101 protein-coding genes (2 of these 101 running past the window's edge) are annotated in these 112895 nt (G+C 70.7%); 51 read left to right on the top strand and 50 right to left on the bottom strand.

Going from position 1 to position 112895, the window contains the following annotated elements; genetic code table 11:
* The 5 genes from ACIHFB_RS21700 to ACIHFB_RS21720 form a co-directional block, all read left to right on the top strand.
* Positions 1-387 carry the 3' end of an alpha-ketoacid dehydrogenase subunit beta gene (locus ACIHFB_RS21700; RefSeq protein ID WP_365271847.1) on the top strand. 618 nt of this gene lie to the left of the window's left edge, so the window shows 387 of its 1005 coding nt (coding positions 619-1005); its start codon lies beyond the left edge, outside the window; it ends in the stop codon at positions 385-387.
* Positions 387-1880, top strand: coding sequence for a dihydrolipoamide acetyltransferase family protein (locus ACIHFB_RS21705; RefSeq protein ID WP_400127633.1), 1494 nt, complete (start codon positions 387-389; stop codon positions 1878-1880). The genes ACIHFB_RS21700 and ACIHFB_RS21705 overlap by 1 nt, the downstream gene beginning before the upstream one ends.
* Positions 1881-1962: 82 nt before the next feature.
* Positions 1963-2874: an NTP transferase domain-containing protein gene (locus tag ACIHFB_RS21710; protein ID WP_400127634.1), complete on the top strand. Its 912-nt coding sequence runs from the start codon at positions 1963-1965 to the stop codon at positions 2872-2874.
* Positions 2871-4220, top strand: coding sequence for a molybdopterin molybdotransferase MoeA (locus tag ACIHFB_RS21715; protein ID WP_400127635.1), 1350 nt, complete (start codon positions 2871-2873; stop codon positions 4218-4220). The genes ACIHFB_RS21710 and ACIHFB_RS21715 overlap by 4 nt, the downstream gene beginning before the upstream one ends.
* The gene (locus ACIHFB_RS21720; protein ID WP_365271858.1) at positions 4217-5314 is read left to right on the top strand and encodes a potassium channel family protein; all 1098 of its coding nucleotides are present in this window, start codon (positions 4217-4219) and stop codon (positions 5312-5314) included. Before ACIHFB_RS21715 ends, ACIHFB_RS21720 begins: the two co-directional genes overlap by 4 nt.
* Before the next feature lies 1 nt (position 5315).
* Here ACIHFB_RS21720 and ACIHFB_RS21725 read toward each other — a convergent pair whose 3' ends face one another.
* Positions 5316-6167: an ABC transporter permease gene (locus ACIHFB_RS21725; RefSeq protein WP_365271860.1), complete on the bottom strand. Its 852-nt coding sequence runs from the start codon at positions 6165-6167 to the stop codon at positions 5316-5318.
* The gene (locus ACIHFB_RS21730) at positions 6164-7192 is read right to left on the bottom strand and encodes an ATP-binding cassette domain-containing protein (protein WP_365271863.1); all 1029 of its coding nucleotides are present in this window, start codon (positions 7190-7192) and stop codon (positions 6164-6166) included. Before ACIHFB_RS21730 ends, ACIHFB_RS21725 begins: the two co-directional genes overlap by 4 nt.
* Positions 7193-7347: 155 nt before the next feature.
* Between ACIHFB_RS21730 and ACIHFB_RS21735 the strand changes: the two genes are divergently transcribed.
* The gene (locus tag ACIHFB_RS21735) at positions 7348-8328 is read left to right on the top strand and encodes an NAD(P)H-quinone oxidoreductase (RefSeq protein ID WP_365271866.1); all 981 of its coding nucleotides are present in this window, start codon (positions 7348-7350) and stop codon (positions 8326-8328) included.
* A 29-nt stretch (positions 8329-8357) separates the two neighbouring features.
* On the opposite strand, the gene ACIHFB_RS21740 is transcribed toward ACIHFB_RS21735, so the two are convergent.
* The gene (locus ACIHFB_RS21740) at positions 8358-8807 is read right to left on the bottom strand and encodes a hypothetical protein (RefSeq protein WP_365271869.1); all 450 of its coding nucleotides are present in this window, start codon (positions 8805-8807) and stop codon (positions 8358-8360) included.
* 141 nt (positions 8808-8948) lie between these two features.
* On the opposite strand from ACIHFB_RS21740, the gene ACIHFB_RS21745 reads away from it, so the two are divergent.
* On the top strand, positions 8949-9488 hold the full coding sequence (locus ACIHFB_RS21745) for a bacterial proteasome activator family protein (protein WP_365271872.1): 540 nt from the start codon (positions 8949-8951) through the stop codon (positions 9486-9488).
* Between the two features lie 348 nt (positions 9489-9836).
* Positions 9837-11405, top strand: a complete 1569-nt coding sequence (locus ACIHFB_RS21750; protein WP_400127636.1) for a protein kinase — start codon at positions 9837-9839, stop codon at positions 11403-11405.
* A 120-nt stretch (positions 11406-11525) separates the two neighbouring features.
* Here the strand turns inward: ACIHFB_RS21750 and ACIHFB_RS21755 are convergent, their stop codons facing one another.
* Both ACIHFB_RS21755 and ACIHFB_RS21760 read right to left on the bottom strand, forming a co-directional pair.
* Positions 11526-12530, bottom strand: a complete 1005-nt coding sequence (locus ACIHFB_RS21755; RefSeq protein ID WP_400127637.1) for a phosphotransferase — start codon at positions 12528-12530, stop codon at positions 11526-11528.
* Positions 12531-12748: 218 nt separating this feature from the next.
* On the bottom strand, positions 12749-13408 hold the full coding sequence (locus tag ACIHFB_RS21760) for a response regulator (RefSeq protein WP_400127638.1): 660 nt from the start codon (positions 13406-13408) through the stop codon (positions 12749-12751).
* A 323-nt stretch (positions 13409-13731) separates the two neighbouring features.
* Between ACIHFB_RS21760 and pdhA the strand changes: the two genes are divergently transcribed.
* From pdhA to ACIHFB_RS21775, 3 genes are read left to right on the top strand one after another with little or no spacing between them, the layout of a single operon-like run.
* Positions 13732-14880, top strand: a complete 1149-nt coding sequence (gene pdhA, locus ACIHFB_RS21765; RefSeq protein WP_400127639.1) for a pyruvate dehydrogenase (acetyl-transferring) E1 component subunit alpha — start codon at positions 13732-13734, stop codon at positions 14878-14880.
* Between the two features lie 2 nt (positions 14881-14882).
* Positions 14883-15890 carry an alpha-ketoacid dehydrogenase subunit beta gene (locus ACIHFB_RS21770; RefSeq protein ID WP_365271886.1) on the top strand — a complete coding sequence of 336 codons (1008 nt, stop codon included), beginning with the start codon at positions 14883-14885 and terminating at the stop codon, positions 15888-15890.
* Between the two features lie 10 nt (positions 15891-15900).
* On the top strand, positions 15901-17313 hold the full coding sequence (locus tag ACIHFB_RS21775) for a dihydrolipoamide acetyltransferase family protein (RefSeq protein ID WP_400127640.1): 1413 nt from the start codon (positions 15901-15903) through the stop codon (positions 17311-17313).
* Between the two features lie 79 nt (positions 17314-17392).
* On the opposite strand, the gene ACIHFB_RS21780 is transcribed toward ACIHFB_RS21775, so the two are convergent.
* From ACIHFB_RS21780 to ACIHFB_RS21795, 4 genes are all read right to left on the bottom strand, one after another.
* The gene (locus ACIHFB_RS21780; RefSeq protein WP_365271891.1) at positions 17393-17764 is read right to left on the bottom strand and encodes a nuclear transport factor 2 family protein; all 372 of its coding nucleotides are present in this window, start codon (positions 17762-17764) and stop codon (positions 17393-17395) included.
* Between the two features lie 29 nt (positions 17765-17793).
* Positions 17794-18507: an SDR family NAD(P)-dependent oxidoreductase gene (locus ACIHFB_RS21785; RefSeq protein ID WP_400127641.1), complete on the bottom strand. Its 714-nt coding sequence runs from the start codon at positions 18505-18507 to the stop codon at positions 17794-17796.
* Positions 18508-18645: 138 nt separating this feature from the next.
* A complete protein-coding gene (locus ACIHFB_RS21790; RefSeq protein WP_365271897.1) occupies positions 18646-19257 on the bottom strand; it encodes a TetR/AcrR family transcriptional regulator in 612 nt (203 codons plus the stop codon).
* Positions 19258-19383: 126 nt separating this feature from the next.
* Positions 19384-20283 carry a serine hydrolase gene (locus ACIHFB_RS21795; RefSeq protein WP_365271900.1) on the bottom strand — a complete coding sequence of 300 codons (900 nt, stop codon included), beginning with the start codon at positions 20281-20283 and terminating at the stop codon, positions 19384-19386.
* A gap of 239 nt (positions 20284-20522) precedes the next feature.
* Here ACIHFB_RS21795 and ACIHFB_RS21800 point away from each other — a divergent pair, with 239 nt between their 5' ends.
* Both ACIHFB_RS21800 and ACIHFB_RS21805 read left to right on the top strand, forming a co-directional pair.
* On the top strand, positions 20523-21185 hold the full coding sequence (locus tag ACIHFB_RS21800) for a GntR family transcriptional regulator (RefSeq protein ID WP_365271903.1): 663 nt from the start codon (positions 20523-20525) through the stop codon (positions 21183-21185).
* Positions 21182-22477, top strand: coding sequence for an MFS transporter (locus ACIHFB_RS21805; protein WP_365271906.1), 1296 nt, complete (start codon positions 21182-21184; stop codon positions 22475-22477). The genes ACIHFB_RS21800 and ACIHFB_RS21805 overlap by 4 nt, the downstream gene beginning before the upstream one ends.
* 30 nt (positions 22478-22507) lie before the next feature.
* On the opposite strand, the gene ACIHFB_RS21810 is transcribed toward ACIHFB_RS21805, so the two are convergent.
* Positions 22508-23332: a maleylpyruvate isomerase family mycothiol-dependent enzyme gene (locus ACIHFB_RS21810; protein WP_365271909.1), complete on the bottom strand. Its 825-nt coding sequence runs from the start codon at positions 23330-23332 to the stop codon at positions 22508-22510.
* Positions 23333-23497: 165 nt separating this feature from the next.
* On the opposite strand from ACIHFB_RS21810, the gene ACIHFB_RS21815 reads away from it, so the two are divergent.
* Positions 23498-24295, top strand: coding sequence for a carbon-nitrogen family hydrolase (locus tag ACIHFB_RS21815; protein WP_400127643.1), 798 nt, complete (start codon positions 23498-23500; stop codon positions 24293-24295).
* 26 nt (positions 24296-24321) lie between these two features.
* On the opposite strand, the gene ACIHFB_RS21820 is transcribed toward ACIHFB_RS21815, so the two are convergent.
* From ACIHFB_RS21820 to ACIHFB_RS21840, 5 genes are all read right to left on the bottom strand, one after another.
* Entirely contained in the window at positions 24322-26991 is a 2670-nt protein-coding gene (locus tag ACIHFB_RS21820) for a SpoIIE family protein phosphatase (protein WP_400127644.1), read from the bottom strand.
* Positions 26992-27049: 58 nt separating this feature from the next.
* The gene (locus tag ACIHFB_RS21825) at positions 27050-27544 is read right to left on the bottom strand and encodes an LURP-one-related family protein (RefSeq protein ID WP_365271918.1); all 495 of its coding nucleotides are present in this window, start codon (positions 27542-27544) and stop codon (positions 27050-27052) included.
* A gap of 299 nt (positions 27545-27843) precedes the next feature.
* Entirely contained in the window at positions 27844-29142 is a 1299-nt protein-coding gene (locus ACIHFB_RS21830) for a M18 family aminopeptidase (protein WP_400127645.1), read from the bottom strand.
* 96 nt (positions 29143-29238) lie between these two features.
* Complete coding sequence (locus ACIHFB_RS21835) at positions 29239-31065, bottom strand: acyl-CoA dehydrogenase (RefSeq protein WP_400127646.1); 1827 nt, start codon at positions 31063-31065, stop codon at positions 29239-29241.
* A gap of 133 nt (positions 31066-31198) precedes the next feature.
* A complete protein-coding gene (locus ACIHFB_RS21840) occupies positions 31199-32050 on the bottom strand; it encodes an intradiol ring-cleavage dioxygenase (RefSeq protein WP_365271927.1) in 852 nt (283 codons plus the stop codon).
* A 127-nt stretch (positions 32051-32177) separates the two neighbouring features.
* On the opposite strand from ACIHFB_RS21840, the gene ACIHFB_RS21845 reads away from it, so the two are divergent.
* The 3 genes from ACIHFB_RS21845 (at position 32178) to ACIHFB_RS21855 (ending at position 35863) form a co-directional block, all read left to right on the top strand.
* On the top strand, positions 32178-32645 hold the full coding sequence (locus ACIHFB_RS21845; protein WP_365271930.1) for an SseB family protein: 468 nt from the start codon (positions 32178-32180) through the stop codon (positions 32643-32645).
* Positions 32646-32832: 187 nt separating this feature from the next.
* Positions 32833-34773: an Ig-like domain repeat protein gene (locus tag ACIHFB_RS21850; RefSeq protein ID WP_365271933.1), complete on the top strand. Its 1941-nt coding sequence runs from the start codon at positions 32833-32835 to the stop codon at positions 34771-34773.
* A gap of 118 nt (positions 34774-34891) precedes the next feature.
* Positions 34892-35863: a pirin family protein gene (locus ACIHFB_RS21855; protein ID WP_400127647.1), complete on the top strand. Its 972-nt coding sequence runs from the start codon at positions 34892-34894 to the stop codon at positions 35861-35863.
* Positions 35864-35943: 80 nt separating this feature from the next.
* Here ACIHFB_RS21855 and ACIHFB_RS21860 read toward each other — a convergent pair whose 3' ends face one another.
* Positions 35944-37593: a recombinase family protein gene (locus ACIHFB_RS21860; RefSeq protein ID WP_400127648.1), complete on the bottom strand. Its 1650-nt coding sequence runs from the start codon at positions 37591-37593 to the stop codon at positions 35944-35946.
* 347 nt (positions 37594-37940) lie between these two features.
* On the opposite strand from ACIHFB_RS21860, the gene ACIHFB_RS21865 reads away from it, so the two are divergent.
* Positions 37941-39002, top strand: a complete 1062-nt coding sequence (locus ACIHFB_RS21865) for an AI-2E family transporter (RefSeq protein ID WP_365271942.1) — start codon at positions 37941-37943, stop codon at positions 39000-39002.
* 13 nt (positions 39003-39015) lie between these two features.
* On the opposite strand, the gene ACIHFB_RS21870 is transcribed toward ACIHFB_RS21865, so the two are convergent.
* On the bottom strand, positions 39016-41124 hold the full coding sequence (locus ACIHFB_RS21870; protein WP_365271945.1) for a SpoIIE family protein phosphatase: 2109 nt from the start codon (positions 41122-41124) through the stop codon (positions 39016-39018).
* 165 nt (positions 41125-41289) lie between these two features.
* On the opposite strand from ACIHFB_RS21870, the gene aspS reads away from it, so the two are divergent.
* The 3 genes from aspS to ACIHFB_RS21885 all read left to right on the top strand — a co-directional run bounded on the left by aspS (position 41290) and on the right by ACIHFB_RS21885 (position 45194).
* The gene (aspS, locus tag ACIHFB_RS21875; RefSeq protein WP_400127649.1) at positions 41290-43053 is read left to right on the top strand and encodes an aspartate--tRNA ligase; all 1764 of its coding nucleotides are present in this window, start codon (positions 41290-41292) and stop codon (positions 43051-43053) included.
* Positions 43054-43208: 155 nt separating this feature from the next.
* Positions 43209-44102, top strand: a complete 894-nt coding sequence (locus tag ACIHFB_RS21880; RefSeq protein ID WP_365271951.1) for an intradiol ring-cleavage dioxygenase — start codon at positions 43209-43211, stop codon at positions 44100-44102.
* Between the two features lie 129 nt (positions 44103-44231).
* Positions 44232-45194 carry an intradiol ring-cleavage dioxygenase gene (locus ACIHFB_RS21885; RefSeq protein WP_400127650.1) on the top strand — a complete coding sequence of 321 codons (963 nt, stop codon included), beginning with the start codon at positions 44232-44234 and terminating at the stop codon, positions 45192-45194.
* A gap of 73 nt (positions 45195-45267) precedes the next feature.
* Here ACIHFB_RS21885 and ACIHFB_RS21890 read toward each other — a convergent pair whose 3' ends face one another.
* The 5 genes from ACIHFB_RS21890 to ACIHFB_RS21910 form a co-directional block, all read right to left on the bottom strand.
* The gene (locus tag ACIHFB_RS21890; RefSeq protein WP_365271956.1) at positions 45268-45633 is read right to left on the bottom strand and encodes a PH domain-containing protein; all 366 of its coding nucleotides are present in this window, start codon (positions 45631-45633) and stop codon (positions 45268-45270) included.
* Between the two features lie 97 nt (positions 45634-45730).
* Positions 45731-46636 (bottom strand): hypothetical protein, encoded by a 906-nt coding sequence (locus tag ACIHFB_RS21895; RefSeq protein ID WP_400127651.1) that lies wholly within the window; start codon positions 46634-46636, stop codon positions 45731-45733.
* Between the two features lie 89 nt (positions 46637-46725).
* Complete coding sequence (locus ACIHFB_RS21900; RefSeq protein ID WP_365271962.1) at positions 46726-47190, bottom strand: hypothetical protein; 465 nt, start codon at positions 47188-47190, stop codon at positions 46726-46728.
* A gap of 112 nt (positions 47191-47302) precedes the next feature.
* Positions 47303-49012, bottom strand: coding sequence for a methionine--tRNA ligase (gene metG / locus ACIHFB_RS21905; protein ID WP_365271965.1), 1710 nt, complete (start codon positions 49010-49012; stop codon positions 47303-47305).
* 177 nt (positions 49013-49189) lie between these two features.
* Positions 49190-50494: a VWA domain-containing protein gene (locus ACIHFB_RS21910; RefSeq protein ID WP_400127652.1), complete on the bottom strand. Its 1305-nt coding sequence runs from the start codon at positions 50492-50494 to the stop codon at positions 49190-49192.
* Positions 50495-50765: 271 nt separating this feature from the next.
* Here ACIHFB_RS21910 and ACIHFB_RS21915 point away from each other — a divergent pair, with 271 nt between their 5' ends.
* Positions 50766-52841 (top strand): PhoX family protein, encoded by a 2076-nt coding sequence (locus ACIHFB_RS21915; protein ID WP_365271970.1) that lies wholly within the window; start codon positions 50766-50768, stop codon positions 52839-52841.
* Positions 52842-52917: 76 nt separating this feature from the next.
* Here the strand turns inward: ACIHFB_RS21915 and ACIHFB_RS21920 are convergent, their stop codons facing one another.
* The gene (locus tag ACIHFB_RS21920; protein ID WP_400127653.1) at positions 52918-53136 is read right to left on the bottom strand and encodes a hypothetical protein; all 219 of its coding nucleotides are present in this window, start codon (positions 53134-53136) and stop codon (positions 52918-52920) included.
* A gap of 141 nt (positions 53137-53277) precedes the next feature.
* Positions 53278-54222 (bottom strand): LysR family transcriptional regulator, encoded by a 945-nt coding sequence (locus tag ACIHFB_RS21925; RefSeq protein ID WP_365271976.1) that lies wholly within the window; start codon positions 54220-54222, stop codon positions 53278-53280.
* 173 nt (positions 54223-54395) lie between these two features.
* On the opposite strand from ACIHFB_RS21925, the gene snpA reads away from it, so the two are divergent.
* Positions 54396-55061, top strand: coding sequence for a snapalysin (gene snpA, locus ACIHFB_RS21930; RefSeq protein ID WP_365271979.1), 666 nt, complete (start codon positions 54396-54398; stop codon positions 55059-55061).
* Between the two features lie 73 nt (positions 55062-55134).
* Here the strand turns inward: snpA and ACIHFB_RS21935 are convergent, their stop codons facing one another.
* From ACIHFB_RS21935 to ACIHFB_RS21945, 3 genes are read right to left on the bottom strand one after another with little or no spacing between them, the layout of a single operon-like run.
* Entirely contained in the window at positions 55135-57072 is a 1938-nt protein-coding gene (locus tag ACIHFB_RS21935; RefSeq protein ID WP_400127654.1) for an FUSC family protein, read from the bottom strand.
* Between the two features lie 39 nt (positions 57073-57111).
* Positions 57112-58107, bottom strand: a complete 996-nt coding sequence (locus ACIHFB_RS21940) for an endonuclease/exonuclease/phosphatase family protein (RefSeq protein WP_400127655.1) — start codon at positions 58105-58107, stop codon at positions 57112-57114.
* A 10-nt stretch (positions 58108-58117) separates the two neighbouring features.
* The gene (locus tag ACIHFB_RS21945) at positions 58118-58903 is read right to left on the bottom strand and encodes an alpha/beta fold hydrolase (RefSeq protein WP_400127656.1); all 786 of its coding nucleotides are present in this window, start codon (positions 58901-58903) and stop codon (positions 58118-58120) included.
* A gap of 75 nt (positions 58904-58978) precedes the next feature.
* Between ACIHFB_RS21945 and ACIHFB_RS21950 the strand changes: the two genes are divergently transcribed.
* A complete protein-coding gene (locus ACIHFB_RS21950; RefSeq protein ID WP_400127657.1) occupies positions 58979-60301 on the top strand; it encodes a PLP-dependent aminotransferase family protein in 1323 nt (440 codons plus the stop codon).
* On the opposite strand, the gene ACIHFB_RS21955 is transcribed toward ACIHFB_RS21950, so the two are convergent.
* On the bottom strand, positions 60216-61118 hold the full coding sequence (locus ACIHFB_RS21955; RefSeq protein WP_400127658.1) for a hypothetical protein: 903 nt from the start codon (positions 61116-61118) through the stop codon (positions 60216-60218). The two genes, ACIHFB_RS21950 and ACIHFB_RS21955, sit on opposite strands and share 86 nt — an antisense overlap.
* 129 nt (positions 61119-61247) lie before the next feature.
* On the opposite strand from ACIHFB_RS21955, the gene ACIHFB_RS21960 reads away from it, so the two are divergent.
* Positions 61248-61622, top strand: coding sequence for an SH3 domain-containing protein (locus tag ACIHFB_RS21960; RefSeq protein WP_365271997.1), 375 nt, complete (start codon positions 61248-61250; stop codon positions 61620-61622).
* Between the two features lie 111 nt (positions 61623-61733).
* Here the strand turns inward: ACIHFB_RS21960 and ACIHFB_RS21965 are convergent, their stop codons facing one another.
* Positions 61734-62177, bottom strand: a complete 444-nt coding sequence (locus tag ACIHFB_RS21965) for a hypothetical protein (RefSeq protein ID WP_400127659.1) — start codon at positions 62175-62177, stop codon at positions 61734-61736.
* Between the two features lie 130 nt (positions 62178-62307).
* Here ACIHFB_RS21965 and ACIHFB_RS21970 point away from each other — a divergent pair, with 130 nt between their 5' ends.
* From ACIHFB_RS21970 to ACIHFB_RS21990, 5 genes are all read left to right on the top strand, one after another.
* On the top strand, positions 62308-63525 hold the full coding sequence (locus ACIHFB_RS21970; protein WP_365272002.1) for a PP2C family protein-serine/threonine phosphatase: 1218 nt from the start codon (positions 62308-62310) through the stop codon (positions 63523-63525).
* A gap of 68 nt (positions 63526-63593) precedes the next feature.
* Positions 63594-64706 (top strand): hypothetical protein, encoded by a 1113-nt coding sequence (locus tag ACIHFB_RS21975; protein WP_365272005.1) that lies wholly within the window; start codon positions 63594-63596, stop codon positions 64704-64706.
* A 122-nt stretch (positions 64707-64828) separates the two neighbouring features.
* Positions 64829-65182, top strand: a complete 354-nt coding sequence (locus ACIHFB_RS21980) for a hypothetical protein (protein ID WP_365272008.1) — start codon at positions 64829-64831, stop codon at positions 65180-65182.
* Positions 65183-65186: 4 nt separating this feature from the next.
* Positions 65187-67673, top strand: coding sequence for a caspase family protein (locus ACIHFB_RS21985; protein WP_400127660.1), 2487 nt, complete (start codon positions 65187-65189; stop codon positions 67671-67673).
* On the top strand, positions 67670-69025 hold the full coding sequence (locus tag ACIHFB_RS21990) for an extracellular solute-binding protein (RefSeq protein ID WP_365272014.1): 1356 nt from the start codon (positions 67670-67672) through the stop codon (positions 69023-69025). The genes ACIHFB_RS21985 and ACIHFB_RS21990 overlap by 4 nt, the downstream gene beginning before the upstream one ends.
* Here ACIHFB_RS21990 and ACIHFB_RS21995 read toward each other — a convergent pair whose 3' ends face one another.
* Positions 69026-70264 carry an amidohydrolase gene (locus ACIHFB_RS21995; protein ID WP_400127661.1) on the bottom strand — a complete coding sequence of 413 codons (1239 nt, stop codon included), beginning with the start codon at positions 70262-70264 and terminating at the stop codon, positions 69026-69028.
* Positions 70265-70352: 88 nt separating this feature from the next.
* On the opposite strand from ACIHFB_RS21995, the gene ACIHFB_RS22000 reads away from it, so the two are divergent.
* From ACIHFB_RS22000 to ACIHFB_RS22010, 3 genes are all read left to right on the top strand, one after another.
* Positions 70353-71201 (top strand): helix-turn-helix transcriptional regulator, encoded by an 849-nt coding sequence (locus ACIHFB_RS22000; protein ID WP_365272020.1) that lies wholly within the window; start codon positions 70353-70355, stop codon positions 71199-71201.
* Positions 71161-71454 (top strand): DUF397 domain-containing protein, encoded by a 294-nt coding sequence (locus ACIHFB_RS22005; RefSeq protein ID WP_365272023.1) that lies wholly within the window; start codon positions 71161-71163, stop codon positions 71452-71454. The genes ACIHFB_RS22000 and ACIHFB_RS22005 overlap by 41 nt, the downstream gene beginning before the upstream one ends.
* 71 nt (positions 71455-71525) lie before the next feature.
* Positions 71526-72182: a Uma2 family endonuclease gene (locus tag ACIHFB_RS22010; protein WP_365272026.1), complete on the top strand. Its 657-nt coding sequence runs from the start codon at positions 71526-71528 to the stop codon at positions 72180-72182.
* Positions 72183-72193: 11 nt separating this feature from the next.
* Here the strand turns inward: ACIHFB_RS22010 and ACIHFB_RS22015 are convergent, their stop codons facing one another.
* On the bottom strand, positions 72194-72319 hold the full coding sequence (locus ACIHFB_RS22015) for a hypothetical protein (RefSeq protein WP_365273468.1): 126 nt from the start codon (positions 72317-72319) through the stop codon (positions 72194-72196).
* A gap of 157 nt (positions 72320-72476) precedes the next feature.
* Here ACIHFB_RS22015 and ACIHFB_RS22020 point away from each other — a divergent pair, with 157 nt between their 5' ends.
* From ACIHFB_RS22020 to ACIHFB_RS22035, 4 genes are all read left to right on the top strand, one after another.
* Complete coding sequence (locus tag ACIHFB_RS22020; RefSeq protein WP_365272028.1) at positions 72477-73820, top strand: tetratricopeptide repeat protein; 1344 nt, start codon at positions 72477-72479, stop codon at positions 73818-73820.
* Positions 73821-73891: 71 nt separating this feature from the next.
* Positions 73892-74896: a permease gene (locus ACIHFB_RS22025; RefSeq protein ID WP_400127662.1), complete on the top strand. Its 1005-nt coding sequence runs from the start codon at positions 73892-73894 to the stop codon at positions 74894-74896.
* The gene (locus ACIHFB_RS22030; protein WP_400127873.1) at positions 74893-75612 is read left to right on the top strand and encodes a TIGR03943 family putative permease subunit; all 720 of its coding nucleotides are present in this window, start codon (positions 74893-74895) and stop codon (positions 75610-75612) included. The genes ACIHFB_RS22025 and ACIHFB_RS22030 overlap by 4 nt, the downstream gene beginning before the upstream one ends.
* Positions 75613-75682: 70 nt before the next feature.
* Positions 75683-76477 (top strand): GAF and ANTAR domain-containing protein, encoded by a 795-nt coding sequence (locus tag ACIHFB_RS22035; protein ID WP_400127663.1) that lies wholly within the window; start codon positions 75683-75685, stop codon positions 76475-76477.
* Between the two features lie 115 nt (positions 76478-76592).
* On the opposite strand, the gene ACIHFB_RS22040 is transcribed toward ACIHFB_RS22035, so the two are convergent.
* The gene (locus tag ACIHFB_RS22040) at positions 76593-77354 is read right to left on the bottom strand and encodes a hypothetical protein (protein ID WP_400127664.1); all 762 of its coding nucleotides are present in this window, start codon (positions 77352-77354) and stop codon (positions 76593-76595) included.
* A 210-nt stretch (positions 77355-77564) separates the two neighbouring features.
* On the opposite strand from ACIHFB_RS22040, the gene ACIHFB_RS22045 reads away from it, so the two are divergent.
* Positions 77565-78524 (top strand): nucleoside hydrolase, encoded by a 960-nt coding sequence (locus tag ACIHFB_RS22045; RefSeq protein ID WP_400127665.1) that lies wholly within the window; start codon positions 77565-77567, stop codon positions 78522-78524.
* A gap of 11 nt (positions 78525-78535) precedes the next feature.
* Here the strand turns inward: ACIHFB_RS22045 and ACIHFB_RS22050 are convergent, their stop codons facing one another.
* Positions 78536-79450: an LAETG motif-containing sortase-dependent surface protein gene (locus ACIHFB_RS22050; protein ID WP_365272042.1), complete on the bottom strand. Its 915-nt coding sequence runs from the start codon at positions 79448-79450 to the stop codon at positions 78536-78538.
* 326 nt (positions 79451-79776) lie between these two features.
* Here ACIHFB_RS22050 and ACIHFB_RS22055 point away from each other — a divergent pair, with 326 nt between their 5' ends.
* Complete coding sequence (locus tag ACIHFB_RS22055; protein WP_400127666.1) at positions 79777-81420, top strand: glycoside hydrolase family 13 protein; 1644 nt, start codon at positions 79777-79779, stop codon at positions 81418-81420.
* 10 nt (positions 81421-81430) lie between these two features.
* On the opposite strand, the gene ACIHFB_RS22060 is transcribed toward ACIHFB_RS22055, so the two are convergent.
* From ACIHFB_RS22060 to ACIHFB_RS22090, 7 genes are all read right to left on the bottom strand, one after another.
* Positions 81431-82129 (bottom strand): DUF4142 domain-containing protein, encoded by a 699-nt coding sequence (locus tag ACIHFB_RS22060; protein ID WP_365272047.1) that lies wholly within the window; start codon positions 82127-82129, stop codon positions 81431-81433.
* Between the two features lie 154 nt (positions 82130-82283).
* Positions 82284-83183, bottom strand: a complete 900-nt coding sequence (locus tag ACIHFB_RS22065) for a serine hydrolase (RefSeq protein ID WP_400127667.1) — start codon at positions 83181-83183, stop codon at positions 82284-82286.
* 362 nt (positions 83184-83545) lie between these two features.
* Positions 83546-83911: a DUF6479 family protein gene (locus ACIHFB_RS22070; protein WP_400127668.1), complete on the bottom strand. Its 366-nt coding sequence runs from the start codon at positions 83909-83911 to the stop codon at positions 83546-83548.
* A gap of 76 nt (positions 83912-83987) precedes the next feature.
* Positions 83988-86534, bottom strand: coding sequence for an immunoglobulin I-set domain protein (locus ACIHFB_RS22075; protein ID WP_400127669.1), 2547 nt, complete (start codon positions 86532-86534; stop codon positions 83988-83990).
* Between the two features lie 83 nt (positions 86535-86617).
* Positions 86618-87142, bottom strand: coding sequence for a hypothetical protein (locus ACIHFB_RS22080; RefSeq protein ID WP_365272055.1), 525 nt, complete (start codon positions 87140-87142; stop codon positions 86618-86620).
* An 82-nt stretch (positions 87143-87224) separates the two neighbouring features.
* The gene (locus tag ACIHFB_RS22085; protein ID WP_400127670.1) at positions 87225-88187 is read right to left on the bottom strand and encodes an HtaA domain-containing protein; all 963 of its coding nucleotides are present in this window, start codon (positions 88185-88187) and stop codon (positions 87225-87227) included.
* A gap of 27 nt (positions 88188-88214) precedes the next feature.
* Complete coding sequence (locus ACIHFB_RS22090; RefSeq protein WP_365272060.1) at positions 88215-88979, bottom strand: hypothetical protein; 765 nt, start codon at positions 88977-88979, stop codon at positions 88215-88217.
* A gap of 101 nt (positions 88980-89080) precedes the next feature.
* Here ACIHFB_RS22090 and ACIHFB_RS22095 point away from each other — a divergent pair, with 101 nt between their 5' ends.
* The 3 genes from ACIHFB_RS22095 to ACIHFB_RS22105 all read left to right on the top strand — a co-directional run bounded on the left by ACIHFB_RS22095 (position 89081) and on the right by ACIHFB_RS22105 (position 91570).
* Positions 89081-90127, top strand: coding sequence for an ABC transporter substrate-binding protein (locus ACIHFB_RS22095; protein ID WP_365272063.1), 1047 nt, complete (start codon positions 89081-89083; stop codon positions 90125-90127).
* Positions 90128-90241: 114 nt separating this feature from the next.
* The gene (locus ACIHFB_RS22100) at positions 90242-90631 is read left to right on the top strand and encodes a luciferase family protein (RefSeq protein ID WP_365272066.1); all 390 of its coding nucleotides are present in this window, start codon (positions 90242-90244) and stop codon (positions 90629-90631) included.
* An 87-nt stretch (positions 90632-90718) separates the two neighbouring features.
* Complete coding sequence (locus ACIHFB_RS22105; RefSeq protein ID WP_400127671.1) at positions 90719-91570, top strand: hypothetical protein; 852 nt, start codon at positions 90719-90721, stop codon at positions 91568-91570.
* Between the two features lie 27 nt (positions 91571-91597).
* Here the strand turns inward: ACIHFB_RS22105 and ACIHFB_RS22110 are convergent, their stop codons facing one another.
* Positions 91598-92353 carry a hypothetical protein gene (locus tag ACIHFB_RS22110; RefSeq protein WP_400127672.1) on the bottom strand — a complete coding sequence of 252 codons (756 nt, stop codon included), beginning with the start codon at positions 92351-92353 and terminating at the stop codon, positions 91598-91600.
* A 201-nt stretch (positions 92354-92554) separates the two neighbouring features.
* Positions 92555-93523, bottom strand: a complete 969-nt coding sequence (locus ACIHFB_RS22115) for an alpha/beta hydrolase (protein ID WP_365272072.1) — start codon at positions 93521-93523, stop codon at positions 92555-92557.
* Positions 93524-93690: 167 nt separating this feature from the next.
* On the opposite strand from ACIHFB_RS22115, the gene ACIHFB_RS22120 reads away from it, so the two are divergent.
* The 5 genes from ACIHFB_RS22120 to ACIHFB_RS22140 all read left to right on the top strand — a co-directional run bounded on the left by ACIHFB_RS22120 (position 93691) and on the right by ACIHFB_RS22140 (position 100526).
* On the top strand, positions 93691-94146 hold the full coding sequence (locus ACIHFB_RS22120; RefSeq protein ID WP_365272075.1) for a MarR family transcriptional regulator: 456 nt from the start codon (positions 93691-93693) through the stop codon (positions 94144-94146).
* A gap of 205 nt (positions 94147-94351) precedes the next feature.
* Positions 94352-96001, top strand: coding sequence for a lysyl oxidase family protein (locus ACIHFB_RS22125; protein WP_400127673.1), 1650 nt, complete (start codon positions 94352-94354; stop codon positions 95999-96001).
* 219 nt (positions 96002-96220) lie between these two features.
* Positions 96221-98437, top strand: a complete 2217-nt coding sequence (locus tag ACIHFB_RS22130; protein WP_400127874.1) for an MMPL family transporter — start codon at positions 96221-96223, stop codon at positions 98435-98437.
* A gap of 125 nt (positions 98438-98562) precedes the next feature.
* Positions 98563-99873, top strand: coding sequence for a histidine kinase (locus ACIHFB_RS22135; RefSeq protein ID WP_365272081.1), 1311 nt, complete (start codon positions 98563-98565; stop codon positions 99871-99873).
* Positions 99870-100526, top strand: a complete 657-nt coding sequence (locus tag ACIHFB_RS22140) for a response regulator transcription factor (protein ID WP_365272084.1) — start codon at positions 99870-99872, stop codon at positions 100524-100526. The genes ACIHFB_RS22135 and ACIHFB_RS22140 overlap by 4 nt, the downstream gene beginning before the upstream one ends.
* Positions 100527-100535: 9 nt before the next feature.
* Here the strand turns inward: ACIHFB_RS22140 and ACIHFB_RS22145 are convergent, their stop codons facing one another.
* Entirely contained in the window at positions 100536-101384 is an 849-nt protein-coding gene (locus ACIHFB_RS22145) for an NAD(P)H-binding protein (RefSeq protein WP_400127674.1), read from the bottom strand.
* Between the two features lie 110 nt (positions 101385-101494).
* Between ACIHFB_RS22145 and ACIHFB_RS22150 the strand changes: the two genes are divergently transcribed.
* Positions 101495-101887: a winged helix-turn-helix transcriptional regulator gene (locus ACIHFB_RS22150; protein ID WP_400127675.1), complete on the top strand. Its 393-nt coding sequence runs from the start codon at positions 101495-101497 to the stop codon at positions 101885-101887.
* A gap of 90 nt (positions 101888-101977) precedes the next feature.
* On the opposite strand, the gene ACIHFB_RS22155 is transcribed toward ACIHFB_RS22150, so the two are convergent.
* From ACIHFB_RS22155 to ACIHFB_RS22175, 5 genes are all read right to left on the bottom strand, one after another.
* The gene (locus tag ACIHFB_RS22155; RefSeq protein ID WP_365272092.1) at positions 101978-102379 is read right to left on the bottom strand and encodes a hypothetical protein; all 402 of its coding nucleotides are present in this window, start codon (positions 102377-102379) and stop codon (positions 101978-101980) included.
* A 294-nt stretch (positions 102380-102673) separates the two neighbouring features.
* Complete coding sequence (locus ACIHFB_RS22160) at positions 102674-103888, bottom strand: cytochrome P450 (RefSeq protein WP_365272095.1); 1215 nt, start codon at positions 103886-103888, stop codon at positions 102674-102676.
* 229 nt (positions 103889-104117) lie between these two features.
* Complete coding sequence (locus ACIHFB_RS22165) at positions 104118-105260, bottom strand: serine hydrolase domain-containing protein (protein ID WP_400127676.1); 1143 nt, start codon at positions 105258-105260, stop codon at positions 104118-104120.
* 146 nt (positions 105261-105406) lie between these two features.
* Positions 105407-106066 (bottom strand): response regulator transcription factor, encoded by a 660-nt coding sequence (locus ACIHFB_RS22170; RefSeq protein WP_365272100.1) that lies wholly within the window; start codon positions 106064-106066, stop codon positions 105407-105409.
* Positions 106054-107343 carry a sensor histidine kinase gene (locus ACIHFB_RS22175; RefSeq protein WP_400127677.1) on the bottom strand — a complete coding sequence of 430 codons (1290 nt, stop codon included), beginning with the start codon at positions 107341-107343 and terminating at the stop codon, positions 106054-106056. Before ACIHFB_RS22175 ends, ACIHFB_RS22170 begins: the two co-directional genes overlap by 13 nt.
* A gap of 177 nt (positions 107344-107520) precedes the next feature.
* Here ACIHFB_RS22175 and ACIHFB_RS22180 point away from each other — a divergent pair, with 177 nt between their 5' ends.
* From ACIHFB_RS22180 to ACIHFB_RS22190, 3 genes are read left to right on the top strand one after another with little or no spacing between them, the layout of a single operon-like run.
* Entirely contained in the window at positions 107521-107757 is a 237-nt protein-coding gene (locus ACIHFB_RS22180; protein ID WP_365272103.1) for a hypothetical protein, read from the top strand.
* Positions 107754-108521 carry an ABC transporter ATP-binding protein gene (locus tag ACIHFB_RS22185; protein WP_400127678.1) on the top strand — a complete coding sequence of 256 codons (768 nt, stop codon included), beginning with the start codon at positions 107754-107756 and terminating at the stop codon, positions 108519-108521. The genes ACIHFB_RS22180 and ACIHFB_RS22185 overlap by 4 nt, the downstream gene beginning before the upstream one ends.
* Positions 108522-108524: 3 nt before the next feature.
* A complete protein-coding gene (locus ACIHFB_RS22190; protein ID WP_365272109.1) occupies positions 108525-111050 on the top strand; it encodes an FtsX-like permease family protein in 2526 nt (841 codons plus the stop codon).
* A 53-nt stretch (positions 111051-111103) separates the two neighbouring features.
* Here ACIHFB_RS22190 and ACIHFB_RS22195 read toward each other — a convergent pair whose 3' ends face one another.
* A complete protein-coding gene (locus ACIHFB_RS22195) occupies positions 111104-111364 on the bottom strand; it encodes an SCO5918 family protein (RefSeq protein WP_365272111.1) in 261 nt (86 codons plus the stop codon).
* Between the two features lie 83 nt (positions 111365-111447).
* Positions 111448-112895: the 3' portion of a DEAD/DEAH box helicase gene (locus tag ACIHFB_RS22200; RefSeq protein WP_365272114.1), read on the bottom strand. It continues 37 nt past the right edge of the window; 1448 of the gene's 1485 nt are visible here — the last part of the coding sequence; the start codon falls outside the window, past its right edge; the stop codon is at positions 111448-111450.

A 112895-nucleotide genomic window follows, 5' to 3' on the forward strand; every position in this document is an offset into this window, starting at 1 on the left:
TCGGGCCGGAGCGCCACGCTGATCACGTACGGGCCGTCCGTACCCGTCTGCCTCGAAGCCGCCGAGGCGGCTCGGGCCGAGGGCTGGGACCTCGAAGTCGTCGATCTGCGCTCCCTGGTGCCGTTCGACGACGAGACGGTCTCCGCTTCGGTACGGCGGACCGGGCGGGCGGTCGTCGTACACGAGTCGGGCGGGTTCGGCGGCCCGGGCGGGGAGATCGCGGCCCGTGTCACGGAGCGCTGCTTCCACTACCTGGAGGCACCGGTGCTGCGCGTGGCCGGGTTCGACATCCCCTACCCGCCGCCGATGCTGGAGCGGCATCACCTGCCCGGCGTGGACCGGATCCTGGACGCCGTGGGGCGTCTGCAATGGGAGGCCGAGAGCTGATGGCAGGCGCTTCTGACATGCACAGCCTGGAGTTCAAGCTCCCCGACCTCGGCGAGGGGCTCACCGAGGCGGAGATCGTGCGTTGGCTTGTCGAGGTCGGCGACCTCGTCGTCGTCGACCAGCCGGTCGTCGAGGTCGAGACGGCCAAGGCGATGGTCGAGGTGCCCTGTCCGTACGGCGGCGTGGTCACGGCCCGCTTCGGCGAGGAGGGCGCGGAACTCCCCGTGGGGGCACCGCTGTTGACGGTCGCGGTGGGAGCGACGGTCTCCGGCGGTCCCGCAGCGGGCCCGGGCGCGGGTTCCGAGGAGGACGCGCGCGTGGGCTCCGACGAGCGCGCCCAGGAGGGCTCCGGCAATGTGCTCGTGGGGTACGGCACCGGTGCCGCCCCGGCCCGCCGCCGAAGGGTGCAGCCGCCGGTTCGTACGGCTGCGGCACCGGTGCCGCCCGAGGCGAATGACGCCGGACCCGTGGTCGGCAACGGCCATCGTGCCGATGGCCCCGTCCCCGTGATCTCGCCCCTGGTGCGGCGGCTCGCCCGGGAGAACGGCCTGGATCTCAGGGAGTTGACGGGCTCCGGACCGGACGGCCTGATCCTGCGCGCCGACGTGGAGTACGCGCTGCGGGCCGCCGCCGCGTCGCACGCCCGACTGCCGCGGTCCACAGCCGTGCCGTCCGCGGCCGCACCGTCCGCGCCCGCCGAGTCACCGCTCGCCCCCGTCACCCCGCTCGCCCCCACGCCCGCCGAATCCCTGGTCGCCCGTGTGGGACACGCACCCGCCGGGTCCCCGGTCACTTCCGCGCCCGGCGGCACCCGAATCCCCCTGAAGGGCGTCCGGGGCGCCGTCGCCGACAAGCTGTCCCGGAGCCGGCGTGAAATCCCGGACGCGACCTGCTGGGTGGACGCGGACGCGACGGAGCTGATGCGGGCGCGCGAGGCGATGAACGGCGCGGGAGGGCCGAAGATCTCACTCCTCGCCCTGCTGGCCCGTATCTGCACCGCCGCCCTCGCCCGGTTCCCGGAGCTCAACTCCACCGTCGACATCGAGGCCAGGGAGGTCGTCCGGCTCGACCACGTCCACCTCGGCTTCGCCGCGCAGACCGAGCGCGGGCTCGTCGTGCCCGTCGTGCGGGACGCGCACGCGCGGGACGCCGAGTCGCTGACGGCGGAGTTCGCCCGGCTGACCGAGGCGGCCCGGACGGGGAAGCTGACGCCCGCGGAACTCACGGGCGGGACCTTCACGTTGAACAACTACGGCGTGTTCGGCGTCGACGGCTCCACGCCGATCATCAACCACCCCGAGGCGGCCATGCTCGGTGTGGGCCGGATCGTCCCCAAGCCCTGGGTCCACCAGGGCGAGCTGGCCGTGCGGCAGGTCGTCCAGCTCTCGCTCACCTTCGACCACCGGGTGTGCGACGGCGGCACGGCCGGCGGCTTCCTGCGCCATGTGGCCGACTGTGTGGAACAGCCGGCGGTGCTGCTGCGCACCCTGTGACAACGGCTCGGTGCCGCTGCGCACCATGGGACAACGGCACGCGGACGTTCCCTCCGATCATGACGGCACGCATACTCGGGGAGTGACCGCGTACGAGCCTTCCAGCGATCCGGGCGCCGTGTACGACGCCGTCGTCCTCGCCGGCGGCGCCGCCCGTCGGCTCGGCGGTGTGGACAAGCCCGGTCTGCGGGTCGGCGGACGGGCGCTGCTCGACCGGGTGCTGACCGCCTGTGCCGGCGCGCGGACCACCGTCGTCGTCGCCGATCCCCGGCCCACCGCGCGGTCCGTGACCTGGGCCCGCGAGGAACCGTCCGGCGGCGGACCCGTCGCCGCACTCGACGCCGGGCTCCGGCACACCACGGCCCCGTATGTCGTCGTCCTCTCCGCCGACCTGCCGTTCCTCGACGAGCGGACGGTCGGACGGCTGCTGACGACGGTGTGGGACGGCACCGCCGACGGCGCGGTCCTGACCGACCCCGACGGCCGCGACCAGCCGCTGGTGGCCGTGTACCGCGCGCAGGCGCTGCGCCGTGAGCTGGCCGCGCTCACTCAGGAGCACGACGGCCTCACCGGCCTTCCGCTGCGCCGGCTGACCGCCGGACTGGGCCTCGCCCGCGTCCCGGACCCCGTCGCGTCCTTCGACTGCGACACCTGGGACGACATCGCCACTGCCAGGGCACGTATCAGGGAGCATGGTCACGTGTTGGATGAATGGATTTCCGCAGTCAAGGACGAGCTGGGCCTCGACCTCGACGTCGACACCGGCGTCCTGCTCGACCTCGCGCGCGACGCCGCCCACTCAGTGGCCAGGCCCGCGGCTCCGCTGACCACCTTCCTCGTCGGCTATGCGGCCGCGCAGGCCGGGGGAGGCTCCGAAGCCGTCGCGGAGGCCGCCCGCAAGGCCGCCGCACTGGCACTGCGCTGGGCCGAAGAGTCCGAGACGGACGCCGAGAAGGCCGCTGCCGAGCCCGACAGCGCGCCGGATGCCGGATGACCGCCCGCGCCGTACGGACCGGCGACGACGCCGAGGACTTCGACGTCGAGGAGGTGCTGGCCCTCGTGAAGGAAGACAGCGGCCGGGAGGACAACACCGTGCCCGCCCCGCACAGCGCCCCGGCACCCCAGCCACACGCTGGCCACCAGGCCGCCCCCTGGCCCGAGGCCCGGACGGTCGCCGAACGCGCGGGCCGCTCGGGTGCCCGCCGGGCCCCTGTCTCCGTCGCGCTCGACGCCGCGCTCGGCCTCACCCTGGCCGCTCCCCTCACCGCCCTCACCGACCTGCCCTCCTTCGACACCTCCGCAATGGACGGCTGGGCGGTAGCCGGACCGGGGCCCTGGGACGTACGGGACGAGGGCGTGCTGGCCGGGCACGCCGAGCCCGAGGCGCTCACCGACGGCGAGGCCGTCCGTATCGCCACCGGCGCCCGCATCCCTCCCGACACCACCGCCATCATCCGCAGCGAGCACGGCCGCTGTGACACCCAGGGCCGACTGCACGCCACCCGCGAGGTGGGCCACGGCCAGGACATCCGCCCACGCGGCCAGGAATGCCGTACCGGCGACCAACTCCTGCCCGTCGGCACCCTGGTGACCCCGGCGGTGCTCGGGCTCGCCGCGGCCGCCGGATACGACACCGTCACCGCGATCCCCCGTCCGCGCGTCGAAGTCCTCGTGCTCGGCGACGAGTTGCTCACCGAGGGGCTGCCGCACGACGGACTGATCCGGGATGCGCTCGGCCCGATGCTGCCGTCCTGGCTGCGGGCGCTGGGCGCCGAGGTCATCGGCGTGCGTCGGCTCGGCGATGACGCCAAGGCCTTGCGCAAGGCGCTCACCGGCTCCGACGCCGACCTCGTCGTCACCACCGGCGGCACCGCCTCCGGGCCCGTCGACCATGTCCACCCCACCCTGGAGCGTATCGGCGCGGAGCTGCTGGTCAACGGCGTCAAAGTGCGCCCCGGACACCCCATGCTGCTGGCCCGCACCAAGGACGGCCAGCACCTCGTCGGCCTGCCCGGCAACCCCCTGGCCGCCGTCTCCGGCCTGCTCACGCTCGCCGAACCGCTGTTGCGTACCCTCGCTGCCCGTCCGGCCCCCGAGCCGCTTGCGCTGCCGCTCCAGGATGCGGCGCACGGCCATCCGTACGACACCCGGCTCGTCCCCGTGTCGCTGCGCGTCGACAGTGCCGTGCCGCTGCACTACAACGGCCCGGCGATGCTGCGCGGCATCGCGGCGGCCGACGCGCTGGCCGTCGTACCACCGGGCGGTGCCCGGCCGGGTCAGGAGGTCGAACTCCTTGATCTGCCCTGGGCGTTCGCCGGTATCGAGGTGTGTTTCACGTGAAACAACCGGGCCATGATGTGATCGCCCGTGAGGCGGGTGAACATCTCACAACCCATCGGGTGAAGCTCCCGCGCAAGGTGGTGGAGCACCCCTTCCGGCAGGTCGCCAAACGGCTGTCGATCGCCCTGCTGGTCCTCGTGGTGACCGCGCTGCTCGTCTACGCCGATCACGAGGGCTACAACGACAACTCCGACGGCTCCGTCGACTTCCTCGACGCCTGGTACTACGCGACCGTCACCCTCTCCACCACCGGATACGGCGACATCACCCCGGTCAGCGATGGCGCCAGGCTCACCAATATCTTCGTCATCACGCCGTTGCGCGTCATGTTTCTGATCATCCTGGTCGGCACCACGCTCGAGGTCCTCACCGAACGGACCCGGGACGAATGGCGCCTGACCCGCTGGAGGTCCGCCTTGCGTGATCACACCGTTGTCGTCGGTTTCGGGACGAAGGGGCGCTCGGCGATCCAGACCGTGTGCGCGGCGGGGCTCAAGGCCGAACAGGTCGTCGTGGTCGACCCCAGCTCCAAGGCGATCGACGCCGCGACAGCCCACGGGTATGCGGGGATCGTCGGCGATGCGACACGCAGCGACGTGCTGAAGCGGGCCGAGGTGCACAAGGCGCGGAAGGTCATCATCGCGACCCAGCGTGATGACACGGCCGTCCTCGTCACCCTGACGGCCCGGCAGCTCAACCGCGCCGCCAAGATCGTGGCCGCGGTGCGGGAGGAGGAGAACGCGCCGCTGCTGAAGCAGTCCGGTGCCGACGCGGTCATCACCAGCGCCAGCGCGGCCGGCCGGCTGCTCGGCCTGTCCGTGCTCAGCCCCGCCGCCGGCATGGTGATGGAGGACCTCATCCAGCAGGGCAGCGGGCTCGACATCGTCGAACGGCCGGTCATAAAGGCCGAGGTGGGCAAGGGCCCGCGGCAGACGGAGGACCTGGTGGTGAGTGTCGTACGCGGGCATCGGGTGCTCGGCTACGACGATCCGGCCGTCGGGACGCTGGAACTGACGGACCGGCTGATCACCATCGTGCGGGTGACGCCGGGTACGCAGATCGCACCCGACGTCCGCCCCTTGCCTCAGGACTGAGCTACTTGCGGTTGTACAGCCGCATCGTGATCGGCCCGAAGACCAGCACGAACAGACCCGCCCAACCCAGCGACCAGGCGATCTCGTCGGCCGGCCAGTCGCCCGCCATCAGCCCGCGCACCGCCGAGGACACATGGGTGATCGGGCTGTTGTTGACGAAGGCCTGGAGCCAGCCCGGCATGGTACTCGGGTCGACGAAGACGTTCGACAGGAAGGTCAGCGGGAAGATCACCATCATGCTGACGCCCATCACCGACTTCTCGGAGCGCAGCATCAGCCCGAACATCGTCCAGATCCATGAGAACGCGAACGAGAAGGCGACCAGCAGGGCGATCCCGGCGATCACACCGACGAACCCGCCGTCCGGCCGGTAGCCGAGGAGGATGCCGACGGTGAGCATCACGATGGACGCGATGGTGTAGCGCAGGGCGTCACCGAGCAGATAGCCGACCATCACCGACGGCCGCCAGATCGGCAGCGTGCGGAAGCGGTCGAAGACACCCTTCTCGATGTCCGTGTTGACCGAGACACCCGTGTACATCGTGATCATCACGACCGACATCACCAGGATGCCGGGCAGCAGGAACTGGATGTACTCCTTCGGGGAACCGGCCAGGGCGCCCCCGAACAGGTACGTGTACATCAGCACCATCATGATCGGGAACGCGGTGACATCGAAGAGCTGTTCCGGAACATGCTTGATCTTCAGCATCGCCCGCCAGCCGAAGGTGAGGGAGGCCGACAGGGCGCTGGGTCGCGGAGGGCGCTCCCCGGCGACGAGCAGCGCGGCGAGCGACTCGGCGCTGACAGGGGCGAGTTCCTTGGCTTCGCTGGTGGTGGTCGCGGTGCTCATGCGGCTGCCCCGTCCTTCACGTCGTCGCTCGTCTTCGAATCGTCGGTGACGCCTGTGTCATGGCCGGTGAGGGCGAGGAAGACCTCGTCCAGGCTGGGCTGGCCCAGCGAGAAGTTGTCGACGACGATGCCGGCGCGCGCCAGCTCGGAGAGCGCCCGGGCCGCCTGCTCGGCCGCGCCCTGTCCGTTGGCCGCACCGCCGCCCACGCGCGCGGTCAGGGCCACCGGGTCGGGCTCCAGCTGCACCTCCGCGTCCAGGGCCAGCCGCAGCACCTGCTCCGCCTCCGGCCGCTGGGCCGCATCGCGCAGACGCAGATGTACGGACCCGGCGCCGACGGACGCCTTCAGCTCGCCCTTGGTGCCCTCCGCGATCACCTTGCCCTTGTCGATGACGGCGATCCGGGAGGCCAGCTGGTCGGCCTCGTCCAGATACTGCGTGGTCAGCAGCACCGTCGTGCCCTGGGCGACCACCGCGCGCACGATGTCCCAGACCTGGTTGCGGCTGCGCGGGTCGAGACCGGTCGTCGGCTCGTCGAGGAACAGCAGCTCGGGGGTGTTCAGGATGGATGCGGCGATGTCGATACGGCGCCGCATGCCGCCCGAGTAGTTCTTGACCTGCTTCCCCGCCGCGTCCGTCAGCCCGAAGGCCTCCAGGAGCTGTGCGGCCCGGTCCCGGGCGGCCTTCTTGTGGTGCCCGAGCAGGCGGCCGAGCAGGACCAGGTTCTCGGTGCCGGTGAGGTCCTCGTCCACGGACGCGTACTGGCCGGTGAGGCTGACGCGGCTGCGCACCTCGTCGGCTTCGCGCACGACGTCGTGTCCGAAGACGTGGGCCTGGCCGCCGTCGGGGCGCAGGAGTGTGGCGAGCATCTTGACTGCGGTGGTCTTTCCGGCGCCGTTCGGACCGAGGACGCCGTAGACCGTGCCGGCGGGGACGGCGAGGTCGACGCCGTCCACGGCCCTGGTCTCGCCGAACGTCTTCACCAGGCCCGCGGTCTCGATGGCCAGGCCTGAGGTCTGCTGGCTCATGGTGGTTTCCTTCCGCGTTCGTGGGCTACGCATGGGGAGACCTTTACCGTCCCTCAAACTCATCGGTGGCGCACAGACTTTTCTTCACGGACCCGCCCAAGGACGTAGGCGGCATGGGACCGGAGCCCGAGGAGCAGGGGAGTAGCGTCCTGCCCATGCATGCGATCACGATTCCCGAACCTGGTGGGCCCGAGGCGCTGGTGTGGAATGAGGTCCCCGATCCTGTGCCCGGTGAGGGCGAGGTGCTGGTCGAGGTGGTGGCCGGTGCCGTCAACCGCGCCGACATCCTGCAACGCCAGGGCTTCTACAACCCGCCGCCCGGCGCATCCCCCTACCCCGGCCTGGAGTGCTCCGGGCGGATCACCGCGCTCGGCCCCGGCGTCTCCGGCTGGGCGGTCGGCGACGAGGTGTGCGCGCTGCTCGCCGGCGGCGGCTACGCCGAGAAGGTCGCCGTCCCGGCCGGCCAGCTGCTCCCCGTGCCCCGGGGCCTCGACCTCAAGCAGGCCGCCGCGCTGCCCGAGGTGACGGCCACGGTCTGGTCGAACGTCTTCATGATCGCCCACCTCCGTCCCGGCGAGACCCTGCTCGTGCACGGCGGCTCCAGCGGCATCGGCACCATGGCGATCCAGCTCGCCAAGGCCGTCGGCGCCAAGGTCGCCGTCACCGCGGGCACCAAGGAGAAGCTGGAGCGCTGCGCCGAGCTGGGCGCCGACATCCTGATCAACTACCGCGAGCAGGACTTCGTCGAGGAGATCGGGCGGGCCACCGACGGTGCGGGCGCCGACGTCATCCTCGACAACATGGGCGCCAAGTACCTCGACCGCAACGTCCAGGCCCTCGCCGTCAACGGCCGGCTCGCGATCATCGGCATGCAGGGCGGCATCAAGGCCGAGCTGAACATCGCCGCCCTCCTCACCAAGCGCGCCGCGATCAGCGCGACCTCGCTGCGCGCCCGTCCGCTCGGCGAGAAGGCGGCGATCGTCGCGGCCGTACGCGAACACGTCTGGCCCCTCCTCGACGCCGGTCACGTCCGCCCGATCGTCGACCGCGAACTCCCGATGAGCGACGCGGCCGCCGCCCACCGGGTGGTCGAGGAGAGCGGCCACGTCGGAAAGGTGCTGCTGGTCGTGGCCTAGGTCCGGTCACCCCAGTGGGGCGCTGCCGCTCAACGCCGGCGCAGCCGCAGCCCGAGAAGTCCCAGCCCCAGTCCGAGCCCGATCAGGACCAGCCCGCTGCCGAGCGGCAGGATCCGGAGCACGGGTTCGGCGGGGCCCTCGGCCTCCGCGACGGCGTGCCCCACGTGGTGCGGCGGCGCGGAGGTCGGGGCGGTGGATTGCGGGTGCTCCTGAGGCCGCTGGGCCGTCGGCGGTTCCTCCACCGGCTCGGGCACGTTCTGTCGCCCCGGCCGCTCCCGCCCCTCCCCGGCCAGGCTCCCGGCCCGCGTCGGCCCACCCGAGGTCGAGGGCGAAGGCGACGGGGAGGCAGCGGCGGCGACCTGGATGCCGTACGACGAGAGGGCCCCGTACGACGGGACGCTGCCGTACGAGACACTCGCGCACGGCAGCAGGACCACCCCCGCCACCAGCCCCGGAAGTACCCGCCACCACGGAGTCACGGAACAAGCCTCACATCGCCTTGCCATTCCGGCATTCCGGGTTGCGCCACCGGGTCGAAGCCCGCGCACCGCAAAACGGTGGATCAGCTGCTACCGGGGGCACCACGGTGATGAGGTGTACGGGTGCGAGAGAATGGCGGCATGGAGATGCCGAGGAACGAACGGTCGTCCGAGAACCCGCAGATCCTGGTCGTGGGCCAGGACGGGATGGCGCTGGGCGGCGGAGGAGACGAGGACTCCCGCGAGGTTCCCGTGACGGAGATGGTCGAGCAGCCGGCCAAGGTCATGCGGATCGGCAGCATGATCAAGCAGCTGCTCGAAGAAGTCCGCGCGGCTCCCCTGGACGAGGCGAGCCGGGTCCGGCTCAAGGAGATCCACGCCAGCTCGGTGAAGGAGCTCGAGGACGGTCTGGCCCCCGATCTCGTGGAGGAACTGGAGCGGCTCTCGCTGCCCTTCACCGACGACGGGATCCCGAGCGACGCGGAACTGCGGATCGCGCAGGCCCAGTTGGTCGGCTGGCTGGAGGGTCTCTTCCACGGGATCCAGACCACCCTGTTCGCCCAGCAGATGGCGGCCCGCGCGCAGCTGGAGCAGATGCGCCGCGCCCTCCCGCCGGGCGTCGGCGGCCACGAACAGGGCGAGGACGGTCCGGGAGGCCACTCGGGAGGGCCGTACCTGTAACCCCGTACGACACCTGCCCCGTAAGCGAAGGGCCCGGCAGCGCAGGCTGCCGGGCCCTTTCACATCGCGGTTGCTCGTTCGGGTTCTTCTTCAGTGAGCTTGCCCACCGAGCGTGGTGCCCGATCCGTGACCGTACGCGAAAGAAGCGTCGCGGAAGCGTTACAGGTGGTGTGCGGGCGGTACACGGAATTTGCACGACACCCCGGATTACGGGTTTGATGGCCGGTCCGTCTCATGCCGGTACGGGCGTCCGTACCGGACCGGAGGCTTGCACGGAGGCTGTAGCGTGGCCGACGGAGACCGTAACAACACCGCGCGCACCGCGGGCAGAAACGACGGCGAGGACTGATGGCACAGCAGCAGCGCGCTCAGGGCCCGTCCGACCCCGAGGCGACTGGCGGCGGTATGTCAGATGCGCCGGAGATGTGGGGTAACGGCGGGTTGGTCGGCGATGGCCGGTATCGGCTCACCCACAGACTCGGCCGGGGCGGTATGGCCGAGGTGTTCGCGGCCGAGGACGTACGGCTGGGCCGTACGGTCGCGGTGAAGCTGCTCCGCTCCGATCTCGCCGAGGACCCGGTCTCCAAGGCACGCTTCACGCGCGAGGCCCAGTCGGTGGCCGGGCTCAACCACCACGCGATCGTCGCCGTGTACGACTCCGGCGAGGACTTCGTGGCCGGCCAGTCGGTGCCGTACATCGTGATGGAGATCGTCGAGGGCCGCACCATCCGCGACCTCCTCATCAACGCCGAGGCGCCCGGGCCCGAGCAGGCCCTGATCATCGTCTCCGGTGTGCTGGAGGCGCTCGCCTACTCGCACCAGCACGGCATCGTGCACCGCGACATCAAGCCGGCGAACGTGATCATCACGCACACCGGTGCGGTCAAGGTGATGGACTTCGGCATCGCCCGCGCCCTGCACGGCGCGCAGTCGACGATGACGCAGACCGGCATGGTCATGGGCACCCCGCAGTACCTCTCCCCGGAGCAGGCGCTCGGCAAGGCCGTCGACCACCGCTCCGACCTGTACGCGGTGGGCTGCCTGCTCTACGAACTCCTCGCGCTCAGGCCCCCGTTCACCGGCGAGACGCCGCTGTCGGTGGTCTACCAGCACGTCCAGGACATCCCGACGCCGCCGTCCGAGGCGTCCGACGCCTGTCCGCCCGAGCTCGACGGCCTGGTGATGCGCTCGCTCGCCAAGGAGCCGGACGACCGGTTCCAGACGGCGGAGGAGATGCGCGGGCTCGTCCAGTACGGCCTCCAGATGCTGTACGAGCAGGGCGGCCACACCGGCACCTGGAACACCGGCCCGGTCGCCCTGCACGACGGCCGGCAGACCCCGGCGGCGGGCTTCGCGAGCACGACCGTGCTGGGGCACCCCGGTGACGGTTCCAGCACCTCGCAGATCCCGCAGCAGATCCTGCCGTCCGGATACGGCGGCGGGGACGACGGAGGCTTCGAGGGGCACGGCAACAAGGGCAACGGCCGCGGCAAGCTGTGGATCCTGGCCGTCTTCGCGGTGATCGCCATCGCCGCGGGCGTCGCGCTGGCGCTGAACACCGGCGGCGGTGACGGTGGCAGCGGCGGTGTCAAGGAGTCGCCGACCACTTCGCAGACCACCGAGGACCAGCAGGCCAGCGAGACGCCGAGCGACGAGGTGACCGACGAGGTGACCGACCCGGAGACCGACCCCGGCTCGGACACGGGCGGCGGTTCGCAGTACACGCCGTCCTACACGCCCTCGTACACACCCTCCGAGACGACCTCTTCGGAGCCCTCCTACACGCCGTCCGACGAGCCGACGGAGCCGACGGACCCGGCCACGCAGCCGAGCGACCCGGAGACCGAGCCGAGCGACCCGGCGACGCAGCCGACGGACACCGGCGGCGTCAGCGAGGGCGGCGGGGGCGAAGGCTGACCGTCAGCCGAAGACAGCGTCCACGCGCGCGTGCGGCCCGGAAACGGGCTCCACGCGCGCGTGCTGCTTTACAGGGGTACAGGGGCCCGAACTTGCGGGGCGACTTGCAGGGCCCCGACGTCAGCCGCTGAACGCCTCGCACACCGCGTCGTACTCCCGGGTCCACCACACCGCGAGCGCCGAGGCGGCCGGGAACTGCGGATCCGCGCGGGTGTCGCCGCGCTCGTAGTGCCAGCGCAGCATCCAGAAGTCGTTGAGGCGCTCCCACCACACGCGGTGCACGGCGGCCGCGAGCTGGGAGGGCGTGGCGCCCGCCGTGCGCCGGTACGCGCGCGCGTACGCACCTGCCTTCGACAGGTCGAGCGTGCCCTCGGGACGCACGAAGAAGATCATGGCGGCGCGTACGGCCTCCTCCGCGCGGGGCTGGACGCCGAGCCGGTCCCAGTCGACGATCGCGGCCGGCGCGTCCCCCTGGTAGAGCAGGTTGAACGGGTGGAAGTCGCCGTGCACCCAGCCCACCGAGCCCCCGTGCGGCGGGCGCCGGTCCGCGTGCCGCTCCAGGAGGCCCCGCCGCTCCAGCAGCCGGTGCCGGGCCAGTTCGTCGAAGGAGTCGGCGGGGCGATGGCGGCGTACGCGGGCGAGCAGCTCGTCGATGAGGGCGAAGGTGTCGGCGGGGTCGGCGCCCTCGGCCGGGGCCGTACGCCTGCGCGTGTGGGCCGGCATCACCCGCTCCAGGCCGGCGTGCACCACCCCCAGCAGCGCGCCCAGCCGTCCGCACTGCTCGGTGCTGAGCTCGCCGCCGTGCCGGTGCCGGCCCTCGATCCACGGGTGGAGGGCGTAGGCGTGGCCGCCGACCACCGCCACCGTGCGGCCGTCGCGCGCGACGAGCGGGGGTGCCACCGGGACGCCGAGGTCGGCGAGGCGCTGGGTGGCGCGGTGCCGGCGTTCGATCGCGGTCGGGTCGGCGGTCTCGGGGTCGAAGTGGTGCTTCAGGAAGTAGCGGCCGCGCGTCGTGCACAGTCGGTAGCCGCGGTTGAGGAGCCCCTGGTCGACGGGCTCGCAGGTGAGCGCGGAACCGGCGCCGTACTGGCGGAGCAGGGCGCCCAGCGGGGGCGCGTGGGGCATGAGGGGTGGTACACAGGTGCGCGGCACGCGCCAGATGCTAGGGCACGATCCGGGCCCGTGAGCTGGGCGTTGTCACAGCAAGTTGTCGGTGGTCGCTTTCGGTCACAGGGCGCCCTCGAAGTGGCGCTCCAGTCCCCCGGAAGGGCGGCGCAGACATGCTGGTGGCCATGCGGCCGCAGTCGTGTCTGCCGCTGTGCTCAGCGTGTCTGCCGCTGCGCTCAGCGGTTCCCCGCCTGCATCCGCGCCACATACGCGGCCGCCTGGGACCGGCGCTGCATGCCGAGTTTGGACAGCAGGCTCGACACGTAGTTCTTGATCGTCTTCTCGGCGAGGTGCAGTCGCTCGCCGATCTGGCGATTGGTGAGCCCCTCACTGATCAGGTCGAGGATCCTGCGCTCCTGATCGGTGAGGTGCGCGAGTCCGTCGTCGCTCCTCGCGCCGCCCCCGTCGCGCAGCCGCTCCAGCACGCGCGCGGTGGCCACCGGATCCAGCAGGGACCTGCCGGCGGCGACGTCCCGTACGGCGGTCAGCAGTTCGTTGCCCCGGATCGCCTTCAGGACGTACCCGGAGGCGCCCGCCATGATCGCGTCGAAGAGGGCCTCGTCGTCGGCGTACGAGGTCAGCATCAGGCACTTCACCGAGTCGTCCCGGGAGCGGATCTCACGGCACACCTCGACACCGCTGCCGTCCGGGAGCCGTACGTCGAGCACCGCCACGTCGGGCCGGGTGGCCGGAATCCGCGCCAGCGCGTCGGCCGCCGTTCCCGCCTCGCCGACCACCTCGATGTCGCCCTCGACCGAGAGGAGCTCATGGACGCCCCGCCGGACGACCTCATGGTCATCGAGAAGAAATACGCTGATTTTTCCTTCTTCGCGCATGGGGTAAGTCAAACACGCAACCCCTTCCGGTGGCCTGGGTCGGCGGGATAACGTGCCGTTGCTCCGGCCTCCTGCAAGGCTGTGACCAGCACCCCTTCGAGCACTTCTCGATTTACTTGGAAATCCAAGCAAAATCGCAGGTCAAAGGGGGTTTCACAGAAATGTGGAGCACTGGGTAACGTGATTGTTGCAGGGCGCTCGCCGGGGCACCTGTCACGCCTGTTCCGGCCGAGTGGCACCCACCCCGTGCACGGGTGTCGGACCAGGTGAGCCGCACTGGTTTACCCGGCAACCCCGGGGGCCGGACCGACGGAGGAGCACACGTGACCGTGGAGAGCACTGCCGCGCGCAAGCCGCGACGCAGCGCCGGGACCAAGAAGTCCCCGAGCACCAAGCCCGAGCTGGTTCAACTTCTGACAGCCGAGGGCAAGCGCGTCAAGAACGCCGAGTACGACCCGTACGTCGCCGACATCACCCCCGATGAGCTGCGCGGTCTGTACCGCGACATGGTGCTCACCCGCCGCTTCGACGCCGAGGCCACCTCCCTTCAGCGCCAGGGCGAGCTGGGCCTGTGGGCCTCGCTGCTCGGCCAGGAGGCCGCCCAGATCGGTTCCGGCCGGGCCACCCGCGAGGACGACTACGTCTTCCCGACCTACCGGGAGCACGGCGTCGCCTGGTGCCGCGGCGTCGACCCGGCCAACCTGCTCGGCATGTTCCGCGGCGTGAACAACGGCGGCTGGGACCCCAACAGCAACAACTTCCAGCTCTACACGATCGTCATCGGCTCACAGACGCTGCACGCGACCGGCTACGCGATGGGCGTGGCCAAGGACGGCGCGGACAGCGCGGTGATCGCCTACTTCGGCGACGGCGCCAGCAGCCAGGGCGACGTGGCCGAGTCCTTCACCTTCTCCGCGGTCTACAACGCCCCCGTGGTGTTTTTCTGCCAGAACAACCAGTGGGCGATCTCCGAACCCACCGAGAAGCAGACCCGCGTGCCGCTCTACCAGCGCGCACAGGGCTACGGCTTCCCGGGCGTCCGCGTCGACGGCAACGACGTACTGGCCTGTCTGGCCGTGACGAAGTGGGCGCTGGAGCGGGCCCGCAGCGGTGAGGGCCCGACGCTCGTCGAGGCGTACACCTACCGCATGGGCGCGCACACCACCTCCGACGACCCGACCCGTTACCGGGGCGACGAGGAGCGGCAGTCCTGGGAGGCCAAGGACCCGATCGCCCGCCTCCGCGTGTATCTCGAAGCCTCAAACCACGCGGACGAGGGATTCTTCGCGGAACTCGAGGCCGAGAGCGAGGCGTTGGGAAGGCGAGTGCGCGAAGCGGTCCGCGCCATGCCGGACCCGGACCACTTCGCCATCTTCGAGAACGTGTACGCGGACGGGCATGCGCTCGTCGACGAGGAGCGAGCCCAGTTCGCCGCCTACCAGGCGTCGTTCGCGGATGGAGAGGGGGCCTGATCATGGCAGCGGAAAAGATGGCTCTGGCCAAGGCGATCAACGAGTCGCTGCGGCGCGCTCTGGATTCCGACCCCAAGGTCCTGATCATGGGCGAGGACGTCGGCAAGCTCGGCGGTGTCTTCCGTGTCACCGACGGCCTTCAGAAGGACTTCGGCGAGAGCCGCGTCATCGACACCCCCCTCGCCGAGTCCGGCATCGTCGGCACGGCGATCGGCCTGGCCCTGCGCGGCTACCGCCCGGTGGTGGAGATCCAGTTCGACGGCTTCGTCTTCCCGGCGTACGACCAGATCGTCACCCAGCTCGCCAAGATGCACGCGCGTGCGTTGGGCAAGGTCAAGCTCCCGGTCGTCATCCGCATTCCGTACGGCGGCGGAATCGGCGCGGTGGAACACCACTCGGAGTCCCCGGAGGCCCTGTTCGCGCATGTGGCGGGCCTGAAGGTGGTCAGCCCGTCAAACGCCTCGGACGCGTTCTGGATGATGCAGCAGGCCATCGAGTGCGACGACCCGGTGATCTTCTTCGAGCCCAAGCGGCGCTACTGGGACAAGAGCGAGGTCACGTGGTCGACCAGCGGCTCCGCCGCGGGTGATGAGGCCATCCCGGGCCCGCTGCACAAGGCGCGCGTGGTGCGCGAGGGCTCGGACCTGACCCTTGCCGCCTACGGCCCGATGGTGAAGCTCTGCCAGGAGGTCGCCGACGCGGCGGCCGAGGAGGGCAAGAACCTCGAGGTTCTCGATCTGCGCTCGGTGTCCCCGCTGGACTTCGACTCGATCCAGACGTCCGTCGAGAAGACCCGCCGCCTGGTCGTGGTCCATGAGGCGCCGGTGTTCTTCGGCTCGGGCGCGGAGATCGCCGCCCGGATCACGGAGCGCTGCTTCTACCACCTGGAGGCCCCGGTGCTCAGGGTCGGCGGCTATCACGCCCCGTATCCGCCGGCCCGCCTGGAGGACGAGTACCTGCCGGGCCTGGACCGGGTGCTCGACGCCGTCGACCGCGCCCTGGCGTACTGAGGAGAGGGGCGTGACGACGATGACTGAAGCGTCCGTACGCGAGTTCAAGATGCCCGACGTGGGCGAGGGGCTCACCGAGGCCGAGATCCTCAAGTGGTTCGTCCAGCCCGGTGACACGGTGACGGACGGCCAGGTGGTGTGCGAGGTCGAGACGGCCAAGGCCGCGGTCGAACTCCCCATCCCGTACGACGGCGTGGTCCGCGCACTCCACTTCCCCGAGGGCACGACGGTGGATGTGGGCACGTCGATCATCGCGGTGGACCTGGCCGGCGGGGCGCCGCCGGTGGAGGCTCCACCGGCGGAGGAATCCAAGCCGGAGGGTTCGGGCCGCACGCCGGTGCTGGTGGGCTACGGCGTCGCCACATCCTCCACCAAGCGCCGCCCCCGCAAGGGCCCGGAGGTCCCGGTCCAGGCGGCCTCGACGGCGATCCAGGGCGAGCTGAACGGCCATGGCGCGGCCCCGGCCCCAGCTCCCGCTGCGGCTGCCGCGCCCGCCGCGGCTTCCGCTCCCGTCCAGGACCGCCCGCTGGCGAAGCCGCCGGTGCGCAAGCTGGCCAAGGACCTGGGCGTCGACCTGGCGACGGTGATCCCGTCCGGCCCGGACGGCATCATCACGCGCGAGGACGTACACGCGGCGGTGGCGCCGCTGACGGCCCCCGAGCCGGTGACGCCGGTGCCGGCGCCGACGGCGGCCCCGACCCCGGCGGCGGCGTACGACACGGCGCGCGAGACCCGTATCCCGGTCAAGGGCGTCCGCAAGGCGACGGCGGCGGCGATGGTCGGCTCGGCCTTCACGGCGCCGCATGTCACCGAGTTCGTCACGATCGACGTGACGCGCACGATGAAGCTGGTCGAGGAGCTCAAGCAGGACAAGGAGATGGAGGGCCTGCGGGTCAACCCGCTCCTCCTGATCGCCAAGGCCCTGCTGGTCGCGATCAGGCGCAACCCGGATGTGAACGCGTCCTGGGACGAGGCCAACCAGGAGATCGTCCGGAAGCACTACGTCAACCTGGGCATCGCGGCGGCGACACCGCGCGGCCTGATCGTCCCGAACATCAAGGACGCCCACGACAAGACGCTTCCGCAACTGGCCCAGGCGCTGGGTGAGTTGGTGACGACGGCGAGGGAGGGCAAGACCTCCCCCGCCGCCATGCAGGGCGGCACGGTGACCATCACGAACGTCGGCGTCTTCGGCGTCGACACCGGCACCCCGATCCTCAACCCCGGCGAGTCCGCCATCCTCGCCGTCGGCGCGATCAAGCTCCAGCCCTGGGTCCACAAGGGCAAGGTGAAGCCGCGCCAGGTGACGACGCTGGCGTTGTCCTTCGACCACCGTCTGGTGGACGGGGAGTTGGGCTCCAAGGTCCTCGCCGACACGGCGGCGATCCTTGAGCAGCCGAAGCGGCTGATCACCTGGGCCTGAGATGCACGCGGGCGGCCCCTGTCCTCCTGGACAGGGGCCGCCGTGCCCGAGGGGGTCCGTCCGCCGGCAGCGGGACGGGCTAGTCGAGGCGGGAGACCTGGTAGTGGCTGATGTACCAGCCCTCTTCCGTACGTTTCACCAGCACGCTGAGGTAGAGACCGATCGTGGCCCGGTCGGTGAACGAGAAGTCGACGGCCAGATAGCCGAGCACCAGGTCATCGGCCGGGACTCTGGTCTCCAGGATGCGGTACTCGGCCGTCAACCCGAGCGGCTGGGAGTCGTAGTAGGCGGCGATGCCCGCCCTTCCGACGGTGTAGGGGTGCAGCCCCTGGAAGATCGCGTCCTCGGTGAACTGGGCTGCGACACGCTGCGGTTCATGGCCGTCGACGGCGCTCTTCCACCGGTCGAGGACGTCCCGGAGGATCGCTTCGCTGCTGGTGCTGCTGTTCATCAGGTCTCTCCTGCTGGGCGGAATCGCGGTCAGTGGCCGGCGCTCATGCCACCGTCGACGTGGAGGATCTCGCCGGTGACGAAGGGGGCGTTCTCCAGATAGGCGACCGCGTCCACGATGTCGCTCTGCTCGCCCATCCGGCCCACCGGGTGCAGGGCCGCGAGGGCCTCATGGGTCTCCTCGGGGTGCATGGGGGTCCTGATGGTGCCCGGTGCGACGGCGTTGACGCGGATGCCGCGCGTGGCGTACTCGATGGCGAGGGACTTGGTGGCGGACTGGAGGCCGCCCTTGGTCAACGAGGCGAGTACCGACGGGACTCGGGCGTCGGCGTTGTCGACCAGGCTGGTGGTGATGTTGACGATGTGGCCGCCGCCGTTGGCGAGCATGTGCTCGACAGCCAGCTGGGTGATGCGGAAGAACCCGTCGAGGTTCACTCCGGTCACGACGCCGTAGTCGTCCTGGGTGTAGTCGGTGAACGGCTTGGCGACGAAGATGCCCGCGTTGTTGACCAGGGTGTCGACACGGCCGAACCGCTCGACGCCGGCGGCGATGACGCGTTCGGCCGTCGCGGGGTCGGCGATGTCGCCCTGGACGGTGAGGACGCCCGCGTCGTCGGAGGGGGCGATGGTGCGTGAGGTGGCGACGACGGCGTACCCCAGCTTGCGGTAGTTCTCGACGAGACCGGCGCCGATGCCCTGCGAGGCACCGGTGATGACGGCGACCTTCTGGTTCTGAGTGCTCATGGTGACCTTCTCGGGAGGGAGGGCTGGATGGAGGGCTGCAACCGATCCCTACTAGCCGACCGGTCTACTATTTGACCGTAGACGGCCTCCCGGGACTCGGCCAGGACCGGCCTCCTCCCACCTGGTAGGTGCGGACTCCTAAACCAGGTCGACAGGTGCGGGGGCGCCGAGCAGCGCCAGGCAGTTCCGCCACAGCGGGCCGAGCCGTTGCGTGCTGTTGTACAGCTTCGCGAACAGCACCTGCCCCTCCAGCTGGGCCACCACGGAGCGCGCGGCTTCCCGGGTGTCGCTCACCGTGACTTCGTCGCGCGCAAGAGCCTCGACGACGACCGAGTCGACCATGTCGACCTGGGCGTCGAAGATCTCCTGAAGTCGACCGCGGATGGCCTCGGTGTGATTGCTCAGTTCCAGCGTGAGGTTCCCGAACAGACAGCCCGAGACGGTGCCACAGCTCTGCTGCCCGGCACGCTGGCCCGCCTCTGTGGCCTCGAACAGCAGGCGCAGACGCGTCAGCGGTTCCGTCTCGCCGGTCAGGATGTGCGTCCAGGTGCGCTTCTGCTCGGCCCACTGCTCGTCGATGACGGCCAGGGCGAGAGCTTCCTTGGATTCGAAGAAGTAGTAGAAGCTGCCCTTCGGCACCCCGGCCGCCTTGCAGATCTCAGCCACACCCAGTGCGGAGTAACCACGCAGCTCGATCAGCGACTGCGCGGCGCCGAGAATCTTCTCCCTGGCATCGCTGGTCCGTCCCATGGAGCGAGTGTACGACCGGTCGTCTACTCCGGACCCGGGCCCATCAGGACCCCCGACGGAACGCCGAAGGGGCCCGCCCGTCCGCTCGGGACGTGGTGGCGGGCCCCTTCTTCAAGGCTGCGGGTATCAGGTGATCTTCGCGTAGCCGTAGTTGATGAGCTTCTTCACGTCGGCCGTGCGGTTGGCCTCCGAGGAGGAGGTGAGGACGGCGCCGACCACCGACTCGCCGTTCTTCGTGGCGGAGAAGACGAGGCAGTACTTGGCCTGGGTGCCGGAGCCGGTCTTGACGCCGAGCGTGCCGTTCCAGCCGAGCAGGGTGTTGGTGTTCTTCCAGGCCGCCATCGTGCGGGTGGAGCCGGTCTTCGTGACCGTCTTCGCCGTGTACGACTTGGTCTTGACGACGCCCCGGAACGCGGAGGTCTTCATCGCGCTGCGCGCGAGCTTCGTCAGGTCCTTCGGCGTCGAGTAGTTGGCGCCATTGCTTATGCCGTCGAACGAGTCGAAGTGCGTGTTCGCCATGCCCAGGGTCCTGGCCATGGTGTTCATCTTGCCGATGAACGACTTCACGCGCGCGGACACCGTCGAGCCGGAGCCGTACTTGTCGGCCAGCGCCATCGCGGCGTCGCAGCCGGACGGCAGCATCATCCCGTACAGCAGCTGACGGACGGTGACCTTGTCGCCGACGATCAGCCGGGCCGAGGAAGCGCCCTTGGAGACGATGTAGTCGCTGTACGCCTTCTTGATCGTGACCTTGGCGTCCAGGTTCAGGTTCGACTGCGAGAGCACGACCTTCGCGGTCATGATCTTCGTCGTGGAGGCGGTGAGGCGCTTCGTGTCACCCGCCTTGGTGTAGAGGGTCTTGCCGTTGGCGCTGTTCATCACGAATCCGCCCTTGGCGGTGATCGTGGGCGTCGTGACGGCCTGTGCCGGTGCCGCGGTGAGGGCTCCGGTGGCCAGCATCGCGCCGGTCGTGACGGCCACGGCTGCGGCTCTGCGGACACGGATGCCCTTGATGGCGGTTGTCAACTCAAATACCCCGAATACGTCGAATTCCCCTGAAGTGCGGCCGAGTTGAAGGGAAAGCAGGCAGGCCGCATACGTGTGACATGTAAGTAGCACAGAAGGTTGTGTGTCGTGCGGGGCGAATCTGAGATCTTTCCCGGGGCTTTCCCCGCCCTTTTCCGGGCGGCGTTCCGGCGGTCTCGTCACGTCCGCATGCTGGAATGAGCGACCGCATGCGTACGTGTTGTATCTAAGCTGTGGCCATGTCCTCAGCCCCGCCCGCACCCGTCAAGCAACCACCTGCCGCCGACCGCGTCTACGCCCATGTCAAGCAAGGTGTCCTGGAACGCCGTTATGAGGGCGGCATCCTCCTCACCGAGGGCGAACTCGCCGAGGCCGTAGGGGTGTCGCGCACCCCGGTGCGGGAGGCGCTGCTCCGGCTGGAGGTCGAGGGGCTGATCAAGCTCTACCCGAAGAAGGGCGCGCTGGTCCTGCCCGTCTCCGCGCAGGAGATCGCGGACGTGGTGGAGACGCGGCTGCTGGTCGAGGAGCACGCCGCGCGGAAGGCCGTACCCGCGTCCTCGCAGCTCATCGCGCGGCTCGAGGAACTGCTCGCCGAGCAGAAGGCGCACGCCGCCGACGGCGACCTGGCCGCGGCCGCCGTCACCGACCGCTGCTTCCACGCCGAGATCGTCCGCAGCGGCGGGAACGAGATCCTCTCCCGGCTCTACGACCAACTGCGCGACCGGCAACTGCGCATGGGCGTCGCCGTGATGCACTCCCACCCCGACCGGATCGCCAAGACACTCCACGAGCATGAGGAGATTCTCGACGCTCTGCGTTCCGGAGACGCGGAGGCGGCCGTCGGTGTCGTCCACCGGCATGTGGGCTGGTTCTCGCACCTCGCACGGGGTGAGGTCCGTTGAGCGCCGTCGCCCTCCCCGGGGACCCGCCGGGCGGCCGCCGTGCCGTCGCCGTCTGGGGCATAGGCGTCTCGGTCTACTTCGTCGCCGTCATCTTCCGTACGTCGCTGGGGGTCGCCGGCCTCGACGCGGCCGAGCGGTTCCACGTGGGCGCCTCGGCGCTGTCCACGTTCTCCATCCTCCAGTTGCTGGTGTACGCGGGCATGCAGATACCCGTGGGCCTGCTGGTCGACCGGCTCGGCACCAAGAAGGTGCTGACGATCGGCGTGGTCCTCTTCACGGCCGGGCAACTGGGCTTCGCCTTCTCGTCGTCGTACGGCATGGCCCTCGCCTCGCGTGCGCTGCTCGGCTGCGGTGACGCGATGACGTTCATCAGCGTGCTGCGGCTCGGCACCCGCTGGTTCCCGGCGCGGCGCGGGCCGATGGTGGCGCAGCTCGCCGGGCTGGTCGGTATGGCGGGCAACCTCGTCTCGACGCTGGTGCTCGCACGGCTGCTGCACGGCGTGGGCTGGACGGCGGCCTTCGCGGGGAGTTCGCTCGCCGGTGTGGTGGTGCTGGTTCTGATGCTGCTCTTCCTCAAGGACCATCCCGAGGGCCACGAGCCGGAGCCCTTCCCCCATCAGGGCGCGGCGTACGTACGACGGCAGATCGCCGCCTCGTGGCGGGAGCCGGGGACACGGCTGGGGCTGTGGGTGCACTTCACCACGCAGTTCCCGGCGATGGTGTTCCTGCTGCTGTGGGGGCTGCCGTTCCTGGTCCAGGCGCAGGGGCTGTCACGGGCGACCGCCGGGGAACTGCTCACCCTCGTCGTGCTGTCGAACATGCTCGTGGGTCTGGTGTACGGGCAGGTCGTCGCCCGGCACCATGCGGCGCGGCTGCCGCTCGCGCTGGGGACCGTGGGGGCGACGGCGTTGATGTGGGCGACGGTGCTGGTGTATCCCGGGCAGCGGGCGCCGATGTGGCTGCTGGTGGTGTTGTGTGCGGTGCTCGGGGCGTGCGGGCCCGCGTCGATGATCGGGTTCGATTTCGCGCGGCCGGCGAATCCGCCGGAGCGGCAGGGCACGGCGTCCGGGATCACCAACATGGGGGGCTTCGTCGCCTCGATGACCACGTTGTTCGCGGTCGGGGTGCTGCTGGACGCGACCGGGGACGACTACACCGTCGCGTTCTCGTCGATGTTCGTGCTTCAGGCGCTGGGCGTGAGTCAGATTCTGCGGTTGCGGAAGCGGGCGGCCCGGCGGGAGCGGGAGCGGTTGGTGGCGAGCCGGGTGTCGACGGTGCACGTCCCTGCGTGAAGCCGCCCGCCGCCCGCTGGGCCGCTTCCGCTACGGCGTCACCGTGAAGTTCCTCAGGATCGCCGCCGTCAGCTCCACATCCCCCTCCGCCTTGATGCGGTCGGCGGCCGACTCCAGGGTCACGCGGCCGAAGGCAAGGCGGAGGTAGGTCTCCCAGTCGAGGGTGAGGGTGGCGGCGGGGCCGAGGGCGGGGGCCGTTTCGAGGGTGCCGCGGCCCTGGATGTCGACGCGGATGGTGCGCAGGAACTCGATGGGGCCGTGGACGTCGAAGACGATCGCCGAACTGCGGGGCGCGTTCGCCTTGTTCGCGACGATGTCGGGGAGGGCGGCGAGCAGGACGTCACGGGCCACGTGCGCGCCGGGTGAGTCGAGGTTTCCGGGGCGGCCGAGGGCGATGCGGAGGTCCTGCTCATGGGCCCACACGTCGAACGCGTGGTTGCGCATGGCCTCTTCGAGCGTGATCTCGGAGCTGAGCGGGCCGCGCACCTTCGTGCCGGGGTCGCGGGTTTCGTTCCGCAGCTGGCGGTTGCGGCGGATGGTGACGAGCTCCAGCTCGGACGTCATCTCCGGCGCCGTGTGGTGGCGGCGTACGTCGACCTGCATCTCCATGTAGCGCTGGTGGTCGTTGGTGACGTGGTACAGGTCGCGCGGAAGCGTGTGGATGGGGCGCGGGTCGCCGAGCATCTCGCAGTCCAGGCCGATGACATGGGAGACGACGTCACGGACCGACCAGCCGGGGCAGGGTGTCCGCCGGTTCCACTCGCCCTCCACAAGGGGCTGCACCAGCTCGGATATCGCTTCGATGGAGTGGGTCCAGGCGTCGGCGTAGGGCTGGAGAGTGGGATGCAGACTCACGGAACGGGACCCCTCGGCGGTCGGTACAGGGCTGGTGGTGGGCGGCGGCTGCTTTCGGCGGGTGTCTTGGAACGCTAAGTTACGCTGCTGTGAGGCACCCCGGCAGTGCTTTCGTGTGACGATCGTAGGCCGTGTGGACGGGTCGAATGCCAGGACGGTGGTAGCGTGCGCGCCTCATTGCTCCAGATCGCAGTAAACGAGGGCGAATCGATCGAATCGCGCCGACGGCGGGTGGCTTCGCTGGTACGGGAGCAGGCCGGGGCCGCGGATGTCGTCGTACTGCCGGAGCTGTGGACGACGGGGGCCTTCGCCTACGAGGAGTTCGGCAGCGAGGCCGAGCCGCTCGAAGGGCCGACCTACGAGGTGATGGCGAAGGCCGCGAGCGAGGCCGGCGTGTGGCTGCATGCCGGGTCGATTCCGGAGCGGGACCCCGAGGGGCCGCTCTACAACACCTCTCTGGTCTTCTCCCCCTCCGGTGACCTGGTCGCCGCCTACCGCAAGATCCATCGCTTCGGGTTCGACAAGGGCGAGGCGGTGCTGATGGGCGCGGGCGGGGAACTGGTGACGGTTCGTCTGCCGGAGACGACCCTCGGGGTGGCCACCTGCTACGACCTCCGTTTCCCCGAGTTGTTCCGCGGTCTCGTCGACGCCGGGGCCGAGACCTTTGTCGTCCCGGCGGGCTGGCCGGAGCGCCGCCGGTCGCACTGGACGCTGCTGGCTCAGGCGCGGGCGGTGGAGAACCAGGCGTTCGTGCTCGCCTGTGGAACGGCCGGGACGCACGCGGGAGTTCCACAGGCCGGTCACTCGATCGTGGTGGATCCGTGGGGCGAGGTGCTGGCGGAGGCCGGTGCCGGGGAGCAGGTGCTCACGGTGGAGTTCGACCCCGGGAAGGTCCCGGTGACACGGGAACAGTTCCCGGCGCTCAAGGACCGCGTGCTGGGGCTGGAGCGACCGCGCGGGTAACCCCCGTAGTCCGGCCGGCCCGGCCGTCACTTCTCCAGCGGCTGCTCGGTCCAGATCACCTTCCCGCCCCCCGAGTAGCGCGTCCCCCACCTCTCCGCGAACTGCGCCACCAGGAACAGCCCCCGCCCGCCCTCGTCCGTCGACGCCGCGCGGCGCAGATGCGGCGCCGTGCTGCTGCCGTCCGAGACCTCGCAGATCAGGGATCGGTCGCGGATCAGACGGACGTGGATGGGGGCGGTGGCATGGCGGAGGGCGTTGGTGACCAGCTCGCTGAGGATCAGCTCGGTCGTGAAGGCCTCCTCCGACAGGCCCCAGGCCTGAAGCGTCCCGCCGGCCGCCGCCCGGACCCGCCCCACCGCCGAGGGGTCGGCCGGCACGTCCCAGGCCGCCGTGCGGTCGGCCGCGAGCCGGTGGGTGCGGGCGACGACCAGGGCGATGTCGTCGCGCTGCCGGTCGGGCAGCAGGGCGTCGAGGGTCGCGTCGCAGGTCTCCTCCGGCGTCCGCCCGGGGCCGGTCAGTGCGCGGCGCAGCAGCTCAAGACCCTCGTCGATGTCGCGGCGCTGGTCCTCGACGAGCCCGTCCGTGTAGAGCACGAGACTGCTGCCCTCGGCCAGCCGCACCACCGTCACCTCGAAGGGAAGCCCGCCGCCCAGTCCCAGCGGGGGCCCGCCGGGGACGGTGAGGAACTCCGCCTCGCCGTCCGGATGCACGACCGCCGGTTCGAGATGGCCCGCGCGGGAGATGGTGCACACCCCGGACGCGGGGTCGTAGACGGCGTACAGGCAGGTCGCGCCGGTGACCGGCGCGCCGCCCTCCTCGCTGCCGTCACTGCCCTCGTCCTGGTCGATGCGGGCCACCAACTCGTCCAGGTGCCACAGGAGTTCGTCGGGCGGGAGGTCCAGGGTCGAGAAGTTGTCGACGGCCGTCCGCAGCCGTCCCATGGTGGCCGCCGCGTGCAGGCCGTGCCCGACGATGTCCCCCACCACCAGCGCCACCCGCGCGCCGGGCAGCGGGATGACGTCGAACCAGTCGCCGCCGACCCCGCCCTGTGCGGCCTGCGCGGGCAGATAGCGGTAGGCCACGTCCAGGGCGCTCTGGTCGGGCAGGGCCCGTGGCAGCAGGCTGCGCTGGAGGGTGACGGCCATGCCGTGCTCGCGGGTGTAGCGGCGGGCGTTGTCCATGCTGACGGCGGCGCGGGCCACCAGTTCCTCGGCGAGGGAGACGTCCTCCTGCTCGAAGGGCTCCTGCTGCTCGGCGCGCCAGAAGGTGGCCACACCCATGATGACGCCGCGGGCGCGCAGGGGCACCGCGAGCATCGAGTGGATCCCGAACGCCACCAGTCCCCGGGCCCGTTCGGGATCCTGCACCTGCCAACCGGAGAACGTGGTCATGTCCTCCTCCAGGATCGTCTGCCCGGCGAGGAACCCGACGGCCTGCGGGGTGGCCGGCACGAAGTGGATCAGCCGGCCGAGCCCGTAGAGCGGGCTGCCCTCCTTGACGCCCCGGAACGCGACGCGCCGCATGGCCGTGTCGCCCGCCTTCGGCTCCCCGCCCCGCAGCACGGGATCCGCCAGGTCGACCGTGACGTAGTCGGCGAACCGGGGGACCGCGAAGTCCGCCAGCTCCTGTGAGGTGCGGGTCACGTCGAGGCCGGTGCCGACCTCCAGTCCGGCGTCGAAGAGCAGCCGCAGCCGCTCCTGCGCCACCTCCGCCCGGCCGGTGAGGGACTCCAGCTCGGTGGTGTCGCGCAGGGTGGCCACACTGCCGGCCGGGCCGTCGTCGCGTGCGGTGGACCGCTGGCTGACCGCCAGCAGCCGGCCGCGCGTCGGATGCACCTCGTCGGTGGCGTGCCGGCCGGAGTCCAGCAGCCGGGCCAGATCGCGGCCGATGGCCAGGTCGAGGGTGGGCCGGCCCTCCGCGTCCGGCCCCAGCGCGAGCAGCCGTCGCGCCTCGTCGTTGGCCAGCGCCAGCCGTCCGTCGCCGTCCGTGATCAGCACGCCTTCCCGTACGGCGTGCAGGACCGCGTCGTGATGCTCGTACATCCGGGTCATCTCGGCGGGCCCCAGTCCATGCGTCTGATGCCGCAGCCGCCTGCTGACCAGGGCGGTTCCGGCGGTGGCGACGACGAGGGCCACGCCGGCCGAGGCGATCACCACGGGCACCTGGTGGTCGACCACCCCGCTCACGCTGGCCAGCGTCACCCCGGCGGCGACCAGACCGACGACCTTGCCTTCCGCGTCCGTCACGGGGACGACGGCCCGCACGGAGGGGCCCAGTGTGCCGGTGTAGGTCTCCCGCACGACTCCGCCCGCCACGGCCGGGGCGATATGGCCGATGTAGGGGGCGCCGATCCGGTCGGGGTTCGGGTGGGTGTAGCGGATCCCGTCCGTGCTCATCACCACGACGAAGTCGATGCCGGACGCCTTGCGCACCGCCTCCGCACGCGGCTGGAGCACCGCGGACGGGTCCGGCCCCGTCAGGGCCGCCACGACCCCCGGAGAGTTCGCGACGGTCTCGGCCACGGCGAGGGAGCGGTTGCGGGCCTCGCGCTCGCTGTCGCTGCGGACCTGGAGCACGACGGCGATCACCGCGGCGACGACGAGCAGCACCACGATCGCCGCCTGCCACACGAAGACCTGGCGGGCGACGGTGGGGGCGCTCAGCACCGGGCGCAGCCGGTCGAGAAGTCCGGCCATGACTCTTTTGTCTCACATAGTGCGTCGGTGCGGGCACCTCAGCTCATGACAGTCGGCCCTAATCCGCCTCCCGCTCCTTCTCCGCCAGGTGGATCACGCACACCGCCACCGCGATCAGCAACGCCGGATCCGCGTCGTCGCGGACGACGTCGACGCCGTAGGTGTCCCGGATGTGCAGCCAGCGCCGGGAGATCACGGCGAGCAGTTCGCCGTCGTACTCGACGGCGAACTCGCGGTCGAGGACCTTGCCGCTGACGTCGAGGTCGGTGCCGTCGACCAGGGACACCCGGTAGTGGTTGCGCAGCAGCGACAGCCGCTTGCGCTTGATGCGGGCCAGCAGGTCGCCGCTCCGCTCGATCACCATCGTGTCCCGCAGGGCGAACATCTTCTGGTGGATGTCGATGAGGACGCGCCCCTGCGTGTCCTTCAGCTCGAAGGTGTCCCGCAGGCGCATCGCCTTGCCGTCGACGAGGTACACCTTGTTGCCGCGGTCGTCCTCGATCCAGTAGTCGTCACCGAAGCCGAGGAGCCGGTCGCGTACGAGGAATCTCATGAGACGAGGGGTTCCCCGCCGACGCCTGTGAAACGCCGCCGGTAGGCCGACGGGCTGAGGGTCATGCCCCGACCGTCAGCAGCCGTACCCGTCGCGGTAGTGGTGCCGGTCCTCTTCGACGACCGGCACCGAAGGGCGTACCTCGACGCGGCGGCGGCGGGCGACGCTGAGGATGATGCATCCTCCCCCACTCTCGGCTTCGCTCGAGCGGGGGGACCCCCATGGCCCATGAGCTGTCGCCTCCCTTTCCGGTCCGGTCGTTCCGGCCGGTCGGCGACGGGTACCCGGCCCGGCGGACGTTACCCCTCCAGAAACGCCACCAGGGCGTTCGCCAGCAGATGCGGGTCGTCGACGCCGCACAGCTCGCGCGCACTGTGCATCGACAGGATCGCCACCCCGATGTCGACGGTCTTGATGCCGTGCCGGGCCGCGGTGATCGGGCCGATGGTCGTGCCGCAGGGCATGGAGTTGTTGGAGACGAAGGACTGGAAGGGAACGCCGGCCCGCTCACAGGCCGCCGCCCACACCGCACGCCCCGAACCGTCCGTGGCGTAGCGGTTGTTGACGTTCACCTTCAGGATCGGCCCGCCGTTGATGCGCGGGTGGTGCGTCGGGTCGTGCCGCTCCGCGTAGTTGGGGTGGACGGCGTGGCCCGTGTCGGAGGAGAGACAGACGGTGCCGGCGAAGGCGCGTGCCTTGTCCTCGTACGATCCTCCGCGCGCGAACACCGAACGCTCCAGCACGCTGCCGAGCAGCGGCCCGTCCGCGCCGGTGTCGGACTGCGAGCCGTTCTCCTCGTGGTCGAAGGCGGCCAGCACCGGGATGCACGGCAGTTGTCCGCCGCCCGTCGCCACCGCGGCCAGCGCCGCCGTGCCCGCGTGCACCGACAGCAGGTTGTCCATGCGCGGCCCCGCGACCAGCTCCTTGTCGCGGCCCAGGTAGGCCGGCGGTTCCACGGAGTGGACCATCAGGTCCCAGCCGGTCACCTCGCCCGCGGCCAGATCGTTCTCCGACTCCAGGAACGCGATCAGGTCGCCGTCCCGCACGGTGTCGCCCAGGCCCCAGACCGGCTGGAGGTGGCGCTGCTTGTCGAGCTTGAGGCCCTCGGAGGAGACCGAACGGTCCAGGTGGATCGCCAGTTGGGGGACGCGCAGCAGCGGGCGGTCGACGTTCACCAGACGGGTCGAGCCGTCCCTGAGCGTCAGCCGGCCCGCCAGGCCCAGGTCGCGGTCCAGCCAGGAGTTCATCAGCGGGCCGCCGTAGATCTCGACCGCCACCTGCCGCCAGCCGTGCGCCCCGGCGTCCGGCAGCGGCTTGACCCGCAGGTTCGGCGAGTCGGTGTGCGCGCCCGCGATCCGGTACGGCGTGTGCGGCGCGGCGCTCTCGGGGACGTACCACGCGATGATCGCGCCGCCGCGCAGCACGTACTTGCCGCCGCTCGACCCGTCCCAGGCGTCCGTCTCCGCGACCTGCTTGAACCCGGCCTTCTCCAGCCGCTCGGCGGTGTTCGCCACGGCGTGGTACGGCGTGGGACTCGCCGCCAGGAAGGTCATGAGGTCGTCGGTGTGGCCGCGGTCGAAGCGGTGGGGTTCGCTCATGGGTTCACCTTAACGACGTACGAGGCTTCCTTGACGACGTACGAGGGCCCGCTCCCCATGACCGGGAACGGGCCCTTGTGACGGGGGACCAACGGGCTAGAACGCGGCCTCGTCCAGCTCCATCAGGTCCAGGTCGACGCCCTCGGCGAGCTTGCGCGCACCGGTGACGCCCGGCAGGACGGTGGCCGCGAAGAACTTCGCCGCCGCAATCTTGCCGGTGTAGAACGACTTGTCCCTGGCGGACGCGTTCGGCAGCTTCTCGGCGGCGACCGCGGCGCCCTTGAGGAGCAGGTAGCCGACGACGACGTCACCGGAGGCCATCAGCAGGCGGGTGGTGTTCAGGCCCACCTTGTAGATGTTCTTGACGTCCTGCTCGGTGGCCGCGAGGTCGGTGAGCATCAGGCCGACGATGGCCTCCAGCTCGACGGCGGCCTTCGCGAGGTACTCGCGGGCGCCCGCCAGCTCCTCGCCGCCGGTGCCGAGCGCGAGGAACTTCTTGATGTCCTCGGCAAGGGAGTTGAGGGCCGCGCCCTGGTTGCGGACGATCTTCCGGAAGAAGAAGTCCTGGCCCTGGATCGCGGTGGTGCCCTCGTACAGGGTGTCGATCTTGGCGTCGCGGATGTACTGCTCGATCGGGTACTCCTGGAGGAACCCGGAGCCGCCGAAGGTCTGCAGCGACTGGGCGAGCTGCTCGTAGCCCTTCTCGGAGCCGTAGCCCTTGACGATGGGCAGGAGCAGGTCGTTCAGCGCGTGCTCGGTCTTCGTGTCCTCGCCCGCGGCCTCCTTGACGGCGATCGCGTCCTGGATCGAGGCGGTGTAGAGGACCAGGGCGCGCATGCCCTCCGCGTACGCCTTCTGCGTCATCAGCGAGCGGCGCACGTCCGGGTGGTGGGTGACGGTGACCTTGGGCGCGGCCTTGTCCATGAAGTTGGCCAGGTCCGGACCCTGGACGCGCTCCTTGGCGTACTCCAGCGCGTTCAGGTAGCCCGTCGACAGTGTGGAGATCGCCTTCGTGCCGACCATCATGCGGGCGAACTCGATGATGCGGAACATCTGGCGGATGCCGTCGTGCTTGTCGCCGATCAGCCAGCCCTTGGCGGGGTGCTGGTCGCCGAAGGTCATCTCGCAGGTGTTGGAGGCCTTCAGGCCCATCTTGTGCTCGACGTTCGTGGCGTAGACGCCGTTGCGCATCCCCAGCTCGCCGGTCTCGAAGTCGAAGAGGTACTTCGGCACGAGGAACAGGGACAGGCCCTTGGTGCCGGGACCGGCGCCCTCGGGACGCGCCAGCACGTAGTGAAGGATGTTCTCCTCCATGTCGTGCTCACCGGAGGTGATGAAGCGCTTCACGCCCTCGATGTGCCAGGAGCCGTCCTCCTGCCGGATCGCCTTGGTGCGCCCGGCGCCCACGTCCGAACCCGCGTCGGGCTCGGTGAGCACCATGGTGGAGCCCCAGGTTCGCTCGACCGCGATCTGCGCGATCTTCTTCTGGACGTCGTTGCCCTCGTCGAAGAGGATCCCGGCGAAGGCCGGACCGGAGGAGTACATCCACACGGCCGGGTTGGCGCCGAGGATCAGCTCCGCGTACGACCAGATCAGCGAAGGGGGAGCAGTGGTGCCGCCGATCTCCTCGGGCAGGCCGAGCCGCCAGTACTCGGAGTCCATGAACGCCTTGTAGCTCTTCTTGAAGGACGCGGGGACCGGCGCGGTGTTGGTCTCCGGGTCGAAGACCGGCGGGTTGCGGTCGGCGTCGGCGAAGGACTCCGCCAGGTCGTTCTCCGCGAGGCGGGTCATCTCGTCGAGGATGGATTTCGCGGTCTCGACGTCCATCTCTTCGAACGGGCCCGTGCCGTACAGCTTGTCGCGCCCGAGTACTTCGAAGAGGTTGAACTCGATGTCGCGGAGATTCGACTTGTAGTGCCCCATGGCGACGGCTCCGTAAAGAGAGATCGGCGAGGCACTTGGTTCCTCGCGCTAGTTCACATACCAACAAGTAGCTACTCGATGATGCTACCCGTCGGTAATAAGACGCAACCCCGATCCGGCCATCTGTGACAGGTCACACCGGGACCGTCAGCGTCGCCGTGTACCCCTTCTCCACGCTGCCCTCGACCGCCGCCAGCTGCTGGTCATAGCCGTCGCTGAAGATGTTGTCCGTCTCCAGGGACAGCTCGCCGAGGTTCCGCACGCTCTGGCTGTAACCGTTCGATGCGTACACCGTGTCGCAGACGTCCTTGGGGAACGCGAGCTGCGAGGTGTTCGTGATGGAGGTGGCGGCGGTGGCGTCCTCAAGGCTGCCGTAGACCTCGAAGTGGATGTGCGGCCAGCGGCCGGTGTAGCAGGCCGGGAAGATGCTCTTGAAGGTGACCTGTCCTTGGTCGTCGGTCTCCTGGACGCCGCGCAGATAGTTCTCCTCGGTGACGCCCTCGGAGTACAGGGAGTAGTTGCCGTCGCGGTCGCAGTGCCAGAGGTAGACGGCGGCGCCCTGTTTCGCCGTGCCGCAGCCGGAGGCCGCGTCCACGACCGTGAGCGTGATGGTCAGGGGCACGCCCTCGGCGGTGCCGCCCGCGGAGTCGCCGAAGCTCTTGGTGATGTCGCTGCGGACGACACCGCTCTCCTTGAGGACGTTCACGCCGTTGGAACCGTCGCCGGGGTAGGGGCCGGCGGTCTCGTTCGGGATCGTCGCGCACTCGGACGCTTCGCCGGCGGAGCCGGCAGAGGAGGAAGACGCGGAGGAGGGGGAGGACGAAGAGGTCGCGGAGGTGTCGTCCTCGGCGGAGCAACCCACCAGCGGTATCAGGCTCGCCCCGGCCATCAGCCGGATCATCCGTCGGCGGGCGAGGACGGGAAGGTCGTAGGACAGCCCTCTGTCGTGCTCGTGGTCCTCGTCGTGGTGGTGCGATGTGCCCATGGCCGGTCTCCTCGCTGCTCTCTGGTAGGCCGGACGCTATGAGCGGCCGTTGTGGAAAACCAGGGCCCCGCCTGTGAAGTCCCCGTGACCCGCCTTGCAGGGCCGCGCTCTCGGTACGCTTGCGCCCATGTACGGCTACGACCAGAACGCCGGTGCCCAACAGGGCTACGTCCCCCCGCAGCAGCCGATGCCCGGCGGGTACGGACAGCAGCAGCCTCCGCTCTACCCCGAGCCGTCTCCACCCTCGCTCGCGGACGCGGTGCGTGCCTTCACCACGGGGCAGGTGTCCGCCGAGGACTTCCAGCAGGTCTTCGCGACGTCGAAGGTGTACTGCCCGCGCGGTGACAACCCCGGCTTCCTCGCCCTGCACAACACCCAGCAGCCGGTGATCCCGATGTTCACCTCGCTCAAGGAGCTGCGCCGGTACGCGGGCAAGGAGTCCAAGTACTTCGTGATCACCGGTGCCGAGGTGATCGACCTGCTGCCGACCGGCTACGGCTTCGTCCTGGACATGGAGGGCGAGCACCGGATGGTGTTCGACGCGAAGGCGGTCGAGCAGATGGTGGAGTTCGCGATGCGGCGGATGTACGGCTGACCCCACGACCGGCGGGAACTCCGCGGAAAAAATCTCCACCTGATTGTCACAGCCATGCCATAGACTCCCCCCTGGCAGCCGCGCCCCACACGTCACCGCTTGTCAGCGGTTCACGTCCGGGTGCCGCGCGGCGCTCTCATCTCCCGGCGACCCCGGGATTTCTTGTGGGGGTTTCATCACTGTGCGCATGCGCAGCACTTCGGCCGCGACGGCACTCGCGGTCCTCTTCAGTTCCGTGGCGCTGAGCGTCGCGGCCGCCGGTACGGCCTCGGCCGAATCGGCCGTCCTCACCCAGCCCGTCGGCCTGGTCGTCGACGGCGCCCTTCAGCGCGTCTTCGTGGCGGACCAGGACAACGGACGGATCCTGGCCACCGACTACAAAGGCACCCTGGTCGACCTGAACGTCGGCTTCGGCCGCCCCAGCGATCTCGCGCTCTCGGACGACGGTCTCACCCTGTACGCGGCCCTGCCGACGACGCACGAGATCGTGGCGGTCGACGCGGCCACCCTGGAGGTCAGGACCCGCTACGACCTCGGCGCCGGCGTCGACCCGCGTGAGGCGGCCTTCGCCGGCGGGCGGCTGTGGTTCTCGTACCGGACGACGGACGAGACCGGCTTCCACGGCAATCTGGGCGTCATCGACCCCACCGCCGTCGACGCGGCCACCGCGGTGACCCTCGGGCAGCTCCCGGAGGGTGTCGCCCCGTACTACAACGCGGCCGTCCTCGATGCGGACCCGTCCTCACCCGGTCTGCTCGCCTTCCACGACAGCGGCGACCGCGCGGGCGCGATCAACCTGCTGGACGTCTCCGGCACCACCCCGCAGGTGGTCGCCAAGACGGACGCCGACCGCTGGACCATGGACATCGACCTCATGCCGGGCGCCTCCCAGGTGCTCTGGAACGGGTACCGGAAGCTGAACCACGCCGACGGCACCTTCACGGAGGTCGCGGGCCTCACCGAGACCGGCTGGTCCGCCGACGTCTCGCCGGGCGGTCTGATCGCCCAGGCCTATGACCGCCATGTGAACGTCTACAAGGCGGGCTCCGACAAGCCCGTGCGCCGCTTCGACGCCGGGAACTCCGGCATGGGCGAGGTGGCCTGGGCCCCGGACTCCTCCCGGGTGTTCGCCCTGGCCGGCAACGGGAACAACACGTACACCCTCAAGGTGTTCACGGGCCCGGCGCTCAGCGTGCCGACCCTCACGGTCAACGCGCCCGCGTCCGCGACCCGCGCCAAGAAGCTCACGGTCACCGGCAAGCTCACGGCGAACGTGCCGTTCGCGGTGGGCACGAAGCTCGCCGTGACCCGCACCGACCTGGAGAGCCCGAACGGCAAGGCGCTGGCGGCCGTCACGGTGAAGGCGGACGGCACGTACTCCTTCGCGGACACCCCGCCGGCCGGCGGCAAGGTCAAGTACACCGTGAAGTACGCGGGCGACGCCGAGCACACGACGGCCGGCGCCTCCGACACCGTCGAGGTCTCCCGCGCCTCGACCTCCCTGAGCCTGAACAACAACGGCAAGCTGTACAACTACGGCGCCGACGTCAAGTTCACCGCGCACCTCGGGACGACGTACAAGAACCGCTCGGTCCAGATCTACGCGGACCCCTTCGGCGGCGACAAGTCGAAGAAGCTGATCAAGTCCGGCAAGGTCAACTCCGCCGGCGACATCAGCGCGTGGGTGGACATGACCCGCGACACGGCCGTCACCGCGGTGTTCTCGGGCGACGCCCGCTACAAGCCGAAGACGGTCAAGGCCACGGCTTACGCCCGGGTCAAGGTCTCCACCGCCGTCACCAAGCACTACAAGACGGCGAAGATCGGCTCGACGTCGTACTACTGGTTCCACAAGAACACCGACCCGCTGCTCACCACGACGATGAGCTACTACCCGGGCCGTCAGCAGCGCTTCGATCTCCAGGTCTACTACCAGGGCTCGTGGTACTCGGCGGACTCGCAGTACTTCCCGATCGGTACGAACGGGAAGTCGGCCGTCAGCCTGGAGGCACCCGGTGAGTCGGGCATCCGGGCGCGGATGCGGTCGGTGTACGTCAACGGCTCGTCCGGCGACACCGTGAACTCGACGACGTACGGGGCCTGGAAGTACCTGTACTTCAGCAACTGACGCGGGCCCCGGCCCGCACACGGCGCAGCCCGGAGGGAATGTCCTCCGGGCTTTCGTCGTTCTGGGGTGGCAGAAAGTTCAACGCTCAACTAAACTGGCCGCACAAGGAGGTACCGACATGCCTGCAGTGACCGTCGAGAACCCGCTCACGCTGCCCCGCGTAACCGCGCCGGCCGACGCCGTGGCACGTCCCGTGCTCACCGTCACGACCGCGCCGAGCGGTTTCGAGGGCGAGGGCTTCCCGGTGCGCCGGGCGTTCGCCGGGATCAACTACCGCCATCTCGACCCGTTCATCATGATGGATCAGATGGGGGAGGTGGACTACGGTCCCTTGGAGCCGAAGGGGACCCCCTGGCATCCTCACCGAGGCTTCGAGACCGTCACATACATCATCGACGGCACGTTCGTTCACCAGGACTCCAACGGTGGTGGCGGCACCATCACGAATGGCGATACGCAGTGGATGACGGCTGGTTCGGGCCTGCTGCACATCGAGACTCCGCCTGAGTCGCTGGTGATGTCCGGCGGGCTGTTCCACGGGCTTCAGCTCTGGGTCAACCTGCCCGCCAAGGACAAGATGAAGGACCCGCGCTACCAGGACATCCGTGGCGGCCAGGTCCAGCTTCTGACCTCGCCGGACGGCGGCGCCCTGCTGCGGGTGATCGCGGGCGAACTGGACGGCCACCAGGGCCCCGGCGCCACCCACACCCCGATCACGATGATCCACGCGACGCTCGCGCCGGGCGCGGAGATCACGCTGCCGTGGCGTGAGGACTTCAACGCGCTGGCGTACGTCCTTGCCGGGCGCGGCTCGGTCGGCACGGACCGACGCCCGGTCCACCTCGGCCAGACCGCGGTCTTCGGCACCGGCGGCTCCCTCACCGTCCGCGCGGACGAGAAGCAGGACTCCAACGCCCCGGACCTGGAGGTCGTCCTCCTCGGCGGACAGCCCATCCGTGAGCCGATGGCCCACTACGGCCCCTTCGTGATGAACAGCCGCGAGGAGCTCCAGCAGGCCTTCGAGGACTTCCAGAAGGGGCGGCTGGGGACGATCCCCGCTGTGCACGGAATGTCGGAGGGCGGGCTGTAAAGGCACGCCGGTTCGTCAGGTTGGGCAAGGCTCGAAGCCGAAAGCTCGCTTTGCGGCTTCGAGCCGTTTCCACGTCTGTGCTAAGGCAGTACGCCGAGGTTGATGCCGCCTGCCCAAGTGATGCTCACGCGTGACTCGGTGGGCACGCCTTGTCCTGCGTGGCGGTAGGCCTTGCGTACCTCCACGCGGTCCAGGAAGAAGCGGAAGAAGGCACGCTTGTCGTCTCGGGTTGCCTGGTTCCACCATGAGCCGGGGCCGATGGGGTCTGTTCCGTTGTGCGGTAGCCAGGTGGAACGGGGGAGTTCAACGCGCTCGCTGTTTCCCAATTCTGCAATTCGGGCATCCAGTGCCCTCATGCGTTCGGCGAGCTCGCGTTCCTGTCGCTCCTCGGCGCGCTGCTGTTGCCGCTCGTGCCGAAGGTTCGCGCGCTCGGCCAAGAGCCAGTCTCGCTCCTCAGTGACCTGCGGGGATTCCTGCTGCTCCTGTTCGTGCGCATAGCGTGCCAATGCGGTCGCGAGAACGCTCTTGGTCGCTTGGTCGCCTTGTGATGTCGCGACCACTGCCAGAACCTGTCGGGCGAGATACTCCTCGATCCCCTTCGCCCCGATGGTCACGTCTCCCCTGTGCTGGTCTGGCATCACGGTCCGGCGGCGGCACCGGTAGTGCTTCTTGGAGCCGGTTCCGTCATGCGTCATGTAGGTCCCGCATTCGCAGTACAGGAGTTTCATCGCGGACAGGATTCCTGAGGGTTGGCCCTGCCAGTCCCCGCCGCCGGGGTGGCGCTCTTCTACCCAGTCCTGCACGCGGTACCAACTCTCGGGGCTGACGATCGGCTCGTACGTCTGTACGGGGTTGCCGCTGTCATCCCGGATGATCCGGTACTCGGCGATTCTCCTGCTCGGCGTACCGTCCCGTCGGGTGCCGTACACGCTCTCACAAGCGAAGCCGGCGATACGCGGGTCCACCAGAATGCGCTTGACGGTGCCCGTGTCCCAGGGAGCGTCCGCGCGCAGCTGTGCGGTCTTCCTGCCGCGTGTCAGGTGTCCTTCGGCTTCGAGTTGGCGGGCGAGCTTCCAGCAGGAGCCGGAGGTGTCGCCCGTGGCGGCCCATTCCTCGACGATCTCCACGATGCGGCGGACGATCGGTGCTTCGTGTCGCGTGTCGGGCGTGAGGACTTTGACGTTGACTGGCCTTCCGTCAGCGGACCTGCGTGTCTCGTGTACGAGGGTGAAGCCGAACGGGGCTTTTCCTGTGTAGCCGCCCAGGCTGGCTTCCAGCGCTTTGGCGGCTCTGATGGCGTGGCTCTTGTTCAGGCTTTCTTCGTGGTTGGCCTGGAGCTTGAACAAGAGTTCCGTGAGAGCGAGCTGGTTGTCGGCGTGGAATTCGCGATGCTCGCCGACGCTGATGATTCGGACCCGGTTCATGAGGAGTGGGCGGAGTTCGTTGATCGTCTCTGTGGCGGTCTTCCGGCTGAGCCGGGACATGTAGTGCACCAGGATCACGTTGATGCGGCCGGCTCGGACATCGCGCAGCAGTCGTTCGTAGGCGGGGCGTTCCACGTCCTTGAAGGCGCTCATGCCCAGGTCCTCGTAGACCTCGATGTGGTCCGGTGGAGTGTCCCATTGCTGCATGGCCCTGAGGCACTCTTCGCGTTGTGCGGTGGTGCTGGCTTCGCTGCCGGTGGCGCGACGTTCCGACTGGCGTACGTAAATCCCCGCGTGGATCGCCATGTCGGTCACCATTCCCGGCCTGTCTGTGGCTGTGAGGCGTGCGGGAGTGGGCAGGGCGGCATTAGAGTCGCTGGTATCCATGAGATCGGTCCGTTCGATCCTGTGGTGAGACCCCGGCGGGTGCGGCTAACACCCGGCCGGGGTTGTTTGTTACCGGGAACGCTAAGTGATCGCTACGGAGTGTCGCAGCTCATTGCCAAAAGTGATCTGCCCTGCTGTGCGCGGTGGTTGGAGCTCGGGCAGCGCGAGTTGTCTGGAGCCGGGGTGTGCAGGAGCGACGCCAAGTCGACTGACTCGTTCGGCTGCGCCTGCGCGACACCGGAACTGACGTATGGCCAGATGGGAGCATGCAGGCACCGCCACGACCGCTGCTCCCCGACCCGGTACGCCGACTCGCCGCCTGGTGTGCGGTGGTGCTGCTGGTCGCCGGGGTGGTCTACGTCGGGGTCCTGCTGTGCGCGGAACTCCGTACGGCCGTCGTGCCGGTGCTGCTGGCGCTGCTCGGCACCGCGCTGCTCGGGCCGCTGCACCGGCGGCTGGTGAAGGCAGGGGTCAACCGGTCCGTCGCCGCCGGAGTGACCTGCGTCGCGGTCGTGGCCGTCGTCGGCGGGGCCGTGTACATCGTGGTCGCCGCGCTCATCGACAGCGGGGACGAGATCCTCGCCTCGTTGAAGGAGGCGGCTCAGTCGCTCACCGAGCACTTCGGGGCGGCGGGGACCTCGCTGGACGACCTCGCGTCCAACGCGAAGGAACTGCTCACCAAGTTCGGCGGGACCGCCGCGTCCGGTGTCATCAGCGGGGTCAGCGTGGTCGGCGAGTCGATCGCCATGGCCGTACTGGCGCTGCTGCTCGTCTTCTTCTTTCTGCGGGACTCCGACAAGGCCGCCGGCACGCTGCGCGCCGTCGTGCCGCGCGGGGCCGCCGACACCGTGGACGCCATGGCGCGGCGGGCCTTCGAGGCGGTCGAGGGGTTCATGCGCGGGACGACCTTCATCGCGCTGATCGACGCCGTCTGCATCACGGTCGGTCTGCTGGTCCTGGACGTTCCGGGCGCGGTCGGTCTCGGCGCCCTCGTCTTCGTCGGCGCCTACATCCCCTACCTCGGCGCCTTCCTCTCCGGTGCCGTCGCCGTGCTGGTCGCGCTGGCCGACCGCGGGTTCGTCATCGCGCTGTGGGCGCTGGGTGTCGTCATCGCCGTGCAGGTGCTGGAGGGGCATGTCCTCCAGCCGATGATCCAGAGCCGGACCGTGCAGATGCATCCGGCGCTGGTGATGGTGACGATCACCGCGGGCGCGTCCGTGGCCGGAATCCTCGGCATGCTGCTGGCGGTGCCGCTGACGGCGGCCGCCTTCGGGGTCGTGCAGGAACTGCGGACGCGGTACGGGGCTGCCGAGCCGTCGGAGCCCTAGCCGGCCGTCGGCCCTACCCCGCCTCCTCGTACAGCTCGTACCAGATGCTCTTGCCCTCGCCCCGCGGGTCCACGCCCCAGGCGTCCGCCAGCAGTTCGATGAGCATCAACCCGCGTCCGGAGGAGGCCAGTTCGCCGGGGCGGCGTTTGTGGGGGAGGTCGTCGCTGGTGTCGGTGACCTCGACGTGCAGACGGCGGATGCCGGCCTCGCCGGTGACCTCGGCGAGCAGGAGGGCGTCGGCGTCGGTGTGGACCAGGACGTTGGTGAGCAGCTCGGACAGGAGCAGGACGGCGGAGTCGATCTGCTCGGGGGAGGCCCAGTCGTGGAGGAGTTCGCGGAGCTGCTGACGGGCGGCGGAGACCCGCTCGGGCTCCGCCTGGGCCACCGAGAGCATCGTCCGCCGTACCGCATGGCGTTCGACGACCGACGTGTCCTCGCGGCCGCAGCCCTTGCCCTGCCGGCAGAGCAGGAGCACGGCGATGTCGTCCTCGCGGCGGTCGGCCAGCGGGCCGGTGGTGTGGTGGGAGGAGGGGCCGTGCACCGCCTGGACCAGGGCGTCGGCGAGTTCCTCCAGGTCGCCCTTGTGTTCCTCGAGGATCGTGCGGATCCGCAGCCAGCCGGTCTCCAGGTCGTGTCCGCCGGTCTCGATCAGACCGTCCGTGCAGATCATCATCGTCTCGCCGGATTCGAGGGTGAACCGGGTCGTCGGGTAGTCGGCGTCCGGGTCGATGCCCAGGGGCAGGCCGCCCGCCGTGGGCCGCGTCAGTACCGTGCCGTCCGCCATGCGGATCGCCGGGTCGGGGTGCCCGGCGCGGGCGACGTCCAGTGTCCCGGTCACCGGGTCGGCCTCGGCGTACAGACAGGTCGCGAAGCGCAGGTCGTCGTCGTCCGAGGTGATCCCGTGCAGAAAGCGGGAGGCGCGGGAGAGCACCGCGTCCGGGCGGTGGCCCTCGGAGGCGTACGCCCTGAGCGCTATCCGGAGCTGTCCCATCAGCCCCGCCGCCCGCACGTCGTGGCCCTGGACGTCGCCGATGACGAACGCGAACCTGCCGGAGGGCAGCGGGATCATGTCGTACCAGTCGCCGCCCACCTGGAGGCCGCCGCCGGTCGGCACATAGCGAGCGGCGAGGCTCATGCCCGGTATCTCGGGGCCGAGCGTGGGCAGCATCGAGCGCTGGAGGCCGTCCGTCAGCTCCCGTTCCGACTCGGCGAGACCGGCCCTGGACAGGGCCTGCGCGAGCATACGGGCCACCGTCGTCAGCACGGACCGCTCGTCCGGTGTGAACGCGACCGGGTAGGTGAAGGCGGCCATCCAGGCGCCCATCGTCCGCCCGGCCACGGTCAGCGGCAGGAACGCCCACGACTGACGGCCGAAGTGCTTGGCCAGCGGCCAGGTGACCGGGTAGCGGGACTTGTACTGCTCAGGCGTGGACAGATAGACGGCCCGGCCGGTGCGGACCACCTCCGCCGCCGGGTAGTCGGTGTCCAGCGCCATATGCGTGAAGGGACCCTCGTCGCCCGGCTGGTGCCCGTGGTGGCCGATGATCGTCAGCCGGTCGGCCTCCACGCCGAAGACGGCCAGCCCGTCCGGTGAGAACCCCGGCATCGACAGGGCGGCCGCGACCCGCAGCACCTCCGACGTGGAGCGCGCCTCGGCCAGCGCCCGGCCCGCGTCCAGCAGAAACGCCTCCCGGGAGCGCCGCCAGTCGCCGGTGACCGCACGACGGCCCGCGGGGGTGCCCGGCGCCGGTTCGGTGACCTCCTGGAGGGTGCCGATCAGCTTGAACGCCCGTTTCTCGGGGTCGTAGGAGGGCTTGGAGCGGCTGCGCACGGTACGGATGTTCCGGCCCTGTCCGTCCATGATCCGGATCCGTACCTCGGCGAGGGTGTCCTCGGCGACGGCGAGCTGGACCACGCCGGCGATCTCGTTCCAGTCGACCGGGTGCAGCCTGGCCCGCGTCTGGGCCTCGGTGAGGGTGGTCGGCTCGGCGGGCAGCCCGAGCAGCCGAGCCGCCTCGGCGTCCACCGTGACCTGCCCGGTAGCGGTGTCCCAGTGCCACACGCCGGTCGCGAGGGTGGCAAGGACCTCCCCCACGGGAGGCAGGGGCTCACCAGTGCGCATTGGCCCACTGTATGGAGAGGTGATCGAAAGGTGCCACTGAAGCGGAGCTTCGGGTTCGGTCTCCGGTGACGGGCGTTATCGGTGGGAAGGCCGTCCCGGGCGGCCGGTACCCTGGGGGTGTTTCACGTGAAACGACCCCGATCTGCGAAGGCTGGATGAACGACGATGCATCGGTACAGGTCCCACACCTGCGGCGAGCTCCGCGCCTCTGACGTCGGCACCGACGTCCGGCTGAGCGGCTGGCTGCACAATCGGCGCGACCTGGGCGGCATCCTCTTCATCGATCTGCGTGATCACTACGGCATCACGCAGCTGGTCGCCCGACCGGGCACGCCCGCGTACGAGGCCCTGGACAGGCTCTCCAAGGAGTCCACCGTCCGCGTGGACGGCCGGGTCGTCTCGCGTGGCACCGAGAACATCAACCCCGACCTGCCGACCGGCGAGATCGAGGTCGAGGTCTCCGAGGTCGAGCTGCTCGGCGCGGCCGCCCCGCTCCCCTTCACGATCAACACCGAGGACGGGGTGAACGAGGAGCGGCGCCTGGAGTACCGCTTCCTGGACCTGCGCCGCGAGCGCATGCACCGCAACATCCTGCTGCGTACGTCGGTGATCTCGGCGATCCGGCACAAGATGACGGCACTGGGCTTCAACGAGATGGCGACGCCGATCCTGTCCGCCACCTCCCCCGAGGGCGCCCGCGACTTCGTCGTGCCCTCCCGTCTCAACCCCGGCAAGTTCTACGCGCTGCCGCAGGCCCCCCAGCAGTTCAAGCAGCTGCTGATGATCTCCGGCTTCGACCGCTACTTCCAGATCGCGCCCTGCTTCCGTGACGAGGACGCGCGTGCGGACCGCTCGCCGGGCGAGTTCTACCAGCTCGACGTCGAGATGAGCTTCGTCGAGCAGGAGGACGTGTTCCGTCCGATCGAGCAGCTGATGACCGAGCTGTTCGAGGAGTTCGGCGGCGGCCGCCATGTCACCTCGCCCTTCCCGCGGATCCCGTTCCGCGAGGCGATGCTGAAGTACGGCTCCGACAAGCCGGACCTGCGCGCCCAGCTGGAGCTCGTCGACATCACCGACATCTTCGAGGGCTCGGAGTTCAAGGCCTTCGCGGGCAAGCACGTGCGTGCGCTGCCGGTGCCGGACGTCTCCGCGCAGCCGCGGAAGTTCTTCGACCAGCTCGGCGACTTCGCGGTCTCGCAGGGTGCGAAGGGCCTGGCCTGGGTGCGCGTGACCGAGGACGGCTCGCTGACCGGCCCGATCGCCAAGTTCCTCACCGAGGAGAACGTCGCCGAGCTGACCAAGCGCCTGTCGCTGGCCGCCGGTCACGCCGTGTTCTTCGGGGCGGGCGAGTTCGACGAGGTCTCGAAGATCATGGGCGCGGTGCGGGTCGAGGCCGCCAGGCGTGCCGGGCACTTCGAGGAGGGCGTCTTCCGGTTCTGCTGGATCGTCGACTTCCCGATGTACGAGAAGGACGAGGAGACCGGCGCGATCGACTTCTCGCACAACCCGTTCTCCATGCCGCAGGGCGGCCTTGAGGCCCTTCAGGCCCAGGACCCGCTGGACATCCTGGGCTGGCAGTACGACATCGTCTGCAACGGCGTCGAGCTGTCCTCCGGCGCGATCCGGAACCACGAGCCCGAGATCATGCTCAAGGCCTTCGAGATCGCCGGCTACGACCGCGAGACCGTCGAGGAGAAGTTCGCCGGCATGCTGCGCGCGTTCCGCTTCGGCGCCCCGCCGCACGGCGGTATCGCGCCGGGCGTCGACCGCATCGTGATGCTGCTGGCCGACGAGCCGAACATCCGCGAGACGATCGCCTTCCCGCTCAACGGCAACGCCCAGGACCTGATGATGGGCGCGCCGACGGAGCTGGAGGAGGCGCGGCTGAAGGAGCTGCATCTGTCGGTGCGGAAGCCGCAGCCGAAGTAGGGCTCTTTCGCCTTTACGGCGCTACGAGAGTGGCTAGGAGCTAGAAGCTAGGCGCTACGAGGGTGGCTCGGAATCGGCACCGATTCCGAGCCATTCTCATGTGACCCTCACGAATCACAGGTCTTTGACAGGTCCCGTTCATATTTTTCATGGCCATGACGGAAACCAACCAACAGGCATCAGCAGAACGGGAATTGACGCGCCGTAAGGTCGTCGTCGCCGGAGGTGCGACGGTCGCGGCAGCGGGCCTCGCCGCCGGCCTCGGAGCGAACGCCTTCGCGGGCGACGCGCGCACCGGTGGGGCCGCGACCGACGCGTGCTACTTACTGACCACGGAGACCACCGAGGGCCCGTACTACATCGACGCGGACAAGCTCCGCCGGGATGTCACCGAGGACCAGGAGGGCATCCCGCTGGTGCTCGCACTCAAGGTGATCGACGCGGAGACGTGCAGACCGGTGCGCAATGCCGCGGTCGACATCTGGCACTGCTCGGCGACCGGCATCTACTCGGGCTACGAGGACATGGGCAACGGAGGCGGCGGCACCCCGCCCACCGGCGCCCCGACCGACGTTCCCACCGGCCCGCCCCCTTCCGGTGGTCCCGGCGGTCCGGGCGGCCATCAGGAGCCGACCGACGACGAGCGCTATCTGCGCGGCACGTGGAAGACGGACAAGCACGGTGAGGTCGTCTTCAGGACGGTCTTCCCGGGCTGGTACCGGGGCCGTTGCGTCCACATCCACGTCAAGGTCCATGTGGACGGCACCTGGACGGACGCCGGTTACGAGGGCGGGCACACCTGCCACACGGGTCAGCTGTTCTTCGACGAGGAGTCCGTCCTGGCCTCCGCCGAGGTCGAGCCGTACTCGTCGAACACCGCCACCCGCACGACCCTCGACGAGGACACCATCTACCCGGACAACGGGGCCGAGGGCGGTCTGCTGCACCTGCGCTACGACAAGCGGCACATCGCGCGTGGCGTCCACGCCCGTCTGACGATGGGCGTGGCACCGGAGGAGACGCACGACAGCACGGACACCGGCAATTGAGTAAGGAAAGGCTAACCTAATTCAATTGGGGCTCGAAAACGCCGTACATTTCGAGCCCCTTTGCCTTCTCATGAAAAAGCACAGCCCTTTCCCACGATTCTGACAGTCCTCTTACCTAGCGTCCTCGCCATGACGGGAAACGAGAACCAAGGGCCGGCGCACAAGCGGAACGTGACGCGGCGCAAGGTCGTTGTTGCAGGTGGAGCGGCTGTGGCCGCCGTGGGTGTCGGCGGCACCCTGGCCGCGACCGCCAACGCCGGCCAGAGTGGAAAGGGCGCCGCGACGAAGGCGTCCGCGAGTTCCACATCGGCTGAGGCGTGTTACACGCTCACCTCGGAAACCACGGAGGGCCCTTATTACATCGACGCCGACAAACTCCGTGCGGACATCACCGAGGACAAGGAGGGCATTCCGCTGACCCTCCGTCTCAAGGTGATCGACGCGGAGAACTGCAAGCCGCTGAAGAACGTGGCCGTCGACATCTGGCACTGCGACGCGCTGGGCATCTACTCCGGCTACGAGGCGTCGTCCACGGGCGGCGGCGGCACGGCCCCGACCGACGCCCCGTCCGGTACGCCGACGGGTGAGCCCCCGTCCGGCGCACCCTCCGGCGGCACCGGTGGTGGCGGGCACCAGGAGCCGACCGACGACGAGCGCTATCTGCGCGGCACGTGGAAGACGGACAAGCACGGTGAGGTCGTCTTCAAGACGGTCTTCCCGGGCTGGTATCAGGGCCGTTGCGTCCACATCCACACCAAGGTCCATGTGGACGGCACCTGGACGGACGCCGGTTACGAGGGCGGCCACACCTGCCACACCGGCCAGTTCTTCTTCGACGAGGAGTCCGTCCTCGCCTCTGCCGAGGTCGAGCCGTACTCCACGTCCACCACCGAGCGCACCACGCTCACCGAGGACACCATCTACGACCAGTCCGGCACGACCGGCGGTCTCCTCAAGCTGAAGTACAACAAGAAGAACATCGCCAAGGGCGTCACCGGCTCCATCACGATGGGCGTCGCCCCGGACGAGACCCACGACAGCACGGACACCGTGCCGGGGGCTACAGCGTCGGCTTCGGCGTCCGCGTCGTAGTCACCGGTGTGTGAGCGGGGGCGCCCGGGATGTGAAGTCCCGGGCGCCCTCCCTGCTTTCCTGCTTCCCTACGTCACTTCGCCACGAAGTGGGTGAGGATCGCCTGGACTTCGTAGATGTCGACGCCCTTGGTGAACGTCTTCTCGATCGGCGTCGCGGAACCGGAGATCCAGATCTTCAGCTCGGCATCGAGGTCGAAGGTGCCGGCCGTCTCCACCGCGAAGTGGGTGATGCTGCGGTACGGGACGGAGTGGTACTCCACCTTCTTCCCGGTGAGGCCCTGCTTGTCGACCAGGATCAGACGCCGGTCGGTGAGCAGGATGGTGTCGCGTATCAGCATGTACGCGGCCTGCACCTGCTCGCTCTGCCCCAGCAGCCGGGCGTAGTCCTGCTGCGCCGCACTCGGGTCCACGGTGTGCGCGTTGCCGAACAGTGCCATGTATGGAACCCCCCACTCGTTTGATCTTCGCGATGTATATCGCCTGGTGAGTGGACGCGTGGAGAGGAGCTGGGGGTTCCGTGCGTTTCAACCGGGTCTACTCCGCGGAGTTGTCCAGGTCCTCGGTGAACAAGTCCTCCGCGCGTGTGACCGTGATGGCCCTGTGGAGCCAGTCGTCGACGCGGTCTACGTCGGTGCAGGTGGTGATGCGTTCGCGGACGTCGTCGGAGACGGGGATTTCGCGCGCCTTCAGGACGGCCAGGACCCCCTTGGCCTCACCTTTGGCCTCACCTTTGGCCTCGCCTTCGACGTAGGCCTTCTCCAGGATTGTGCCGCGGCCGGGGAAGTAGTTGACGAACGTCATGATGTCCCTCCATTTGTCTCCGGCTGGAGTCTTCCCCAGGCCTGTCTCCAGGAACTGCCAGAAGTAGTTGGCTGCGTTCGAGCTCATTCCCGCGAGGGCACGGCCCAGTGCGTCCAGTATGGCGTCGATGTCACGGCTGTTGGCGTGCGCGAGGGCTGAGAACGCGGCCATCGCGGGCTTCTCGGCCGCGGTTCTCGTGTCGGTGATCACCGGGAGGTTGTCCGGTCCGACGACCAGCGGGTATGTCCGCTGGGCGGTCCAGCCGCGTGTTCCACAGTCGAAGGGGCCGGCCGCCCACTTGGTCGTGGCTCTGTCGCGGCAGACCACGAGCAGCAGCACCGGCAGGCGGTACTTCGACCGGAGATACGCGATGTAGTACGGCCAGCTCGACTCCTTCTTCGCGTCGCGCCGCTCCTGTGCCTCCACCGCGAGCAGAAAGTCCTCACCGTCGGACGGACAGACGCGCAGCGCGGTGTCGATGTGACGGGCCAACGGCTTTGTCTCCGTCGCGTCGGAGACGATCGCGTCCACCGTCGTCTTCTCGGATAACGCGATGCCCAGCACCTCGAAGACGGGAGTCAAGATCTCGGGCCGCTCCTGGAAGATGCGATGCATGCCCTCGTGAGCTGATGTGACCATGTGCGCAACCTGGGTTGATCAAGGGGTTGCCTGGTCGGGGGATGGGGATGCGTTCACTCTTTCGAGCGGCGGGGAAACGTTCACGCCGCTCAGGTGTCGTATGTGCCGTTCCACGGTGGGCCGAAGCCGAGGTGGTCGGGGTGGAGTTCGGCCCAGGGGTCGGCTTCGTCGTCTTCGGTCACCAGGCCGAACAGGACGTTGTCGACGGTGAGTTGGAAGGGGCGGATCGCGATGTCCGTGTAGGTGCGGCGGGGCAGGGCCCTGAGGAGGGTTGCCAGGTGGGCGCGGGCCCGGGGCAGGACTGCCGGGGTGCGCTGTTGCTCGGCCCAGGTGCCCGCGCACAGGATCTGCGAGTCGCGGTAGGTGCCCTTGGCGTCGAAGGTGTGCAGCGCTGCGTACAGGCGCTTGTGCTCTTCCCAGCCGGCGTCGAGACGGAAGCCCTTGGGGAAGGCCCAGGAGACCGACCCCAGGAACTGTCCGTCCGCGTAGTGACCGATGGCCTCTGTACGGCCGTGCGGCTCGTAGGCGATCGGGATGACCTCAGGTACTGCCATGGCGCAGACCATACGGTCGTGTCGTGGGCGTTGTGCAGGCAGGGCACGCACTGGATGGACCGCTCGGGCAACTTTCGCTCTTCGTCCGCGAGTTGATCACCCTTTCTCTCCCCTACTCGCCGCCGAAGCGCTCCTTGTACGTCTCCAGGTCCTCGTCCGTGAGCTTGGCGAAGAGGACCGGGGGGACGGTGAAGGGGGTGCCGGCGGGGACCGAGGCCAGGGCCTTCGCCTCGTCGGCGCTCACCCACGTCGCCGTGTCGTCCGTCAGGGAGAACGCCTGGCGCATGGCGGCCGAGGTCGTCGGGATGAACGGCTCGGAGACCACCGCGTAGAGGTGGATCAGGTTCATCGCCGTACGGAGGGTCAGCGCCGCGCCCTCCTTGTCGGTCTTGATCTCCAGCCAGGGGGCCTTCTCCTCCAGGTAGGAGTTGCCGGCCGACCACAGGGCGCGCAGCGCGGCCGCCGCCTTGCGGAACTGGATGGCCTCCATCTGCTCCTCGTACTCGGTGAGCAGACGCGCGATCTCCTCGCCGAGCTTGGCCTCCGCCTCGCCGGGCTCCGCGCCCGCCGGGACCTCCTCGCCGAAGCGCTTCTTGGAGAAGGAGAGGACTCGGTTGACGAAGTTGCCGAGGGTGTCCGCCAGGTCCTTGTTCACCGTGGCCGTGAAGTGCTCCCAGGTGAAGGACGAGTCGTCCGACTCCGGGGCGTTGGCCATCATGAAGTAGCGCCAGTAGTCGGCGGGCAGGATCTCGAGGGCGTCGTGGGTGAAGACACCGCGTCGCTGCGAAGTGGAGAACTTGCCGCCGTAGTAGTTGAGCCAGTTGAAGGCCTTGATGACGTCGACCTTCTTCCACGGCGCGCGGGTGCCCAGCAGGGTCGCCGGGAACATCACGCTGTGGAAGGGGACGTTGTCCTTGCCCATGAACTGCGTGTAGTGGACGTCCGTGTCCGACTTCCACCACCAGGAGCGCCAGTCGCGGTTCTCCGGATCCTGGTCCGCCCACTCCTTCGTCGCGCCGATGTACTCGATCGGCGCGTCGAACCAGACGTAGAAGACCTTGCCCTCGGCGGCCAGCTCCGGCCAGGTGTCGGCCGGGACCGGGACGCCCCAGTCGAGGTCGCGGGTGATCGCACGGTCGTGCAGGCCTTCAGTGAGCCACTTGCGGGCGATGGAGGACGCCAGGATCGGCCAGTTGTCGGCGCGCTCGTCGACCCATGCCTCGACCTCGCCGGCCAGGGCCGACTGGAGGAGGAAGAGGTGCTTGGTCTCGCGGATCTCCAGGTCGCTGCTGCCGCTGATCGCGGAGCGCGGGTCGATCAGGTCGGTCGGGTCCAGGACCCTGGTGCAGTTCTCGCACTGGTCGCCGCGGGCCTTGTCGTAGCCGCAGTGCGGACAGGTGCCGATGATGTAGCGGTCCGGGAGGAAACGGCCGTCCGTGACCGAGTACACCTGGCGGATCGCCCGCTCCTCGATGAAGCCGTTCGCCTTCAGCTCGCGGGCGATCTCCTGGGTGATCTCGCGGTTCTGCGGGGAGGAGCTGCGGCCGAAGTAGTCGAAGGCGAGGTTGAAGCCGTCGTAGATCGCCTTCTGCTGGTCGTGGGCGCGCGCGCAGAACTCGTCGACCGGGAGGCCCTCTTCCTTCGCGGCCAGTTCGGCGGGGGTGCCGTGTTCGTCCGTCGCGCAGATGTAGAGGACGTCGTGGCCGCGCTGGCGGAGGTAGCGGGAGTAGACGTCCGCCGGGAGCATGGACCCCACCATGTTGCCCAGGTGCTTGATCCCGTTGATGTACGGAAGGGCGCTGGTGATGAGGTGTCGAGCCATTGCGGGCTGCTCCCAAGTCGCTACACGGAGTGACGGTTTCGGGTGTTTCGACCGTCTACGAACCTTGAAATCGTAGCCGACGGGCAAGGGGCGCCCGCCTCCCGTTTTACGGGGTGACGGGCGCCCCTGGGTGCGCCTTGGGGCGCCTGAGCCGGTGCCGGGGTGTTGTCCCGGTCGCTACGGGCGCCAGGTTGCCAGTACGCCCTCGTAGAGCTCGCCGTCCGTGAGTTCCTTCGGGGTGGGGCCCGCGTGGAAGAAGGCCGTGTTCTCGGTCTTCAGTTTGCGGAGGTAGTCGAAGGCCTTGTTGTCGTGCTCGCCGAAGGCGACGAAGGAGAAGAAGAGGGCGGGGTGGGTCTTCGCGGCTTCGGTGAGGGACTGGGTGGCGGGGGTCTTCGCGTCGGGGGCGCCGTCGGTCTGGAAGATCACCAGCGCGGGGAGGGTGGTGCCGGATTTCGTGTAGTGCGTGGTGATTTCTTCTACGGCGGCGTGGTAGCTGGTACGGCCCATGCGGCCGAGGCCGGCGTGGAGGTCGTCGATCTTGGTCTCGTGGTCGGCGAGGGTGAGTTCGCCGGTGCCGTCGAGTTCGGTGGAGAAGAAGACGACGTGGACGGTGGCGTCCGGGTCCAGGTGGGCGGCGAGGGCGAGGGCCTGGTCGCCGAGGGCCTGGGCGGAGCCGTCCTTGTAGTACGGGCGCATGGACGCGGAGCGGTCCAGGACGAGGTAGATCTTGGCGTGGGTGGTGGTGAGGTTGTGGGTGGTGAGGGTGGTCGCTGCCGCGGTGTAGGCCGTCCGCAGGGTGGTGGGCACCAGGCCTTCGGCCTGGTTGTTGTTCCCACCCGCACCGCCCGTGCCGGTTTCGTCGTCGGGTGCGGGGTCTTCCGTGACCGGTTCCGGTGCGGCCTCGGCTTCGCCTTCGGCCTGGTTGTTCCCACCCGCACCACCCGTGCCGGTTTCGTCGTCGGGTGCGGGTGGCCCCTGTGGGGTGTCCTCGCCGTCGGCGGCGAGCGGTTCGTCCGCTGCGGCAGACGCGGGCTCGGGCGTCTCGGTAACCGGCTCCTCGACCACCGGCTCTTCAGCCACCGGCTCCTCGACCACCGGCTCCACCGCAACCGGCTCTTCAGCCACCGGCTCCTCGACCACCGGTTCCTCAGCCACCGGCGTCTCCGCAACCGGCTCTTCAGCCACCGGCTCCTCAACCACCGGCGTCTCCGCAACCGGCTCCCCCGCCGGACCCCCCGGCCTCGGTACCGTCACCTTGTCGAAGGCTGCCGAGACGAGTTCGTGTTCGTTGTCGTCGTCGTCCGGGGTGGAGGGGCGGGGCTCCGGGATGGATGCCGTGGGGGGACGGGTGGGGTTTGGTTCGGGGGACGGGGACGGGACCGTCGGTTCCGGGGTCTGCGAAGGTGTCGCGCCCTCTGCTTCGGTCGTGCGGGCTTTTCGGCTGCGGCCGAACGCGTTCCGCAGGAGAGTGAGAATGCCCATGTGCGCAACCCTTCGCGTGAGTTGATGCCCGTAAATCCCTGGCCAGGACGGACACGTAAGGTTAGCGGCCCCGGATGGTGATCTTGGGGAGGGGCCGGGTAGGCGGGATGTCTTGAGTCAAGGGCCGGATCGGTCAAACATCCTCCCGGACGGCAACGGGTTTACGGATACCTCCAGTTCACCCATCGTTCACCGTGCCGCCCTGCTCCCGCACAAACATCCGCCTACCGTCCGTCACGCTGGTACCAAGGGGAAGCAAGGGGAGAACCAAGTGCGCATTCCACTGCCGCTCGTCAGAACGCCGTCCGACTCGCATCCCGGTGGCCGGTCGGCCATGACCTGTCTCTACCGGTGTGGGAACGCCTGCTTCCACGAGGTGCCCAACACCACCACCAACGAATACGTCGGCGACGTCATCCAGGGCGCCCTCAGCCGCCGCTCGGTGATGCAGGCCGCCGCCGTCGTCACGGTGGCCGCCGCCGCGGGCACCGCGGTGACCACCGCCGCGGCTCCGGAGGCCGCCGCCGCCACCCAGGCCGCGCAGAGCTCCAAGCACGGTTCCTCCAAGGGTGCGCGTGGTCTGCGCTTCACCGCCGTCGCGCCGAACACCGCCGACGTCGTGACCATCCCGGAGGGCTACGCCCAGAACGTGGTGATCCGCTGGGGCGAGCCCATCCTGCGGGGCGCGCCCGCCTTCGACCCGGAGAAGCAGAGCGCCGCGGCACAGGCCATGCAGTTCGGGTACAACAACGACTTCCTCGCGCTGCTGCCCCTCCCGGGTGAGCGGAACCGGCAGATCCTCGTCGCCAACCATGAGTACACCGACGAGGTGCTCATGTTCCGTGGCTACGACGCCGCCAACCCGACCAAGGAGCAGGTCGAGATCGCCTGGGCCGCCCACGGTCTGTCCGCCGTCGTGGTCGAGGGCGACCGTAAGACCGGCAAGCTCACGCCCGTGCTCCGGCACCCGCTGAACCGCCGGGTCACCGCCACCACCGAGTTCAAGATCGCCGGTCCCGCCGCCGGTTCGGACCTGCTGAAGACCTCGGCCGACCCGACCGGCACCAAGGCGCTCGGCACCCTGAACAACTGCTCCGGCGGCACCACCCCCTGGGGCACCACGCTGCACGGCGAAGAGAACTTCAACCAGTACTTCGCCAACGCGAGCCGTGACACCGACAAGCGGTACGGCATCGGCACCGCCGCCTCCGAGCGCAAGTGGGAGCTCTTCGACAAGCGCTTCGACGTCGCCCAGGAGCCGAACGAGGTGCACCGCTTCGGCTACGTCGTCGAGCTCGACCCGTACGACCCGACCTCCAAGCCCCGCAAGCACACCGCGCTGGGCCGCTTCAAGCACGAGGGCGCGACCGTGCGGCTCACCGAGGACGGCCGTCCGGTCGTGTACACCGGTGACGACGAGCGCTTCGACTACTTCTACAAGTTCATCGGCACCAAGCGGATGAAGAAGGGCTCGTCGCGCGCTGCCCGCGAGCACAACCTCTCGCTGCTCGACGAGGGGACGCTGTACGTCGCCAAGCTCACCGGTGACTCGCCCGCCATCGAGATCGACGGCACCGGCAAGCTCCCCGGCGACGGTGAGTTCGACGGTTCCGGCGTGTGGATTCCGCTGGCCACCGCCACCGCCGACGGTGCCGAGAGCCACGTCGACGGCATGACCGCCGAGGAGGTCTTCGTCTTCACGCGGCTCGCCGGTGACAAGGTCGGCGCCACCAAGATGGACCGGCCCGAGGACATCGAGCCCAACCCGCACACCGGCAAGGTGTACGTGGCGCTCACCAACAACACCAACCGCGGTGTCGGTACGAACGCCAAGGTGGACGAGGCCAACCCGCGCAACGCCAACAAGCACGGGCACGTTCTGGAGCTGACCGAGCGCTGGAACCGCGCCGACAGCACCAAGTTCGCCTGGTCGCTGTTCCTCGTCGCGGGCGACCCGAACGACCCGGCCACCTACTTCGCCGGGTTCCCGAAGGACAAGGTCAGCCCGATCTCCTGCCCGGACAACGTGGCCTTCGACCCGCACGGCAACCTGTGGATCTCCACCGACGGTGCCCAGCTCGGCTACCACGACGGTCTGTTCGGCGTCGCTACGCGCGGTGACCGGCGCGGTGAGCTGAAGCAGTTCGCCACGATGCCGATCGGCGCCGAGACCTGCGGTCCGCTCGTACAGGACCGGCGCGTGCTGGTCGCTGTGCAGCACCCGGGCGAGATCAGCGGCGCGACCGTGGAGAAGCCCGCCAGCCTCTGGCCCGACGGACCGGGCAAGTACGTCCGCCCGGCGGTCGTGGCGGTGTGGCGCAAGGACGGCTGTGACATCGGCGTCTGAGGCCGACTGATCACATACGTATGCGGGCCGCTCTCCTCACGGAGACGGCCCGCATACGTGTCCACGGAGGCGGAGCTCAGGGAGCCGTCACGCAGTTCACGGCCGGGAGCTCGGCCGGAGCCGCGAGGCCGGTGGGATCGAGCAGGGCGGCCGGGTCGACGAGTGCCGTGACACCGGCCGGGGCCTCGGTGAGGCAGGTGACGGCGGCCGACGGGTCCGGCACGGCGGTGGCGGCCGGGGCCGCGGCGCCGGCGAGGGCGAGGCTTCCGAACAGGACGGCAGCGGTACGACGCATGGGAAATCCCCTTATCGGGAGGGCGGTTGAACAGGATTGATGATTGATCATTGCCTGTGCCCGGCCCGGAACTCGCCTTCGGTCACCCGCACGAGAACGACGTAACGATTCACCGCCTGCGCGGAGTTGACCCTGCTCGCGTCAGGGCAGCGCCGGGACCGGTGACCGGTCCGCACCGTCGCGTTCCAGCCACTCCCGGTACGCCGGTGCCTCACGCGCCGCCTCCCGGTAGGCCTCCTCCAGCCCCGGGTACACACCGTCCAGATCCGTCTCGGTACGGGCCGCGAGCAGCAGCCGTACGCCGAGCGGGTCGCCGTACAGCCGTCGTACCGCCATCTCGGGGCGGGGCAGACAGGTCGGCTGGCAGACGGTGACGACCTCGCCGGTCGCCACCAGGGCGGCGGCCGTGTGGTAATCGCCGTGCAGGACACGGGGGTTGACCCCGGCCGTGCGGAACATGCGCTGTACGGCGTCCCATTCGCCGTCGACCGTGGGGTCGATCATCCAGCGGTCACCGGCCAGTTCGGCGAGCCGGACTACCGGCTGCGCGGCCGCCGGATGGTCGGCGGGCAGGGACACGAACTGCGGTTCGCGGGAGACCAGGACGCGCAGGCGCAGTTGCTCGGGGATGCGCAGCGGACAGCCCTCGACCTCGTGCACGAAGGCGACGTCGAGCTGGCCGTCGGCGACCATGCGCAGCAGGGCGTTCGGGGAGACGTCCATGTGGAGGGTGGGTTCCTGGCCGCGTGCGCGCAGCCTGCGCAGCCAGCCCGCGAGGGCCGCGCTCGCGGTGGAGCCGACGCGCAGCTGCGGTCCGCCCGTGGCGGCGGCGCGGGCCTCGGCGACCAGGGAGCGCATATCGGCCACCACCGGGCGGGCGCGGCTCAGCACCAGCCTGCCGAGCGGGGTGGGACGGCAGCCGCTGCGTTCCCGGGTGAACAGCATGCCGCCCAGCTCCTGCTCGATGCGGCGCAGCTGGGTGCTGAGCGACGGCTGGGCGACGCCGAGTTGGCGGGCCGCCCGGTGCAGACTGCCGGTGTCGGCTATGGCGCAGAGCGCGCGTAGATGTCTCACCTCGAGCTCCATGCCCAGGGAGACTATGGCGGGAACACGGGTTCCACCAGACGCACAAATCGCTGCTGAATTACGCGAATTGGGCGCGGGATAGGACGGTGCTATCGCCGTTTGCCATCATCACAGCCGCGCCACAGCCGCCGAGACTCACCGATGACGACTCACCCCCCACCAAGGAGTCATCGATGCGAATCCACACGTCTGTCATGGCTGCGGCAACGTTCGGCCTCAGTGTCGCGACGGTCGGCCTCGGTCTGGCGGTTCCGGCCAGTGCGGCGCCCGCCGCCCCCGTCGGCTACACCGCCTCGTCCGCCGACACCGACGCGAGCCGTGCCTTCTTCGAGGCCGTCCTCAAGTCGGTCGCCGAGAAGCGCGCCGCGAACCCGAACAGCGCCGCCGCCGTCACCGTCGTCTACGACGCCTCGTCCGCGCCGACGTTCAGCGCCCAGATAGCCCGCAGCACCGAGATATGGAACGGCTCGGTGTCCAACGTTCAGCTCCAGCAGGGCTCGAACGCCGACTTCACCTACCGCGAGGGCAACGACCCGCGCGGATCGTACGCCTCCACCGACGGACACGGCGGCGGCTACATCTTCCTCGACTACGCGCAGAACCAGGAGTACGACTCCACCCGTGTCACCGCTCACGAGACGGGCCACGTCCTCGGTCTGCCCGACCACTACGAAGGCCCGTGCAGCGAGCTGATGTCGGGTGGCGGCCCCGGCACGTCCTGCACCAACTCCAACCCGGACGCGAATGAGCGTGCCCGCGTGGAGCAGTTGTGGGCGAACGGGTTCGCTGCGGCGCTGGACACGGCGATGAGTGACAAGGCCCTGAGCAAGTCCCGATAGGGCCGGATTGTTCCCACCCCCCACATGGCGCGGTCGCCCCCCTGCACGGGGCGGCCGCGCCGGCTTGTGCGGTTCAGTGTGGGGACGTTATTGCCCTTGCTGCTGCTACCTCCTGGCGTAGGGGCTCCAGGACGCTTCCCGCCGGGCCCGTGAGATCCGTGCGGACCGCGTAGAGGATGTCGACCTCGCGCAAACCCTGTGCCAACTCCTTCAGTTGCAGGGCCACTTGGCTCACCTCCCCGGCCGAAGGAGGAGCCGCCCCGTGTTTCACTCGGACCCGCGCTGCCGTCGTCACGTCCACGATGCGCTCGACGGCGACGACCAGTGGCCACCAGGCTGTGGCACGGCGGCCCATGGGCGGGGGCTCGGTCAGGGCGCGTTGGAACTCCGTGCGGATGACGGACAGGTCGCGGTAGAGGCGGCGGCGCATGCGGGCGCCGGCGGCCGGGTCGGTGTCCGGGCCGAACGCGGCCTCCACGTAGGCCGCCGTGTCCGCGACCGCGTCCGCGAGACGGTCGCCGACGCGGGTGTGCCAGCTCTCCGGCCAGAGGAGATAGCCCGCGATCAGCGCGATCGCGCAGCCCACGAGGGAGTCCACCAGACGGGGCACCAGCAGTCCCGTTCCCTGGTGGCTGAGGACGTCGGACACCAGGAGGATCACCGGGGTGATGGCGGCGGTCTGATAGCCGTAGCCGCGTGGGGCGAGCGCCGGGATCAGCGGGGCGAGCAGCAGCATCACCGGTACGTCCCACCAGCCCCGCGGCACCTGTGAGAGCACCGCGGCCGCGACGACGAGACCGGCGACCGTGCCGAGGGCCCGCAGCAGCGCCCGTGAGAACACCGATCCGAAGTCGGGCTTGAGGACGAAGGTGATGGTGAGCGCGACCCAGTACGAGCGCGGGACCGGGATGATCGACACCAGCACCTGGGCCAGGCCGATGCACAGCGCCAGCCGCAGTCCGTAGCGCCAGGAGTTGGCGGACAGGATCACGTTCCGGGTGGCGCGGGCGGCACGGATGCGGAGGGCGGCCGGGCGGCCCAGGCGGTCGTCGATGCCGCGCAGGTCGATGTCCGGGGCGGTGACGACGGAGGCCGCATGGTGCACGGCGTGGTTCACGGCGCGGACCGTCTCGGTCACCGGCACCGGCAGGTCGAGCCCTATCGGACCCGTGTAACCGGTCTCGATGGCCGCCGCGACGTGGCGCACCGCCGAGGGGATCTCGGGCGGCAGCGGCTTTCCGGTCAGATGGGCGGCGGGGGCGGCCTCCACGACCGGGGTGATCGCGTTCAACTGGGCCAGCAGGCGGGTGAGTTCGGTACTGCGGCCGGCCTGGCGGGTGCGCCGGGCGAGGACGAGGTCGTACGACTGGTTCAGCGACCGGGTGACGGTGTGGCGGGTGTCGTCGTACCCGTCGGGATCACCGGTCACCGCCAGCAGATCGGCGACCGTCCGGTAGGTGTCCGCGACCGCCGTCCGCTCAGGCACCCCGCCGCGCAGCGGCCAGGCCAGCAGGGCGAGCAGCAGGACCAGCAGTCCGCCGCCCGACACCAGCAGGGGCGCCAGCCACCACGCGCCCGGCATCGGCAGGCCCGCGCCGATCAGGGAGTTGAGGAGCAGCAGCAGTCCCGACACGGAGGCGACCGCGCCGATCGTCGAGATCATCCCGGAGACGAGCGCGACGCCGGTGACGACGGCGACGGCGACCCAGCCGTGGCCGTACACGAGCGAGCCGAGGGTCATGCCGACGGCGCCGAAGAGCTGCGGGATCGCGATGTTGAGGATCCGCATGCGATAGGCGTCCGCGGTGTCGCTGATGACGCCGAACAGGGCGCCGATGGAGGCGAGGGCGCCGTAGCCGGGCCGGTCCGTGGCGAGACCGATCGCCAGGGGCAGCGTCATCGCGATGGCGGCGCGGGCGACGGCGGCCCGGTTGACGGGGGCCTGTTCGGACCGGAGGTTCCGGACCAGCCAGTCGGGAGGAGTCAGGCCGATGGGGAACTCTCGGGGCATGCGCTCATTATGTTCACCGCCGACATCCTCGTCCTGCCCTCATCCCCGCTGGTGGAGCGTGAGATCGACCAGCAGCGACCGGTGGTCGGTGTCGGCCAGGTCCAGGAAACGGGCCGTGCGTGCGGAGAAGTCCGGGGACAGCAGCACGTGGTCGATCTGCGTGCCGAACGTCGGGGTCGTCCGGGTCGGCCAGCTGGGTGTGCGGTCCTCGCCGGTGAGCCGGGCCGCGTCGCGCAGACCGGCGTCCAGGATGCGGCGGAAGGCGGCGTGGTCCTGGGAGGCGTTGAAGTCGCCGGCCAGGACGGTGGGGGTCCCTTTGCCGGCGCTCGCGTAGTCACGCAGGGCGCCCAGTTCCCGGCGCCAGACGTCCGTCTGTCCGGGCAGCGGCGGCATGGGGTGCGCGAGCTGGAGCCGTACGGAGTGCCCGCGCACGTCGGCGACGGCCCCGGGCATCGCCAGGGTGCCGAGGACGCCGTCGGTGCCCTTGAGCGGGAACCGGCTGACGATGACCGACCCTTCGGAGCCGCCGGCCACCACGGCCTCGCGGTGCGGATAGTCGGTGCCGAGTTCCCGCTTGAGCGTCGTGTCGCAGGTGAACTCGCACTCCGCCACGAACACGATGTCCGGCTTCTCGCGGCGGACGGCCTCGACGAGGGCGTCGGTGGCCTGCCCGAACTCGACGTTCGAGGTGAGCACGCGGAACGAGGCGAGGGCGGGCCCGGTGGGCTGGGCGCTCTTGCCGTACGGCTCGATGAACCACGCCAGCAGACCCAGCAGCACCACGCCCCAGACGGCCCCGACCCACCAGCGCGCGAGCAGCGTGCACAGCAGACCGAGGCCCGTGGGCACGAGCAGCCAGGGCAGAAAGGCGAGGAACTGCGGGACGGGCGTGATGCCGTCGGTGTCGGCGAGCCGGCAGCCCACGACGACGCTGACGCCGGCGAACAGCAGGGCGGCCGCCCAGACGCCGAAGCCCGCCCTCGCCCGAGGCCGTGGACGAGCGGCGGGAGCCTCGACGACCGGCTGGAGTGTCATTGCGCCGAGACTACGAGGCCCCATCCACGCGCACCAGGAACTCCTGCAACGCGTCGTTGAATTCCGCCGGGCGTTCGAGATTCGGCATATGGGCCGCCCCCTCCACGACCCTGAGCGTCGAGTCCGCAAGCGCCGCGTGCATCTCCTCCGCGTCCCTGACCGGCGTGTACTCGTCGTCGGCGCCGACCACCACGAGGGCGGGGACGGTGACCCGGGTCAGCAGGGTGCGGTAGTCGGGGCGTTCGGCACGGCCGCGCAGGGCGGCTGCGGCGCCCTCCGGGGGCGTGGCCGTCATCATGCGGTGGACATGGGCCTTGACCTCCGGCGAGGCGTACGGCGCGACCATCTTCTCCAGCACCTCGTCGGCGTACCCGCCCATCCCCTCGGCCGGCAGCCGGTCCGCCATCTCGTTGCGGAGCACCTTGCCCTCTGCCGTCTCCGCCGCCGGGAAGGTGTCCGCGAGGACCAGACCCCGGATGCGCTCGGGGAAGAGGCGGCAGCACTCCATCGCGATCTGGCCGCCCATCGACAGACCGGCCAGGACGAACTCCCGCACCTTCAGCTCGTCCAGCAGCGCCTCGATGTCGCGGGCGAAGTCGGACAGGGAGGTGAGGCCGGGGATCACCGGGGAGGCGCCGTAGCCGCGCAGGTCGGGGGCGAGGACGCGGCGGTCCGACGAGAACCGCTCGATCTGCGGGGTCCACATCGTGCGGTCGAAGGGATGGCCGTGGACGAGGACGAGGGGGAGCACGGAGTTATCCGCTCCTTTGTCCTCGTATGCGAGGAAGGGTGCCATGGGGACGACCCTAGGTCCGCTCAACTCCTCGGTGCAATAAGATCTTTGCCCTCGGTGCAATTCTGGGAGGCCCGCATGGACGACTACCGGCACCTCGCCGACCGCGTGGCCGACGACATCGCGGCCGGCCGGCTCCGCCCCGGCGAACGGCTGCCCCCGCAGCGCGTGTTCGCCCGCCGTCGCGGGATCGCCGGATCGACGGCCGGGCGGGTGTACGGCGAACTCGTGCGCCGGGGACTGGTCGTGGGGGAGGTCGGCCGTGGGACGTTCGTGCGGGCGGCGCCGGTCAGGTCGTACGGCCGCGCCCTCGTCGAGGCGGCGACCGGTGCGCCGGTCGATCTGGAGCTCAACTACCCGTCCGCGCCCGGCCAGTCGGAGCTGCTCGCCCCCGCCCTGGCCCCGCTGCTGCGTTCCGACGTCCTGACGGAGGCCCTGCGCCCGGCGGCCGCCGTCGGCACGGTGCCCGCCCGGGAGGCGGCGGCCGCGCTGCTCGCCACCGCGGACTGGCACCCCGACCCTGACCGGCTGCTCTTCACGGGCAACGCCCGTCAGGCGATTGCCGCCGCCCTCGCCTCCCTGGTCCGGCCGGGGGGCCGCGTCGGTGTCGAGCCGTTGACGTATCCCCTGGTCAAGGAGGTCGCGGCCCGGCTGGGCGTCACCCTGGTCCCGCTGGCCGCGGACGAGCGCGGCCCGCTCCCCGAGTCGATCGCCGCCGCCCATCGCACCGCAAGGCTGTCCGCCCTCTATCTCCAGCCGACGCTGCACAACCCGACGTCGGTGACGACGGACGAGCCGCGGCGGCGCGAACTCGCCGGTGTGGTCACCGACTTGGGCATTTCCGTGGTGGAGGACCGCATCTGGTCCTTCCTCAGCGATGCCGAGCCGTTCGCCTCCCACGCCCCCGACCTCACCTACGTCGTCGACGGCCTCTCCAAGCGGGTCGCGCCCGGACTCACCGTCGGCTTTCTCGTCGTACCGCCGCAGCGGGTGGAGGCGGTCGCCGCCGCCATCCGGTCGGGTGGGTGGAGTGCGGGGCGGTTCGCGCTGGAGGCGGCCGTGCGGTGGTGCGGGGACGGCACGGTGGCGCGGCTGGTGGCGGCGAAGCGCGAGGACGCGGCCCGCAGACAGCGGCTCGTCGCCCGGCACCTCGACGGGTTCACCGTACGGTCCGATCCGCACGCCTACTACGCCTGGTGGGAGTTGCCCGCACCCTGGCGTGCCGACACCTTCACGGCCGCCGCGGCCGAACACGGGATCGCCCTCACGCCGGGGCCCGCGTTCGCCGTGGACCCCGCGCGGACGCCGGACGCGGTCAGGCTCGGGCTCGCGTCGGCTGCCTTTGCGGATCTGGAGCGGGCGCTGCGGACGCTCGCCGGCGTCGCAGCAGCAGGCCGGTGAGCCAGCAGGTGAGAGCGACGGTCAGACCCAGGGCGACCAGGAGCAGGGAGACCGTGCGCAAGGTGGCCGTGAGGGCGTCGTAGACGGCGCCGGCGGCCTGGCGGTGGACCTCTTCGGGCAGGTCGGCGAGGGTGAGCCGGCGGCCGATCGCGAGGGCGAGGCAGAGGAACGCGCCGCCGAGCGCCGTACCGAGGGCGGTCGCGGTGACCGCGCGACGACGGCAGGCGGCCACCGCGATCCCGGCGACGGCGAGGGCGGCGGCCGTCAAGGGCAGCCAGAAGCCGGCGACTTCGAGCACGTGGAACCCCTTCCGGAAGTGGGCCAGTTCGCGGGCCGGGAGCACGGCGACCGCAGTGTGCTCGACCGGGATGCGCTGCGCCAACGGCATGTGGTCATCGGTGAGTTGACGCTTGACCTGGGCGGTGACGGGCGCGAGGTCGACGGTGACGGGCCGCAGGTCGTCCTGGTGGAGCGCGTGCAGCACGGCGTCGTGGAGGGCCCGGTTGCCCGAGTCCCACGCCGTGCGGAACGCCTCGGTGCGGGTGAAGGAGCGCACCGCGTCATGCACGAAGGGCGCGACCGTGGCGCGCAGCGGGCCGGCGTCGAGTTCGGGGATCTGCTGCATGAGTCCGGTTCCCACGCTGTCCGCGACCGCCTCCCGCACGGCCGGGTCGGCGGCGAGCGGCGCCATCGTGGTGACGTACCGGCCGGTGTCGGCGAGCCCGTACGCCCAGGCCGCCAGCGTGCCGAAGGGCGCGAGGAGACAGGCTAGGGCGATGAGGGCGGCCGACAGGCCGTTCCGCAGACGTGTGGGCACCCCTTCAGGCAACGGCCTGGCGGCCGGGTGCGCGACCGCACCGGCCGCATACGGGCGCATGCGTCCGCTCTCCGGTGGAGGGTTCACCCGATCGGGTGTCTCATGGTTCTGGGGAGAAGGAGGCCGATCATGCGCACCACTCCGGCCCTGCGGACCCTGGCCGTAGCCCTGCTGACCGGCGGAAGCCTCGCCGTTGCGACGGCGGGCGGCACGGCATTTGCCGGTGACGGCTCCTCCGGTTCGGTCTGGGGCACCGTCGTCTCCGCGACGAAGGTCGACCTGCGGCAGTCGCCCACCGTCCACTCGGCCGTCGTCGCCCGGCTGGTACCGGGCAGTCAGGTCCGCGTCGAGTGCAAGGTCGTCGGCCAGAGCGTCAACGGAAACCCGCACTGGTACTGGGTCGTGGGCGCCGGGGCGTGGGCGAACGCCGCCTTCGTCGACACCGGCGGGCACCGGGTGCCCAGTTGCGCGGACCCGTGCCCTCAGTGGAAGAACGTGTGGTGACCGGAGGCCATCACCAGGGGGTTTGACCGGGGGAAGGGAACAGGGGAGCGCGTGGGCCCCGGCCGGTCGTGCCGGGGCCCACGCGTGTGTTCCGGAATGCCGGTGGAGCGCCTAGCGGGGCAGGCGGTTTCCCTCCCCGTCCTCGTGCGTGTAGTAGCGGTAGAAGAACACCGCGAAGATGGCCGCCGTGACCACCAGGCTCATGACGACGGAGCGCAGGACGCTCGCCCCCGTCTGGCTGTAGAGGAACCCGAATGCCGCGCCGGCGAAGGCGGACTTCGTCAGCGAGTGCAGTTCCCGCTTCAGACGCGGGGCCAGCGTCGCCACGGCGATGCAGAGGACGATGAACGCGAGCGCGGTGACGAAGCCGAACAGGATGTTCCAGCCGGTGATCTCGCCGCCGCCGCGCCGGTTGGCCGCGGCCCAGTAGCCGTAGACGAGCCCGAGGACCACGGGGATCGCATACCTCGCGATCTCATGGGTCCGTTCGCTGAAGACGTCGGGTGTGGGGAGCCGCGTGGCCACCGGGCCGGACGCGGGTGCCGCTTGAGCCATGAGAGGACTCCTCTCTTGTCGCCCCTGTCATCCAGAGCACACCTGCGCGGGTCCCCTGGCAAGTCGGTGACCAACCCACCCGGCGGCGTTCCGGATGCGGTCCGCGCGGCGGCGTGCTTCGCTGGGCGTCATGAGCGGGCGCGGACTGAGGCCGGTGGGCGGTCGGCGCCCGCTCGTACGACTGCCGGACGCCGTGCCCCGGGACGAGCTGCAACAGCACCAGATGCTGCGGGCCGGGGACCACAGCGTCACCTGGGTGCCGCCCTTCCTGGTGCTCGTCGCCATCCTGATCGTCGACTGGAACACCACACAGGACTTCCGGATCATCACCTGGATCGTGCTGGTGCCGGGTATCGCCGCCGCGATCTGCGGGGTGTGGGGCACCGCCGCCTACGCACTGCTCGCGACGATCGTCTACCCCATCGCGGACAACGCCTGGCCGAACGAGTACCAGGCCGGACCGGCCGACTTCTTCCTCGTCGCCGTAGGCGGCGTCCTGGCCGTGCTGGCCTGCGCGGTCAGGGTGCGCGGCGAACGCCGCATGCTGCACATGCGGGACGTCGCCGAGACCACCCGGCGTACCGTGCTGCGCCCGCTCCCGCCGGGCTGGGGCGGCCTGGAGCATGCCGCGGTCTACCTCACCGCCGACGTGGAGGCCCGCGTCGGCGGTGACTTCTACGACATCCAGCCCGGCCCGCACGGCACCCGCGTCCTCCTCGGTGACGTCCAGGGCAAGGGCCTCGGCGCGGTCGAGGCGGCGGCCGCGCTGCTGTGCACCTTCCGCGAGGCCGGCTACCACGAACCGGACCTGGCGACGGTCGCCGACCGCCTGGAGGTGCGGATGCTGCGGCACGGCGCGCATGTCAGCGCTCTCGGCCGCGCCGACGGCGACCGCTTCGCCACCGCCGTCCTGCTCGGCCTCTCCGAGCGGGAACCCGACACCGTCCGGTCCGTCGTCTTCGCCCATGAGCCGCCGCTCCTCGTCGGCCCCGACGGTGTCCGCGCCCTGCCGCCCGGCGACACCCTCCCGCTCGGCCTGAGCACCCTCGCCCCCGCCCAGGGCCCGCCGCCCGTGCACCGGGTCACCCTCGCCCCCGGTGAGACGCTGCTGCTGACCACCGACGGGGTCACCGAGGCCCGTGACTCCGACGGCGAGTTCTACCCCCTGACCACGGAGGTCGCCCGCGCCGTCGCCGACGACCCGCGCACCGTCGAACCCCGCCGTCTCGTCGACTTCGTACGGGAGGGCGTGCTGCGGCACTGCGGCGGGCACCTGGCCGACGACACGACGGTGTTCGCCGTACGGCGGCTTATGCCCCCTGATGGGCAGTCCGGTTTGCGCTCCTGACACCCACCTTTGCGGCCGCAGCGGTTACGGTGCTGCGGTAAGTGATCGACGGGGGATTGGGAGGGACGATGCCCGGAACCGTGCTGCTGCTGGCGGCCTCACCGCTGGGCAAGGGGCGTCTGGTGGACGCCGCGTCGGTCCTCCCGGTCCTCGCGGCGGTCCCGCCCGCCGTCCTGTCCGGCACGGACACCGCGAACGTCGTCGAACTCGCCGACCCCCTGGAGCCGCAGGCCGTCCTCACCCGGCTGCGCGCCGCCGCGGCCGCCCCCGGCCCGCTCACCGTCTTCGTCGCCGGCCAGCTCCAACTCGACCGCAAGCAGTACCTGCCGCATCTGGCGCTGGCGCGGACGACGCCGTCGACGGTGCGGTACACGGGCTTTCCCTGGCACTGGGTGCGGGAGGAACTGCGGTTGCGGACGCCGGGGAGCACGACCCTCGTGGTCGATCTGCACGCGGACGCGGAGACCTGGGACCACCTGCGGAGCCGGCCCTTCGACTCGGGGAACAACGCCGCCGTCTACGGACGCATCGCACCGCCGCCGCACCGTCGGACGGTGGCTGCGCCGTCGTACATGAAGGTGGTGGCGACGATCCTGCGGAGCGGGCACCGGCCGCCGCTGGAGCAGCTGCATCAGCAGGCGTTGAGCCGCATCGCCAACGACGGCTCGTACGGGGACCTGGTGCTGGCGCCGCCGTCGGTGGGCGGGCCGGTTCCGGTGCCGGTGCACGTACCCCGTCCGCAGCACCCGCCGACGGTTCCCGACCCGCACTCCGCGATCAGCTCCGCCGTGCAGTCCGGGCGCCACAACGAGGCCGACGCGCTCGCCGCGCACCATGAACAGGCCGCGCTGAGGGCGTACGGTCCCGGCTCCGAGCAGGCCCTGCACTGGGCCGAAGTCCGTGCCGATCTCGCCATGTTCGCCGGGGACTCGGTCCGCAGCTGCCGTACCTGGCTGTCCGTCGCCACCGCGCGGCTCGGTGCCGGGCAGCCGCCGGGCGATCCGGCCGTCGAGGCCGCCGTCGACCGTGCGCACCACCAGTGGGGCCGGATCGCCGACCCGGCGCCGGCCAGGGAACTCGGTTCCGCACTGGCCGACCTGAGGGCGCGGGTGCCGGGGCGCCGGCAGGGCGCGCTGGATCACATTCAGCGGCAACTGCACCAACTCCAGGCGCAGAGCTAGTCACAGCGCACAGCGCACGGAAGCGCGGCTTACCGCCCGCGCGCTTCGGCGCTCATCCGCCGAACCCTGGAGCCCCGGCAACACCACTGTCATGATGGTGAGTTATGGCTGAGGGGGATTCAGTGGCCGACAGGGACGAACGGGCCATCCGCGTCCGGCTCGACGAGACCGCGCGTGACAGCGACCTCGACGCGCTGCGCACGTGGCTGGAGCGGGAACAGCCGCTCGACGAGATGGTGCGCGAGGGCAGGCTGCGCATCCAGGAGCGGGCCCGCACGGACGAGACCGGCGCCCCGATGGGCGTCGGCACGGACATCGTCATCCAGCTGATCGGGGCGGCCGCGGGCGCCGTCTTCCTCCAGCTGCTCAACCAGGTCGGACGGTCCGTCGAGGCCTGGCGCGCCAACCGCCGCGAGGTGCAGGACGGCGAGCCGCCCACGGGCACCGTCGACTCGTTGGACGGCGACGGGTCCTGAGCCGGTGAGCCCCAGCAAGAACCGGGCGCTGCTGGTGGGAGTGTCCACATACGAGGACAAGCAGCCACCGCGCGGCGTTCCCGGCGATCTTCCCGCCGTCGAGCACAACCTGACCATGCTCCGGCGGGCCCTGCTGCGGGGCGGGGTGTTCGACGAGGACTCGATCACCGTATGCCGGTCGCCCTCGCAGGACGAGTTCAACGACGCGCTGCACACGGTCGCCGCGGAGGCCGACGGGCTGCTCCTGCTGTACTTCGCCGGACACGGCGCCACGCCCAGCTCCGGCGACCGGCTGTTCCTTCAGATGCGCAACGCGCGCGTGATCGCGGGCGGTCACACCGTCTTCCACGGCGCGGTGAAGTACGACGACGTCCAGACCGTGCTGCTCAGCAGCCCGGCCGAGCGGATCGTGGTCGTCCTCGACTGCTGCTACGCGGGCAACGCGGGCCTCGCCTGGGAGCACGAGTACCGCGACAAGCGGCGGGTGCTGCTGCTGATGAGCGTGCAGGCCAACCACCGTATCGATGCCGGTGACGCCGCCACACCGACGCCGTTCACCGCCGAGCTCGTCCAACTCCTGGAGAAACCGGGCAAGTTGTCGTTCCGCTGGCTCTCCGGCGAACTGCGTGAGCGGATGGCCGGCCGGCAGACCATGCGCCGCGAGCCCTGGGTGCCGCAGAGCCGGGCGGAGCCCGGTCAGGACGCGCTGCTGTCCGAGTGGCCGGAGGAGACCGCCGCGGTGAAGCAGCCGATCGTGTCACCTCCCCCGTCGAGACCGTCGGCCCTGCTGCAACGACTGCGCCGCCGCGCCGCCGTCCTCGGCACGCTCGTGCTCACCGTCACCGCCTTCGCCCTCGGCTCGTACGGCCTGTACGCCCTCGTCGGCTCCTCCCCCGGCTGCGCGCCGCCCCTCGAACTGCGTCTGCTGACCGACCCGGATCTGGAGCCGACGGTGACGGCCGCGGCGGACGCCTATCTGACGTCGGAGGAGAACACCGACGGCGACGGCTGCCGGGTCAGCGGCATCACCGTGTACAGCGCCCGTTCCGCCGACGTGGTGACCGCGCTGCGGGAGGAGTCCGAGGCCTGGCAGGAGCCGCGGGCGGAGGAGACCAACCCGCAGCGGGACGTGGGGCCGCAGGCCGACATCTGGATTCCGGGCTCGCCCGCCGACGTCGCACGGGCCGAGCACGACCGCGACACGAACACCAAGGCCCGGCTGGAGGCGGAGGGGCGGCCCTTCGCGTACTCCCCGATCGTCCTCGCCGTCCCGACGGACGTCCCCGCCGCCGCTCAGCGCACCGGCCGTTCGCTCACCGCGCTTCTCGACGCGCTGCGCGGCCGCGCGGACGACGCCGAAGTGCGCCGTACCGACCCGGAGTTCGCCGACTCCGCCCTGCTCGCCACGATCGGCCTGTACGCGGACGCCGACGGTGCGCTCGACGTCGAGAAACAGCTCGACCAGCCGCGGCCGCCCGCCGACACGGCCGCGGGCCTGCTGTGCGAACTCCCGCGGAACGACACGGTGGACGACCGCACCGCCGTCCTCGTCCCCGAGTTCCTGCTGAAGACCGGTGTCCGCTGCGACAGCGCGCGGCGCAGTCCCCGGCTCGCCGAGTACCCCGATGACGTCCCCGGTCTGGAGCCCACGTTCGTCCGGGTCCGCTGGGAGGACGGCGACGGCGACCTGGCCGCGCGGGATGCCGCCGTGGCGGACTTCCGCGCCTGGCTCACCGACGGCCCGGGGCAGGACGCGTTCGCGCAGGCCGGCTTCCGTGCGGCCGCCGGCCCCCGTCCCCTGCTGGACGGGAGCGGGCCGGCGTTCGGGGTGCTGCCGGCGCCCGGTCCGCTCCAGGAGTCCGCCGGTCTGAACGAGATGGAGACGGCACTGAAGGACTACCGCGCCGCCCACGGTCCCGGCCGGGTCCTCTTCCTGCTCGACGGCTCCGGCTCGATGGCCTCGCTGTGGGACGGGCCCAGCGGCGGCCCCGGCCTGCTGAAACAGTCCCTCGGCGGACTCGGCGGCCAGGACGAGTACGGCGTGCGGATGGTGGCGGACACGCCCGACGGCGACACGTACGAGACGCTGCTTCCCCTCACCACCCACGCACGCGGGGACGCCGTGAAGAAGGTCGACCAGGCCGAGGTGCGGCCCGGCGCCGACTCCGACCCGCACGCCGCGCTGCTCGCCGCGCTCGACGAGATGGCGGACCGGGGCGCCGACGACCGCCCCCAGCTGATCGTCTACATCACCGACAGCGGGGACCACGACCGGATGACGGGCGGGAAGCTCGACGAGGTGCTGACCCGGGCCGAGTCGGCGGACGTACCGGTCGCGATGGTGTCGCTGCGCAGCGGGGCCTGCGCCGCGGGCAAGCCGGACGCCCGGATCTCCGCCGCGAGCGGCGGCCGCTGCCTGGACGCCGACGACGACATCGGCAAGGGCCTGTCCGCCGAGGTCGAACGGACGGGACTGGGGGAGGACCAGTGATCCGACGGACGGCGGCCCTGCTCGCCCTGCTGCTGGTTGCCGCCTGCACCGGCGGCGGGGACAGCACCTCCGCCGAACCCTCCGGCGACGTGGTCGGCGACATCGTGATCGCCAGCGGCCTGGACGTCACCGGCAAGGGCGGCATCCGCCAGCAGCTCATCGACGCCTGGAACGCGGGGCAGGAGAAGCAGGGCACCGGCTTCAAGGCCCGGCTGGTCGAACTCACCGGCAGCGCCGACGAACAGCGCAGCCAGCTCCTCGGCGCCCTCCAGTCGGGCAGCGCGACCTACGACGTGGTCAACCTGGACGTGACCTGGGTGCCGGAGTTCGCCGAGTCGGGTCTCGTCCGGGAGCTGCCCGACGACCTGCTCGACGACGACGTCATCGAGTCCGTCGCCGACACCGCCCGCTGGGACGGCAAGGTGTACGCGGCGCCCTTCAACGGCGACGTGGGGCTGCTCTACTACCGGCGCGACCATCTCAAGGCCGCGGGCCTGGAGCAGACGGAGCTGACGGGCGACCTCACCTGGAAGGGCCTGCTGAATGCGGTGGACTCCCTCGGCGACGACGAGCCCGGGGGCTACGAGAAGGGCTGGACCACCCAGCTCGGCGACTACGAAGGGCGCACCGTCAACGCGGTCGAGGCGTTCGCGTCCGCCGTGGACGACCTGGAACTGACCGACGGGCGGGGCCGTTACAGCGGCGACGCCGACACCTTGGAGAAGGGCATCAGGGAGCTGCGCGAGCGCACCCGGACGCCGTACGTCCTCCGGGACGCCTTCGACTCGGACGAGGCCGCCTCCCTGGCGGACTTCGCCGCGGGCCGCACCACGTTCCTGCGGCACTGGCCGTATGCGTACGGCGCCCTGCACCAGACCTTCGACGAGGAGCAACTCGGGGTGGTCCCGCTGCCCGGCAAGGCCGTGCTCGGCGGGCAGAACCTGGCGGTGACGGACGCGTCGCAGCGGGCGGGCAAGGCCATGGAGCTGATCGAGTTCCTCACCGGCAAGGAGAGTGAACGCTGTCTGCTGGACGCGGGGTTCGCGGCGACCCGGGAGTCGGCGTACACCGACGACGGGGTGCGCTGCACGGCGGCGGCCACGCCCGTTCCCTCCGCGACGGGTGAACGCCCGGACGACATGCCCCGCGAGGCGGGCCGCCCGGCGTACGCCCGCTCCACTCTCCTCCCCGCGCTCCAGCAGGCCGTGCAACGCCCGCGTACCGCCCTGTACGGCGCCTTCACCCAGACCCTCATCGCGCAGCTGGGCCCGCTGTTCACCGACGACCCGCCGTCCGAGGAGGAACTGGCGCGGCGACTGCACGAGGCGCTGAAGCGGGCCCTCCCCCGCTGATCAGCCCACGAGATACGCCAACGCCCCCGCCACCAGCGTCCGCACCCCCGGCGCGAGCACGGACAGGTCGGGTGCGAAGAGCGGGCTGTGGTTGCTGGGGACCGCGTCGAACTTCTCCATGAGGTCCTCGCCCTCCGCCGCGTCCCACACCTCGGCCGGGGTGCTCGTCACGAACCAGAAGGAGTACGGCAGTTTGCCCTCGGCGAGCTGTGCGAAGTCCTCGCTGCCCATCGCCGGGCCCGGGTCGAAGACGGCGGCCGCGCCGAACACCTCGCGGTGCACCTCGGCGATCCGGCCGTCGGTCTCCGCGTCGTTCACCGTCGCCGGGAAGTCGTTGCCCAGCGTGACCTCGGGCTCGCGCGGACAGCCCGCGGCCAGACACTCGCCGGCCGCGATACGCCGGATCGCGGCGACCATCCGGTCCCGGACCGCCGCGGACTGCGTCCGCAGGTTGAGGGAGATCCGGGCGGTGGCGGGGATGATGTTCGCGGCCGTGCCCGCCTCGATGCGGCCGACGGTCAGCACGGCGGACTCGCGCGGGGCGACCTCCCGGCTGATGACGGTCTGCAACCGGGTCACCAGATACGCGGCGGTCACCACCGGGTCGACGGTCGTCTCCGGACGCGAGCCGTGCCCGCCCCGCCCGTGCACCACGATGTCGACGTCCGTCGTGGCGGACAGGATCAGCCCGGGATGGTGCCCGTACAGTCCCGCAGGACCGGGCGCCACATGCTGGCCGAGCAGCACGTCCGGGCGCGGCAGCCGGTCGTAGAGCCCGTCCGCGACCATCGCGGCGGCGCCCTTGCCGGACTCCTCGGCGGGCTGTCCGACCACCAGCAGCGTCCCCGACCAGGCGTCCCGTCCCGCGGCCAGCGCCTGCGCCGCGCCCGTCAGCCAGGTCACATGCATGTCGTGCCCGCACGCATGCATCAGACCGGGAGTCTCGGACGCGTACGGCAGCCCGGTCTGCTCCTCGACCGGCAGCGCGTCCATGTCGGCGCGCAGCAGGACGGTCGGCCCGTCGCCGTTGCGCAGCAGCCCGGTGACCCCGGTGCCGCCTATGCCCTCGGCCGTCTCGAACCCGGCCGCTCCGAGTCGCTCGGCGAGCCCGGCCGCCGTCCGGTGTTCGCGGAAGGCCAGTTCGGGGTGGCGGTGCAGGTCGCGGTAGAGGTCTTCGAGTGCGGGGAGGGGGAGGTCGGCGGTGAGGTCCAGCGCGGTGCGTGCGGCAGCAGACGTCATGGCGTCAGGGTAGGGCGATCACCTATGGACCGCGGAGTTGCGTGATTCCCATCACCGGAGCGGAGTCGTTTGGCTACGCTCCGGTGATATGGCGCACATTCGCGAACTGGACCCCGGTGCCTCTCCGTTGGACTACTTCGGCTTCGAGTTGCGTAGAAAGAGGGAAGAAGCAGGGCTGACGCTGAAGCAGTTGGGCTCGGTCCTCTTCTGCTCGGGTTCGTTGATCGGCCAGATCGAGACCACGCTCAAGGTGCCGACGAGGGAATTCGCCGAGCGCGTGGACGCGGCGTTGATCACGGACGGGTATTTTTCGAGGCTCGTGGGGTTGGTGCTGCGCAGCCAGCTGCCGAACTGGTTCCAGCCTTACGCCGACATGGAGGCGAAGGCCGCGTACATCTCCACGTACCAGTGCCAGCTGGTGTACGGGCTTCTTCAGACGAAGGCGTACGCGGCGGCGCTGCTGAGCGTGGATCACCCCGACAGGGTCGAGGAGATGGTCGCCGCCCGCATGGACCGGCAGCGCATTCTGGAGCGGGAGAAGCCTCCCGCGCTGTGGGTGGTCCTGGACGAGTCGGTGCTGTACCGGATGGTCGGTGACCCGGACGTCATGCGCGAGCAACTCGCCCACCTGTTGAGCTTCCGGAACAACCAGTGGGTGCACATCCAGGTGCTCCCGTACTCTGTCGGCGGGCACACCGGGATGATGGGTTCATTCACCCTCCTGCGCTTCGACGATCACCCCGACCTCTTCTACTGCGAGAGCTACGACCAGGGGCACATGACCCCCAACCCGGAAGTAATCAGGGAACGTTCGGTCGGTTACGCTCGCTTGCAGGCCACCGCCCTCTCACCGGAGGACTCGGCCGACCTGATCGCCCGCGTGATGGAGGAACGCTATGGAGACCAGCAAGCAGCTGAAGACCGCGACGTGGCGTAAGTCCAGCTACAGCGGCACCAGCGGCGGTGAATGCGTGGAGTGTGCGCCTCTCGGTAACGCCGCGTGGCGTAAGTCCAGCTACAGCGGCAGCAGCGGCGGCGACTGCGTCGAGGTCGCCGACCTCACCCCCCACATCGCCGTCCGCGATTCCAAGAACCCCGGCCACGGCATCCTCACCCTCTCGCCGGAGGCCTTCGCCGCGTTCGTCGGCGGCGTGGCCAGCGGAAACGTAACAGCACACTCGTTCGAGTGAATGGTTCCCGATTGCCCGCGTGGGCTCCCCGTCTACGCTGAGGGGGTCGCGCCGAGCGAAGGAGGTCTGTCATGACGACGGCGGAGCCGATCATCATGCCGGGGTACCAGGGCGAGGCCATTCATGGCCCGTATGACGACCCCGACGAGGACAGTGACGCGGACAGCGGCGTGCCCAGCTACGAGGGCGCGAGCGTGGAGCAGGTCTTCGAGCTCTTCAGTGCGGCGGCCCCGCGGGGCTGGCGCGTGGAGTTGATCGAAGGAGATATCTACGTGACGCCACCGGCCGACGCGGACCACGAGCTGATTGTTTCGGAGCTCACTGACCAGGTTGCCGAGCGACGTCGTGACCGGTCTCTGCGCAACTGGACGGGCATCGGGTTGAATGTCCCTGGCGCTTCAAAGACTGGACACGTCGTACCCGACCTGGTTATCGCCCCGGCACGAAGCTTCCAGGGCGATGAGAAGTGGAACGATCCATCCCCCGCCCTCCTCGTTGCCGAAGTCACCTCCACCAGCACGGCCGACCGCGACCGTGAAAAGAAGATCCAGGGATACGCCCGTGCCGGCATCCCGGTCTACCTGCTGATCGACCGGGAGGAGGGCGAGGTCACGGTGTACTCCGAGCCCTCAGGTGACGACTACGCCAAGAGCCCCAAGCACAAGCTCGGCCTCACCGTCCCGCTCCCCGCCCTCCTCGGCTTCGAGCTGGACACCGCGGAGTTCTGAGCCCCGGTTCGCTAGCCAGCGTGACGCACCTGCTGTACCTGACCGTCCCGCCCCGCGTCCGTCGCCTTCGCCGGGCCCGTGTTCGCTGCCAGGAGCAGGGCCGCCACGGCGACGACGGCGGCGGCGAAACCTCTCACGTATCGCTGGGTGGGGCTGGTGCGTTCGAGCACGACGACCTCGCAGCGGCGGTGTGTGGCGATGGATTAAGTAGGTCTCCTACGCGGGTTTAATACACCGTTTAACCTATGGGCTGTGCTTGCCGAACGGCAAGAGGGGCCAGGGGAGTTGGGCGGCATGCCGGAGCGGGACGAGCCGGAGATCATCGGGCGCCGGGTGCAGCGGCTGCGGGTCGAGCAGGGGCTGACGCAGCGGCAGTTGGCCGAGCCGGCGTATACGCCCGCCTATGTCTCCACCATCGAGTCCGGACGCGTACGGCCCTCCGACGATGCGCTCAGGCATCTCGCCGAGCGGCTCGGCGTCGCCTTCGACGAGCTGGCCGGCGGGCGGGCCGCGCGGCTCGTCACCGAGCTGCGGCTGCGGCTCACCGACGTCCAGCGCACCCTGGCCACGGGCGAGAGCGAGGCCGCCGTCGAGGGGTTCCGGTCCGTTCTGGAGGAGGCCGAGCGGCACGGGCTGGCGGAGGAACAGGCCGCCGCGCTGCTGGGGCTGGGGGAATGCGGGATCGAGACCGGCGAACTGATCGAGGCGCGGAAGTGCTTCGAGCGGGCCGAGGCGGTGCTCGCCGACTCGCCGCTTCCCGTGCGGGTCCCGGCGATCCGCGGCCGGGCCCTCGCGCACTATCTCGCCGGTGAACTCCGTTACGCCGTCTACCTGCTGGAGTCCACCCTCGACGAGCTGAACCGGGGCGGTCTGCACGACCCGGATGCCCTGCTGCTGCTCTACGCCTCCGCCATCGGCCCCTACATGGACATGGGCGCCCACGCCCGTGCCGCCCAGGCCGCCGAGTTCGCGCTGGCGCTCGCCCCGCAGGCGGGCGACCCGGCGCTGGTGGCCCGGATGCACCGGCAGGTCGCCCGCACCCTGCTCGCCGAGGGACGGCTCGCCGAGGCCGACGCCTCGCTGGCCAAGGCGGCCGAGCTGTACCGCCAGCTTCAGATCCGCACCGAACTCGCCAACTGCCACTGGATGCGCGGCTACGTCTGGGCCCAGAACGGCGAACTCGACCGCGCCGAGGACGAGTTGAGAGCCGCGCTGGACATGCTGTCCGCCAAGCGGGCCGCCCTCTACAGCAGTCAGGTCGCCGTCGAGCTGGCCGACGTACTCCACCGGAGGGGGAAGTCCGAGGAGGCGACGGGACTGCTGCGGGGCGTTCTCGGCGATCTGTCCTCCGAACGCGGGGCCGTCCACTCCGCCGCCGCGCACCGGCTGCTCGGGATCATCGCCGAGGACACCGGGGACACGGACGACGCCGAGGAGCACTACGTACGGGCGCTCAGTCTGCTGGAGCGGGCCGGTGCCGCCGGTGATCTCGCCGACCTGTGCCGGCTGCTCGGCGATCTGCTGCGCCGTACCGGGCGGGTGGAGGCGGCCCTGGACGCCTACCGGACAGGGCTGGGACACCGTACGGCCCCCGGCACGACCACCCTCGGGCCCGCGCCCGCACAGCCCCCTCTTTGAGAAAGCCCGGCTCGGCCACAGGGGCTGCGGTTAGCCTGCGCGAGGATAAAGGGACGACCAGGGCGAGGCGCGTGGAGAACGAACGGACTGTGGCCGACGGCCTGCGGCTCGCCGTACGCACCCTCGTGTACGCCGTCCTGGGCGGCGCCGCCCTCATCGCCATCGCCACCGTCGTCTCCGTGCTCGGGCCGATGCTGGCCCTCGACCTCTACACCCCGCCCGTCGCCGCCTGGTGGACCGTCTTCACGGCCGTGGTCGTCCAGGCGGTGCCCTTCCTGCTCCTCGGGACCGTCGTCTCCGCGGCCATCGGCGCCTTCGTGCCGGAGAAGGTCTTCAGCCGGCTGCTGCCGAGGAACCAGGCGCTCGCCGTGCCGGTGGCGGGCGCGGCGGGGGTCGTGCTGCCGGGCTGCGAGTGCGCGTCCGTGCCGGTGGCGGAGAGCCTGATGAGGAGAGGGGTGGCCCCGGCCGCGGCACTCGCCTTCCTCCTCTCCGCGCCCGCGATCAATCCCGTCGTCCTCGTCGCCACCTCCATCGCCTTCCCCGGGCAGCCGGCCATGGTCCTCGGACGGCTCGTCGCCTCGCTCGCGACAGCCGTCGTGATGGGCTGGCTGTGGGTCCGCTTCGGCAAGGAGGAGTGGCTACGGCTGCCCAAGGGCCGTACGGCCGCGCACGCCACCGGGGTGCGTGCCTTCGCCTCCGGGCTCCAGCACGACTTCCTGCACGCGGGCGGCTTCCTCGTCCTCGGTGCCGCGGCCGCCGCGACCTTCAACATCGCCGTCCCCCGCTCCGTACTGGACGTCTTCACCGGCTCCGTCTGGCTGTCCGTCCTGCTGCCGGCCGTCCTCGCGGTCGTGCTCTGTGTGTGCAGTGAGGCCGACGCCTTCGTAGCGGCCTCGCTGACCGGTTTCTCGCCGACCGCGCGGCTGGCGTTCATGGTGGTGGGCCCGATGGTCGACCTGAAGCTCATCGCCTTGCAGGCGGGGACCTTCGGGCGGTCCTTCGCCCTGCGGTTCTCGTCCGTGACCTGGGTGGTGGCCGTCGTGAGCAGCGTGCTGACGGGGTGGTGGCTGCTGTGAGGCGCTACGGCTCGGCGATCCTGCTCCTGCTGACCGGCGCGGCGATCCTGCGGATCTCGCTGTTCGGCGAGCTGTATCTGCGGTACGTGCAGTCGGGGCTGCGGCCGTGTCTGGTCCTGTCCGGGGTGGTGCTCGTGCTGCTCGGGGCGGCGGCGGGGTTCGTACGGTGGCGAGGGCGGCACACGGACGAAGAGCACGCGCACGATCACGGTCATGTGCACCCCGGCCCCCGGCCGGCCTGGCTGCTCGCCCTCCCCGCACTCGCCCTGCTCCTCTTCCCGCCCCCCGCCCTCGGGTCCTACAGCGCCGGGCGCGAGGCGGCCCAGCAGGCGGCCCAGGGGATCGGGACCTTCCCCGCGCTGCCCTCCGGGGACCCGGTGGAGCTGACGCTCGGCGAGTTCAGCTCCCGGGCGATCTACGACAGCGGACGCTCGCTGAAGGGCCGTACCGTCCGCATGACCGGCTTCGTCACCCAGGACGACGACGGCACCTGGTACGTCACCCGGCTCTACGTCACCTGCTGTGCCGCCGACGCCACGACCAGCAAGGTCGAGGTCCGGGGCGAGGACGCGCCGCCCACCGACGCCTGGGTCACCGTCACCGGCAGCTGGCATCCGAAGGGCAGGCTGGGCAGCGACGACGCGTGGCCGCCGGTGGTGGACGCCGGGTCGGTGCGGAGGGTGAAGCAGCCGGCGGATCCGTACGAGAAGCGGTAGGCGGGGCGTTTCGGGTGGGGTGCCGAGGGTAGTCGGGCGTCGTCCGCGACGGACGAAGGAGGCGGTGGCCGTGCAGCCCAGGGACGACCGGTACGGCGGTCCCGGCGGCAGCGAGAGGCCCCGGCCCACGGGGAAGCGGGAACATGATCCGGCCGCCGGTGTGATCGGCGAGGAGGTGCGGGGCGCCCGGCCCGCGGAGATCCCGGGACGGCTGTGCTCGGTCGCGGTCCGGCTGATCGGGGTGAGCGGGGTGACCGTGTCGCTGTACAGCGGCGGCATGCCCGTACAGCTGTGTGCGAGCGACGCGCTGGCGAGGCGGCTCACGGAGCTCCAGGCGACGCTGGGGGACGGGCCCTGTCTGGCCGCCGCGGAGACCGGGACGGCGGTGTTCGCCGAGGATCTGGCGGGTGCGGCGGATGCCGGGCGCTGGCCGTTCTTCGCGCAGGAGGCGACGGCGGCGGGGATACGCGCGGCGTACGCCCTGCCACTGGGCGGCGAGGACGCCGGGGCGGGCCCGGAGACCGCACAGTGCGTGGGCACGCTGGACCTGTACCGCCGGGAGCCCGGTCCCCTCGACCCACGCGAACTGCGGACCGCACGGCTCATGTCCGGCGTCATGACCGTGGCGCTGATGGCCCTCCCCCACGAGGAGGACGGAGCACTGGACCCCGGCCGCTGGCTCAGCGGACTCGCCACCGACCACGACGAGATCTACCAGGCCACCGGGATGATCATGGCCCAGCTGGGGATCGGCGCGGACGAGGCGATGGCCCGGCTGCGGGGGCGGGCGTTCGCCCAGGACCGGACCGCGGTGGATGTGGCGCGGGATGTGGTGGCGCAGCGGGTGAGGTTCGACGGCGACTAAGTGCTCTGCTGGGTGCGGGTGTCGTCTGAGGGTGCGTTGTGGCTGGTCGCGCTCGCGCGGCGGAGCCGCACATTGATACAGCCCCGCGCCCCTTCGGGGCGCTGGCCCAACGTGCTCAGACTTCTGCGCGGCCCCTCTTGCGGACCTCGGCGAGGCGTTCGGCGCCCAGTTGCGCGATGCCTTGGGTGACGTCGGCCGATACGTTGCCGATGCCGCCGTTGGTGAGGGCGAGTGCGTCGTCGCCCACGCGGACGGCGGCGACGTCGAGGGTGAGGGCGAACTCGCCGTCGGCTGATTCCCCGGCGAGCGTCAGCCGGAGGGCCTCGCGGGCGTCGCCGATCTCGGGGAGTTCGAGACCGCTGACCTGGCCCGCGCGCAGGTCGCCCTGCGAGGTCGTGGCGGTGAAGGACGCGCACTTGTTCGGCAGCGTCCTCAGCCAGGCCAGGGTGGTGTCCACGTCCGCCGGGCGCTGGGTGACGACCTGGTAGCGCAGCTGTGCCTCGTCCCAGGTGTCGTCGAGTGCGGTGACCGCGCGGGACCTCGTGGTCGTGCCGAAGAGCTCCTCGCTGTAGAGGGTGTCGAGAAGCCGCTGGCAGTCGGGCCGGTCCGCCTGCGCCTTGAGCAGACCGTCGCGCCAGGTGGCGGCACCTTCCGTGGGGATCCAGGGTTCGCCCAGGTCGGTCTCCGTGACCAGGGCGGCCCGCGCCTGGGCCTCGGTGAGCGCGGGAACGGCCGCGGGGGACGACGGCCGGGCCGTGGTGGGGGTGCCCGGCGGTACGGCCGCCGAGGACGCGCGGTCCGGCCGGCCGACCGAGCATGCGCCCGCGGTCAGCACGACGGAGACGAGAAGGAGACAGACGGCCGAGGTGCGGGGCATCGAGGGGACTCCTGGGGGTGCCGGGGCGGAGGCGTGTCTCCTAACGGCACCACCGGCTGCGGGGGGCCACCAGCGTGCCGGTCCGTACGGGTGAGAGGAGCGGGCGGACCAGGGTACGGAACGGGGCGCCGAGCCGTGTGCGGCTGCGTAAGGTCATTTTCGACAGTGTTCGACAGTGACTTACGCGGAAGCGGAAAGAGGAGCGCCGACGTGACCGGTCAGCCCATACCCGTGATCATCGACTGCGACACCGGTGTCGACGACGCCCTGGCCCTGCTGTTCGCCGTACGCCACCCGGGAATCGATCTACGGGCGATCACCTGTGTGGCCGGGAACACCGATGTCGAAGGGGTCGTACGCAACACGCTCACCGTGCTGGAGCAGGCGGGCGCACCCGAGATTCCCGTGGCGCGCGGCGCCGAGCGGCCCTTGATCGAGGCCGTGCGGACGGCCCGGCATGTGCACGGGGAGGACGGGATGGCCGACCTCGGGCTGCCCGCGCCGAGCCGCACGGCGGTCGACATGGACGCGGTGACGCTGCTGCGGCGGGAGATCCTCGCCTCGCCGCGGCCGGTGACCCTCGTGCCCACGGCGCCCCTCACGAACATCGCGCTGCTGCTGCGGACCCATCCGGAGGTGGTCGGCAACATCGAGCGGATCGTGTTCATGGGCGGCGCGGTGGCGACGGGGAACGCCACGCCGGTCGCGGAGTTCAACGTGTGGCACGACCCGGAGGCGGCGGCGATCCTGCTCACGGCCGGGGTGCCGATCACGATGTACGGCCTGGACGTGTTCAAGCGGGTCCTCGTCCCGGCGGCCGACGTGCAGCGGCTGCGGAAGAGTTCGGAGCCGAGCCTTCGGATGGCCGGTGAGCTGCTCGCCCACCGGGATCCGGACGCGTCCGGCGATCCCACCCCGACGGGGGGTCTGGGCGACGCCGGGGCCGTCTGTGCGGTCGTCGATCCGGCGGGTATCCGTACCGAGTTGCTGCCTGTCGAGGTCGGCCTTGCCCCGGGGCCGGGACGGGGGCAGACGATCGTCGATCGGCGCCCGCGTCCCGGTGAGTCGGAGATTCACGAGGGTGCGCGCGAACAGGCCCTGGTGGATGTGGCGTTGGACGTCGATGTCGAGAGGTACGTGAAGCTGTACCTCTCGACGGTCGAGCGTTAGTTCCGCTCCCCCTAGTTCGAAGTACGGCGGCGGCGTGTCATCACCACGATGCCCGCGCCGCCCGCCAGCAGCACGGTCGCGCCGATCGCGATCGGCATGGTGGCGCTGCTGCCGCCGGTCTCGGCGAGGTCGTCACCGCCGCCGTTCGGGGTGGCGGCCGGGGCGGTGGTCGACTCGGAGGCGGTCGGGGTGGACGGGGTCTCGGACGGCGGCTCCGTCTCCTCCGCCGGAGGCGTCGTCTCCTCCGCCGGCGGGGTGGACTCGGCGGGCGGGGTGGACTCGGCCGGGGGCTCCTCCGGGAGGTCCGTGCAGTCCTTCGTGCCGCCGTTCCAGGCCGCGATCAGCTTGTCCTTGATGACCGGGCGGTCCGGGCCCTTGGGCAGGTCGCCGTGCTCGAAGCCGTCGCCGATGTCCGGGTCCTCGCCGTCGTACTTGACCGCGCCCCGGTAGAGGTCGATCTGCGCGAAGCAGCCCGCGTCCGGCACCGCGATGTCGAGGGTGTCGGTCTGACCCGGCTTGACGGTCACGGTGTCGAAGTCGATGAAGATCTGCTCGCCGGAGGTGGCGAAGGTGTCGCCGTGGGCGAGGTAGGAGGCGAGCGAGGCGGTGCAGGTGGTGGCGTCGCCGGCGGTGCGGACGGAGACGTGCACCTTGCCGTCGTCGGTGGGCTTCAGGTTCTGGTCGTCGACCTTCACCGACTCGAAGAAGTTCGTGCCGTCGAGCGAGAACTGGCAGCGGTCGGTCTCGGTCTCCGTACCCGCGCCGGTGCCGGGCTGGTAGGCGCCGCCGGACTTCCAGCCGTCGCCGCCGGGCGTGCCGTGGGCCCAGGCTCCGGAGGCGGTGGCGACGGTGGCGGCGCAGAGAGCGAGCGACGCGGCGCCCGTGGTCAGCAGGCGGCGAGCGGTGAGACGTCTCGCTATGGACATGCGGATCCCCATCTTGGCGTGAGCAGAACCCGGGCACAGAGCGTGGAGGGCAGCACGATGCCGCCGGCCGTACCGGGGCGGAATGGTCGAGGAAAACACTGGGCCCATCGGTCACATGCGCCACAGTGGGCTCCATGCTGGTCGTGCCGTCCAACCCTGTCAACCTGCGGAGATGCAAAGGAAGTTAAGGCGCCATCACATTTCCGCCACACAAGGAATGCATCCCTCCACGCCCGACGCAACCGTCCGGTGGTTCACTTTTCCGGCCATCTGGACAGGGTTTTGTGTGTCGCACCACCGCACCAACGCACCGCAGAGGAGCCCGCGTGCCCGATCTCTCGTCCCGCGATCCCAACTGGTGGCGTCAGGCCGTCGTCTACCAGGTCTATCCGCGCAGCTTCGCCGACGCAGACGGCGACGGGCTCGGCGACCTCAAGGGCATCACCCAGCGCCTGACCCACCTCGCCGCCCTGGGCGTCGACGCCCTGTGGCTGAGCCCCTTCTACCCCTCCGAACTCGCCGACGGCGGCTATGACGTCGCGGACTACCGTGATGTCGACCCCCGTCTCGGCACCCTCGACGACTTCGACGCCATGGTCGCCGAGGCCCACCGGCTGGGCCTGAAGGTGATGGTCGACATCGTCCCGAACCACACCTCGCACCAGCACGTCTGGTTCCAGGAGGCGCTGCACGGCGGGCCCGGCTCGGCGGCCCGCGAGCGGTACGTCTTCCGCGACGGCAAGGGCGCGAAGGGTGAACTGCCGCCCACCGACTGGCAGTCCGTGTTCGGCGGCAGCGCGTGGCGACGCGTCCCCGACGGCCAGTGGTACCTGCACCTCTTCACGCCCGAGCAGCCCGACCTCAACTGGGACCACGAGGAGGTCCGCGCCGACTTCCGCACCACCCTGCGCTTCTGGTCCGACCGAGGCGTCGACGGCTTCCGCGTGGACGTCGCGCACGCCCTCGCCAAGGACCTGAGCGAACCGTTGCGCGACCTCGGCGAGCCCGAACTCAGTGCCGAGGACGCGCTGCCGCACTTCGCCCCCGGCACCCACCCCTTCTACGACCGCGACGAGGTCCACGAGATCTACCGCGACTGGCGCAAGATCCTCGACGCCTATGTGCCGCCCCGGATGGCGGTCGCCGAGGCCTGGGTGCCGGGCGCCAGGCGAGCCCGGTACGCCCGCCCGGACGAACTCGGTCAGGCCTTCAACTTCGAGTATCTGCAAGCGGGGTGGGACGCGGACGAGCTGAAGAAGGTCATCGTCGACTCGCTCGCCACGGCCCGCGCGGCGGGTGCCTCGGCCACCTGGGTGCTGTCCAACCACGACGTCGTCCGCCATGCCTCCCGGCTGATGCTCCCGCCGGGCACCGACGCGGGCGCCTGGCTGCTGTCGGGCGGCACCTCCCCCACCGTCGACGAGACGGCCGGGCTGCGGCGCGCCCGTGCGGCCACGCTGCTCATGCTGGCGCTGCCCGGATCGTCGTACGTCTATCAGGGCGAGGAACTCGGTCTGCCCGAGGTCGCCGAGCTGCCCGTCGAGGTCCTCCAGGACCCGGTCTGGGAACAGACCGGCCACACCTCCAAGGGCCGCGACGGCTGCCGGGTGCCGCTGCCGTGGACGACGAGCGGTCCGTCGTACGGCTTCGGGGCGGGGGCCGCCTGGCTGCCGCAGCCGGCGCGCTTCGCGTCGTACGCCGTCGAGGCCCAGGACGGGGTCGAGGGCTCGACCCTGGAGCTGTACCGCAGGGCCCTCAGGCTGCGCCGCAAGCTGCTCGCCGGGGAGGAGCTGAGCTGGGCGGAGGACACCCCGCCCGGCGTCCTGGGCTTCGCCCGCGGCGACGGCTGGCGGTGTGTCGCCAACCTGTCCGGTACGGCGGTGCCGTTGCCGCCGGGAGAGGTGCTGCTGAGCAGCGCGCCGCTCGACGACGGGCGGATCGGTCCGGACACGACGGTCTGGCTGGCGTAGCCCGGACGCCTCACCCCGTCGTCGGCTCGGGCGAGCCGGTCGCCGGCGGGGTGAGGACCACCTGGGGCTGGCCCGGGGCCGGGGGCGGCGGGGTCATGTCGTCGGCGGGGAGCTTGGGCGGGGTGGTCTCCTGGAAGAGGACCTGGTCGAAGTTGACCAGGCCGGTCTTCTCCATGACCGTCATATGGTCCAGGACGGTGTCGTTGGCCTGGTCGGCGAGTTGGCGCACCAGCGAGTTCTTGGTGGTGGCGCGGATCTTCGCGATGGTGTTGAAGATCTGGCCGTGCGTCACCCGCAGGATGTTGGCCATGTCGGTGTCGAACTGCTTGCCGGTGTCCGACTGGAGCGTCGCGACGAAGCCCTGCTGCTGCGGGCTCGCCTGGTTGGGGATCGTGACGCCCAGCTCGGGCGCGATTCTGCGGACCGCGGCGTCGAGCCCGGCGTGTCCGGCGATCAGATGCTCCCCGGCGGTGACGACCGCCTTGGTCGTGCCCTTCTTCAGCGCCAGCTGCCCCACCGGGTACTCCCACAGCCCGGCCGCCCGCACCTTCACCACGAAGTCCCGGTCCGCCTCCGTCAGCGGGCCCGAAGCGGTCTGCGCGATGATCCGGTCCCCCGAACTGGAGACGGTCTGGAAGCCGAGCATCCCCGGGTAGGCGAGCGCGGCCAGGGTCAGACTCAGGGCTCCGCCGATGAATAGCGTCCCCATTGCGTTCCGTGACAATCGCACCGTTCCTCCTGGCGGCCAACGTCCGTACTTCCGTACGCGGTTGTGCGTACGGGAGTACGGGTGCGGGGACGGGCGGCGCCTTTTGACTTCGTATGGACTTCGCAAGGCTTCGTAAGGCTTCGTAAAGGGACGGTCAGGCTCCCCGTCGGCCGGGCGGCAGCGGTGGGATCACCTCGGCCGGTGTCGGCGGCGGGGTGTGGACGACCGCGGTGCGCGACGCGGGGTTGAGGTTGCGGTGGATGGCGCGGGCGACGGACTGGATGGTGTTCACGCCGTACGTCTTGGTCTCGTTGTCCTGCGTGAGCACGGTGATCGTGTAGGTGCGGCCGTGCCGCCGGAACACGCCGGTGCTGTGGACCCGCCAGCCGTGAGTGGCGCGCGGCAGCCAGCCGTTCTTGACGTGCACGGTGACGGTGGCGGGAGCGCCGGCCGGAGTGCCCCAGCGTTGCGCGCCGGTGACCTGGTTCATCAGCCTGAGGATGGCGGCGCGGGCGTCGGCGCCCAGGAGCGGGTTCTCCTTCGTGAACAGGGCCAGCAGGCGCTGCTGGTCGCGGACGGTGGTGCGGGTCAGGCCCCAGTAGCCCTTCGGGCCGGGGACCGTCTGCGTCATCCCGGCCTCGTGGAGGAACGACCGGACCTTGTTCACACCCACCCGGCCCCACAGCGTGCGCGTCGCGCTGTTGCTCGACTTCGTGATCATCGACGCGATCAGGGACTCCTCCCAGTCCGTCAGGTAGCGGTCCTTGCGTTCGGCGTCCCAGAGAAGGGTCGCCAGGAGCGTGACCTTGACGATGCTCGCGGAGTCGAAGCGCACGTGCCGGCGCAGCGTGCATGTCGTGTTCGTCCTGGGGTCGCGCAGTCCGATCGCGACGGTGCCGCCGCGGTCCGACAGCGCGGTGGTGATGTCCCTGCGCAGCTTCGCGGCGAGGCCCGCCTTGCCGGACGTACAGCTGACGGCCGGTGCGGCCCGGTCGGGAGCGGCGAGAGCGGTGACGGCGAGTGTCCCGGCGAGGGCCAGGGACATGAGGGCCATGTCGCCTCCAAAGGGGTTGGTGCCTCCCAGTGAAGGACCGCCTCCGGCCTCCCGCACGTCAACGTCGCCCGATCGGCCCGCCGAACAGCCGACAGCGGCGACCGCCGAAGCGCTCCGCGGTGTGCCGCGATTGGCCGTCGATCGGCTGCGGGCTCGTCGTGGCTGGTCGCGCCCACGCGGCGGAGCCGCATATCAGATACAGCCCCGCGCCCCTCCGGGGCGCTGCTGAACCGCAGCGAACTCGGCGCCGTCTGCTCACGTCACGGGCCCCTCCCGGGATGGGGATCGATGCCCGTACAGGCCGGCATCGCGGGAGGGACCCGTCGCGTGGTTTTCGCGGGCGGTCGGGCAGGCGCGGTCGGTCAGACGTGACCGATGCCGCCGCTTCCGAAGCCGCCGCTCGATCCTGGCAGCCAGCGCTTGCGGTTCTGGTCGTCTCCTCGCTTGCTGCCCGAGTGGTGGAGTTCGTGCGGCAGGAGCCGCTCCCGCTCCGTTTGGTGGATCTCGTCCGGCTCCCGCATCTCCCGGGTCTCACGGACCGGGCCCGTGTCGGGAAGGTGGGGCTGCTCTTCCGAGCGAGGCCGTGGCGGTTCCCTGTCCCTGACCCGCATGCCGAGCCACACGGCCCAGACCAGGGCACCGGCGATGAGCAGGCCTCCGGCGAAGGCGCCTATCACGTTCAGTACGTCACTCGCCGTGGCTGCTACCTCAAACGCTGCCGTACTCATGCTTCCGATTATCGCCGATATCGACCGAATGGGCAGTGCCGGGGGAGGACGGGATTCCGGGCCCCCGGCCTGTGGGCTAGCCGGTCCTGCGGCCGCGGCGGTAGGTCAGCCAGCCCGCGCCGAGGAGCGTGGCTGCGAGTGCGGCGATGGAGAGGACCGTGACGCCGGTGGAGGCGAGGCTGCCGCCGTCCGAGGTCGTGGGTGTGGAGCCGGAGCCGGAGGTGCCGGAGGAGCCCGTGCCGCCCGTGCCCGATGTGCCGCCTGTGGAGTCCGAGCCGCCCGTGCCGGTGCCGTCGTCCGTGTCCACCGGGGCCTGGCCGACGAAGCTGACCGGGACCTTCACGTCCTGGGTGCGGTCGCCGGAGAGGGTGTGGTCGGCGCGGGTGGCGAGGACGCACTTGGCCTCGAAGCAGTCGGTGTACTCGTCCTTCGCGTCGACGGTGAGCTCGACCTCGAAGGTGCCGCCGGTGCCGTAGGGGATCGCCAGGTCCTCGCCGTAGTCCGGCGGGTTGGAGGAGATCCAGGCGGAGGAGTGGGAGGTGCCGGACATGTCGACGCCGCCGATGCAGGGCGTGGGGAGTTCGCCGGCGCCGTTGTCGACGCAGAGGGCGACGTAGATGCCCTTGTCGGTGTCGTAGCCGGAGCCGGTGATCTTCAGGGTCTGGTCCTCGGTGGCGAGGTTGTTGACCGGGGTGACGGTGAGCTTCTGTCCTTCGGGGCCGGTGACCGTCTTGGTGCCGGAGGGGTCCTCGTCCGTGCCGCCGCCCCCACCGTCGCCGCCGTCCGACGGCTCCTTGACCGTGAGCGTGACCGGTGAAGTGCGGGTCGTACCCGCCGAGTTGGTGAACTCCGCCCGGTACCGGTAGCCGTCCTGCGACGCCTTCGCGGTGAAGGCGTACGCGTTCTGCGTCGCGCCCGAGATCGTGGTCCAGGTCTGGCCGCCGTCGGGGCTGACCTGCCAGCGCACGGTCGGCTCCGGGGTGCCCTCGGCCGCCGCCACGAGGGTGACGACGTCGCCCGGGGCGGCCGTCTGGTCCGTGGGGGACTGCACGACCTTCGGGGAGACGCGCACGTCGAACTTGAGCACCTTGCTCTCCGCCTGGCCCGTGACATAGACGGAGGTCGCGCCGGGCGCGACGGCCACCGCGGCGCCGGTGCCCGCCAGGCTGCCCGGGAGGGCGATCGGCGCGGCGGCCTGCCGGAAGGCGGTGCTGTCGTACGTCTCCAGGGACCCGGTGCTGTCCGAGCCCTCCGCCGCGGTGTCCTCACGGAGGACGAAGGCGCGGTGGGTGGCCTTGTCGAAGCCCGCCGCCTTCGCCCGGTCCTTGCCCTTCAGCGTGGTCAGCAGCCGCGCGTCCTTGTCGTAGACCAGGACGTCGTCTCCCACGCCGACCCAGACGTTCCCCGTGTCCGGGTCCGGCTCGATGAACGTGAGGAAGCCCTCGGGGAGTTGGGCCGTGGCGGTCACGGTGAAGGAGCCGGTGTCGACGCGGCTCAGCTTCCCGGAGTCGTAGCCGGACCAGGCGGCCGCGTGTGCGGTGTCGACGCCGAGCTTGCTGCCGCCGTCGAGGGTGAGCTTCCGCGGAACGGCGCCGGTGGCGTACTCGACCTCGGAGAGGGTGGCGCCCTGCTGGACCAGGACCGTGGATGCCTTCGTTCCGGGGCCGGTGGCGGTGACCGGGTCGCCGGTCAGCCAGACGCCCTTCGCGACCGTGTCGCCGTCCTTGGCCTGGCCCAGGCCGCGCAGCGGGTAGTGGAAGACGACCCCGTCACCGGCGAGCGGGACGGTGATCTCCTTGGCCACGCGGGGCGCCGGGGTGCCGGTGGATCCGGGCGCCTGCGCGATATGGCTGAGCAGCTTGCCGTCGGAGGCGTCCAGCGCGTACAGGCCCTGCTCGGCGACGTCCGCGGTGTCCGGGATGTTCTCCGAACCGACGTACAGCTTCCCGGAGTCGGGGTGCAGGAGGAGGTCCACCGGGCGTCCGGCGGTGGTGAACTCGGCCGTCTTCACATAACTGACCGTGCCCGCAGGCACGTCCACGCCGTCGCCGCCGCCACCGCCGGGGTCCTGGCCCTCGAAGGCGACCGGGACCCGGACGTCCTGGGAGCGGTCGCCGCTGCCCCGGTGGTCGACGCGGGTGATGACCGAGCAGCTGACCTGGGTGCAGTCCAGCCCGCCGTCCTTGGCCTTGACGGCGATCTCCACGTCGAAGGTGCCGCCCGCGCCCCAGGTCACGGCGAGGTCGCCCGCGTACTCGTCGCCCTCGGGCACGATCCACTTCGACGACTCGCCACCGCCGGTCATGTCGGCGCCGCCGAGACACGGGGTGGGGATGCGGTTGTCGCCGTTGTCCTTGCACAGGGCGACGTAGATGGCCTTGGCCGCGTCGTAGCCCTCGCCGGTGACCCGGAGCGTCTCGCCGTCGGGGTCGAGGTTCGCGGAGGCGGAGACCGTGAGCTTCTGGCCGCTCTTGCCGAGGCCCGTTCTCGGGGTGTCGGAGGCCTGCGCCGCCGAGCCTGCGCCCACCGTGACGGAGGCGGCCACGAGCGCCACGGCGCCGAGCAGCGCCGCCGCCGGACGTCTGCGCCGCGGACGCGGCCGGTCAACTGCCGTGTAGATCATGGGAGTTCCTCATCGGTGGGTCGGCTCGGCGGGGGTGGTGCGGGCCGGAATGACGGAGGCCCGGCCCGCACCACGTGCGGGGGTTACTGGAAGGCGATCGGGACGTGGACGTCGTACTTGCGGTCGTTCGTGTCGAAGTGGTCGGCACGGGTGACCACCGCGCAGGTCACGTCCTCGCCGCAGACGCTGCCGTCGTCGAGGGTCGCCTTGACGAAGATGCTCACGCTGAAGGTGCCGCCGGCGGAGAACTTGGAGCTGTTGGCGAACATGCCGCCGAAGGTGTTGTTCACCCAGTGCGAGGCGCCGGTCGCGCCGGACTCGTCCTGGCCGCCGAGGCACGGGGTCGGCTTGTTGACGCCCGCCGCGCCGTCGACCACGCACAGGCCGACGTAGATGCCCTGGCCGGTGTTGTAGCCGGCACCGGAGACGGTGATGACCTGGCCCGCCGCGGCGGCCGTGTCCGGCGACGTGAGCGACAGGTTGTACGTGGTCGTGCCGTCGACGACCGTGCGGGTCGAGGTGGCGGCGGAGGCCGAGGTGGCCAGGGAGAGGGTGAGCGCGCCGGCGGCGGCCAGGGCGAGTGCGATACGGGCGGAGTTACGTCTCATGGGGTGGCTGGCACCTTTCTGGGTGAGCTGAGCAAAGCTCAACTTAGGTTAGGCATACCTAACTTCTAACCCAGTGGTTTTGTCAACGGGAGGCAAAGTCCGGTTCCGCGACCGTGAACTGCGCGGATGCGCCCGGCTGTTCACCGGTCGGCGAGTACAACTCGACCGTGTGCGCGCCCGCTTCGGAGGTGGCGTACACGGGGAACGCTCGCTCCACGCGGCCCTTGTCGTCGGCGACCGCCTGATAGCGGGTGTCGCCGTCGATCGCGACGAGCACCACCGCGCCCGGCTCGAACCCGGTTCCGGTGACGGTCTGTTCGCCGCCCGCGGTCAGGTCCGGATGCGTGACGGTCGCGTTCGGTTTCGCCGAAGTCGCCGTCGACGGCCGGGATTCGGGCTGCCCGGCCCCCGGCTCGGCAGTCGGTGATTCGGCGGTCGGCGTCGGCTCAGGTGTCTCGACAGGCGTACCGCTCCCCGTCCCCACCGTCACATCCAGCACGCCCAGCCCGTCCCCCGCCGCGAACTCGGCGCCGCTCCACGCCGACAGCAGCTCCGCGCCCTCGTCGGTCAGGGTCGCGCGCAGGCCGGTCCAGGTCACCCCGCCCGACCGTACGGCGACGGCGGCACCGTCCGTCTCCAGCGCGGCCAACGCGAGGTCACGGGCCCGGCCGTCGACGGCCGTACGGGTGCGCAGGGTTCCGTCGTCGCCGTCCAGGCTCAGCCGAAGGGTGCCCAGGACGAGGGGCTGCCCGGTCGAGCCGTCGAGGCGGAGCGTGCCGCCCAGGTCGATGTCCGCGGCGCCGGTCGCGGGGTCGGTGCCGCCGCCCGTGGCCGGGAAGGACGTCCGGTTCGCCGAGCCCTGTACGGCGGGCCGGGCAGCCGTCAGCGTCACACCGTCCAGCTCCGCCGAGCCCGTGGTCCAGGTCGCGTAACCGCCGGACACCGCACGCGGGAACGTCTCGTCCGCACTTGCCGAGCCCGCCGGGGCGATCAGCGCGAGCAGGGCGCCGCCGGCCAGGACCGCGGCGCCGGGTCTCTTCACCATCTTCAGTTCTCCTTGCGGTAGTTGAGGTCAGCTCGCCCGCCGGCGCCGCCGTGCCACGTACCAGGTCCCCGTGCCCGCCACGACCAGCCCGGCCGCGGTGATCCCGAGCGGCAGGGCGAGCGAACCGGTGCTGGCGAGCGGACCGTCGGAGGCCTCGTCGCCACCGGTGCCGCCCCCGCCCGTGGTGCTCGCGCCGGCCGTCGCACTCGGCGTCGTCCCGGAAGCCCCCTCCGCTTCCGGGGCGCCGCCGCTCCCGGCGAAGGTCACCGGAATCCGCACGGTCTGCGACTGGTCCCCGCCGCGTGTGTGGTCGTTGCGGGTGATGACCGAGCACGTCACGCCGGACTTGGTGCAGTCGGTGTTGGCGTCCTTGGCGCGCACCTTGAGCTGCACGCTGAACGAGCCGTTGTGTCCGCTGCCCTGGTACGGCTTGGCCAGGCCCTCGCCGTACGAAGGGGGGTTGGAGGAGATCCACGCGGACGCCCCGGACTCGCCGGACATGTCGACGCCGCCGACGCAGGGCGTGGGCGTCTTCCCGGCTCCGTTGTCCACGCAGAAGGCGACGTAGATGCCCTTCTCCGTGTTGTAGCCGGTGCCGGAGACGGTGACCGTCTCGCCGGCCGCGGCGAGGCCGGAGGCCTTGGAGACGGTGAGTTTCTGGCTCTCGGGGCCGGTCGCCGAGTTGCCCGCCGCGGACGCCGGTGCGGCGGCCGTGAGCACCAGGGCGATCGAGGCGGCCGCCCCGGAAAATCCGACAACTCTCCTGCCATGCAGGCCACTTGAGGAAATCAAGTCACACCCCCACCTCGGGTTATTAAGGTAAACCTAACCTAAGCTAATGCTCAACCGTGTGTGAGATACGAAACGTGATACGAGACGTGAAAGGACCGGCGATGCAGAAGTCCGGTAGAACCCCGCGCCTGCGGGCCCTCGCCCCGCTCGCCCTGGCGGTCGCCCTGCTCAGCAGTGCCTGCGCGGGCAACTCCGCCGACACGGGCGGCGCTTCGGACGCGTCCCCGGTCTCCGCGAGCGGACGCGCCGCCGCGGCCGAGAAGCAACTCGCCGAGAACACGCTCGTACCGCTCGAAGGCGAGGCGCCCACGCCCCGGTTGCCGGTGACCGTCGACTCCTCCGACGGCCGCGAGGTCACCGTGAAGGACGCCTCGCGGATCCTGCCCCTCAACGGCGGTGTGGCGGAGATCGTGTTCACGCTGGGCCTGGGGGACAGGGTCGTGGGCCGTGACATCACCGCCACCTTCGAGGAGGCGAAGAAGCTCCCCCAGGTCACCAAGGCGCACGACGTGAGCGCGGAGAGCGTGCTGTCCCTGAAGCCGACCGTGGTCCTGGCCGACACCGACACGGGCCCGTCCGAGGCCGTCGACCAGATCCGGGACGCGGGTGTCCCCGTGGTCGTTCTCGACCCGGCGACGAAACTGGCCGACGTCACCACCCGCACCACCCGGATCGCCGAGGCCCTCGGTGTCCCCGATGCGGGCAAGGCCCTCAACGACCGGATGAGCGACGAACTCGCCGCCGCCCGCGCCGCCGTCCCCGAGGGCAGCAAGCCCAAGGTCGCCTTCCTCTACATGCGCGGCAGCGCGGCCGTCTACCTCATGGGCGGCGAGGGCTCCGGCGCCGACTCGCTGATCGAGGCGGCCGGCGCGGTCGACGCCGGCGTCGAGACCGGCCTCGACAAGCCCTTCACCCCGCTCACCAGTGAGGCCCTGGTCTCGGCCCGCCCGGACGTGATCCTGATGATGGACAAGGGGCTGGAATCGGTCGGCGGCGTCGAGGGCCTCGTCGGCATCCCGGGAATCGGCCAGACCCCGGCGGGCGCCGACCGGCGGATCGTGACGCTGGAGGACGGCGTCCTGCTGAGCTTCGGCCCGCGCACGCCGCTGGTCATCGACATCCTCGTGGACCGGATTCACCGTGCCTGAGAGGGAGTGTGAGGTCGGACATGAGCCGGCAAAACGGGCCGAACGTGAGCGACGCAACGGTTACGGATCGAACAACCCCTGGTAGCGATGGGGCGATCGGGTGACGATGGAGATATGACACTGGCCCGGCGCGCTCTGGAGCGACTGGAAGCCTGGCCCGATCTCACGGTGGTTCCGGCCAGTTGTGGGACGGGCCGGGCTCTGCGCACCTCACGCAACGAGATCGTGCACTTCCATTCCGACCACGAGGTCGACCTGCACCTCACCAACGCGGCCATTCAGCGCTTCTCGGGTGACCTCGAGAGGTCCACGGCGATCCGGCTCGTGCCCGGCTCCCGATGGGTGACCATCCACCTCGACTGCGACACCGACGTCGACCTGCTGGCCAGCCTGGTCAGTGTGGCCCTCCAGGCCCACGACAAACCGGCCCCAGCGGGCGCGGTGCCGCTTCAGCGCTGCAACTTCCACCACGTCACCGTGCTGCCGAGGGAAAAGGCGCCATGACGCGCAGGGCCTGAGCGGGCGGCAACTCCCGTGGCGACGGCGGCGACTTGAGAGCGAAGTCCCCCGTCCCCACACGAGGAGTTCGCCATGCAGAGATTCGTCCTACGGCTGCTGACCGTGCTCGCGGTACTGACCGCTCTCGTACCGGTGGGCGGCCGGGCGACCTCACAGGCCGAGGCCGCCGAGGAGTGGAATCCGCCGGCCCATCTGGTGCAGCCGCTGAACGAGGTGTGGAACCACGTCGAGTCGACCTACCCCGACCTCCACGGCTTCCGCAACTACGGCTGGGACCAGGTCATGGCCGACAAGGGGAGCGTCAACTACTGCGTGCGGTGGGAGTCCGACGCCCCCGTGAGCGCCGCACTCCGCGACCGGATCCATGCCGGGCTGAAGCAGCAGTTCGCCAAGTGGACGGCCGCCATGGTCGAGGGCGGCCAGGGCCACAACGCCTGGCCGTACACCGATGTGCCGGTCAACATCGTCGGCTGGGCCGTGAAGGACCGCGCCACGCTCCAGTGGAGCGACAACTCCGTCGACATCTACGCCGGGCTCCTCGACGGCGGCGGCGCGCCGCAGTGCGCCCCCGACTGCGGGCGCTTCTTCCACCAGGACGGCAACTACTCCAAGTGCCCCGGCGGTGCGGCACGCCACTACGACCAGTCCCTGTGGCTGACCAAGGGCATGCAGGGCGGAGCCGGCGGTGACTGGGGGCAGCGGGTCGGGCAGGAGTACTTCACCGGCGCCCTCGGGCAGGAGAACATCCACATCTACCTGCACGAGGTCGGTCACACCTTCGGCCTCGACGACTTCTACGACTGGACGCCGACCGGCCAGTGCTGCTTCCTGATGAACGCGGGCAGCGCCACCAGGATCACCGAGTTCGACCTGTGGATGCTGCGCGACTTCTGGCGGCACCTGAAGAGCCGGTACGGCTACTGACCTCGCCTGGTCCTCGCGGTCAGCACGTCAGCCGAGGCAGATCACGAGCAGGCACAGCTGTGACGGCGGCGTCGTCGTGGGCGCGGTGGAGGGTGTCGTCTGCGACGGCGTCGGGGTGGGAGCGGCCGTCGCGGAGTCGGACGGCGTGCTCGACGGCGTCGGCGTCGTCACCGGCGTGTCCGGGACGCTGGGGAGCAGGGGCAGGCTCTGCCGCTGCTGCTGCGGGGTCTTCGTGGTGACCTTGTGCGACTGCGTGGCCGGCGTGGTGCTGGCGGACCGCTGCCCGGGGATCCGGGGAGAGGCCGCGTCGGAGACCGGGGTCTCGGGACCCGCCGAGGTCGGACGTACGTCCTCCTTCGGCGTCTCTTCCTCCACGCCCGTGGTCTGCTCGCCCGAGCCGCCCATGCTCGTGTCGTGCGGCGCGGTGCTCGCCTGTGCCCGGTCGGTGGTGCCGCGGTTCATCGTGGCGAAGCTCAGGCCGCCGCCGACCAGCGCGATGGCGGTCGCGACCATGGCGCGCCGCTGGTGCTTCCGCAGCCGGGCGAGCTGCCGGCGCCGCGCGGCCCGGCCGCCGTGCGCTGCGGGTGCCGCGACCGGGGAGTGGCGGGGGCCCTGGATGTCCTTGCCGTCGTCCGCTCCGGACCCGGCGTCGGCCTCGTCGTGGCGTCGGTCGTCGAACCAGGTCGCCATCGCCACCGGGGCTATGTCCGGGGCGTAGGCGCCGCACCCGGGACAGACCAGGGCGCCGTTGAGATGCCGGCGACACGTGGAGCAGTAGTCCATCTGTGATCTTCCTGGGGTTGACAGCACCGAATGGCCAGCAACCTAACGATCCTTTTGAAAGCCTGTGTGCAGCCCGTGTGGTGCTCTTGCGCAGATTCCCCGCCCCGCTGGTCACAGGCACCCCGCGAGGGCAGCTGGGTGCCTGTGTTGCAGAGGCGGCCACGAGAACGGCAGCCGCCACGTCAGCGGTCCGGGCCGGCCTCAGCTCGTGCCGAGGGCCCTGCGCAGGATGGTGATCGCCTGGGTGATCGCGCCCTCGGCGGCGTTCGTTCCGCGCAGGGCGTTGAGCATCACGAAGTCGTGGATGATCCCCTGGTAGCGGACGGCGGTGACGGGGACGCCCGCCTCGCGGAGCTTGTTCGCGTAGGCCTCGCCCTCGTCGCGCAGGACGTCCGCCTCGCCGGTGACGACCAGGGCGGGCGGGAGTCCGGTGAGCTGCTCGGTGGTGGCGCGCAGCGGGGACGCGGTGATCTGCGCGCGCTCGGCCTCGTCGGTCGTGTACTGGTCCCAGAACCACTGCATGCCGTCCCGGCGCAGGAAGTAGCCGGTGGCGAACTGGTGGTAGGAGGCGGTGTCGAAGCTCGCGTCCGTCACCGGGTAGAAGAGCACCTGCGCGACGAGCGGGACGTCGCCGCGCTCCTTCGCCATCAGGGTCAGCGCGGCGCTCATGTTCCCGCCGACCGAGTCACCGGCGACCGCGATCCGGGTCGCGTCCAGGTTCTTGGCGGCGCCCTCGCGCACGACCCACTGGGCGACCGCGTAGTTCTGCTCGATGGCGACCGGGTAGCGGGCCTCGGGTGAGAGGTCGTACTCCGGGAAGACCACGGCGGCCTTGGCGCCGACGGCCAGTTCTCGGACCAGCCGGTCGTGGGTGTGGGCGTTGCCGAAGACCCAGCCGGCGCCGTGGATGTAGACGATCACCGGGAGGGTGCCGTGGGCGCCGGCGGGCTTGACGATGCGTGCCCGGACGCTGCCGGTGGGGCCGCCGGAGACGGTGATCCACTCCTCGTCGACCTCCGGCTTCTCGATCTCGCCCGACTGAACCTCGTCGACGGTCTTGCGGCCCTCGGCGGGGTCGAGGTCGAAGAGGTACGGCGGGTTCGCGGTGGCCTCGGCGAAGTCCGCGGCGGCGGGCTCCAGGACGGGGCGGGGGGCGGTGGCGTCGGTCATGGCGATCTCCCTTGGTTCGGGTGCCGTCGGGAGTGGCGGCGTGCTTTGAAGGTACTGCGCGATTAAGTCGCGCGCAACTTATTTGGGCTCGACTTATTTGGCTTCGATTGAATCGGGGGGACTTGAAAAGGTAGGATGAGGGCAGGTCGGACCTGGAGGAGGGTGACGTGAGCACTGCGGAACCGGACGCGCAGCAGGGTTCGCTGCTCCTCGACGACCAGCTCTGTTTTGCACTTTATGCGGCATCCAGGGCGGTCACCACTCGCTACCGCCCCCTCCTGGACGCGCTCGGCCTGACCTACCCGCAGTACCTGGTGATGCTGGTGCTGTGGGAGCAGGACTCGATCTCCGTACGGGACTTGGGGGCCGCCCTCCAGCTGGAGTCCAGCACCCTCTCCCCGCTTCTGAAGCGCCTGGAGTCGAACGGCCTGCTCCGCCGGGAACGCCGCCGCGAGGACGAGCGCTCCGTCGCCATCCGCCTCACCCCGGCGGGCGCCGAGCTCCGCGAACGGGCCGCGACCGTCCCCCTGGCCATCGGCGACGCGATGGGGCTGACCCCGGAACAGCACGCGCAGGCCAAGCAGTTGCTGAGGCTGCTGACGGCGAACGTGGCGGAAGGCTGACGGTAGGGCCCGTGCGCAGGGCGGGATGACTCCCGCCGCATGCCGTGTGTGGAAACCCGGCCGCCCCAACAGGCAACCCACACACGGTATTTACCTCTCTCACAGAGTGCTCACAGGATCGGTCGGTCCGGGGGGACCCAAGGCAGGCCGGCGTGGGCTGTCCAGTCCGATGCCATTGACCGTGGCACTCGCAGACGAGGAACCGATGACCAGTCAGCAACATCGCACGCGCGTGAAACGCTCCGCGCTCGCCGTCTCCGCCGCGCTAGCCGTCGTCGCCGGGGTCGCGGCCACCGCTCCCGGCGCCGACGCGGCGCCGAGCACGCCCGGCAAGCCGAAGCTCAAGCTGATCGCCGCCTCGAACTCCGTGACGCTCGACCGCTGGGAAGGGGAACCCGGCGTCTACCTGGACCTGGGGACGTATGTCACCGTCGACGACGCGCCGCTGGAGTTCAAGGTCACGCGCAAGTCGTACAAGGACCCCGTCGTCGCCCAGCAGATCTTCCGCGACGGCACGAAGACCACGACCAAGAACCTGCCCGCCGGCCTGGTGAAGGACTTCTCCGGGCTGCCCGGCTTCCTGGAGGTGACCGTCAAGAACGCGGCCGGTCAGGAGGTGGCGAAGAGCAAGGGCGGCTTCTGCCCGAACAACGCCTCCGGCCGCCTCCGCCCCGACGCCCCGGCGACCTCGCACTATCCGGAAAGCTGCCCCACCAACCCGTTCACGCTGGGCTCGGTGTGGGGTACGGAGAAGGGCTGGGCGTCCAACTCCAGCACCGTCGACTACGACAAGCCGGTGGACCTGCCGGCCGGTGAGTACACGGCCAAGGTGCGGGTGGCGAAGAAGTACCGGGACCTGCTCGGCATCCCCGACGACCAGCCGACCATCAAGGTGACGGTGCGTCAGCAGAGCGACGGGGGCGGCGGCGAGGGTCTGACCGCCCGCTCCGGGCATCACGGCGCCGGTCACAGCATGCACCAGGACGGCCCCCGCGGCGCCGACGCGCCCACCCCGGGCGCCCTGTCGCACGCGCTCGAAGACCGGGGCCTGGCACACCACTTGGGCGACGGACGCGATCACACCGACGGCTCGCGCATCGCGCCCGCGCTGAAGCCGGCCGCCCAGCGGCCCACCGGCCGGGCGGGCGTCCCCGCGAACGTGCCCAAGCCGGACCTGCGTTCGCTGCCCGCGTGGGACATCGCCATCACCGACGGCGAGGACGGCGACGTACCCGGCAAGGACTACCTCGCCTTCAGCGCCAACGTCTGGAACGCGGGCCCCGCGCCCCTCGTCGTGGACGGCTTCCGCAGCCCCGGCAAGGACCTGATGGACGCGTACCAGTACTTCTACGACGCGGACGGCAAGCAGGTCGGGTACACCCCCACCGGCACCATGGAGTGGGACCCGCGGGTCGGCCACGAGCACTGGCACTTCACCGACTTCGCCAGCTACCGGCTGCTGAGCGAGGACCAGACCAAGGAGGTGCGCAGCGGCAAGGAGGCGTTCTGCCTGGCCAACACCGACGCCGTCGACTACACGGTCAAGAACGCCAACTGGCACCCGTACAACACCGATCTGTCGACCGCCTGCGGTCAGCAGAACTCCATCTCCGTCCGTGAGGTCCTCGACGTCGGCTCCGGCGACACCTACACCCAGTACCGCCCCGGCCAGTCCTTCGATGTCACGGGACTGCCGAACGGCACGTACTACATCCAGGTCATCGCCAACCCGGAGAAGCGGCTCCAGGAGACCAACACCAACAACAACGTCGCCCTGCGCAAGGTCGTCCTGGGCGGTGAGCCCGGCGCCCGCACGGTGACCGTGCCGCCGCACGACCTGATCAACGCGCCGTAGCGGCAGCCGACCGCGCGGCGGCCGTCGCCACAGGTGGCGGCCGTCGCGCCCGGGCGTGGGCCATGGGTGGTCCGACGGGCAGTACCTCTGGCGAATGACGGTCGTATGGCACCGCGGTACCAGTGCCTGCGCCGTATTCACCTCTCGAGGCCCAATGGGTCGGGGCGAGGCGTTCCTAGCGTGGTGACACGTTCCTCGTTCCCCATCCGGGAGTTCTCCGTGGCCACGTTCCTCTACCGGCTGGGCCGGTTCTCGTTCCGACGACGACGGCTCGTCCTCATGCTGTGGATAGCCGTGCTGGCCGTCGTCGGCATCGGCGCCGCCGGTGCGTCGAGCAATACGTCGGACTCCTTCGCCATCCCCGGCACCCAGTCCCAGAAGGCCCTGGACCTGCTGGAGAAGGAGTTCCCGCAGGCGTCCGCCGACGGGGCCACGGCCCGAGTGGTCTTCGAGGCGCCGGACGGACAGAAGCTGACGTCCACCGCGCACAAGACCGAGGTCGAGTCGCTCGTCGCCGACCTCGGCAAGGCCGACCAGGTGGCGAGCGTCGCCGACCCGTACACCAGCGGCACCGTCAGCAAGGACGGCACGATCGCCTACGCGTCGGTGACGTACAAGGTCGCTGAGGCCGACATGTCCGACGCCGCCCGCGCCGACCTGGAGGACGTCGCCCAGCAGGGCGAGCGGGCGGGCCTCGCGGTCAGCATGGGCGGAAACGCCGTCTCCGAAGAGCCCCACCAGAGCGCCACCGAGCTGATCGGCATCGTGATCGCCGCCGTCGTCATGGTGATCACCTTCGGCTCGCTGGTCGCGGCCGGGCTGCCGCTGCTGACCGCGCTGTTCGGGGTCGGCACGGCGATCGCCGGTATCACCGTCGCGAGCGCCGCCATCGACCTCAGCTCCAACACGAGCACGCTCGCGCTGATGCTGGGTCTCGCGGTGGCCATCGACTACGCCCTGTTCATCGTCTCCCGCTACCGGGGTGAGCTGAAGGAGGGCCGGGCGCCGGAGGAAGCCGTCGGGCGGGCGCTCGGTACGGCGGGTTCGGCGGTGGTGTTCGCGGGGCTGACCGTGGTCATCGCGCTGGCCGGGCTCAGCGTCATCGGCATCAAGGTGCTCTCCGACATCGGTATCGGCGCCGCCTTCGCGGTGGTCGTCGCCGTGGTCATCGCCCTCACCCTGCTGCCCGCGATGCTCGGCTTCGCCGGTCCGCGCGTCTCGGCCGGGAAGCTCAAGACGCGCCGGATGCGGGCGATCGAGAGCGGCGGGCGCGAGCCGATGGGTGTGCGCTGGTCGAAGTTCGTGCTGCGCAACCCGGTCAAGGTCCTCGGTGTCTCGGTCGCCGGTCTGCTCCTGCTCGCCATCCCGGCCCTGTCGCTCCAGCTCGGCATGCCCGGCGACGAGTCGGCCACCCCCGGCAGCACCCAGCGCACCGCCTACGACACCGTCACCGACGGCTTCGGCGCCGGCTACAACGGCCCCCTGACCGTCGTGGTCGACGCCCGCGACAGCGACGACCCCAAGGCCGCCGCCAATGACGCGGTCACCCTGCTCGAAGGCCTGCCCGACGTCGCCTCGGTGAGCCCCGCGACGTTCAACCAGACCGGCGACGTCGCCCTGATCCGCGCCGTCCCGGGCTCCTCGCCGACCAGCGAGAAGACGGTCGACCTGGTCTCCGAGATCCGCGACCGGGGCCCGACCCTCCAGGACGACACCGGCGCCGAGCTGATGGTCACCGGCACCACCGCCCTCAACATTGACATCTCCGGCAAGCTCAACGACGCCCTCATCCCCTACCTGTGCGTGGTCGTCGGCCTGGCGCTGGTCCTGCTGATGCTGGTGTTCCGCTCGATCCTCGTCCCGATCAAGGCCGCCGCCGGCTTCCTGCTCAGCGTCCTCGCCACCCTCGGCGTCGTTGTCGCCGTCTTCCAGTGGGGCTGGCTCGCGGACCTCTTCGGCGTCGCGCAGACCGGCCCGATCGTGAGCGTTCTGCCGATCTTCCTGATCGGCGTGGTGTTCGGCCTCGCGATGGACTACCAGGTCTTCCTGGTGACCCGGATGCGCGAGGAGTACGTCCACGGGGCCGAGCCGAAGGAAGCGGTCGTCGCCGGTTTCCGGCACGGGGCCCGGGTGGTCACGGCCGCCGCCGTCATCATGATCTCCGTGTTCGCCGGGTTCATCTTCAGCGACACCGCGATGATCAAGTCGATCGGCCTGGGTCTCGCCGCCGCCGTCCTCTTCGACGCCTTCGTGGTCCGGATGACCATCGTCCCGGCGGTCATGGCCCTGCTGGGCCGCCGCGCCTGGTCGCTGCCGGGGTGGCTCGACCGTCTGCTGCCCAATGTGGACGTGGAGGGCGAGAAGCTGCGGCACGTGCTGGACGACGCCCCTGAGGGCGCGTCCGAACCGGAGCCCGTGCCCAGCGGAAGGGGCTGAGCGGTCGGCCGTACGATCCGAAGCAGGGCGTACGGCCCGAAGCCGGCCGTGACCACCCGCCCCGCCCGTCGGTCCCACTCCCCCGGGGACCGGCGGGCGGCCCCTGTACCGAGAGGGCGTACGACGTGACCGCATCGACCGCCGCCGGGCCACCGGCTTCCTCCGTCACGCCCGAGACCCTGCTGGGCGGGGACGAGCGGCGCGCGGACGTCGTGGTCATGCGCTGGCTCCAGCGGGTGGCGCAGGCCGACCAGAATCGTCCGTGGATCAGGCGCTGGGCGGTGCCGTTGATCTGTGCGTCGTTCGGTATTCCGGCCCTGCACGACGCGCGGAACGGCAGCGGGGACAGCGTGGGGACGCTGCTGGTGCTGATGGCAGCCTTCTGCATTCCGCTGCTGTGGCGACAGCAGCGGCCGATCCTGGTGTTCGCCCTCACCTCCGCCGTCTCCGCGGTGTCGCTCGCCCTGGACACCGCCACCGGGTCCGAGGCCGCACGCGTGGCGGCGCTGCTCAATGTGGGCCGCAGCAGCCGGCCCGTTCAGCTGGCGGTCTGCATGGGTGTCGCCGTCGCCCAGACGACCGTGTCCACCGTCCTGCGCGACGACGGCCAGGACATCGGCCTCCAGACCCCGGTGGTGGCGATCATCCAGTCGGCCCTGGTGGCGGCGGTCGCCGCGGCGGGCCTGGTCGGCCGGGTGGTGAACGCCTACGTCCGGGCCCTGCACGAGCGCGCCCACCGTCTGGAGGTGGAGCGCGACCAGCGGGCCAGGCTCGCCGCCGCCGCAGAACGCGCCCGTGTCGCCCGCGAGATGCACGACATCCTCGGCCACACCCTCGCCGTCATCGTCGGCCTCGCCAACGGCGCCGCCGGACTGACCGAGGCGAAGCCCAAACGGGGCGCCGAAACGCTGCGCATAATCGCCGACAGCGGCCGCGGCGCCCTGGCCGAACTGCGCCGCCTCCTCGCCGTCATCGGCGACGACGAGAAGACCACCGCCGAGGGCACCCCGCTCGCCCCCCAGCCCGGCTTCAACGACCTCACCGCCCTGCTGGAGCGCGTGCGCGCCGCGGGCCCCGCCGTCACCCTGAGTACCGAGGGCCACCGCACCGACCTGCCGCCCAGCCTCCAGCTCGCCGTCTACCGCGTCGTCCAGGAGGCCCTGACCAACACCCTCAAGCACGCGGCGGCCGACACGACCGTCCAGGTCACGCTCACCGCCGACGACACCGCCGTGGACCTGACCGTCCAGGACACCGGGCCCTCACTGCACGCGCGCGTGAGCGACGAGGGCCGCGGCCTGGTCGGTATGCGCGAGCGGGCCGCGCTCTACGGCGGAAGCGTCACCGCGGGCCCCAACGACCTCGGCGGCTGGACCGTCCACGCCCGCTTTCTGATCGCGACCACCTCGGCACCCACGGAGAAGCGTCCCGGATGACCACCGTCCTCATCGTCGACGACCAGGCCCTTCAGCGCCTCGGCTTCAGCATGCTTCTGGAGCAGCACCCCGATCTGACCGTGGTCGGCGAGGCCACCCACGGCGCCGAGGCGGTGCGCATGGCCGCCGAACTCCGCCCCGACGTCGTGCTGATGGACGTCCGCATGCCCGGCATGGACGGCATCGAGGCCACCCGCCGCATCGTCGAGTCCGGCGGCCGCTCGCGGGTCCTCATCCTGACCACCTTCGACCTCGACGAGTACGCGTACTCGGCGCTGCGCGCCGGCGCCAGCGGCTTCCTGCTCAAGGACGCCCTGCCCGACGAACTGATCGCCGGCATCCGGGCGGTGGCCGTCGGGGACGCCGTCATCGCGCCCGGTCTGACCCGCAAGCTCATCGACGCATTCACCGACCGGATGCCGGGCCAGACCCCCGACCAGGAGCGCCGCCTCGTCGCCCTCACCGAACGCGAACGCGAGGTCCTCACCGCGATGGCCACCGGCTGGAGCAACACCGAGATCGCCGAACGCTTCTCGCTCGCCGAGTCCACGGTGAAGTCCCATGTGAGCCGGGTGCTGGCGAAGATCGGCGCACGGGACCGGGTGCAGGCGGTGATCTTCGCCTATGACACGGGGCTGGTGAGGCCCGCATGAGTCCGCCGGTCAGCGGAAGGCGGCGACATGACGCCGGGCCCAGTCGCCGTATGCGCCAGGCGCCCGCCCGAGGACGAGTTCGGTGTCCGGGCTGACGCGGAGCTCCCCCGCGTTCGGCTCACCGACGATGTCGAGGGTCGTGTCGACCACGGGCTCGGGCATGAACCGCAGCATCCGGGCGCGGGCCTCGTCACGCGACTGCTCGACGAACCGCACGGGTTCGCCGAGCGCGGCCCCGATCGCCTCGGCCTGCTGCCGGGGCGTGACGAGGGCCGGTCCGGTCAACTCGTATATCCGCCCGGCATGTCGGCCCTCCGCCCGCAGTGTCACCGCCGCGACCTCCGCGATGTCGTCCGGGTCGACGACGGGCAGCCCGACGTCACCGAACGGCGCGGCGACGGTCCGCGTCGTGCGCACCGACTCGGCCCAGGCGTAGGTGTTGGAGGCGAAGCCGCCGGGCCGCAGGACGGTCCACTCCAGCCCGGACTGCCGTACGGCGTCCTCGATGTGCCGGGCCACCTCCCCGTGCGAGGCGGAGTCCGGCCGGGTCGCCACCCCCTGGGACGACAGCAGCACGATCCGCCGTACGCCGCCCGCCTTCGCGACATCCACGAGATGCGCGGGGTCGAGCCGATGCGCACTCGGACCCCCGTTCTGGAGGAACAGCGCGTCGGCGCCGTCGAGAACGGGCCGCAGGCTCTCCGCGTCGACGAGATCGGCCGCCTTCCGCACCACCTGCTCCGGCAGCTCCGCGTCCGCGACGGAGCGCGACGTCGCGGTCACCTGCTCACCGGCGCCCACCAGGAACCGTACGAGCGACCGCCCCACACTGCCGGTCGCCCCCGTCACTACGATCATCGTCAACTCCCCTTGTGATCTGCGCGTTTGCGCCAGATTCCGTGCCGATGAGAGGACGCTAACAGCATCGGTATAGTAGGTACCTAGAGGAAAGTGACTACCTCAGGGGGATGTGCATGGCCACCGAAGCGAAGACCTGGACGCCGGTCTCCGACCCCGAACTCGCCTGTCCCATCAGCCCGGTCGTGGACATCGTCTTCAGCCGCTGGACCACACCGATCCTGTGGAGCCTCCACACCTACGGCCGGCAGCGCTTCGTCGAGCTGGAGCGGGGCATCTCGAAGATCACGCCGAAGGTGCTCACCCAGCGGCTGCGGCAACTGGAGCGCGACGGCCTGGTCATGCGCACGTACCACCCGGAGGTCCCGCCCCGGGTCGAGTACGAGATCACCGACCTCGGCCGCAGCCTCGCCCCCCTCTTCGCCCACCTCGCCGAATGGGCGACGGACAACCTGCCCAAGGTCGACCGGGCCCGACAGGACTACGACACCGAGGCGTCCTGACCCGTCACGGTGCGCAGACATCCTTGAACGCCTCGGCCGCGGCGTCGTCGACGGCATGGAGGGACCCTTTCGGTGTGGGTGTCGATGAGGTCAGGCCGAGGCCCGGTGCGCGCCCGCGCTCGCGGCCCGCTTGCGGCGGCCCGTGACGAGGCCGCCTGCCGCGCCCAGGGAGACCAGGCCCATGCCGGCGGCGGCCATGATTCCCTTCGGGCCGTCCATGGTGAGGTAGCAGACCGCGGCCAAGCCGCCGTTGAACAGGAACAGGAACCACAGCACCGGACGGGCCGACAGGAACGCCTTGATCCTCGGCTTCCTCGCTATCTGCGAGCCGGCGAGGAGGGAGACGGCGATACCGGCGTAGGTGGCGATGTCCTTCTGCGTCCCGTCCAGGACGGCTCCGGAGGCGGAGCCCGCGGCGAGACCGCCGACGAAGAACGACCAGAGCAGCAGGTCGGCGGCGAACGACTTCAGGGTGGTGGGCTTCGAGCGCACGGCAGTGTCCTCAGGGGAGGGGCGTGGGGCCGGTACGCCCCGGGATCGGTTGCGATCTCTGCCGTCAACGATCCCGGGCCACGCCCGCCGCCACGAGGGAGCGGCCTCCCGAAGGGATGGTGCAGCCCGCTACACCACGGTCCCTACCCCTGAACACAACTCCGCCCAAACGCCACCAGGTTCACGCAGGCCCACGACAGCGCCCCAAAGGGGCGCGGGGAACTGCGCGACCAGCCCCCACGGCGCCGCAGCCGAAAAGCGACCCAAACCACCCCACCCCGGCGGAGCGCACCGTCACCAACTGACAGGCAACTCGTACACCCCGTAAATGAACCCGTCATGCTTGAAGGGAATGTCGTCGACGCCCGCCGCCAGACGCAGGGTCGGGATACGCCGGTAAAGGGTGCTGTACACGACCTGAAGCTCCATGCGCGCCAGCGACTGCCCGAGGCACTGGTGGATGCCGTAGCCGAAGGTGACATGCCGCCGGGCGTCGCGCCCGAGATCGAGTCCGTCGGGGTCGTCGCCGAACACGCCGGCGTCCCGGTTGGCGGTCTCGTTGACGACGACGATTCCCTCGCCGGCGCGGATGGCCTGGCCGCCGATCTCGAGGTCCTCCAGCGCCGCCCGCCGCGTACCGCCGTGCGTGATGGTCAGATAGCGCAGCAGCTCGTCCACCGCGCCGGCGACGAACTTCGGGTCGTCGCTCTCCCGCAGAAGGGCCAGCTGGTCGGGGTGTTCCAGCAGGGCGAGCGTGCCCAACGCGATCATGTTCGCGGTGGTCTCGTGCCCTGCGAACAGCATCAGCACGCCCATCTGCACCGCTTCCTCGCGGGACAGTTCACCGTCCTTGATCCGCTCGGTCAGCCCGGAGAGCAGGTCGTCGCCGGGGGCGTCGAGCTTGTCGCCGACCAGGCCGTCCAGGTACATGTACAGCCGGATCATGGCCTCCCGCCGCTCCTCTCCGGTGGAGTCGCGGTTGATGATGACCTTGCTGTTGCGCTGGAAGAAGTCATGGCTGTCGTACGGCACTCCGAGCAGTGCGCAGATCACCAGCGAGGGCACGGGCAATGCGAACGCCTCGACCAGGTCGGCCGGGTTCGGGCCCGCCAGCACGGCGTCTATCTGCTCGTCCACGATCCGCTGCGCGACCGGCCGCATCGCCTCGACCCGCTTGACGGAGAACGCGCCGGTGACCATCCGCCGCAGCCGGGCGTGTTCGGGGTCGTCCATCAGGATGAAGCTGAGCGCGGGCGCCGTCTGGTCGGCGTGGACCTCCGAGGGGGAGAGCCTGGGCATGCCGGGGGTGCCCGGGACGACGCTGACCCTCGGGTCGCTCAGTACGGCCCGGTGCTCGGCGTATCCGGTGACCAGCCACGGGGTGCTGCCGTCCCACAGCCGCACCCGGACCACCGGCCCCTCCTTCTGCCGGGCGCGCATGGCGGGCGCGGGATCGAAGGGGCAGCCCGGCGCCCTGCTCGTCCCGAACTCCGGAACCGTGTCGGCCATCGGCTTCTCCATCGGCGTTCCCTTCGACTCATGGACGCAACTCATGGGCGCAACTTGGACGCAACTCATGGGCTCAGCGCGGTACTTGACCATGGTGGTCGTGGCGCGGTGCGGCACGAAAGGAGGGATGCGGCCGGGTTCTGTGAAGACCCGGAACGCGGCGTTCCGGGTCCTTTCAGCAGTTATCCGGCTGTTGTCAGGCCATTGTCAGAATTCTGTCAGGCTTGTGTCAGGCGCAGAGCTCTGAGTCGATCAGCTCGTTCTGCGCGTGCTCGGTGGACAGGTCGGCCGCTCCGTCGCCGGTGACCGCGAGGACGACGACCCGGCGGCCGTCGGTGCTGACGCCGTTGCGGGTGGTGTAGCCGGGGAAGTCGCCGGGATGGCTGTAATACGCCCCACCGCAGGAGAGCGGGATCCGCAGCAGGCCGAGGCCGTAAGCGGCGCCGGGCCAGACGACGTCCAGGTCCGGGGCGGGCACGGTCGTCCTCATCGCCTTCAGCTCGGCCGGCCGGAGAAGCTGCCCGCCGAGGAGCGCCCGGTAGAAGCGGGTCAGATCGGCCGCCGTACTGATCATGGCGCCCGCCGCTCCGGCCGCGGTCGGGTTGACCTCGGTGACGTCGATCGTCGCGCCGGAGTCGCCGAAGTCGGAGTAGCCGTGCATGTGTCGGCCGCGGATCCGGGTCTCGGTGGTCGGGGCGGACGTGTTGCGCAGGTACAGCGGCTCGATGACGCGATGGGTCACTTCCTGCTGCCAGCTGTGGCCGGTGACCTTCTTGATGATCATTCCGGCGACGATGTAACCCGTGTTCGAGTACGACCACTTGGTGCCTGGCTCGAAGTCCGGCCGGTGCCTCATCGCGATCTCGACCAGCTGCTCGTCGGTCCAGGTGGTGTACCGGCCGGCCTCGAAGCCGTCCACACTGGCGAGCACCGGGAAGTCCGCCGTGTAGTTGAACAGCCCGCTGGTGTGCTGGAGCAGCTGCCGTACGGTGATCCTGCTGCCGTCGTTGCCGTTGCCGGAGACGACGCCCGGCAGCCAGTCCTCGACGGTGTCGTCCAGCGACAGCCGCCCCTCTCCGGCCAGTTGCAGCACCACCGTGGCGACGAACGTCTTGCTCGCGCTGGCGATCCGGAACCGGTCGCCGGGGCGCACGGCCGCGCCGGTGGCGGTGTCGGTCTCGCCCGCGGTGACGGAGCGCGATCCGCGCGGGCCGGTCGAGCGGGCCAGGGCGCCGACGGTCCCGGCCTCCAGCACGGCGTTCACCCGGTCCCGCAGCGAGTCCTGGGGAGTCCCGGTCGCGGCGGACGCGGTGGGGATCGTCAGGACGGACGCGGCGATCACGGCGACCAGGGCCGTGGCGGTGAGCTTCATGGCGTGTGCTCCTTGCGGGTCGGTGTCCGCACCGCTCTCCGCGATGCCGACACCAACGTAGGAACCCGCCGGCTTCCGGGCGATCTCGCCAACGGGCGTCTGCGCGGTGGTGGTCGGGGCCGTACCGGGGTACGGCCTGCTGTACCTCAGCCCCGCTGCCGTACGTCCTCCAGATAGCGCAGGACCGCGGCGACCCGCCGGTCCAGCTGGTCCGTCGGCGACAGGTCGAGCTTGGCGAAGATGCTGCGGATGTGCTTGTGCACGGCCCCGTCGGTGACGACCAGCCGCCCGGCGATGGCGCTGTTGCCGAGCCCCTCCGCCATCAGCGCGAGCACGTCCCGCTCCCGGGGGCTGAGCCGTTCCAGCCGGGTGTCCTGACGGCTGCGGGTGAACAGCTGGGCGACCACCTCGGGGTCGATGGCGGTGCCGCCCGCCGCCACGCGCCGCAGTGCGTCCAGGAACTCCTCGACCCGGCCCACCCGTTCCTTCAGCAGATAGCCGAGCCCGCCCACTCCGCCGCCCAGCAGATCGCTGGCGAAGCTCTGCTCGACGTAGGCCGACAGCACCAGCACGGCGAGATCGGGCCGCCGGCGCCGCGCCTCGACCGCGGCCACGATCCCCTCGTCGGTGTGCGTCGGCGGCATGCGTACGTCGAGGATGGCGACGTCGGGCTTGTGCTCGTCGATGGCGTCCAGGATGCCGTCGGGGGTGCCGGCGGTGGCCACGACGTCCAGACCCTCGGCGCGTAGCAGCAGGGCGAGGCCCTCCCGCAGCAAGGGGTCGTCCTCGGCGATCACAATCCGCATGGCAGTTCCACTTCCAGAGTTGTCGGGCCGCCCTTGGGGCTGGTCAGGGCGAGGGTGCCGTCGAGGGCCGCGATCCGGCGGCGGATGCCGGTCAGTCCGGAGCCGCCTTCCTCGTCGGCGCCGCCCCGGCCGTCGTCGGTGACGGTCAGTTGCAGCAGGCCGCCGCGGCTGCGCACGGTGACGGTGGCGTGGTCGGCCTGGCTGTGCTTGGCGATGTTGGTGAGGGCCTCGGCGACCACGAAGTAGGCGGTGGCCTCGACGGAAGCGGCGCACCGGGCGGGCGCGTCGACGTCGATCCGGCAGGGCACGGCGCAGGACGCGGCGAGGCCGCTGAGGGCGCCCGCGAGTCCGCGGTCGGCGAGCACCGGCGGCAGGATGCCGCGGGCGACCTCGCGGAGTTCGGCGAGGGCCTGCTCGGCGGCGCCCTGGGCGCGTTCGAGGAGTTCGTCGGCGCCCGCCGGGTCGCGGGCCACCATGCGGCGGGCGGCGCCCAGCAGCACGGTGACGGTGACGATCCGGTTCTGGGTGCCGTCGTGCAACGAACGCTCGATACGGCGCAGTTCGGTGGCGTGCGCGTCCAGCGCGGCGGCCCGGGTCGCGGTGAGCTCGGCGACCCGCAGGGACAGGTCCACATCGGGTCCGGCGGACAGCAGCCGCCGTCCCGGTGCCGCCTGTAGGCGTGCCATGCCCGGGGTGAGCCCCAGGATGATCGCGATCCAGCCCAGTCCGAGCAGCGAGACGGCGAGGGCGTCCGGCCAGGACTGCGCGGGATCGAACCCCAGGGACGTGCTGTTGGTGTCCTTCGGCATCAGCTGCCAGTACGCCGGGAACAGTCCGTCGCGTACGGCCATCAGCGGCAGCAGCACGCCGAACAGGCCCAGCAGGAAGCCCAGCGTGGCGTGGCGCACCAGCCAGCGCAGCTCACGCCGGGTGGTGGTGTCGACGAGGGCGAGCCGCAGCCGTGTCGGTGCCGGGCCGGGGCCGATGACCTCGGGCCCCCAGCGGCCGAGCCGGGCGCGTTCGCGGCCGGCCAGCGAGTGCAGGGCGCGCAGCACCCTGGGCGCCATCAGCAGCCCGATGCCCAGCGGAACGGTGACCGCGGCCAGCACCAGCCACAGCAGGACGGCCAGCGCGACGGCGGCCGTACCGAGCCCGCCGGCGAGCTGTTCGAGCGCGGCGACGGCCGCACCGGCCGCGCGGACGAAGGTCTCCCGGATGCCGGGGCGCGCGGGGGCGGCCTTCTTGCCGTCGGTGATGTCGGCGGGTTCGGCGTGCACGTCGACGACCCTAGGGGGTCGCCCGGTTCGCCGTCAGGCGGAGAAGGGCTGAGGAAGGCGGAGGGGAGCGAAAGTACAGCCTGCTGTACCCCGAACCGGGCGGCCTGCGGGCTCGGAGACAGGGGGTCACGATCCGTAGCTTCGGTGACCGACAGCGGATCGCCGAAGGAGCAGGCCATGACGACCACCGACCCCTACCGGATCACCACCGACACCAAGAGCCCGCAGCAGCGCGCCCTCTCCGGCGGCGACCTCGCCCGGACGATCCTCTGGGTCGTGCTGGTGATCAGCGTGGTCGGCAACATGGCCGCCTCCTACACCGGCGCCGCGACCCACATCCACCTCGCCAGCGGCACGGTCACCGCGCTCTGTGCGACCGCGCTCGTCATCCAGCGGCTGCGGGGCCGGCGATGAGGACGCCGTTCGCGGGAGCCTCCCGCTCCTCCACCGTGACGGGTCCCGCGCCCGCCATCGCGCTGGCCCACGTCAGCAAGACGTATGCGGGCGGCGTACGAGCCCTGGACGACGTGTCGTTGACGGTGGCGCACGGCACCTTCCTCGCCGTGATGGGGCCCTCCGGATCCGGCAAGAGCACGCTGATGCACTGTGCCGCCGGGCTCGACTCCCCGACCGAGGGCAGCATCGCCATCGACGGCCATGAGATCGGCGGCCTGAACGAGACCCGCCGCACCGAACTGCGCCGTGAGCGCATCGGCTTCGTGTTCCAGTCCTACAACCTCGTGCCCTCCCTCAGCATCGCCGACAACATCACCCTGCCGCTGCGCCTCGCGGGCCGCGCCCCCGACAAGGAGTGGCTGATGACGCTGGTGGAGCGCGTCGGACTGGCCGACCGGCTCGGCCACCGGCCCGCCGAACTCTCCGGCGGCCAGCAGCAACGCGCCGCCATCGTGCGGGCGTTGGTCGCCAGACCGGCCGTCGTGTTCGCCGACGAGCCGACCGGCGCACTGGATCTGCGCACCGCCCACCAGGTGCTGAACCTGCTCCGTGAACTGGTCGACGAACTCCGTCAGACGGTCGTGATGGTCACCCATGACCCGGCCGCCGCAGCCCAGGCCCACCAGGCCCTGGTCATGGCCGACGGGAGGGTGACTCAGACGCTCCACCGACCCACCGCACCCGAACTGGCCGCCCGTCTCGTCGCGTTGGGAGAGATGTAGGTCATGTTCCATCTCGCGGTTCGCATGGCCGGTCACCGGATCACCGCGCTCCTCGCGGTGGCCTGCGCGGTCCTCGGCGGCGCGGCGCTCATCACCGGCACCGGTGTCCTCGCCGAGTCCGGCCTCCGCTCCCAGCTCCCCACCGGGCGCCTCGGCGGCGCGGCGGTCGTGGTCTCCACCGACCAGAACTACCGCCCCGCCGGCGATCTGCCGATCGCGCTGCCGGAGCGCGGGACGGTCCCGGCCGCAACTGTCGACGACCTCTCCCGGCTGCCGGGCGTCACCGAGGCCGTCGGCGACATCGGCTTCCCCGCCGTCCTCGTCGACGCCCGCGGCCAGGTCGTACCGACCGGGGAACCGCAGACCGCGGGACACGGCTGGTCCGCCACGCAGTTGCTGCCGGACGCCGAGGTCGAGGGCACCGCGCCCACCGGATCCGGCGAGGTCGCCGTGGACGGCGCGACCGCGCGGGCCGCCGGAGCCCGGGTCGGCGAGCGCGTGCGGATCGTCGCGGTGGGCCGCCCCGTCGCCGACTACCGTCTCTCCGCGGTCGTCGACGCACCCGGCGCCGGAATCCTCTTCGCCGATACGACGGCTCGACAGCTGTCCGGCGGCGACACCGTCGACCTGGTCGCCCTGCGCACCGAACCCGGCGCCGAGGACGAGGTAGCCGCCGCGGCCCGCGACAAGGTGCGGGGCACCGGCCTGACGGTGTCCACCGGTGCCGACCGGGGAGACGTCGAGTCCCCCGGCGCCGGAGCGGCCCGCTCCCTGCTGATCCTGCTCGCCGGTTCGCTGGCCGGCATCGTCCTGCTGATCATCGGCTTCGTCATGGCGAGCGCGCTGGCCGTGGCGGTCGGCGGGCAGCGGCGCGACCTCGCCCTGATGCGGGCCGTGGGCGCAACCCCCAAGCAGATACGGCGACTTGCCGCCACCCAGGCCACCATCGTCGCGGGCGGGGCCATGGTGCCGGGAGTGGCCCTCGGCTATCTGCTGGCCGGTCGGTTCCGCGATCTCCTGGTCGGCCGCGGAGTGCTCCCGGACGCCCTGCCGCTGACCCTGAGCCCGATCCCCGCGGCCGCCACGATCCTGCTGCTGGGCGCCGCGGTCCAGGTGTCGGCCCGGAGCGCCGCATGGCGTACCTCGCGCTTGCCGGCCACCGAGGCGGTCGCGGAGTCCCGCAGCGAACCCCGCACCCCGTCGAGGCTGCGCACCCGCTGCGGCCTGCTGCTGATCGTCGCCGCCACCGCTCTCTCCGCCGTCCCGCTGCTGAGCCGCACGGTCCTCGCCTCCACGGCCACCTCCCTCGCCGGGATCTTCGGCGCGATCGGCCTCGCCCTCGCGGGCCCCGCCCTGGTCCGGCGTCTCGGCGACACCGCGGCCCGCCGTCTGCGGCCCGGCGTCTCGGCGCCGACCTGGCTGGCGGTGTCGAACATCCGCGGGTACGCCATGCGGCTCGCGGGCGTCGTCAGCGCCCTCGCGATGGCGGTCGTGTTCGTGCTGACGTACACCTTCACCCAGACCACCGTGATGGCGGCCACCGCGCAGGACGTCTCCACCGGCACCCTCGCCCAGCAGCGCCTGACCGCACCCGGCCTCGGCGGACTGCCCGCCGACGCGCTGTCCGCCGTACGCGACACCGACGGCGTACGAGCGGCCGCCCCCGTCAGCTCCACGACCGTGGTGTGGCCCTACAAAATGTTCGGCGAGGACGAGGTCGAGTCCGCCACGGCGACGATCCTCACGCCGGACGCGGGGTCGGTGCTCGACCTCGGGGTACGGGAGGGCAGCCTGGACCGGTTGACCGGGGACACCGTCGCCGTCAGCAGCGAGGTCGCGCGTACGCGCGGGGCGGAGCTGGGCAGGATCGTGCGGCTGGTGCTGGGTGACGGCACCCGTGTCGAGGCGGAGATCGTCGCCGTCTACGACCGCGGCCTCGGCTTCGGGCCGGTGGTCCTGTCCCGCCAACTCGCCGAGGGGCATACGACCGCCGGGCTCGACCAGAGCATCCTCGTCCGCACGGACGGCACCGAAGCGGCGGACCGCAACCTCGCCGCGACGGCAGCGGCGCAGCCCGGCCTGGTGCTCGAACCGACCGACACCGGCGACACAGACGGCCTGAGCGACGCGCCGCCCGAGGTCTGGATCAACCTGGCCGTCATCGTCGTACTCCTCGGCTACCTGCTCCTGAGCATCGCCAACAAGCTCGTCGCCACCACCGCCCAGCGCCGGAACGAGATCGCCACGCTCCGCCTGAACGGCACCACGCCCCGCCAGATCCTCGCGATGATGCGCCGCGAGGCCGCGGTGATCGGCACGGCGGCCCTCACCACAGGCGTCCTGCTGTCGGTGATCCCACTGACCCTGCTCGGCCTCGGCTTCCTCGACCGCCCCTGGCCCGCCGGCCCGCCCTGGCTCCTGCCCGCCCTCGCCGTCCTGATCCTCTGCACGGCCTTCCTCACCGTCGAACTACCCACCCGCCAGGCCCTGCGGACCACACCGGCGGATGCGCTGTCGGTGCGGGAGTGAGGGCGCCGGCGGTACGAGCGGCTGGGCGGGACCGAGGCGTCGGGTGGTCGCGGCTACGGGAACGAGGGAGGCGAGACCTCGGTGCCCGTGCGGCAGGTGAAGCCGAGTGCGGTCATGGCCCGGGTGACCTCGGCGGCGGAGAAGTCGCGGCGGTCCTGCCCGGTGACGATCTGGCCGACCTGCTTGACGGGGTACTGGCGGCGGCCGATGATCACGGACTCACCCGTGACCGGCTCCGGCTCGACCCCCGTCATCGAGTCGATGACACCACTCTTGGTCAGCTCGAACGGGAAACGGGCGATGATGACGCGCATGATGCCTCTCAGGGGGTCAGGGGGGTCAGCGGGTTGTCACGGGGAGGGGAGCGGGGCGGAACCCCTGATCACGACGGCCCGGTTCATGCGGCCGGGTCGTTGACGGACCGGCGCCGGTCCGTGCGCCGCCTCGGCTGCCCACCACGGCCCCCGCGGCGGGCCCGGGGTGCGGAAGCGGCGGCGGCCCTGGGGCGTTCCGTGGCCGGCACGGTGATGGTGACCGGGACGCCCGAGGGGGTCCGGGCGCCGGTGATGTCACTCAGCTCCGCCGCGCCGGAACGTACGCGCGTGGTGCGGGCGTTGACCCCGGCGGCAGCCATCATCCGGCTCACGTCGCGCTGTTGGTCGGGCGTCGCCAGGGTGACGACACTGCCGGACTCACCGGCACGGGCCGTACGGCCGCCACGGTGCAGGTAGTCCTTGGGGTCGGTGGGCGGATCCACGTTCACGACCAGATCGAGGTTGTCGACGTGGATGCCCCGTGCCGCGACATTCGTGGCCACCAGCACGGTCACGTGCCCGTCCTTGAACTGCGCCAGGGTCCGGGTGCGCTGGGACTGGGACCTGCCGCCGTGCAGCACGGCGGCGCGCACACCGCTGTTCAGCAGGTGCTTGGTCAGCCGGTCGGCCGCGTGCTTGGTGTCCAGGAACATGATCACGCGTCCCTCGCGGGCCGCGATCTCGGTGGTCGTCTGCCGCTTGTCCTCGGTCTGCACATGGAGCACGTGGTGCTCCATGGTGGTGACCGCGCCCGCGGACGGGTCCACCGAGTGGACCACCGGGTCGCTGAGGTAGCGGCGGACGAGCCGGTCGACGTTGCGGTCCAGGGTGGCGGAGAACAGCATCCGCTGACCCCCGGGACGCACCTGGTCGAGCAGCGCCGTGACCTGCGGCATGAAGCCCATGTCGGCCATCTGGTCGGCCTCGTCCAGGACGGTGATGTCGACCTGGTCCAGGCGGCAGTCGCCTCGGTCGATCATGTCCTTGAGCCGTCCCGGCGTCGCGACGACGACGTCCACCCCGGCCCGCAGCGCCGAGGCCTGCCGGCCGATCGACAGACCGCCGACCACGGTGGTCATCCGCAGCCGCACCGCCTTGGCGTAGGGGGTCAGCGCGTCGGTCACCTGCTGGGCCAGCTCACGGGTGGGCACGAGGACCAGGGCCAGCGGCTGCCGGGGCTCGGCCCGCCGGCCGGCCATACGGGAGAGCAGCGCCAGGCCGAAGGCGAGGGTCTTGCCCGAACCGGTGCGGCCACGGCCGAGTACGTCCCGCCCCGCCAGGGAGTTCGGCAGGGTCGCCGCCTGGATCGGGAAGGGAACGGTCACGCCTGCGGTGCCGAGCGCGGTCAGCAGCGGCGTCGGCATCGCGAGGTCGGCGAACGCCTCGACGGCGGGCAGCGCGGGGGTGATCGACTCGGGCAGCGCGAATTCGCCCTGCTGGGGCACGGTGGTACGGCGTCGGGCGTTGCCCTTGCCTGCGCCGGAATGGGCGTTGCCCTTCCCCGTGCCGGAGCGGGTCGTTCGTGTGCGGG

Source organism: Streptomyces sp. NPDC051963 (assembly GCF_044593495.1).
Lineage (GTDB): Bacteria > Actinomycetota > Actinomycetes > Streptomycetales > Streptomycetaceae > Streptomyces.

Excerpts from the sequence above, each read along its gene's own strand:
- ACIHFB_RS22110 (WP_400127672.1), bottom strand. The coding sequence starts at position 92,353 with ATGGACTACTGCTCCACGTGTCGCCGGCATCTCAACGGCGCCCTGGTC.
- ACIHFB_RS21900 (WP_365271962.1), bottom strand. The coding sequence starts at position 47,190 with ATGGCAGTACCTGAGGTCATCCCGATCGCCTACGAGCCGCACGGCCGT.
- ACIHFB_RS21975 (WP_365272005.1), top strand. The coding sequence starts at position 63,594 with ATGCCCGGAACCGTGCTGCTGCTGGCGGCCTCACCGCTGGGCAAGGGG.
- snpA (WP_365271979.1), top strand. The coding sequence starts at position 54,396 with ATGCGAATCCACACGTCTGTCATGGCTGCGGCAACGTTCGGCCTCAGT.
- ACIHFB_RS22085 (WP_400127670.1), bottom strand. The coding sequence starts at position 88,187 with ATGGTGAAGAGACCCGGCGCCGCGGTCCTGGCCGGCGGCGCCCTGCTC.
- ACIHFB_RS22070 (WP_400127668.1), bottom strand. The coding sequence starts at position 83,911 with ATGAGTACGGCAGCGTTTGAGGTAGCAGCCACGGCGAGTGACGTACTG.
- ACIHFB_RS21925 (WP_365271976.1), bottom strand. The coding sequence starts at position 54,222 with ATGGAGCTCGAGGTGAGACATCTACGCGCGCTCTGCGCCATAGCCGAC.
- ACIHFB_RS22050 (WP_365272042.1), bottom strand. The coding sequence starts at position 79,450 with ATGTCCATAGCGAGACGTCTCACCGCTCGCCGCCTGCTGACCACGGGC.
- ACIHFB_RS21965 (WP_400127659.1), bottom strand. The coding sequence starts at position 62,177 with ATGGCTCAAGCGGCACCCGCGTCCGGCCCGGTGGCCACGCGGCTCCCC.
- ACIHFB_RS22095 (WP_365272063.1), top strand. The coding sequence starts at position 89,081 with ATGCAGAAGTCCGGTAGAACCCCGCGCCTGCGGGCCCTCGCCCCGCTC.
- ACIHFB_RS21830 (WP_400127645.1), bottom strand. The coding sequence starts at position 29,142 with ATGAGCGAACCCCACCGCTTCGACCGCGGCCACACCGACGACCTCATG.
- ACIHFB_RS22005 (WP_365272023.1), top strand. The coding sequence starts at position 71,161 with ATGGAGACCAGCAAGCAGCTGAAGACCGCGACGTGGCGTAAGTCCAGC.
- ACIHFB_RS21785 (WP_400127641.1), bottom strand. The coding sequence starts at position 18,507 with ATGAGCACTCAGAACCAGAAGGTCGCCGTCATCACCGGTGCCTCGCAG.
- ACIHFB_RS21735 (WP_365271866.1), top strand. The coding sequence starts at position 7,348 with ATGCATGCGATCACGATTCCCGAACCTGGTGGGCCCGAGGCGCTGGTG.
- ACIHFB_RS22100 (WP_365272066.1), top strand. The coding sequence starts at position 90,242 with ATGACACTGGCCCGGCGCGCTCTGGAGCGACTGGAAGCCTGGCCCGAT.
- ACIHFB_RS21825 (WP_365271918.1), bottom strand. The coding sequence starts at position 27,544 with ATGAGATTCCTCGTACGCGACCGGCTCCTCGGCTTCGGTGACGACTAC.
- ACIHFB_RS22080 (WP_365272055.1), bottom strand. The coding sequence starts at position 87,142 with ATGAGACGTAACTCCGCCCGTATCGCACTCGCCCTGGCCGCCGCCGGC.
- ACIHFB_RS21895 (WP_400127651.1), bottom strand. The coding sequence starts at position 46,636 with ATGGTCACATCAGCTCACGAGGGCATGCATCGCATCTTCCAGGAGCGG.
- ACIHFB_RS21780 (WP_365271891.1), bottom strand. The coding sequence starts at position 17,764 with ATGAACAGCAGCACCAGCAGCGAAGCGATCCTCCGGGACGTCCTCGAC.
- ACIHFB_RS22145 (WP_400127674.1), bottom strand. The coding sequence starts at position 101,384 with ATGATCGTAGTGACGGGGGCGACCGGCAGTGTGGGGCGGTCGCTCGTA.
- ACIHFB_RS22010 (WP_365272026.1), top strand. The coding sequence starts at position 71,526 with ATGACGACGGCGGAGCCGATCATCATGCCGGGGTACCAGGGCGAGGCC.
- ACIHFB_RS21790 (WP_365271897.1), bottom strand. The coding sequence starts at position 19,257 with ATGGGACGGACCAGCGATGCCAGGGAGAAGATTCTCGGCGCCGCGCAG.
- ACIHFB_RS21715 (WP_400127635.1), top strand. The coding sequence starts at position 2,871 with ATGACCGCCCGCGCCGTACGGACCGGCGACGACGCCGAGGACTTCGAC.
- ACIHFB_RS21730 (WP_365271863.1), bottom strand. The coding sequence starts at position 7,192 with ATGAGCCAGCAGACCTCAGGCCTGGCCATCGAGACCGCGGGCCTGGTG.
- ACIHFB_RS21910 (WP_400127652.1), bottom strand. The coding sequence starts at position 50,494 with ATGGGCATTCTCACTCTCCTGCGGAACGCGTTCGGCCGCAGCCGAAAA.
- ACIHFB_RS21950 (WP_400127657.1), top strand. The coding sequence starts at position 58,979 with ATGGACGACTACCGGCACCTCGCCGACCGCGTGGCCGACGACATCGCG.
- ACIHFB_RS21970 (WP_365272002.1), top strand. The coding sequence starts at position 62,308 with ATGAGCGGGCGCGGACTGAGGCCGGTGGGCGGTCGGCGCCCGCTCGTA.
- ACIHFB_RS22065 (WP_400127667.1), bottom strand. The coding sequence starts at position 83,183 with ATGGCCCTCATGTCCCTGGCCCTCGCCGGGACACTCGCCGTCACCGCT.
- metG (WP_365271965.1), bottom strand. The coding sequence starts at position 49,012 with ATGGCTCGACACCTCATCACCAGCGCCCTTCCGTACATCAACGGGATC.
- ACIHFB_RS21885 (WP_400127650.1), top strand. The coding sequence starts at position 44,232 with ATGACGGGAAACGAGAACCAAGGGCCGGCGCACAAGCGGAACGTGACG.
- ACIHFB_RS21995 (WP_400127661.1), bottom strand. The coding sequence starts at position 70,264 with ATGACGTCTGCTGCCGCACGCACCGCGCTGGACCTCACCGCCGACCTC.
- ACIHFB_RS22000 (WP_365272020.1), top strand. The coding sequence starts at position 70,353 with ATGGCGCACATTCGCGAACTGGACCCCGGTGCCTCTCCGTTGGACTAC.
- ACIHFB_RS22115 (WP_365272072.1), bottom strand. The coding sequence starts at position 93,523 with ATGACCGACGCCACCGCCCCCCGCCCCGTCCTGGAGCCCGCCGCCGCG.
- ACIHFB_RS22180 (WP_365272103.1), top strand. The coding sequence starts at position 107,521 with ATGACGACCACCGACCCCTACCGGATCACCACCGACACCAAGAGCCCG.
- ACIHFB_RS21860 (WP_400127648.1), bottom strand. The coding sequence starts at position 37,593 with ATGGCGATCCACGCGGGGATTTACGTACGCCAGTCGGAACGTCGCGCC.
- ACIHFB_RS22040 (WP_400127664.1), bottom strand. The coding sequence starts at position 77,354 with ATGCCCCGCACCTCGGCCGTCTGTCTCCTTCTCGTCTCCGTCGTGCTG.
- ACIHFB_RS22075 (WP_400127669.1), bottom strand. The coding sequence starts at position 86,534 with ATGATCTACACGGCAGTTGACCGGCCGCGTCCGCGGCGCAGACGTCCG.
- ACIHFB_RS21845 (WP_365271930.1), top strand. The coding sequence starts at position 32,178 with ATGTACGGCTACGACCAGAACGCCGGTGCCCAACAGGGCTACGTCCCC.
- ACIHFB_RS22190 (WP_365272109.1), top strand. The coding sequence starts at position 108,525 with ATGTTCCATCTCGCGGTTCGCATGGCCGGTCACCGGATCACCGCGCTC.
- ACIHFB_RS21750 (WP_400127636.1), top strand. The coding sequence starts at position 9,837 with ATGGCACAGCAGCAGCGCGCTCAGGGCCCGTCCGACCCCGAGGCGACT.
- ACIHFB_RS22185 (WP_400127678.1), top strand. The coding sequence starts at position 107,754 with ATGAGGACGCCGTTCGCGGGAGCCTCCCGCTCCTCCACCGTGACGGGT.
- ACIHFB_RS22125 (WP_400127673.1), top strand. The coding sequence starts at position 94,352 with ATGACCAGTCAGCAACATCGCACGCGCGTGAAACGCTCCGCGCTCGCC.
- ACIHFB_RS21880 (WP_365271951.1), top strand. The coding sequence starts at position 43,209 with ATGACGGAAACCAACCAACAGGCATCAGCAGAACGGGAATTGACGCGC.
- ACIHFB_RS22160 (WP_365272095.1), bottom strand. The coding sequence starts at position 103,888 with ATGGCCGACACGGTTCCGGAGTTCGGGACGAGCAGGGCGCCGGGCTGC.
- ACIHFB_RS21890 (WP_365271956.1), bottom strand. The coding sequence starts at position 45,633 with ATGGCACTGTTCGGCAACGCGCACACCGTGGACCCGAGTGCGGCGCAG.
- ACIHFB_RS22170 (WP_365272100.1), bottom strand. The coding sequence starts at position 106,066 with ATGCGGATTGTGATCGCCGAGGACGACCCCTTGCTGCGGGAGGGCCTC.
- ACIHFB_RS21920 (WP_400127653.1), bottom strand. The coding sequence starts at position 53,136 with ATGCGTCGTACCGCTGCCGTCCTGTTCGGAAGCCTCGCCCTCGCCGGC.
- ACIHFB_RS21945 (WP_400127656.1), bottom strand. The coding sequence starts at position 58,903 with ATGGCACCCTTCCTCGCATACGAGGACAAAGGAGCGGATAACTCCGTG.
- ACIHFB_RS21835 (WP_400127646.1), bottom strand. The coding sequence starts at position 31,065 with ATGGGGCACTACAAGTCGAATCTCCGCGACATCGAGTTCAACCTCTTC.
- ACIHFB_RS22105 (WP_400127671.1), top strand. The coding sequence starts at position 90,719 with ATGCAGAGATTCGTCCTACGGCTGCTGACCGTGCTCGCGGTACTGACC.
- ACIHFB_RS21705 (WP_400127633.1), top strand. The coding sequence starts at position 387 with ATGGCAGGCGCTTCTGACATGCACAGCCTGGAGTTCAAGCTCCCCGAC.
- ACIHFB_RS21870 (WP_365271945.1), bottom strand. The coding sequence starts at position 41,124 with ATGCGCACTGGTGAGCCCCTGCCTCCCGTGGGGGAGGTCCTTGCCACC.
- ACIHFB_RS21865 (WP_365271942.1), top strand. The coding sequence starts at position 37,941 with ATGCAGGCACCGCCACGACCGCTGCTCCCCGACCCGGTACGCCGACTC.
- ACIHFB_RS22140 (WP_365272084.1), top strand. The coding sequence starts at position 99,870 with ATGACCACCGTCCTCATCGTCGACGACCAGGCCCTTCAGCGCCTCGGC.
- ACIHFB_RS21840 (WP_365271927.1), bottom strand. The coding sequence starts at position 32,050 with ATGGGCACATCGCACCACCACGACGAGGACCACGAGCACGACAGAGGG.
- ACIHFB_RS21725 (WP_365271860.1), bottom strand. The coding sequence starts at position 6,167 with ATGAGCACCGCGACCACCACCAGCGAAGCCAAGGAACTCGCCCCTGTC.
- ACIHFB_RS22165 (WP_400127676.1), bottom strand. The coding sequence starts at position 105,260 with ATGAAGCTCACCGCCACGGCCCTGGTCGCCGTGATCGCCGCGTCCGTC.
- ACIHFB_RS21800 (WP_365271903.1), top strand. The coding sequence starts at position 20,523 with ATGTCCTCAGCCCCGCCCGCACCCGTCAAGCAACCACCTGCCGCCGAC.
- aspS (WP_400127649.1), top strand. The coding sequence starts at position 41,290 with ATGCATCGGTACAGGTCCCACACCTGCGGCGAGCTCCGCGCCTCTGAC.
- ACIHFB_RS22060 (WP_365272047.1), bottom strand. The coding sequence starts at position 82,129 with ATGGGGACGCTATTCATCGGCGGAGCCCTGAGTCTGACCCTGGCCGCG.
- ACIHFB_RS21855 (WP_400127647.1), top strand. The coding sequence starts at position 34,892 with ATGCCTGCAGTGACCGTCGAGAACCCGCTCACGCTGCCCCGCGTAACC.
- ACIHFB_RS21755 (WP_400127637.1), bottom strand. The coding sequence starts at position 12,530 with ATGCCCCACGCGCCCCCGCTGGGCGCCCTGCTCCGCCAGTACGGCGCC.
- ACIHFB_RS21935 (WP_400127654.1), bottom strand. The coding sequence starts at position 57,072 with ATGCCCCGAGAGTTCCCCATCGGCCTGACTCCTCCCGACTGGCTGGTC.
- ACIHFB_RS21745 (WP_365271872.1), top strand. The coding sequence starts at position 8,949 with ATGGAGATGCCGAGGAACGAACGGTCGTCCGAGAACCCGCAGATCCTG.
- ACIHFB_RS21960 (WP_365271997.1), top strand. The coding sequence starts at position 61,248 with ATGCGCACCACTCCGGCCCTGCGGACCCTGGCCGTAGCCCTGCTGACC.
- ACIHFB_RS22020 (WP_365272028.1), top strand. The coding sequence starts at position 72,477 with ATGCCGGAGCGGGACGAGCCGGAGATCATCGGGCGCCGGGTGCAGCGG.
- ACIHFB_RS21760 (WP_400127638.1), bottom strand. The coding sequence starts at position 13,408 with ATGCGCGAAGAAGGAAAAATCAGCGTATTTCTTCTCGATGACCATGAG.
- ACIHFB_RS21770 (WP_365271886.1), top strand. The coding sequence starts at position 14,883 with ATGGCAGCGGAAAAGATGGCTCTGGCCAAGGCGATCAACGAGTCGCTG.
- ACIHFB_RS21940 (WP_400127655.1), bottom strand. The coding sequence starts at position 58,107 with ATGACACTCCAGCCGGTCGTCGAGGCTCCCGCCGCTCGTCCACGGCCT.
- ACIHFB_RS22195 (WP_365272111.1), bottom strand. The coding sequence starts at position 111,364 with ATGCGCGTCATCATCGCCCGTTTCCCGTTCGAGCTGACCAAGAGTGGT.
- ACIHFB_RS21850 (WP_365271933.1), top strand. The coding sequence starts at position 32,833 with ATGCGCAGCACTTCGGCCGCGACGGCACTCGCGGTCCTCTTCAGTTCC.
- ACIHFB_RS21820 (WP_400127644.1), bottom strand. The coding sequence starts at position 26,991 with ATGGCCGGACTTCTCGACCGGCTGCGCCCGGTGCTGAGCGCCCCCACC.
- ACIHFB_RS22150 (WP_400127675.1), top strand. The coding sequence starts at position 101,495 with ATGTGCATGGCCACCGAAGCGAAGACCTGGACGCCGGTCTCCGACCCC.